86 protein-coding genes, 1 other RNA gene and 1 pseudogene (1 of these 88 running past the window's edge) are annotated in these 115,343 nt (G+C 70.2%); 57 read left to right on the forward strand and 31 right to left on the reverse strand.

Annotated features, from left to right (window positions below; genetic code table 11):
* Nucleotides 1-206: 206 nt before the first annotated feature.
* Entirely contained in the window at nt 207-1,976 is a 1,770-nt protein-coding gene (locus ACIBH4_RS17610) for a hypothetical protein (RefSeq protein WP_362503956.1), read from the reverse strand.
* Nucleotides 1,977-2,300: 324 nt separating this feature from the next.
* On the opposite strand from ACIBH4_RS17610, the gene ACIBH4_RS17615 reads away from it, so the two are divergent.
* Nucleotides 2,301-2,942 carry a DUF305 domain-containing protein gene (locus ACIBH4_RS17615; protein ID WP_362765758.1) on the forward strand — a complete coding sequence of 214 codons (642 nt, stop codon included), beginning with the start codon at nt 2,301-2,303 and terminating at the stop codon, nt 2,940-2,942.
* Nucleotides 2,943-3,383: 441 nt separating this feature from the next.
* On the opposite strand, the gene ACIBH4_RS17620 is transcribed toward ACIBH4_RS17615, so the two are convergent.
* Complete coding sequence (locus tag ACIBH4_RS17620; protein ID WP_362503962.1) at nt 3,384-4,046, reverse strand: DUF305 domain-containing protein; 663 nt, start codon at nt 4,044-4,046, stop codon at nt 3,384-3,386.
* Nucleotides 4,047-4,449: 403 nt separating this feature from the next.
* Here ACIBH4_RS17620 and ACIBH4_RS17625 point away from each other — a divergent pair, with 403 nt between their 5' ends.
* The gene (locus tag ACIBH4_RS17625; protein WP_362503965.1) at nt 4,450-5,865 is read left to right on the forward strand and encodes a hypothetical protein; all 1,416 of its coding nucleotides are present in this window, start codon (nt 4,450-4,452) and stop codon (nt 5,863-5,865) included.
* Nucleotides 5,866-6,097: 232 nt separating this feature from the next.
* Nucleotides 6,098-7,486 carry an LVIVD repeat-containing protein gene (locus ACIBH4_RS17630; RefSeq protein WP_399172388.1) on the forward strand — a complete coding sequence of 463 codons (1,389 nt, stop codon included), beginning with the start codon at nt 6,098-6,100 and terminating at the stop codon, nt 7,484-7,486.
* Between the two features lie 156 nt (nt 7,487-7,642).
* Here ACIBH4_RS17630 and ACIBH4_RS17635 read toward each other — a convergent pair whose 3' ends face one another.
* On the reverse strand, nt 7,643-8,626 hold the full coding sequence (locus ACIBH4_RS17635; protein ID WP_362503968.1) for an RDD family protein: 984 nt from the start codon (nt 8,624-8,626) through the stop codon (nt 7,643-7,645).
* Between the two features lie 37 nt (nt 8,627-8,663).
* Between ACIBH4_RS17635 and ACIBH4_RS17640 the strand changes: the two genes are divergently transcribed.
* Entirely contained in the window at nt 8,664-9,659 is a 996-nt protein-coding gene (locus ACIBH4_RS17640) for a stage II sporulation protein M (protein WP_362503971.1), read from the forward strand.
* A 23-nt stretch (nt 9,660-9,682) separates the two neighbouring features.
* Here the strand turns inward: ACIBH4_RS17640 and ACIBH4_RS17645 are convergent, their stop codons facing one another.
* From ACIBH4_RS17645 to ACIBH4_RS17665, 5 genes are all read right to left on the reverse strand, one after another.
* Complete coding sequence (locus tag ACIBH4_RS17645; RefSeq protein WP_362765761.1) at nt 9,683-11,047, reverse strand: DUF58 domain-containing protein; 1,365 nt, start codon at nt 11,045-11,047, stop codon at nt 9,683-9,685.
* A 2-nt stretch (nt 11,048-11,049) separates the two neighbouring features.
* Nucleotides 11,050-11,973, reverse strand: a complete 924-nt coding sequence (locus ACIBH4_RS17650) for a MoxR family ATPase (protein ID WP_362765908.1) — start codon at nt 11,971-11,973, stop codon at nt 11,050-11,052.
* A gap of 110 nt (nt 11,974-12,083) precedes the next feature.
* Complete coding sequence (locus tag ACIBH4_RS17655; RefSeq protein ID WP_362503977.1) at nt 12,084-13,376, reverse strand: DUF4350 domain-containing protein; 1,293 nt, start codon at nt 13,374-13,376, stop codon at nt 12,084-12,086.
* Complete coding sequence (locus ACIBH4_RS17660) at nt 13,373-14,014, reverse strand: DUF4129 domain-containing protein (protein ID WP_362765764.1); 642 nt, start codon at nt 14,012-14,014, stop codon at nt 13,373-13,375. Before ACIBH4_RS17660 ends, ACIBH4_RS17655 begins: the two co-directional genes overlap by 4 nt.
* Nucleotides 13,999-15,303: a hypothetical protein gene (locus ACIBH4_RS17665; protein WP_362765767.1), complete on the reverse strand. Its 1,305-nt coding sequence runs from the start codon at nt 15,301-15,303 to the stop codon at nt 13,999-14,001. The genes ACIBH4_RS17660 and ACIBH4_RS17665 overlap by 16 nt, the downstream gene beginning before the upstream one ends.
* Nucleotides 15,304-15,644: 341 nt before the next feature.
* On the opposite strand from ACIBH4_RS17665, the gene mtrA reads away from it, so the two are divergent.
* From mtrA to ACIBH4_RS17695, 6 genes are all read left to right on the forward strand, one after another.
* On the forward strand, nt 15,645-16,322 hold the full coding sequence (mtrA, locus tag ACIBH4_RS17670) for an MtrAB system response regulator MtrA (protein ID WP_030907316.1): 678 nt from the start codon (nt 15,645-15,647) through the stop codon (nt 16,320-16,322).
* A 27-nt stretch (nt 16,323-16,349) separates the two neighbouring features.
* Nucleotides 16,350-18,071 (forward strand): MtrAB system histidine kinase MtrB, encoded by a 1,722-nt coding sequence (gene mtrB / locus ACIBH4_RS17675; protein WP_362503987.1) that lies wholly within the window; start codon nt 16,350-16,352, stop codon nt 18,069-18,071.
* 163 nt (nt 18,072-18,234) lie between these two features.
* Nucleotides 18,235-19,980 carry an LpqB family beta-propeller domain-containing protein gene (locus ACIBH4_RS17680; RefSeq protein WP_362503990.1) on the forward strand — a complete coding sequence of 582 codons (1,746 nt, stop codon included), beginning with the start codon at nt 18,235-18,237 and terminating at the stop codon, nt 19,978-19,980.
* Between the two features lie 282 nt (nt 19,981-20,262).
* Nucleotides 20,263-20,967 carry a phosphoribosyltransferase family protein gene (locus tag ACIBH4_RS17685; protein WP_362503993.1) on the forward strand — a complete coding sequence of 235 codons (705 nt, stop codon included), beginning with the start codon at nt 20,263-20,265 and terminating at the stop codon, nt 20,965-20,967.
* A 537-nt stretch (nt 20,968-21,504) separates the two neighbouring features.
* Nucleotides 21,505-22,176 carry a ribosome hibernation-promoting factor, HPF/YfiA family gene (gene hpf, locus ACIBH4_RS17690; protein ID WP_362765770.1) on the forward strand — a complete coding sequence of 224 codons (672 nt, stop codon included), beginning with the start codon at nt 21,505-21,507 and terminating at the stop codon, nt 22,174-22,176.
* A gap of 94 nt (nt 22,177-22,270) precedes the next feature.
* Nucleotides 22,271-22,975 carry a response regulator transcription factor gene (locus ACIBH4_RS17695; protein ID WP_362503999.1) on the forward strand — a complete coding sequence of 235 codons (705 nt, stop codon included), beginning with the start codon at nt 22,271-22,273 and terminating at the stop codon, nt 22,973-22,975.
* An 87-nt stretch (nt 22,976-23,062) separates the two neighbouring features.
* On the opposite strand, the gene ACIBH4_RS17700 is transcribed toward ACIBH4_RS17695, so the two are convergent.
* Nucleotides 23,063-24,256, reverse strand: coding sequence for a DNA glycosylase AlkZ-like family protein (locus ACIBH4_RS17700; RefSeq protein ID WP_362765773.1), 1,194 nt, complete (start codon nt 24,254-24,256; stop codon nt 23,063-23,065).
* 234 nt (nt 24,257-24,490) lie between these two features.
* Nucleotides 24,491-24,805: an HGxxPAAW family protein gene (locus tag ACIBH4_RS17705; protein WP_362504005.1), complete on the reverse strand. Its 315-nt coding sequence runs from the start codon at nt 24,803-24,805 to the stop codon at nt 24,491-24,493.
* A 263-nt stretch (nt 24,806-25,068) separates the two neighbouring features.
* Here ACIBH4_RS17705 and secA point away from each other — a divergent pair, with 263 nt between their 5' ends.
* Entirely contained in the window at nt 25,069-27,882 is a 2,814-nt protein-coding gene (secA, locus tag ACIBH4_RS17710; RefSeq protein ID WP_362504008.1) for a preprotein translocase subunit SecA, read from the forward strand.
* Between the two features lie 232 nt (nt 27,883-28,114).
* Here secA and ACIBH4_RS17715 read toward each other — a convergent pair whose 3' ends face one another.
* The 3 genes from ACIBH4_RS17715 to ACIBH4_RS17725 all read right to left on the reverse strand — a co-directional run bounded on the left by ACIBH4_RS17715 (nt 28,115) and on the right by ACIBH4_RS17725 (nt 31,372).
* Nucleotides 28,115-28,696, reverse strand: a complete 582-nt coding sequence (locus ACIBH4_RS17715) for an Rv3235 family protein (protein ID WP_362504011.1) — start codon at nt 28,694-28,696, stop codon at nt 28,115-28,117.
* Between the two features lie 226 nt (nt 28,697-28,922).
* On the reverse strand, nt 28,923-30,443 hold the full coding sequence (locus ACIBH4_RS17720; protein WP_362765776.1) for a PTS transporter subunit EIIC: 1,521 nt from the start codon (nt 30,441-30,443) through the stop codon (nt 28,923-28,925).
* A 188-nt stretch (nt 30,444-30,631) separates the two neighbouring features.
* On the reverse strand, nt 30,632-31,372 hold the full coding sequence (locus tag ACIBH4_RS17725; protein WP_362504017.1) for a GntR family transcriptional regulator: 741 nt from the start codon (nt 31,370-31,372) through the stop codon (nt 30,632-30,634).
* A gap of 159 nt (nt 31,373-31,531) precedes the next feature.
* Between ACIBH4_RS17725 and ACIBH4_RS17730 the strand changes: the two genes are divergently transcribed.
* From ACIBH4_RS17730 to ACIBH4_RS17760, 7 genes are all read left to right on the forward strand, one after another.
* Nucleotides 31,532-32,566 carry an SIS domain-containing protein gene (locus ACIBH4_RS17730; RefSeq protein ID WP_362765779.1) on the forward strand — a complete coding sequence of 345 codons (1,035 nt, stop codon included), beginning with the start codon at nt 31,532-31,534 and terminating at the stop codon, nt 32,564-32,566.
* Between the two features lie 64 nt (nt 32,567-32,630).
* Complete coding sequence (locus ACIBH4_RS17735) at nt 32,631-32,867, forward strand: glucose PTS transporter subunit EIIB (RefSeq protein WP_362504023.1); 237 nt, start codon at nt 32,631-32,633, stop codon at nt 32,865-32,867.
* Nucleotides 32,868-33,025: 158 nt separating this feature from the next.
* Entirely contained in the window at nt 33,026-33,481 is a 456-nt protein-coding gene (locus ACIBH4_RS17740) for a PTS glucose transporter subunit IIA (RefSeq protein ID WP_362504026.1), read from the forward strand.
* A gap of 71 nt (nt 33,482-33,552) precedes the next feature.
* Entirely contained in the window at nt 33,553-34,224 is a 672-nt protein-coding gene (locus tag ACIBH4_RS17745; RefSeq protein ID WP_362504029.1) for an HAD family phosphatase, read from the forward strand.
* A gap of 28 nt (nt 34,225-34,252) precedes the next feature.
* Nucleotides 34,253-34,510: an HPr family phosphocarrier protein gene (locus tag ACIBH4_RS17750; RefSeq protein ID WP_350946511.1), complete on the forward strand. Its 258-nt coding sequence runs from the start codon at nt 34,253-34,255 to the stop codon at nt 34,508-34,510.
* Nucleotides 34,507-36,189, forward strand: a complete 1,683-nt coding sequence (gene ptsP / locus ACIBH4_RS17755; protein ID WP_362765782.1) for a phosphoenolpyruvate--protein phosphotransferase — start codon at nt 34,507-34,509, stop codon at nt 36,187-36,189. Before ACIBH4_RS17750 ends, ptsP begins: the two co-directional genes overlap by 4 nt.
* 157 nt (nt 36,190-36,346) lie before the next feature.
* Nucleotides 36,347-37,723, forward strand: coding sequence for a glycoside hydrolase family 3 protein (locus ACIBH4_RS17760; protein WP_362504036.1), 1,377 nt, complete (start codon nt 36,347-36,349; stop codon nt 37,721-37,723).
* Nucleotides 37,724-37,755: 32 nt separating this feature from the next.
* On the opposite strand, the gene ACIBH4_RS17765 is transcribed toward ACIBH4_RS17760, so the two are convergent.
* Together ACIBH4_RS17765 and ACIBH4_RS17770 are read right to left on the reverse strand one after the other, a co-directional pair.
* Nucleotides 37,756-37,881: a hypothetical protein gene (locus tag ACIBH4_RS17765; protein WP_362504039.1), complete on the reverse strand. Its 126-nt coding sequence runs from the start codon at nt 37,879-37,881 to the stop codon at nt 37,756-37,758.
* A 66-nt stretch (nt 37,882-37,947) separates the two neighbouring features.
* Nucleotides 37,948-42,573, reverse strand: coding sequence for an HAD-IC family P-type ATPase (locus ACIBH4_RS17770; RefSeq protein WP_362765785.1), 4,626 nt, complete (start codon nt 42,571-42,573; stop codon nt 37,948-37,950).
* 82 nt (nt 42,574-42,655) lie between these two features.
* Here ACIBH4_RS17770 and ACIBH4_RS17775 point away from each other — a divergent pair, with 82 nt between their 5' ends.
* From ACIBH4_RS17775 to ACIBH4_RS17800, 6 genes are all read left to right on the forward strand, one after another.
* Entirely contained in the window at nt 42,656-43,732 is a 1,077-nt protein-coding gene (locus ACIBH4_RS17775; RefSeq protein WP_362765788.1) for a hypothetical protein, read from the forward strand.
* A 714-nt stretch (nt 43,733-44,446) separates the two neighbouring features.
* Entirely contained in the window at nt 44,447-45,091 is a 645-nt protein-coding gene (locus tag ACIBH4_RS17780) for an HAD family phosphatase (RefSeq protein ID WP_362504048.1), read from the forward strand.
* Nucleotides 45,092-45,269: 178 nt separating this feature from the next.
* Nucleotides 45,270-45,776 (forward strand): DUF6912 family protein, encoded by a 507-nt coding sequence (locus tag ACIBH4_RS17785; RefSeq protein ID WP_362504051.1) that lies wholly within the window; start codon nt 45,270-45,272, stop codon nt 45,774-45,776.
* Between the two features lie 360 nt (nt 45,777-46,136).
* Nucleotides 46,137-46,766 (forward strand): HAD hydrolase-like protein, encoded by a 630-nt coding sequence (locus ACIBH4_RS17790; RefSeq protein WP_362504053.1) that lies wholly within the window; start codon nt 46,137-46,139, stop codon nt 46,764-46,766.
* 133 nt (nt 46,767-46,899) lie between these two features.
* A complete protein-coding gene (locus ACIBH4_RS17795) occupies nt 46,900-47,634 on the forward strand; it encodes a haloacid dehalogenase-like hydrolase (RefSeq protein ID WP_362505090.1) in 735 nt (244 codons plus the stop codon).
* 238 nt (nt 47,635-47,872) lie between these two features.
* Nucleotides 47,873-49,852 (forward strand): acetoacetate--CoA ligase, encoded by a 1,980-nt coding sequence (locus tag ACIBH4_RS17800; RefSeq protein ID WP_362504056.1) that lies wholly within the window; start codon nt 47,873-47,875, stop codon nt 49,850-49,852.
* 219 nt (nt 49,853-50,071) lie between these two features.
* Here ACIBH4_RS17800 and ACIBH4_RS17805 read toward each other — a convergent pair whose 3' ends face one another.
* The 5 genes from ACIBH4_RS17805 to ACIBH4_RS17825 form a co-directional block, all read right to left on the reverse strand.
* The gene (locus tag ACIBH4_RS17805) at nt 50,072-51,592 is read right to left on the reverse strand and encodes an FAD-binding oxidoreductase (protein WP_362765791.1); all 1,521 of its coding nucleotides are present in this window, start codon (nt 51,590-51,592) and stop codon (nt 50,072-50,074) included.
* 75 nt (nt 51,593-51,667) lie between these two features.
* Nucleotides 51,668-53,125: an NADH-ubiquinone oxidoreductase-F iron-sulfur binding region domain-containing protein gene (locus ACIBH4_RS17810; protein ID WP_362765794.1), complete on the reverse strand. Its 1,458-nt coding sequence runs from the start codon at nt 53,123-53,125 to the stop codon at nt 51,668-51,670.
* Nucleotides 53,122-53,961, reverse strand: coding sequence for a hypothetical protein (locus ACIBH4_RS17815; RefSeq protein WP_362504065.1), 840 nt, complete (start codon nt 53,959-53,961; stop codon nt 53,122-53,124). The genes ACIBH4_RS17810 and ACIBH4_RS17815 overlap by 4 nt, the downstream gene beginning before the upstream one ends.
* A gap of 144 nt (nt 53,962-54,105) precedes the next feature.
* Nucleotides 54,106-55,614 carry a DUF1996 domain-containing protein gene (locus tag ACIBH4_RS17820; protein ID WP_362765911.1) on the reverse strand — a complete coding sequence of 503 codons (1,509 nt, stop codon included), beginning with the start codon at nt 55,612-55,614 and terminating at the stop codon, nt 54,106-54,108.
* Between the two features lie 5 nt (nt 55,615-55,619).
* The gene (locus ACIBH4_RS17825) at nt 55,620-56,291 is read right to left on the reverse strand and encodes a DUF4142 domain-containing protein (RefSeq protein ID WP_362504068.1); all 672 of its coding nucleotides are present in this window, start codon (nt 56,289-56,291) and stop codon (nt 55,620-55,622) included.
* Nucleotides 56,292-56,597: 306 nt separating this feature from the next.
* Between ACIBH4_RS17825 and ACIBH4_RS17830 the strand changes: the two genes are divergently transcribed.
* The 3 genes from ACIBH4_RS17830 (at nt 56,598) to ACIBH4_RS17840 (ending at nt 62,791) form a co-directional block, all read left to right on the forward strand.
* Nucleotides 56,598-57,137: a sigma-70 family RNA polymerase sigma factor gene (locus ACIBH4_RS17830; RefSeq protein ID WP_362504071.1), complete on the forward strand. Its 540-nt coding sequence runs from the start codon at nt 56,598-56,600 to the stop codon at nt 57,135-57,137.
* Complete coding sequence (locus tag ACIBH4_RS17835) at nt 57,137-57,340, forward strand: zf-HC2 domain-containing protein (protein ID WP_362765797.1); 204 nt, start codon at nt 57,137-57,139, stop codon at nt 57,338-57,340. The genes ACIBH4_RS17830 and ACIBH4_RS17835 overlap by 1 nt, the downstream gene beginning before the upstream one ends.
* A gap of 570 nt (nt 57,341-57,910) precedes the next feature.
* Nucleotides 57,911-62,791, forward strand: a complete 4,881-nt coding sequence (locus ACIBH4_RS17840) for an NAD-glutamate dehydrogenase (RefSeq protein WP_362504075.1) — start codon at nt 57,911-57,913, stop codon at nt 62,789-62,791.
* A 77-nt stretch (nt 62,792-62,868) separates the two neighbouring features.
* Here the strand turns inward: ACIBH4_RS17840 and ACIBH4_RS17845 are convergent, their stop codons facing one another.
* The gene (locus ACIBH4_RS17845) at nt 62,869-63,951 is read right to left on the reverse strand and encodes a hypothetical protein (RefSeq protein WP_362504078.1); all 1,083 of its coding nucleotides are present in this window, start codon (nt 63,949-63,951) and stop codon (nt 62,869-62,871) included.
* Nucleotides 63,952-64,016: 65 nt separating this feature from the next.
* On the opposite strand from ACIBH4_RS17845, the gene prfB reads away from it, so the two are divergent.
* Nucleotides 64,017-65,135 carry a peptide chain release factor 2 gene (gene prfB, locus ACIBH4_RS17850; RefSeq protein ID WP_362765800.1) on the forward strand — a complete coding sequence of 373 codons (1,119 nt, stop codon included), beginning with the start codon at nt 64,017-64,019 and terminating at the stop codon, nt 65,133-65,135.
* A 272-nt stretch (nt 65,136-65,407) separates the two neighbouring features.
* Here the strand turns inward: prfB and ACIBH4_RS17855 are convergent, their stop codons facing one another.
* On the reverse strand, nt 65,408-65,599 hold the full coding sequence (locus ACIBH4_RS17855) for a hypothetical protein (RefSeq protein ID WP_362504082.1): 192 nt from the start codon (nt 65,597-65,599) through the stop codon (nt 65,408-65,410).
* A gap of 235 nt (nt 65,600-65,834) precedes the next feature.
* On the opposite strand from ACIBH4_RS17855, the gene ftsE reads away from it, so the two are divergent.
* The 5 genes from ftsE (at nt 65,835) to ssrA (ending at nt 70,637) form a co-directional block, all read left to right on the forward strand.
* The gene (ftsE, locus tag ACIBH4_RS17860) at nt 65,835-66,524 is read left to right on the forward strand and encodes a cell division ATP-binding protein FtsE (protein WP_012888192.1); all 690 of its coding nucleotides are present in this window, start codon (nt 65,835-65,837) and stop codon (nt 66,522-66,524) included.
* A gap of 31 nt (nt 66,525-66,555) precedes the next feature.
* Nucleotides 66,556-67,464: a permease-like cell division protein FtsX gene (gene ftsX / locus ACIBH4_RS17865; protein ID WP_350946531.1), complete on the forward strand. Its 909-nt coding sequence runs from the start codon at nt 66,556-66,558 to the stop codon at nt 67,462-67,464.
* Between the two features lie 112 nt (nt 67,465-67,576).
* Nucleotides 67,577-68,044, forward strand: coding sequence for an SsrA-binding protein SmpB (gene smpB / locus ACIBH4_RS17870; RefSeq protein WP_344922291.1), 468 nt, complete (start codon nt 67,577-67,579; stop codon nt 68,042-68,044).
* 2 nt (nt 68,045-68,046) lie between these two features.
* A complete protein-coding gene (locus ACIBH4_RS17875; RefSeq protein WP_362504089.1) occupies nt 68,047-69,936 on the forward strand; it encodes a penicillin-binding transpeptidase domain-containing protein in 1,890 nt (629 codons plus the stop codon).
* A 316-nt stretch (nt 69,937-70,252) separates the two neighbouring features.
* Nucleotides 70,253-70,637, forward strand: a transfer-messenger RNA (tmRNA) gene (ssrA, locus tag ACIBH4_RS17880).
* Nucleotides 70,638-70,827: 190 nt separating this feature from the next.
* On the opposite strand, the gene ACIBH4_RS17885 is transcribed toward ssrA, so the two are convergent.
* Nucleotides 70,828-71,193 carry a hypothetical protein gene (locus tag ACIBH4_RS17885; RefSeq protein ID WP_399172405.1) on the reverse strand — a complete coding sequence of 122 codons (366 nt, stop codon included), beginning with the start codon at nt 71,191-71,193 and terminating at the stop codon, nt 70,828-70,830.
* 481 nt (nt 71,194-71,674) lie between these two features.
* On the opposite strand from ACIBH4_RS17885, the gene ACIBH4_RS17890 reads away from it, so the two are divergent.
* Together ACIBH4_RS17890 and ACIBH4_RS17895 are read left to right on the forward strand one after the other, a co-directional pair.
* Nucleotides 71,675-72,592 (forward strand): DUF4388 domain-containing protein, encoded by a 918-nt coding sequence (locus ACIBH4_RS17890; RefSeq protein WP_362504092.1) that lies wholly within the window; start codon nt 71,675-71,677, stop codon nt 72,590-72,592.
* A 283-nt stretch (nt 72,593-72,875) separates the two neighbouring features.
* Nucleotides 72,876-73,244: a roadblock/LC7 domain-containing protein gene (locus ACIBH4_RS17895; RefSeq protein ID WP_350946534.1), complete on the forward strand. Its 369-nt coding sequence runs from the start codon at nt 72,876-72,878 to the stop codon at nt 73,242-73,244.
* Nucleotides 73,245-73,367: 123 nt separating this feature from the next.
* Here the strand turns inward: ACIBH4_RS17895 and glpK are convergent, their stop codons facing one another.
* Both glpK and ACIBH4_RS17905 read right to left on the reverse strand, forming a co-directional pair.
* Nucleotides 73,368-74,885, reverse strand: coding sequence for a glycerol kinase GlpK (gene glpK / locus ACIBH4_RS17900; RefSeq protein ID WP_362504096.1), 1,518 nt, complete (start codon nt 74,883-74,885; stop codon nt 73,368-73,370).
* A gap of 87 nt (nt 74,886-74,972) precedes the next feature.
* Nucleotides 74,973-75,803, reverse strand: coding sequence for an MIP/aquaporin family protein (locus tag ACIBH4_RS17905; RefSeq protein ID WP_362765803.1), 831 nt, complete (start codon nt 75,801-75,803; stop codon nt 74,973-74,975).
* Nucleotides 75,804-76,146: 343 nt separating this feature from the next.
* On the opposite strand from ACIBH4_RS17905, the gene ACIBH4_RS17910 reads away from it, so the two are divergent.
* Nucleotides 76,147-77,217, forward strand: coding sequence for a polysaccharide deacetylase family protein (locus ACIBH4_RS17910; protein WP_362504102.1), 1,071 nt, complete (start codon nt 76,147-76,149; stop codon nt 77,215-77,217).
* Nucleotides 77,218-77,435: 218 nt separating this feature from the next.
* On the opposite strand, the gene ACIBH4_RS17915 is transcribed toward ACIBH4_RS17910, so the two are convergent.
* Nucleotides 77,436-78,548, reverse strand: coding sequence for a trypsin-like peptidase domain-containing protein (locus tag ACIBH4_RS17915; RefSeq protein WP_362504105.1), 1,113 nt, complete (start codon nt 78,546-78,548; stop codon nt 77,436-77,438).
* A gap of 235 nt (nt 78,549-78,783) precedes the next feature.
* On the opposite strand from ACIBH4_RS17915, the gene ACIBH4_RS17920 reads away from it, so the two are divergent.
* The 8 genes from ACIBH4_RS17920 to ACIBH4_RS17955 all read left to right on the forward strand — a co-directional run bounded on the left by ACIBH4_RS17920 (nt 78,784) and on the right by ACIBH4_RS17955 (nt 92,409).
* On the forward strand, nt 78,784-80,094 hold the full coding sequence (locus ACIBH4_RS17920) for a hypothetical protein (protein ID WP_362765806.1): 1,311 nt from the start codon (nt 78,784-78,786) through the stop codon (nt 80,092-80,094).
* A 228-nt stretch (nt 80,095-80,322) separates the two neighbouring features.
* The gene (locus ACIBH4_RS17925) at nt 80,323-82,548 is read left to right on the forward strand and encodes an acyl-CoA dehydrogenase (protein ID WP_362504111.1); all 2,226 of its coding nucleotides are present in this window, start codon (nt 80,323-80,325) and stop codon (nt 82,546-82,548) included.
* A 110-nt stretch (nt 82,549-82,658) separates the two neighbouring features.
* Nucleotides 82,659-83,429, forward strand: a complete 771-nt coding sequence (locus ACIBH4_RS17930) for an FkbM family methyltransferase (protein ID WP_362504114.1) — start codon at nt 82,659-82,661, stop codon at nt 83,427-83,429.
* A complete protein-coding gene (locus ACIBH4_RS17935; protein ID WP_362765809.1) occupies nt 83,429-85,195 on the forward strand; it encodes a hypothetical protein in 1,767 nt (588 codons plus the stop codon). Before ACIBH4_RS17930 ends, ACIBH4_RS17935 begins: the two co-directional genes overlap by 1 nt.
* Before the next feature lie 138 nt (nt 85,196-85,333).
* Nucleotides 85,334-85,465, forward strand: coding sequence for a hypothetical protein (locus tag ACIBH4_RS17940; RefSeq protein WP_362504120.1), 132 nt, complete (start codon nt 85,334-85,336; stop codon nt 85,463-85,465).
* Nucleotides 85,466-85,699: 234 nt separating this feature from the next.
* Entirely contained in the window at nt 85,700-86,971 is a 1,272-nt protein-coding gene (locus ACIBH4_RS17945; protein WP_399172411.1) for a glycosyltransferase family 4 protein, read from the forward strand.
* Complete coding sequence (locus ACIBH4_RS17950) at nt 86,972-91,285, forward strand: alpha-(1->3)-arabinofuranosyltransferase family protein (RefSeq protein ID WP_362504123.1); 4,314 nt, start codon at nt 86,972-86,974, stop codon at nt 91,283-91,285. It abuts the gene before it with no gap.
* A complete protein-coding gene (locus ACIBH4_RS17955; protein ID WP_362765812.1) occupies nt 91,282-92,409 on the forward strand; it encodes a DUF3068 domain-containing protein in 1,128 nt (375 codons plus the stop codon). The genes ACIBH4_RS17950 and ACIBH4_RS17955 overlap by 4 nt, the downstream gene beginning before the upstream one ends.
* Here the strand turns inward: ACIBH4_RS17955 and ACIBH4_RS17960 are convergent.
* A complete protein-coding gene (locus ACIBH4_RS17960) occupies nt 92,330-93,583 on the reverse strand; it encodes an acyltransferase (RefSeq protein WP_362765815.1) in 1,254 nt (417 codons plus the stop codon). The genes ACIBH4_RS17955 and ACIBH4_RS17960 overlap by 80 nt on opposite strands.
* A gap of 112 nt (nt 93,584-93,695) precedes the next feature.
* Between ACIBH4_RS17960 and ACIBH4_RS17965 the strand changes: the two genes are divergently transcribed.
* The 4 genes from ACIBH4_RS17965 to ACIBH4_RS17980 all read left to right on the forward strand — a co-directional run bounded on the left by ACIBH4_RS17965 (nt 93,696) and on the right by ACIBH4_RS17980 (nt 101,494).
* Nucleotides 93,696-94,610, forward strand: a complete 915-nt coding sequence (locus tag ACIBH4_RS17965) for a DUF3068 domain-containing protein (RefSeq protein ID WP_362504132.1) — start codon at nt 93,696-93,698, stop codon at nt 94,608-94,610.
* Between the two features lie 243 nt (nt 94,611-94,853).
* Entirely contained in the window at nt 94,854-95,969 is a 1,116-nt protein-coding gene (locus ACIBH4_RS17970; RefSeq protein ID WP_362504135.1) for a nitronate monooxygenase family protein, read from the forward strand.
* Nucleotides 95,970-96,029: 60 nt separating this feature from the next.
* The gene (locus tag ACIBH4_RS17975) at nt 96,030-97,838 is read left to right on the forward strand and encodes a hypothetical protein (RefSeq protein WP_362765818.1); all 1,809 of its coding nucleotides are present in this window, start codon (nt 96,030-96,032) and stop codon (nt 97,836-97,838) included.
* 314 nt (nt 97,839-98,152) lie between these two features.
* The gene (locus ACIBH4_RS17980) at nt 98,153-101,494 is read left to right on the forward strand and encodes a family 16 glycoside hydrolase (protein WP_362765821.1); all 3,342 of its coding nucleotides are present in this window, start codon (nt 98,153-98,155) and stop codon (nt 101,492-101,494) included.
* Between the two features lie 148 nt (nt 101,495-101,642).
* Here the strand turns inward: ACIBH4_RS17980 and ACIBH4_RS17985 are convergent, their stop codons facing one another.
* Entirely contained in the window at nt 101,643-102,869 is a 1,227-nt protein-coding gene (locus ACIBH4_RS17985; RefSeq protein WP_362765824.1) for a cysteine desulfurase-like protein, read from the reverse strand.
* A gap of 208 nt (nt 102,870-103,077) precedes the next feature.
* On the reverse strand, nt 103,078-103,893 hold the full coding sequence (locus tag ACIBH4_RS17990) for a crotonase/enoyl-CoA hydratase family protein (RefSeq protein WP_362765827.1): 816 nt from the start codon (nt 103,891-103,893) through the stop codon (nt 103,078-103,080).
* Nucleotides 103,894-104,283: 390 nt separating this feature from the next.
* On the opposite strand from ACIBH4_RS17990, the gene ACIBH4_RS17995 reads away from it, so the two are divergent.
* The 8 genes from ACIBH4_RS17995 (at nt 104,284) to ACIBH4_RS18030 (ending at nt 113,440) form a co-directional block, all read left to right on the forward strand.
* Nucleotides 104,284-105,834, forward strand: coding sequence for an acyl-CoA synthetase (locus ACIBH4_RS17995; protein ID WP_362765830.1), 1,551 nt, complete (start codon nt 104,284-104,286; stop codon nt 105,832-105,834).
* A complete protein-coding gene (locus ACIBH4_RS18000; protein WP_362504153.1) occupies nt 105,824-106,735 on the forward strand; it encodes an OB-fold domain-containing protein in 912 nt (303 codons plus the stop codon). The genes ACIBH4_RS17995 and ACIBH4_RS18000 overlap by 11 nt, the downstream gene beginning before the upstream one ends.
* Nucleotides 106,736-107,755, forward strand: a complete 1,020-nt coding sequence (locus ACIBH4_RS18005; RefSeq protein ID WP_362765833.1) for a thiolase domain-containing protein — start codon at nt 106,736-106,738, stop codon at nt 107,753-107,755. It abuts the gene before it with no gap.
* 6 nt (nt 107,756-107,761) lie between these two features.
* On the forward strand, nt 107,762-108,913 hold the full coding sequence (locus tag ACIBH4_RS18010) for a thiolase domain-containing protein (protein WP_362765836.1): 1,152 nt from the start codon (nt 107,762-107,764) through the stop codon (nt 108,911-108,913).
* A gap of 19 nt (nt 108,914-108,932) precedes the next feature.
* Nucleotides 108,933-110,519 carry an acyl-CoA synthetase gene (locus ACIBH4_RS18015; protein ID WP_362765839.1) on the forward strand — a complete coding sequence of 529 codons (1,587 nt, stop codon included), beginning with the start codon at nt 108,933-108,935 and terminating at the stop codon, nt 110,517-110,519.
* 147 nt (nt 110,520-110,666) lie between these two features.
* Nucleotides 110,667-111,389, forward strand: a complete 723-nt coding sequence (locus tag ACIBH4_RS18020) for a hypothetical protein (protein WP_362765842.1) — start codon at nt 110,667-110,669, stop codon at nt 111,387-111,389.
* Nucleotides 111,390-111,451: 62 nt separating this feature from the next.
* On the forward strand, nt 111,452-111,751 hold the full coding sequence (locus ACIBH4_RS18025) for a helix-turn-helix transcriptional regulator (protein ID WP_362765845.1): 300 nt from the start codon (nt 111,452-111,454) through the stop codon (nt 111,749-111,751).
* Between the two features lie 219 nt (nt 111,752-111,970).
* A complete protein-coding gene (locus ACIBH4_RS18030; protein WP_362765848.1) occupies nt 111,971-113,440 on the forward strand; it encodes an aldehyde dehydrogenase family protein in 1,470 nt (489 codons plus the stop codon).
* Between the two features lie 217 nt (nt 113,441-113,657).
* Here the strand turns inward: ACIBH4_RS18030 and ACIBH4_RS18035 are convergent.
* A pseudogene (locus ACIBH4_RS18035) lies at nt 113,658-114,653 on the reverse strand (RNA-guided endonuclease InsQ/TnpB family protein); the annotation flags it as partial.
* 27 nt (nt 114,654-114,680) lie between these two features.
* Here ACIBH4_RS18035 and ACIBH4_RS18040 point away from each other — a divergent pair.
* The gene (locus ACIBH4_RS18040) at nt 114,681-114,851 is read left to right on the forward strand and encodes a hypothetical protein (protein WP_362504232.1); all 171 of its coding nucleotides are present in this window, start codon (nt 114,681-114,683) and stop codon (nt 114,849-114,851) included.
* A gap of 199 nt (nt 114,852-115,050) precedes the next feature.
* On the opposite strand, the gene ACIBH4_RS18045 is transcribed toward ACIBH4_RS18040, so the two are convergent.
* Nucleotides 115,051-115,343, reverse strand: partial view of a Gfo/Idh/MocA family oxidoreductase gene (locus ACIBH4_RS18045; protein ID WP_362765851.1) — the 3' end only. 799 nt of this gene lie beyond the right edge of the window; only the last 293 of its 1,092 coding nucleotides appear in the window; its start codon lies beyond the right edge, outside the window; the stop codon is at nt 115,051-115,053.

Consider the following 115,343-nt stretch of genomic DNA (forward strand, 5'->3'; position numbering starts at 1 on the left):
TCGTCGGGGTCGGCGGAGGCCATCGCGGGGGCGGCGGTGGCGGCGAGGGCGAGGCCGAGCAGGGACGCGGCGATGACCCGGGTGGTGCGGGTGGTCTTCATGGGCTTGCTCCGTTTATGGGGGGCGGGGCCGACCGGCATGTCGGCCGGCCCCGGTTGAAAGTGGCGACGTTCAGAGGTGTGTGCTGTGTCGCCGTTGAGGTCGGGTCAGCTGCAGCTGAGCGTGTTGTAGGCGGTGCTGTGGTCGGCGGTGATCGCCTGGCCGCCGATGGTCGCGGCGCCCGCGGCGGTCACGGTGCCGGCGGCGAGCTGTGCGGTCCGGGTGTTGAAGGACTGGTAGGCCTGCTTGCCCGGGGCGACGTCGGCGAACGTCTTGGAACCGTAGGGGGTGGTCAGGGTGATGCTGGCGGGCACGGTGCCGTTGTTGACGGCCGTGACCGCCAGGTGCGCCGTGGTACCCACACAACGAGCCTGCGTGGTGAGGGCCATCGAGAGGCCGGAGGTGAACTTCGTCTGGTTCTGCGGGTTGATCCTGTCGCTCTTCACAGCCGCCGCCGCGTTGATCTCGGCCTGGGTGAGGGACTCGCTCGGCTTCAGCTTGAAGGCGTCGAAACCGCGCACGATCTCGTTGCCGTAGATGTGGCCGTTGTACCAGTAGGCGGACCAGAAGCCACCGGTGACCAGCGAGGACGCGTTGACCGGACCGCGGTCGAAGAACGCGATCTCCTTGGGGTTGGCGGAGTCGGTGAAGTCGAACACCGACAGGCCACCCTGGTACCAGGCCTGGACCATGACGTCACGGCCGGGGATCGGGATGAGCGACCCGTTGTGCGCGACACAGTTCTCCGCCGTCGTCTGCGGCACCGGGAGCTTGTAGTAGCTCCTGAAGACGAGCTTGCCGTCGACGATGTCGTAGATCGAGTTCGCGCCCCACGACGGCAGGTCGGTGGTCCGGCAGCGCGCACCGGAGCCGCCGCCCCACTCGTCGGTGAAGACGACCTTCGTACCGTCGTTGTTGAAGGTGGCCGAGTGCCAGTACGCGTAGTTGGGGTCGGAGACCGCGTCGATCCGCTTCGGGTTCGTCGGGTCCGAGATGTCGATCAGGATGCCGTTACCCGCACAGGCGCCGGCGGCGAGGCCGATCTCCGGGTACGACGTGATGTCGTGGCACTGGTTGGTGACCGGTGACGGCGACCAGTTGGTGCCGGCCGGGTGCTGCGGGGTGGGCGGGGTGTTCTGCAGCCCGTTGATCGCGCCGGTCTCCTCGTTGGTGAAGATCCGGGGGTTGCTCACGACCGAGGCGTTCTGCGGGGCGGCGAGCGGAACCCGGATGACGTCGATCCGCCACAGCGAGGTGGCCGGGTCGGTCGCCGCCGTGTTGGCGCAGCCCGCGAGCTCCTGGCCGGAGCGCACGCTGGAGGTGCCGGAGACGTAGACGTACAGGTTCTCCGGTTCGTTCTTGCTCGTCACCAGCGAGTGCGTGTGCGAACCACGGCAGGTCTGCACCGCCGCCACCTGCGTCGGGTGCTCGATGTCGCTGATGTCGAAGATACGGACGCCGCGGAACCGGTCGGGGTTGACGGTTCCGGTGGCCCCCTGAGTGCCGCAGTCGATCCGACCGCGGGTCTCCTCGACCGACAAGAACAGCAGGTTCCCCTGCACCGACAGGTCGCCCTGCCCACCGGGGCAGACCACCGAAGTCTTCAGAACGGGCGTGCTGCCCGTGGAGATGTCGTAGATGTTGAAACCGTTGTAGTTACCGGAGAACGCGTAGTTCCCACTGAACGCCAGGTCGGAGTTGAGGTACGAGCCGCTACCTGGGCTGGAGGGGTTGTAGAAGCCCTCCGGCCTGTCCAGGTGTGCGGTCTTCTCCAGGTTGCTGATGGCTTCCTGGGCGTCCAACCATCCGGCACCAAGACCGATGCGGGGGTCGACGTCGGCCGCCGCGGAGGCCATGGTCGGCAGTAGTCCTGCCAACACCGCACCTATCGCGATGATCCCGAGCTTCTGTAGTCTGGCACGTCCCCCACGCGCCGAACGGCTACCTCTCACGGGCCGTTTCCCTTTCTTTCGGGCATCCCCTCCCTAGGTGATCTATCGCGAAGGGCGACCCGGGATCTGCTGGTGCCTCTTTGTGACGCCAGCTGGGGGGAGATCCACTTTGGTGTTACACGCGAACTGTAACGGAAGCGGCCTTGATGTTCTATACCCTGACATATCTACTGTTCCGGATGACCGCTACCTAGAAGGGTGCAAGAGGTTCACATAATGACTTCACTGCCCAAATGGCGAAATGTAAGCATGTTTGTAATCGCCGTCGGCATGATCGCCGGATGTACCACGGAGTCGCCCAAGGCGTCGGCCGCTCCAGTGATCGTTCAACCGGGAGCCCCGGGCGATCGCGGACAGACGCTCGCCGCCTCCTCGATGCCGACGGTCGCAGACACCCAGTTCACCGCCGCCGACGTGCTCTTCATGCAGGGCATGATCCCGCACCACGCCCAGGCGCTGCGGATGACCGACCTCGTGCCCTCCCGCAGCAAGAACCGGGACATCACTTTGATCGCCCAGCGGATGCAGGCGTCCCAGGAGGACGAGATCGCGCTGATGCGACGCTGGCTCCAGGACCGCGACCAGAAGGTGCCGGACGCGAACCACGATCACTCCGGCGCAGGTGGGGAGCTCATGCCCGGGATGCTGACCGAGGAGCAGTTCGCCGAGCTGAAGAAGGCCACGGAGAAGGACTTCGACCGGCTCTTCGTGCAGTACATGATCACCCACCACACGGGCGCGCTCCAGATGGTCGAGAAGCTGTTCGGCGACGGTGGCGGCCAGGAAACGGAGATCTTCACCTACGCCTCCCATGTCGACGCCGACCAGCGCATCGAGATCGACCGCATGCAGAAGCTCCTCGCCCAGTTGGGCGGCCCCGCTTCCGGCTGACGTGCCGTTTCCCTTTCGGCCGGGACGCGTTCGCTCGGGGAGGGGAGGTGAGAAAAGCGCGGACGGGCGGCTGCTTTGACGACAGGGGCGACGGTCGCCGGTCTTTGTTGTTCACCGTCGCCCGAGAGGCGGCGAACAGGAAAGAAGGTGTCCTGTAAACTTTTCCGAAGATCAAGGTAAAGGGCTGAATCAAATTTTGTCGCGACAAAGTCATCCTTTGTCGTCCTAATTGTCGGGACGGGCGATTCGCTGATTCATGCCTGTCCCATGTCGCCCCAAGGCCGGGATCGACCCGGTCGAGGCGCCGGACACCCTGCGGCGGGGCTACGACGTACGGTCATGACGACGGCGGTCCGCGCCGGGTGCCTGATCAGGGGTGAGCGCCCGGCGGAGGCGAAGGACGGCGCGATCCTCGCGAGCCGTCCACGCAAGAGGGGCGAGTCAGAGCTCGGCCTGCATCTCCCGCATCCTGCGGATCTCCGCGCTCTGGGTGACCGAGATGTCGTTGGCCAGCTCCTCGACCCGCACGTGTGAGCCGGAGGTCAGGACCTGCTCGGACATCGCGAGGGCGCCCTGATGGTGCGCGATCATGAGCTGGAGGAAGAGCCGGTCGAAGTCCTTGCCCGAGGCGGCCGTGAGCGCCTTCATCTGCTCCGGCGTGGCCATGCCGGGCATGTCGCCGTGCCCTGCATGGTGTTCGGGAACCCGCTGCCCCTGCTGCTGGAGCCAGGTGGTCATGAACTGGATCTCCGGCCCCTGCGCGTCCTTGATGCGGGAGGCGAGGCCCTTGAGCCTGGTGTGCTCGGCCCTGGTCGGGGCGAGGGTGGCCATGTCGAGGGCCTGGCGGTGGTGAACGATCATGTCCTGGAGGTACTTCACGTCGGCCGCGTTCACGGTGGGCGAGGGCACGAGCGTGGCGACCTCACTCGGGTCGACGGTCCTGGCGACCTCGCCCGGCCTGCCTGGGACGATCACCGGCACCGAGGCCTGGGCGGCCTCGGGGGGTGCGGGGGCATCCGGCTCCGAGGTGCACGCGCTGAGAGACAGGGCGGCGACCACGGCGATGAGCGCGACGCGCACCCGGCCTCCTTCGTGAATGTCCATTAACGTCCTTCCGCGGCCTGCGAGCCGGGGATATCGGCTTCCGGCCCCGGTCGGATCCCTCGATCCGCGGGTCGGGCACGCCCAAAGCTCCACGCGAGCATCCAGGCGAACACGGCACGCCCCGTCCCCTCAGGAACGCCACGTCCATCGTGTCCGCCGCGGAACACCCCAACCCTAACGGGTCGGGCTGACGTGAGGAGAGAGGCCTCGCACGGGAGATGTGGGATGTTTCGGGCTGTATGTCCAGTGCCGCAAGACCGTAGCCCCTCCGGGCCGCGTTCGTAAAGGCCTCATGTCGGAAACAGTTGCTGACACTGTGACGGCTTGCCTGGCCGGCCGTTCAGGATGAACGATTCAGACATTTATGCACGCTTTATCAGTGCATGTAGCTAGGAGGTACAAAGTGTCCACCCCCCCAGGGAAGGGTCTGACCGGCCGCTTTCTGTTCGTGGCCGGCCTCGCCGTCGCCACGGTTCTGGCCGCGGTACCCGCGCAGGCCGCTGACATCCCGGCGCCGGGCGAGATCGCCAAGAGCGGAAACGTCGAGCACGTCACCAACGTGCCCAAGCCGGCCAGCCTGACAGACATCAACACCGACATGGCGTTCCAGGGTGACTACGCCTTCGTCGGCAACTACAGCGGCTTCTCGATCTACGACATCAAGAACCCGAAGAAGACCTCGGTGGTCAGCTCGGTGATCTGCCCCGGCGGCCAGATGGACCTGTCCGTCCATGGTGACCTGCTCTTCGCCGCGGTCGACTCCTCACGCAACAACGACTCCTGCAGCAGCGTCGGTCAGAGCGCCGCGATCAAGGAATCGTGGGAGGGCGTCCGGATCTTCGATGTCAGCGACAAGAAGAACCCCAAGTACGTCAAGGCGGTCGAGACCAACTGTGGCTCGCACACCCTGACTCTCGTCCCCGGCAAGGGCAGGGACAAGAAGAACGTCTACGTCTACGTCTCCTCATACAGCCCGAGCGCGTCGTTCCCGGACTGTCAGCCGCCGCACGACAAGATCTCGATCATCAAGGTGCCGGTGAAGAACCCGGAGGCCGCCGCGGTCGTCGCCACGCCGGTTCTGTTCCCGGACGGTGGCAACCCCGGCGAGAGCCTGCCGTACCCCTACCGCACCTCGGCGACGAGCGGCTGCCACGACATCACCGCCTACCCGGAGAAGGACATCGCCGCCGGAGCCTGCATGGGCGAGGGCATCATGATGGACATCTCCAACCCGGTCGACCCGAAGGTCACCGCCACGGTCCGTGACGACGAGAACTTCGCGTTCTGGCACTCGGCGACGTTCAACAACAAGGGCACCAAGGTCGTCTTCACCGACGAGCTCGGCGGCGGCAGCGCGGCCACCTGCAACGAGGCGATCGGCCCGAACCGCGGCGCCAACGCCTACTACGACATCGAGGACGGCCAGTTCGCCTTCAAGGGTTACTTCAAGATCTCCCGCCACCAGGACGACACCGAGAACTGCGTCGCGCACAACGGCTCGCTCATCCCGGTCAAGGGCAAGGACATCATGGTCCAGGCCTGGTACCAGGGCGGCATCTCGGTCGTCGACTTCACCGACTCGGCCAACGCGCAGGAGATCGCCTTCTTCGAGCGCGGCCCTGACAGCGCCAACCGGCTCAGCGGTGGCTTCTGGTCGGCGTACTACTACAACGGTCACGTCTACGGCAGCGACTTCAACCTTGGTCTTGACGTTCTGAAGATCAATGACAAGCGCCTCGACAAGGCGGACAAGGTCAAGTTCAAGGACCTGAACCCGCAGACCCAGGACTCCTACCAGCCCGACAACAAGGGTCACTGACCTTTGACGTGACGGTCGTCGGGCGCCCGTCCGGCACCCGACGACCGTCACTCGCCCCGGAACCACCCGGCGAGCCATAAAAAGGGGTAACAGTAAACTTTTCTGGAGTTCAAGTAAAGAGGTTGAATCAAATTTTATTGTGACAAAGTCACGTCATGTTGACTCGGGTCTTCGGGGCGGACGGTTTGCTAATTTATGCATGCCTTATGTCCGCTTCAAGGAGGCACCCGCAGTGTTCGCTCCCCGAAGGGTCGTCCGGGCGTTGGCGGTGGTGGCCACGGCCGCCGCGATGCTGATGTCCACGGTCTCGGCCCAGGCCGCCGACATTCCTCCGCCCGGCGAAGTCGTCACCAGCCCCAACGTGACGCACGTCGGGACCCTGCCCAAGCTTCCCGGCCTTGAGAGCACCGTCAACAGCGACATCGCCTTCCAGGGCAACTACGCCTACGTCGGCAACTACGGCGGTTTCTCGATCTACGACATCAGCAACCCGAAGCGCGCCAAGCTCGTCAGCGGTGTCCTGTGCCCCGGCTCCCAGATGGACGTGTCGGTCTACGACGACCTGCTGTTCGCCGCGGTCGACAACTCCCGCAGCGACGACTCCTGCAACAGCGTCGGCCAGCCGGCCAGCGTCAAGGAATCGTGGGAGGGGGTCCGAATCTTCGACATCAAGGACAAGAAGAACCCCAAGTACATCAAGTCGGTCGAAACCAACTGTGGCTCCCACACCCTGACCCTTGTTCCCGGAAAGACCGGGGACCGAAAGAATGTCTACCTCTACGTCTCCTCCTACAATCCGAGTGACACGTTCCCCGACTGCCTGCCACCGCACGACAAGATCTCGGTCATCAAGGTGCCGCTGCGCAACCCGACCGCCGCCGCCGTGGTCAAGACGCCGGTCATCTTCCCCGACGGGGGCAACGAGACGCAGCCGGGCCTGCTGCTGCCGACCAGCGGCTGCCACGACATCACCGTCTACGCGGAGAAGAACATCGCGGCCGGGGCCTGCATGGGTGACGGCGTCCTGTTCGACATCTCCGACCGGGAGAACCCGGTGATCACCGCGCGGACCACCGACCCGAACTTCGCGTTCTGGCACTCGGCGACGTTCAACAACAGGGGCGACAAGGTCATCTTCACCGACGAGCTCGGCGGCGGCGGCGCGGCCACCTGCAACGAGGCGATCGGCCCGAACCGCGGCGCCGACGCCATCTACGAGATCAAGCGCGGCAGGCTGGTCTTCAAGAGCTACTTCAAGATCGCTCGCCACCAGGCCGACGCCGAGAACTGCGTCGCGCACAACGGCTCGCTCATCCCGGTCAAGGGCAAGGACATCATGGTCCAGGCCTGGTACCAGGGCGGCGTCTCCTTCGTGGACCTCACCGACTCGGCCCGTCCGAAGGAGATCGGCTACTTCGAGCGCGGTCCCGAGCCCAACGGCGGAAGCGGCGGCATCTGGTCGGCGTACTACTACAACGGCTATGTCTACGCCAGCGACTTCCACCGGGGGCTGGACGTCCTCAAGATCGACGACCGTCGCACCGACCCGGCCAAGAGTGTCCGTACGGACCGGCTGAACGTGCAGACCCAGGCCTCCTACGGAGAGCACGGCCACCACTGACCGTCCGAGCGGCCCGTCCTCCGAGGAGACGCGGTCGCCCGCGAGACGTACGTGAGGGGCGGTGGGCCTTCCCACCGCCCCTTTTGCGTGCTCCGGCACGACGCTCTTCACCGGCGTGAGTGCTCGCCTACGGGGAGGTGAGGGTGCGGGGGCCTGTCAGGCGGGAGGGACGAAACCGCCGGGCGTGGAGTCGGGCCGCCGCGCGGGGGGCGGGGACGTGGGCGGGAGAGGTGCCGGGTGGGGCGGCCCAGCCGGAGGCGGCAGGGGGATCCGCGGCTGCGACGGCCGGTAGTCGGGCCGAGGCGCCGATCCGGGGGGCGCGTACGGAACGGGGACGTACGGAGCGGAAGGGTGCGGCTGACCTGTCCACTGCCGCTCCGGCCGGTGCCCGCCGGTTCGCTGGGCCAGGCGCGCCTGCTCGCGGCGACGGCGTTCGGCCAGGACCGCGGTCAGGTAGGCGAACGGCGGCACACCCGGCGGGGCGGGAGGGGAGACGAAGGCCGACATCTCGGTGGCGATGCGCACGCCCATCTCGTGCTGGACGGCCGGGGCGAGGTCGTGCCAGCGCATGAGGTACTGCCTCGCGGTGGCCGCGACCTGCTCGGGCAGCCGCGACAGCTCCAGCGTCGCCGCCCACGGGGCGAGCATCGGCGGCATGTCCAGCGGCGGCCCGTACTGCCGCGGGACGCGCTCGGAGATCACGATGGTGCCGGAGAAGATGTCGCCGAGCCGCTTGCCCTTCTCCGAGATCAGCGAGCTGATCAGCGCGGGGGCACCACTGAGCATCCAGAACTCCAGGACCCCCGCCAGCCCGCGGAACAGGGCCTGCCGGAACCGCTCGGGACCGCCGTCGTCGCTGACGACCCGCAGCCCCAGCGCGAGCTTGCCCAGGCTGCGCCCACGCGTGAGCGTCTCGAAGGTCACCGGGTAGCCGACGACCACGAGCACGGTGAGCACGATGTAGACCATCGTCGTCAGCGCCGGATCGTCCAGGAATCCCAGGTTGCCGACGAGGAGGGAGGCCCCCAGCAGCGTCACGACCTGGATCGCCATGTCGATCAGCAGTGCCGCGGCCCTGCTCGGGAGCTGGGCCACGCGGACCTCGACGACCACGGCCTCGCCGGTTACGACATCGGACACAACCAGCACCCTACCTTCGACTGGATAGGCTGATCGCGTGGACATCGACGCCTTTGTCACCGCGCACCGGCCCGCCTGGGATCGTCTTGAGGATCTGGTCCGGCGTCGCGGCTCGCTGGACGGTGCCGAGGTCGACGAGCTGGTCGACCTCTACCAGCGGGTGGCCACGCACCTGTCCCTCGTCCGCTCGGCCTCCGCCGACCCCATCCTGGTGGGCCGCCTGTCGGCGCTCGTCGCCCGGGCCCGCTCCGCCGTGACCGGGGCGCACACCCCGGCCTGGCGGGAGTTCGTCCGTTTCTTCACCGTCTCCTTCCCGGTGGTCGCCTACCGGGCCCGTCGCTGGTGGCTGGCCACGGGCGTCGCGTTCCTGCTGGTCTCCACGGTCGTCGCGGTCTGGGTGGGGGAGAACCCCGGTGTCCAGGCGGCGATCGCCACCCCCGAGGAGATCACCCAACTCGTCGAGCACGACTTCGCCGACTACTACTCGGAGAACCCGGCGACCTCGTTCGCCGGACAGGTCTGGGTCAACAACGCCTGGGTCTCGATGCAGGTCATCATGATGTCCGTCCTGCTCGGCCTGCCGATCCCGTACGTCCTGTGGGAGAACGCGCTCAACGTGGCCGTCTCCGCCGGGCTGATGGCCTCGCGCGGCAAGCTCGACATCTTCTTCGGGCTGATCACCCCGCACGGCCTGCTGGAGCTGACCGCGGTGTTCCTCGCCGCGGCCGTCGGCATGCGCCTCGGCTGGACGGTCGTCGACCCCGGCCCGCGCAGGCGCACGGAGGCTCTGGCCGAACAGGGCAGAGCCGTGATGAGCGTGGCCCTCGGCCTGATCGTGGTGCTGTTCGTCTCCGGGCTGATCGAGGGCCTGGTCACTCCCTCGGGTTTGCCCACCTGGGCGCGGATCGGCATCGGGGTGGTCGCGGAGGTCGCGTTCCTCGCCTACGTGATCTTCTTCGGCCGCCGCGCCGTGGCCGCGGGCGAGAGCGGGGACATGGAACGCGCCCCCGACCTGGCTCCGAGCGCCGGCTGAGCACCGGTGGGTGCCGGGGCGGCTCAGAGCCGCCCGGCCGCCTTCAGCGCCAGGTAGGCGTCGGCGAGGGCCGGGGCGATCTGGTCGGGGGTGGTGTCCACGACCTCCACACCCTGGCGGCGCAGCAGGGTGGTGATCCTGCGCCGTCCCGCGCGCAGGTGCTCGGCCGCCGCCGCGCCGTAGACCAGCTCGGAGGTGCCGCGCCCGGCGGCCATCTCGGCCACCTGGGGGTCGGAGACGGCGGCCAGGAGCACCAGGTGCCGCGAGGAGAGGCGGGGAAGGACGGGCAGAAGCCCTTCCTCAAGCGCCGCCGGGTTGAGGTCGGTCAGCACGACGACCAGGCAGCGTCGCCTGGCCCGCGCCATGACGGCCGCGACCATCCCCGCGGAGTCGGCCTCGACCAGTTCGGCCTCGATCGGGGCCATGGTGTTGACCAGGGACGACAGCAGCTCCGTACGGCCGGTGCCGGACACCCAGGCGCGTACCCTCCGGTCGTGGGCCATGAAGTCGACCCGGTCGCCCGCACGGGAGGCGAGGGTGGCCAGCAGCAGCGCCGCGTCCATCGACCAGTCGAGGCGGGGCCAGCCGGGCACGACCCGCGCCCCGCTTCCGGCGCCGGTCCTCGGCACCTCCCCGGCCAACGGGATCGGGGCGGTGCCCACCCGTCCGGCCGAGGTACGGCCGGTGTCGAGCACGATCAGCACCCGACGGTCGCGCTCGGGCCGCCAGGTGCGGACGACGACGTCGTCGCGGCGCGCGGTGGCCCGCCAGTCGATCGAGCGGACGTCGTCGCCGACCACGTACTCCCGCAGCGAGTCGAACTCGGTGCCCTGCCCCCGGATCATCGACGGGTGCCGGCCCTCCAGCTCCCTGAGCCTGGACAGCTTGGCGGGCAGGTGCTTGCGGCTGAGGAAGGGGGGCAGCACCCTGACCGACCAGGGCACCCGGTGTGAGCCCTGGCGGGCCGCCACACCCAGCGGGCCCAGCGTCCGCACCGTCACCGTGACCGCCTCGCGGTCGCCCCTGCGGGTGGGAGTGAGCGTCGTGACCAGCCGGCGGCGCTCGCCGGGGGGAACGTCCAGCGGCAGGTGCCGGGGCGTGGCGCCCGCGGAGGGCGGCCAGGCGTCCCTGAGCACGCCGCGCGCCCTGCGGGGGCCGGGGTTCTCCACGATCAGCTCGACCGTGACCGACTCGCCGAGCCGTACCAGCCGCTCGCCCGAGCGGGTGAAGCGCAGCGGGCGCACGCTCCCGGCCAGCAGCAGGTCGACCGCGACCAGCGCCACGATCAGCAGCGCCACCCCTGCCACGGCGAGCCCGGGCCGGGGGGCGAACAGCACGACCAGGGTGCCCAGCAGCGCCAGCAGCGCGGCCCGTCCTGTCAGCGCCATGGTCAGCGGGGGACGGGGACGGAGGCGAGGATGGCGTCGATGAGACCGTCGGCGGTCGCGCCCTCCAACTCGGCTTCGGGACGTATCTGGATCCGGTGCCGCATCGCGGGCCTGGCCAGCGCCTTGACGTCGTCGGGCGTCACGTAGGTGCGGCCGGACAACCACGCCCAGGCCCGCGCCCCGGCGAGCAGCGCGGTGGCGCCGCGCGGGGAGACACCGAGCTGGAGCGAGGGCGACTGGCGGGTCGCCCTCGCGATGTCCACGATGTAGCCGAGCACCTCGGGGCCCACGTGGACCTTGCCGACCGCCGCACGTCCCGCGGCGAGGTCGGCGGCGGTGGCCACGGCCTTGACGTGCGAGAGGTCGCGAGGGTCGAAGCCGAGCGCGTGCCGCTCCAGCACCGCGATCTCCTGGTCGCGGGGCGGCAGCGGGACGGTCAGCTTGAGCAGGAACCGGTCGAGCTGCGCCTCGGGCAACTGGTAGGTGCCCTCGTACTCGACGGGGTTCTGGGTGGCGGCCACGATGAACGGGTCGGGCAGCGCGCGCGCCGCCCCCTCCACGCTGATCTGACGCTCCTCCATCGCCTCGAGCAGCGCGGCCTGCGTCTTCGGCGGCGTGCGGTTCACCTCGTCGGCGAGCAGGAGGTTCGTGAAGACCGGCCCCTCGCGGAACTCGAACTCCGACGTCTTCGCGTCGTAGATCAGCGAGCCGGTGATGTCGCCCGGCATGAGGTCGGGGGTGAACTGCACCCGCTTGAAGTCGAGTGAGAGCGCCGCCGACAGTGTCCTGACGAGCAGGGTCTTGGCGACGCCGGGCACGCCTTCGAGCAGCACGTGGCCCCGGCAGAGCAGCGCGATCACCAGCCCGGTGACCACGGCGTCCTGGCCGACGACCGCCTTGGAGACCTCGGCGCGCAGGGCTCCCAGCGCCTCCCTGGCCTGGTCCGCGCTCTGCGCGGCGGGTACGGCGGATGCGCCGGGCGCGGACCTCGCGACGGAGACCGCCTCGGTGAGACCGTCGTTCCCCGGTGGTGTGGTCACGACTTTCCGACCTGCCTTTCCAAGATGTCCATGTATTCGGCGAGGGCTACCAGCCCCGCCTCGTCGACCGGCGGAGGTCCGTACAGGGCGGCGCCGACGTGCGACGCCGCCTGGCCGGTCCGCTCGGCGATCGCGTTCACCAGCGCGTCGGGGCCGGTCCCCGGGGGCAGCCCGAGGCGGGGGGTGACCCGGTCGGTGAAGCCCGCGCGCAGGGCCGCGGCGGCCCGGTCGCGGGCCCGCCGCGCCCGGTAGAGCCTGGCACGTCCCTCGACGGTCTCGGCCGCCCGCACGACGACGGGCAGCCGCTCGGCCACCACGGGACCGAGCCTGCGGCCCCGCCAGAGCGCGAGCAGCAGCACCGCGAGGAACACCTGTACCACGGCCCATTTGACCCCTTCGGGGACCAGGTCGTAGAAACCCTCCCCACGGTCGCCCGCCTGGGGGGTGGCCTCGGGAGGCGTGAGCCAGAGCAGGGTGGGCCGCCCGCCGGCGAGGTTCGTCGCGAGCGCGGCGTTGCCGTCCTCGGCGAGCCGCAGGTTGGTCATGAACTGCGCGTCGCCCGCGACGGTGACCGTCCGGTCCCCCACACTGTGGGAGACCAGGGTGGGCTTCCCGCTCGCCGGGTAGCAGCCGATCGCCCCGGCGGGCAGGGTGAGTGTCACGCCGCCGCTGTAGGCGCTGCCCGCTCTCGTCGCGGCCGGCAGCGCGCACCGGGGCTCGCGGGATCGCGCCCGCGCCTCACCCACCGGGGCCACCCCGGGCGCGAGCAGGTCCAGGTGCTCGGGTACGCCCACCACCAGCAGGTCCGAGGGTGCGGCGGCGAGCCGCTCCGCCTCGTCCTCGTCGAGCGGGAAGGTCCGGCTCACCAGCAGGGTGCTGCCCGCGGGGCCCGCCTGCTCGGCCAGCGACGCGGCCTCCGCGGCCGAGGTGACCCGCGTGACCCGCACTCCGTTCGCCTGCAGCAGCCGGGCCAGGCCCTTGCCTCCCGACAGCGAGGTGTCAGCGGGGTCGAGAGGTCTTTCCGGTCCGCCGGAGCCTCCGAGCAGCACGCCGGCGACGGCGACGGCGACCACGAGGAGCGCCACCAGCAGGATGCCCCTGCCGCCGCGCCAGAGGCCGCCCGCGGTCGGGGAGGTGGAGGTCGTCGCGGAGACCCGCGCACCGGCGTGCCCTGAGGTCCGCGTCGCGCTCCCGGCGTTCTCTGGGTTCCCAGCGTTCTCGGGGTTTTTGGTGCCACCCGCGTCCTCGGCGGAGGTCGATCCCGTCTTTCCCGGCGGGGCGAGGCTCATGGCGCGTCCGTCCGTACGACGGGCGCGGGGCGGGCCGTGCGCAGGTGCTCGTCGAGGTCGCGCATGATCCCGTACGCCTCGGGCGTGCCGGGCACCTCGCCGTAGGTCACGTCGTCGAACACCCGCGCCGCCGCGGCGAGTTCGGAGGCGAGCGCGGGCAGGGCTCGGCCCGCCTCGGCGGCGAGCTCGTCGGCGGTGCGGCCGGGCGTGTGGTCGATGATCACGCGGTCCTCCAGGTCACGGGCGACGGCCCGGAGCCGTTCGCGGACCGCCTCGGCCCACCGGGCCTCCGCCGCCAGCCGCTCGGCGGCCTCGCGGTGCTCGGCGGCGCTGAGGCGGCGGTCGCCGAAGATCCCGCCCTCGCGGGTGCCGCCGCTCCCGGCGGTCCTGCGGGCGACCAGGAGCAGCGCGACGACGATCCCGATCACGATCACGAGAAGGGCCGCCCGTGCCGCCAGGCTGCCGACGGTGCCCATGGACTCCTGGTCGAGCAGGTCGCCGAGGAACTGGTTGACGTTGCGCCAGACGCGGTCGACCAGGGACTCCTTGGCGTACTCGGATCTGAGCAGCTCCTGGATCGCCTGGCGCCGAGCCTCTTCGCGCCCGATGTCGACGGGGGACGTCAGGAATGGGACCACGGGGCTCCCTGGCCGGGGGGCTCATGCCGCGCGGGGCCCGCGGGTGTGATGGAGGGGTCCCACAGATCGTCGGCCGACGCGTGGACCCAGCCCTGTCGCCGCTGCTCGATCGCCGCGGTCTGGAGCACCAGGTCGAACGCCTCGGAGCGCATCCGCCGGTCGGCGTAGAGCAGGCCGTTCACCCCCGCCTGGAGGGGATAGGTGATCATCGAGCCGAGGGTGACGCCCACCGCGATGAGGATCGCCGCGGCGATCCGCGCGCCGCCTGAGCTCTCGCCGAGGAGGACGAGGAAACTCCCGCCCAGGACGAAGGGGAAGGAGAGCAGCTGGCCGACGAGGAACGCGATGATCTGCGTGAGGACCACGATGCCGAGCGTCCGCCAGAAGCCGCCGGAGACGAGGTGCCAGGACCTGAGCAACGAGTCGACGACGCCGCGCCGCTCCAGCACCGCGGCCGCGGGGGCGAGCACCAGCCGGGTGTTGACGAAGAGGGCGTAGACCACGTAGGCCAGCACCGCCACCACGCCCACGATCGCGACCACAGTGACACCGGCCCCCGCCGAGCCGAGCGCGAAGAACATGCCGATGATCATGGCCATCGGGACGAGCAGGATCACGAGGTTGACGACGACGAGCCCGAACAGCGTGGGCACCCGGCTCCGGGTCAGCGTCCATGCCTCGCCGGCCGTCATCCTGCCGCCGAAGACCGCGCGGCCCAGGATGCGGGTGACCACGCCGGTGAGCAGCGTCACGGCGACGAACTGGATCGCGTAGGAGAGCAGGGTGCCGCCGTACTGGGAGAGGAAACTCCCCTCGTCGGGGGTCGCGTTCGGGTTCTCCAGGATCGGGGTGATGGAGTCGAGCGCGATCACCTGCCCGATCGCGAGGGGGATCGCGCCCAGCGCGGCGGCGATCGCCGACAGACCCAGGACGCTCCTGGGGTTGGAGCGCATCAGCTTGATCGCCCCGTCGAGGATGTCGCCCACGCCGAGCGGACGCAGCGGGATGATGCCGGGCCGCATCGCGGGAGGCGGCATGTGCGCGCCGTACGGCGGCCCGTAGGGGCCCTGCTGGTACGGCTGCTGGTACGGCGGTTGCCGGTGCGGTGCCTGGCCGTGGGGCTGCCAGGGCCCCTGAGGGGGCCCCTGCGGCGGCGCGGGAGGATCGGGCGCGGGGCCGGGGGCGGTCCACGGGGATCCCTGGGCGTTGCCGTACGGCGGAGGTTGGTTGGACGCCCAGCCCGAGGGCGTGCCGGGATCGCCGGGACTGGAGCCGTGACCGTCTGACATATCCCAATCCTGGCATGTGGACACACCATCCGTGGTGATCGGGTGATCACGCGAACGTTTCATCCCTCACAGCGAGGGCGGAGATGCCGGAGGGATGGCCGAGACACCGTGGTTTACCGCAGACTGTGAACGTGGTCATCACCGCCCGGTGCCCGCAGTCACCGGGTCGGTGGCGGCCGTGGGGGGCGTAACTGCGCGTTTTACGTTGAATGCGCCTAAAATTCGTCAGTTGGACGCCCCGTCGTCGGCCGGTGTCATCCAGTAGGCGGGCGAGGGTAATCTTCGATGATCGACCGATTTATCACGATAACTCCCGAACTGCGTAAAACGAATGAGGGGCCATGAAAGGACGCGTGCTGGTCGTCGACGACGACGCGGCTCTCGCCGAGATGCTCGGTATCGTGCTGCGCGGAGAGGGCTTCGAACCCTCCTTCGTCTCCGACGGCGACAAGGCACTCGACGCGTTCCGCGACACCCGGCCGGACCTGGTCCTGCTCGACCTGATGCTGCCGGGGGCCGACGGGATCGACGTCTGCCGCCGCATCAGGGCCGAGTCCGGGGTGCCGATCGTCATGCTGACGGCCAAGAGCGACACCATCGACGTGGTGCTCGGGCTGGAGTCGGGGGCCGACGACTACATCGTCAAGCCCTTCAAGCCCAAGGAACTCGTCGCCAGGGTCCGCGCCCGGCTGCGCCGCACCGACGAGCCGACGCCGGAGATCCTGCAGATCGGCGACATCACGATCGACGTCGCCGGGCACTCGGTGAAGCGGGAGGAGGAGACCATCAACCTCACCCCGCTGGAGTTCGACCTGCTGGTCGCCCTCGCCAGGAAGCCTCGCCAGGTCTTCACCCGCGAGGTCCTGCTCGAACAGGTCTGGGGCTACCGCCACGCGGCCGACACCCGCCTGGTCAACGTGCACGTCCAGCGGCTCCGGGCGAAGATCGAGAAGGATCCCGAGCACCCCGAGATCGTCGTGACGGTCCGCGGGGTCGGGTACAAGGCCGGACCGGCCTAGCCGCCCCTCTTCCCCCGGACCCCCGAGATGCCTCCCGCACCGAAGAAACGCCGTCGCACCCCGCGCCAGCTGCTGCGGGGTGTCCGGCGTCGTGTCCGGCGCGTCGCCGGCCGGGCGCGACGCGTCTTCTGGCGCTCGCTCCAGCTGCGCGTGGTCACCAGCACGATGGTCATCTCCATCGTGGTCGTCGCCGTGCTCGGCGTCTTCCTGATGCAGCAGATCATCAGGACCACCCTGGAAACCAGGGAGAGCGCGGCCAAGAGTGAGGCGCAGGCCGACAGGAACGCGGTGCTCGGCTATCTCAGCCAGCCGGCGGCCGAGGCCGCCAAGCAGGCCGCGGAGCCGGGCCAGGCGCTGCAGCCGGCGGGAAGCAGCCCGCTCAGCCAGGCCACGGAGGCGCTCGCGCGGCGCGCGGGCTCGGCCAGCCGCTACTCGGTGATCATCCGTAACGAGACACTGCCGGGGGCGTTCTACGGAACCACGGACATCGACCCCGTCAGCATCCCGCCCAGGCAGCGTGAGGAGCTGTTCAAGAAGGAGGCCGGCGAGGACAGCACCTGGTACACCCCCCTGTACTACAAGGGGCAGCCGGAGCAGCCCGTGCCCGGCATGATCATCGGCACCCGCCTCGACTCGTCGTACGAGATCTACCACCTCATCCCGCTGGACAAGGAGGAGCAGACCCTCGCCTCGGTGCAGCAGATGATCATCCTTGTCGGCGCCGGCCTCGTGCTGCTGCTGGCCGTGATCTCCTCCCTGGTCACCCGCCAGGTCGTCACGCCGGTGCGGCTGGCCAGGCAGGCCGCCGAACGGCTGGCCGCCGGGCGCCTGGACGAGCGGCTGAAGGTGCGCGGCGAGGACGACCTCGCCCGCCTGGCCGCCTCCTTCAACGAGATGGCCGCCAACCTGGCGCTGAAGATCCACCAGCTGGAGGAGCTCTCCCAGGTCCAGCGCCAGTTCGTCTCGGACGTCTCGCACGAGCTGCGCACCCCGCTCACCACCGTGCGGATGGCCGCCGACCTGCTCTTCGACGCCCGCGAGGACTTCGATCCGATGGCCGCCAGGTCGGCCGAGCTGATGCAGAACCAGCTCAACCGGTTCGAGGCGATGCTCACCGACCTTCTGGAGATCAGCCGCTACGACGCGGGCGCGGCCGACCTCGACGTCGACTCCGTGGACGTCAGGGACGTGGTGCTGCGTGCCGTCGCCGACTCCGAGGCGCTGGCCGAGCGCCACTCCACCCGCTTCGACCTGCGCCTTCCCGGTGAGCCGTGCATGGCGGAGATGGACAGCCGCAGGGTCGAGCGCATCCTGCGCAACCTGCTGTTCAACGCGATCGAGCACGGAGAGGGCCGCGACATCGTCGTCTCGGTCGCCGCCGACAGGGACGCGGTGGCGGTGGCCGTACGCGACCACGGGGTGGGACTGAGAGCCGGCGAGGAGAACCTGGTCTTCGACCGTTTCTGGCGGGCCGACCCGTCCCGGGCGCGCACGATCGGCGGTACGGGCCTGGGGCTCGCCATCTCCCGCGAGGACGCCATCCTGCACGGCGGCTGGCTGCAGGCGTGGGGCTCGCACGGGGAGGGCTCGCAGTTCCGGCTCTCGCTGCCCAGGGTGGCGGGGGCGGTGCTGAGGGGCTCGCCGTTGCCGCTCGTACCCCCGGAGGTGGAGATGCGGCGCACATGGCGAGGGCACATGACGCCGGTGCTGTCACCGGCGGCGGCCGACGGGGGGCGCGATGCGGACTAGGACGGGAGGCGCGCGACGCCGGCCGGAGCCTGTGGGAAGCGCGACGCGGGTCGGGGGCGGAAGGGCACGGCGACAACCCGAGCCGGTCGGGGGCGCCGCGCGGACCGGTGTCCGCGGGAGGCGGTACGCGGCGCTGAGGGGAGGCGCGCGGAACGCGGGGACGGTGATCCTCGCGATCGCCCTCGTCTACGCGGTGAGCGCCTGTTCGGTCATCCCCACAGGGGGCAAGTCCGTCGTCGCCGTCGACAACGAGCGCAAGGGCAACCCACTGGGCGACCCGTACGCGCGGGTCATCGCGATGCCGCCGAAGGCGGGCTGGTCGCCGGAGGAGGTCGTCACCGGCTTCCGCGCGGCGATGGCGAGTCTCGACGACCCCGCCTTCCAGGTCGCCCGCGAATACCTCACCGGCGACTTCGCCGCCAAGTGGAACCCGCGCAGCGGCGTCACGGTCTACCGGCAGGGCACGTACGAGAAGTTCGCGCCCCTCCGCGACGAGGACAAGCAAGCCCAGGTAACGCTCAAGGGCAGCAAAACCGGGATCATCGACCAGGATGGCCGATACCGCCCGAGCGGCGGCCCCCTGAACCAGTCCTTCACGCTCGCCATGGACGGGAACGGCGAGTGGCGCATCAGCGCGGCCCCCGACGGGCTCCTGCTGTCCGAGGCCGACGTCGCCCGCGGCTACCTGCCCGTCGACCTGTACTTCCTCGACTCCCAGTGGAAGGGCCTGGTGGTCGACCAGGTACGGGTGCCGATCGACCCGGCCGCCAACTTCGCCAAGACGACGGTCGAGCGGCTGATCAGGGGGCCGAGCAGTTCCCTCAAGGACGCGGTGCGCACCGCCTTCACCGGCACCGAGCTCATCGACGTCACCATCGAGAACAACCGGGTCGTCGTCGACCTGACCAGGCGGGTGGACTCCGACCTGATCGACCCGATGTCGGCCCAGCTCGCCGCGACGCTCGCCGCGCTCACCAAGGGCGGCTGGGGCTTCGAGGTCACCGTGAACGGCGAGTCGTACTATCCCGACGCGTCCCTTCAGATCGACGCTCAGGAGCATTCGAACTTCGACCCCTGGACGACCCCCGACGCCGTCTACCCGTTCTATCTCGCGGGCGGCGCGCTGCGGCTGCTGGACAAGGAGAACGTCGGGCGGCCCGTGCCCGGCAGGGCCGGTCAGAAGGGGGCGGGGACCCACCCCGCGATCAGTGGCCAGCCCGTACAGCAGGTGGCGGTGCTCTCAGGAGACGGCAGGAGCGTCTCCGTCGCGCCGCTCGCCGCGGGCGGTGAGTGGCGCGACTGGATCACGGGGGTCTCCCTCGCCCCGCCCGCCTGGGACCGCTATCACACGCTCTGGACGGTCGACCGGCCCAACGACCACGCCTCGGTCATCACCCGGCACGACGGCGACAACAAGCACCGGTACCGGGTGTCGGCCCCGGACCTGGAGACGTTGTACATCAAGTCGCTCAAGGTCGCGCGGGACGGCGTGCACGTCGCCGTGATCGTCAAGGACGGGCTGGGCGAGCAGGTCCAGGTCGGCACCGTCATCGGAGAGCGGGAGAACACCCGCGTCACCAACCTCCAGACCGTGGTCAACGCCGACGGCAACCGGACGATCAAGGACATCGCCTGGAAGGACGGCAAGACCCTGTACGCGCTCACCGGCAAGTCGGAACTGCTTGAGGCCTCGGTCTCCGCCGAGCCCAAGTCCCTGCCCTTCGACTCTCGGATCGAGAGCATCACCGCCCTGGACAGCACCCTGCTCGCCGGGGCCAGGGACGAGCAGGGGGCCCGGCAGGTCCTGTTCTGGAACTCCACCAGGTGGGAGTCGCTGGTCAAGAACGAGACCGGGACCACGGACTTCACGGAGAACGGTCCCGCCTTCCCGGCCTTCCCCCTGAGCTGAGCGACCCCTTCGGGAGTGGGTTTCCCCAGGTTTCCCGCGGTTTGTCGCGGTGCGGTGCCCGGGCCGTGCGATTCGCGCCGTGAGGGCGACGGCCGTGGTGAACATGCGGCGTATGCGGCCTCACCCCGGGGTGAGGCGTTCTCCCGTGCGCCCTGTCACGTCCCTGTCACGTCCCTGTCACGGCCCTGGCAGGGCCGGCCATCGCCTCCGGCGGGGGACCGAACCCCCCTCCGGTACCGTGGGCTGGGCTTTTTTGTCGGTGCCATATGCAACCTTGGATCCGTGACGACCGCCATGCTCGACCTGATCCTGCCGCCCCGCTGCGCCGGATGCGACGCGTTGGGCGCCCTCGTCTGTTCCCGCTGCGCGAAGGAGCTGCACGGGGCGCCCGCCCTCCGGATGCCGGACCCCGTTCCGCCAGGCCTGCCCGAGTGCTGGTCGGCTGCCGAATACACCCCCGCCGTGCGGCGAGCGATCATCGCCTACAAGGAGCGCGGTCGCACGGCCCTCGCCCCTCCGCTGGCCGGGGCCCTCGCCCTCGCGGTGGCGACGGCGGCCGGCGAGCGGCCGGTGTTGCTGGTGCCGGTGCCCAGCGCCCGCCCGGTCCTGAGGCGCCGCGGGCACGACCCGGTGACCCGGCTCGCGACGCTGGCGGCCGGTTACCTCCGCGAGGCCGGCTGGCCCGCGAGCGTGGCACGGGTGCTCGCCCAGCGCCGCCGTGTCGCCGATCAGGCGGGGCTGAGCTCCCTCCAGCGGGCCGCCAATCTCTCCTCCGCCTTTACGGTCACGATCGGCCGCAACGCGCCTGTGCCGCGCTCCTGGGGCGGTACGGAGGCGATTGTGCTGGTCGACGACATCGTCACCACCGGTGCGACGCTCGCGGAGGCGGCGAGGGCGATGCGCGAGGCGGGGGTCACGCCCTCCCTCGCCGCCACGGTCGCCGCGACACGCCGGAGATCGAGAACCGGTGATCGCGACGGATCGTGACGCAGGGTGAGGTGGTGACCCGATTTCGGGGTCACCTCGGCGCCACACCTCACTGTCCTGATCGTCTCGACGATGCCTTCATGGCTGCTCAAGAACATGAGAGGCCCTTACCGCTCCCGCCGTCACCTCCCGGAAGCGGGAGCCCCGGAGCCGGTCGGCCGGTCCTGGATTACGCAAAGTGATCCTTTGGTCGATGGTCAGGCTGACATTCGGCCGGGATGCGGATAGCGTCTGAGCCATGGCACCCGCTCGGGTCCGTGGTTGCGCCGGACCGACCTCCGCGAAGAGGCCGGCCCGGCTAGCCGATGCCAGCCGCAGGCGAAACGGTCCACGTAAGACGACTTCTCGTCGATCGATCACGGTGCGGCTTAGAGGTAAGTCCTGCCTTCCCAGGGAGCCAGATGTTCCTTGCCAGAAGAGAAGGGCATGTAGTGGCAAAGAGCTGCGAAACCCTCAGCAGGCGGATGTGGGGACGAAGACCAGGTCGGCCGAGCGGGTGTCGCAATACCACCGTCGAGGTTCGAAGGGGGGCTGTGCATGGAGATCATCGTCAAGGGTCGGCACACCGGAGTGAGTGACCGATTCCGCGACCACGTGAATACCAAGCTGGCCAGGATCGAGCGTTTGGACCACAAGCTCATCCGCGTTGACGTGGAGGTGTCCAAGGAAAGTAATCCCCGCATCGTCGACCAGCGAGAGCGCGTCGAGCTCACCATTCACTCACGTGGTCCCGCGATCCGGGCGGAGGCTTCGGCCGACGACCGATTCGCCGCCCTTGACATCGCGCTCGGCAAGCTCGAAGGACGGCTGCGGCGGCTCGCCGACCGCAGGAAGATCCATCACGGCAACCACTGCCCGCCCTCGGTCGCCGAACTGACGGCCACCGCGCTCGCCGAATCCTTCGACACCGCACCGGCTCATCTGTTCACCGAGCAGTTGCCGGCCGAGTCCAAGAGCGAGGCCGACGCCGACGCCGACGTCGCGGAGGACAAGAGCATCATCCCGATCCAGATGGACGGGGACGGTCCGCTGATGGTCAGGGAGAAGTTCCACGAGGCCGATCCGATGACCGTCGATCAGGCTCTTCTTGAGATGGAACTCGTGGGACACGATTTCTATCTCTTCCGTGACAAGGAGAGCGGGCAGCCAAGCGTCGTATACCTCCGACAGGGGTACAACTACGGCGTGCTGCGGCTCGTTGAGCCCTGAAGAACGCGTTCGAAGATCCTCTCCGACCAACCGAGGACCATGAAACCCGTGTAATCATGGCGGTCCACCGGCTCTGGCCCCCCGAGGAGGAGGCGTGACGGAACCCGACGACGCAACCGGCCCGACCGGACACGGCGAACCGATCCGCGTGCTGATCGTTGACGATCACGCGTTGATCCGCCGCAGTCTGGAGATGGCGCTGGCCGCGGAGACGGACATCGAGGTTGTCGGCGAGGCGAGCGACGGCCAGGAGGCGGTCGAACTCGCCGACCGCCTCACCCCGGATGTCATGCTCATGGACGTCCGGATGCCACGGAGGAGCGGTATCGAGGCCACTCGTGAGATCAAGGCCTCGGTGCCGAGCACACGGATCATCATGTTGACGGTGAGCGACGAGGAGGAGGATCTCTTCGAGGCGATCAAGGCGGGTGCCACCGGCTATCTGCTGAAGAACGTCCAACTCGACGAGGTCCCGGAGGCCGTCCGCGGCGTCCACGAGGGACAGTCGCTGATCAATCCGGCGATGGCCGCCAAACTCATCAGCGAGTTCGCCAACATGAGCCGTAAGGAGGCCGAGCGCCCCCCGCAACTCCCCGTCCCGCGCCTGACCGAACGGGAGATGGAGGTGCTCCGCCTCGTCGCGAAGGGCATGAACAACCGCGAGATCGCCAAGCAGCTGTTCATCTCGGAGAACACCGTGAAGAACCACGTCAGAAACATCCTGGACAAGCTTCAGCTCCACTCCAGGATGGAGGCGGTGGTCTACGCGGTCCGCGAACGGATGCTTGAGATCACCTGACGCGTGCCCGGTGCGGTGACCGCCCGGCGGTCACCGCGCCCGGCTCCGGGCGCCACGTTCGCGGGCCAGGCCGCGAGGTCACCGTGCTCAGCCCTGGGCGCCATCCTTCAGGGCGTCCTGCAGGGGGCCGGCCAGGAGAGGATCGACGCGCTCGACCCGGACGGCCTCGCAACCGACCCAGCTCGCGGCCTCCCAGAGCGCTCCGGCCAGTGAGGCGGCGCCCCTGGCCGGTGTGACCTCGGGTTCGAGGCTCACCTGACGGGCCACCAGCGTGGACCCCTCGCGGGCCGGGTCGATCCGCCCGATCAGCCGGCCCCCGGCGAGGACCGGCATCGTGAAGTAACCGTGGACACGCTTCTCCTTGGGCACGTACGCCTCAAGGCGGTGGTTGAAGCCGAACACGCGGGCGGTGCGGGCGCGATCCCAGACCAGGGAGTCGAACGGGGAGAGCGGGGTCGTGCGGTGACGGCCCCTGGGCTCGGTCTCCAGCGCGGCCGGGTCGGCCCAGGCGTCGGCGGACCGCTCGGGCCACCCGGCGACCCGGACGGGCACCAGCCCGGTGGAGCCGTCGAGCAGGCACGCGTCGAGCAGCCGTGCCTCGGGGGCCTTCAGCCGCAGGAAGTCGACGAGGTCGGCGCGGGTGGCCACGCCGAGCGCGGCCCCGGCGATCCCGGCGAGACGGGTGACGCACTCGGCGTCGGACAACTCCTCGGCCAGCAGGTCCGCGGGGACCGCGCGCTCCGCCAGGTCGTAGACGCGGCGCCAGCCCACCCTGCGCGTGCAGACGACCTCGCCGGTGTCGAGCAGCCACTCAATGGCGATCTTGGAGTCCGACCAGTCCCACCACGGCCCGCCCTTCTTGGCGCCGCCGATGTCGGCGGTGGTGACCGGGCCGCTCTCACGGACCAGGTTCAGCACCTTGTCGACGCTGTCGGGGACCTCGTGCCAGCGGAACTTCCTCGCGCGGAAGTATCTCCGTCTGAAGGCGTACAGCGCCCAGTCGCCGATCGGCAGGATGCAGGCGGCGTGACACCAGTATTCGAAGGCCCGCGCGGGCTCGTCCCAGTAGGCCCGCTCGACCTCCTGCCTGCCGACGGCGCCGAGGCGGGCGTACGCGACCAGCTCGTGGGAGCGGGCCAGCACGGAGATCGTGTCGAGCTGGACGGCGCCGAGGCGGCGCAGGGTGGCGGGGGCGCCGCCTCGCCGGGACTCGGCGCCCAGGAACCCCTGGGCGCGCAGGATGACACGGCGGGCCTCGTCGGAGGAAAGGGAGAGCTGCATGACCGCCCCAGGGGGAGACAACACGTCGTGGGCCGAGGCTAGCGCCTGACACCGACGAGGCGGCCATGCCGGTGTCAGGGGCCGCGTCCGGGACGGGTCGGGGTGAAGCCCGCCGCGTCCGGGACGGGTCGGGGTGAAGCCCGCCGCGTCCGGGACGGGTCGGGGTGAAGCCCGCCGTGTCCGGGGCGGGAGTGAGCAGGGGTGAGCCGGGATGTACCCCGCCGCACCGGGTGGTCAGTCCAGGACGCTCCGGCCGGTCCCGCTCATCCTGCGGGGGGCCTCGACGACGATGTCCTGGAAGACGCGGAAGACCAGGGTGAGAACGCCACCCATGGCGCAGACCGCCGCCCCCATCCAGAAGACGAACCAGTTGGGGCCCAGGCAGAGGGCGACCCCCGCGATGGTGAAGCCCAGCAGGATCACGGTCACCGCGAGCCAGGACGACGCTCTTCCACCGTGGCCCCCCGAGCCCTTGTGGAGCGCGGGACCGCCGTCGCCCCCCTGACCCTCGTGGGTCCCGCCACTCGCCGGACGCGTGTCGTCCGTCATCACGACTCCTCCTCCCAGGCAGTGACCAGGCATGGCGACGCGCCCGCGCGAATCCCTCGCGGACGCGACAAAGAACGGCATACCCTATGAAGCTGGTCGTACTCTCTCAAAGAAGCGGGCAAGGAACTCCCAGGGCCACAAGAGCGTCTTTGAGGGTGGCTGTGTCTGGTGGCGGAACCGCCTACGATGGCAGCGGAGAACCATGTCTCGTCCTCAGCCGGGCCGGTCCGGCCGCGGAAGACCTGCGAGGAGCTTTACCTAAAGTGCCAGCCTTTCTCGATAGAATTCTTCGCGCCGGCGAAGGCAAGCTTCTGCGTAAGCTCAAGCGGATCGCCGACCAGGTCAACTCCATCGAAGACGACTTCACGAGCTTGACCGACGCCGAATTGCGCGCGCTCACCGACGACTACAAGCAGCGTTACGCCGAGGGTGAATCCCTCGACGATCTGCTTCCCGAGGCGTTCGCCACGGTTCGTGAGGCGTCCAGGCGGGTTCTGGGCAAGCGTCACTTCGACGTGCAGATCATGGGCGGGGCCAACCTGCACATGGGCAACATCTCGGAGATGCGCACCGGTGAGGGCAAGACCCTCACCTGTACGCTGCCCACCTACCTCAACGCCATCTCGGGCAAGGGCGTCCACGTCATCACGGTCAACGACTACCTGGCCAAGCGTGACGGCGACGAGATGGGCCGTATCCACCGCTTCCTCGGTCTCGAAGTCGGCGTGATCCTGGCCAACATGCCGGCCGACGAGCGTCGCAAGCAGTACAACGCCGACATCACGTACGGAACGAACAACGAGTTCGGCTTCGACTACCTGCGCGACAACATGGCGTGGTCGCTCGAGGAGTGCGTCCAGCGCGGCCACCACTTCGCCGTCGTCGACGAGGTCGACTCCATCCTCATCGACGAGGCCAGGACGCCGCTGATCATCTCCGGTCCCGGCGAGCAGTCCGGCAAGTGGTACGCCGAGTTCGCCAAGATCGTCCCCCGGCTTCGCAGGGGCACCGAGGGCAAGGACGGCGAGGAGAACACCGGCGACTACGCCGTCGACGAGAAGAAGCGCACGGTCGGCATCTTCGAGTCCGGCGTGGAGAAGGTCGAGGACTGGCTCGGCATCGAAAACCTCTACAAGCCCGAGCACACCCACCTGGTCGGCTTCCTCAACAACGCGTTGAAGGCCAAGGAGCTCTACAAGAAGGACAAGGACTACATCGTCGTCGACGGCGAGGTCCTGATCGTCGACGAGTTCACCGGTCGAGTCCTGCACGGACGCCGCTACAACGAGGGCATGCACCAGGCCATCGAGGCGAAGGAAGGCGTCAAGATCAAGGACGAGAACCAGACTCTCGCCACGATCACGCTGCAAAACTACTTCCGCCTCTACGAGACCCTCTCCGGCATGACCGGCACCGCGGCGACCGAGGCCAACGAGTTCCACCAGACCTACAAGCTCGGTGTCGTCCCGATCCCGACGAACCGGCCGATGATCCGTAAGGACCAGGCCGACGTGGTCTACAAGACCGAGGACGCCAAGTTCCTGGCCAGCGTCGAGGACATCAAGGAGCGCTACGAGCGGGGCCAGCCGGTCCTGGTCGGCACCACGAGCGTCGCCAAGTCCGAGCGCCTGGCCAAGGAGCTCAAGCGCAAGGGCGTCAAGCACGAGGTCCTCAACGCCAAGAACCACGCCCGTGAGGCGGCGATCATCGCCGAGGCGGGCCGCAAGCACGCCGTCACCGTGGCGACCAACATGGCCGGTCGAGGCACCGACATCATGCTCGGCGGCAACCCCGACTTCCGCGCCGACCTGGAGCTGCGCAGCCGCGGCCTCGACCCGGTCGAGACCCCGGAGGAGTACGACAAGGCCTGGGGCGAGGCGCTGGAGAAGGCCAAGGCGGCCGTGCAGGCCGAGCACGACGAGGTCACCGAGCTCGGTGGCCTCTACGTCCTGGGCACCGAGCGGCACGAGTCGCGGCGCATCGACAACCAGCTCCGCGGTCGTTCCGGCCGTCAGGGCGACCCGGGCGAGTCGCGCTTCTACCTCTCGCTCGAAGACGACCTCATGCGCCTGTTCAACTCGGCGAGGGTCGAGATGATCATGACGCGTCTCAACATCCCCGACGACGTCCCGATCGAGTCCGGCATCGTCTCCAAGGCCATCGCCTCCGCCCAGCACCAGGTCGAGCAGCAGAACTTCGAGATCCGCAAGAACGTTCTGAAGTACGACGAGGTCATGAACCGGCAGCGCAAGGTGATCTACGCCGAGCGTCACCGGGTGCTGGAGGGCGCGGACCTGCACGAGCAGATCCGCGGCTTCGTCAACGACGTGATCGACGAGTACATCGCGGGCGCCACCGCCGAGGGCTTCGCCGAGGAGTGGGACCTCGACAAGCTGTGGAAGGCCCTCGGCCAGCTGTACCCCATCAGCATCACCGCCGAGCAGCTCGTCGAGGAGGCCGGGGGACGCGAGGAGCTGACCGCCCAGTTCCTCGACGAGCGGATCAAGGCCGACGCGATGGCCGCCTACGACCGTCGCGAAGAGGAGATCAACGCCCAGGCCATGGACCCGGAGGCGATGCGGGTGCTGGAGCGCCGCGTCATCCTGTCGGTCCTCGACCGCAAGTGGCGCGAGCACCTCTACGAGATGGACTATCTCCAGGAGGGCATCGGCCTGCGGGCGATGGCCCAGCGCGACCCGCTGATCGAGTATCAGCGCGAGGGCTTCGAGATGTTCACCCAGATGCTTGAGGGCATCAAGGAGGAGTCGGTCGGCTACCTGTTCAACCTTGAGGTCGAGGTCCAGAGCAACCCGATCGTCGAGGAGCACGACCACTCCGAGGACGCCGCGCTCGCGGAGACCCGCTCGATCATCGCCCGTGGCCTGCGCGGCCCGCAGCGTCCCGCCGAGCTGGAGTACACGGCTCCCGGCGAGAGCGGCGAGGTGGAGCACACCCGGGTCAGCACCAAGGCACAGCGCGACGCGTACGGCAACGTGGAGCGCAACGCCCCGTGCCCCTGCGGCTCCGGCAAGAAGTACAAGCGCTGCCACGGAGACCCCAAGAACGTCGAGGTCTGACCGTCGCCGGAGGGCCCGCACCAGCACGGTGCGGGCCCTCCGGCGTGTCCGGATCTCCTCCGCTCCCGGGCGGAGCGCCACGGGCCGGGGGCGGCGGGCTGCACGGACTCCGACAACGAGCGGTCACGGGTGTGACGGGCTCCGCGCGGGAGCGGCCGGCCACGATTTCCTGGAACGAGCGACGCGCGTGGCGGGCTCTGTTGCGAGCGGGCCGGTCAGGGTGTCACCGGCTTCACGGCCTCCGGGGACGAGCGGCGGATGCGGCGGTGGGCCTGGGCGTCGCGGGCCCTCGGCGCGGGACGCGGTCGGGGGCCGTCTCGAACTCGGTGCACAGCCAGCGCACGCCCCTGCGTTCCAGCCTCAACGCCAGGACGCGCGAGCGGTCGCCGCAGTCGACCACGACGCACATCTCCACGATCCCGTCCTCCGGCTGGGAGACGTGGACCCTGCCGACCTGGGGTGGGCGCGCACTGTGGATGACCTTCCCGCTCCTGGTCAGCTCGGCCTGGACCCTGCCGGTCAGGTGACAGGAGACGCTCGCCGGGGGACGCCTGCCGGACAGGATCTCGGCGACGGCCTGCGCGAGGGCCCGCAGCCTCCGCTCGTCGGGGACCGCGCCGGGCGGGCCCCAGACCAGCGGTTTCCTGGCCGAGGAGCCAGGCTCTCGGGGATCGAGGGCGAGAGCGAGGGTGCCCTGCACGTACGGCGGTATGGCCGGGGTGTTCCCGGTGGGGCGGTCGTCGTCGTAGGGCGGTTCCGCGGCGGGGGAGGGGGCGATTCTGGGGAGTGCTGCCGGGCGTCGTGGGGGCGACATGAGGGCTCCGATTTGCTGGTCCGGGGGCGGAGAAATTAACACATCAGGGAGTTTCCGGCCCGCTGTCCAGATACGTGGCCCGCCAACTTCCCGGAAATCGCGGTCGCTTCGTCCTGTTGGGCGGAGAAGGTCGCCTCAGGTTGGAGCGGTCACCTCCCGTGATGAGGCGGGTTGTGGCCAGAGCCGTGATCGCAGACGGACGGCCGAAAATCACTCGGCGCACCTCTCAGGAGAGGGGCGGTCCGCTCTTCGTGTCTCCCTGAGCCCGGTCGGTGTTCGTGTCTCTCCGAGCCCGGTCGGTGTCCGCGTTTCCCCGTGCCTGATCGTCGTCCGCCCGGCTTCGCGCCCGGCCGGTGTCCGTGTCTCCCCGTATCCGGCCGGTGTCCGCGTTCTCTGCTGCCCGGCCACCGTCCGCGCCTTCCCGTACCGGTGCGGAGGACTCCCCGGAGTCGACGTCGGGTTCGGGCTCGCGGCCGGGGGTCATGATGTTCAGTCTTCTGATCAGGAAGCTGAACACGGTGTAGTAGATCACCGCGTAGAACAGCCCCATCACGATGATGATCGGTATCCCCCGGGCGTTGGGCGCGGTCCCGTACAGGCCGAGGTCGATCAGGCCGGAGGAGAAGCTGAAGGCGAGCTTGGCGCCCAGGGCGGAGGCGACGGCCATGGAGATGCCGGTCAGCACGATGTGGATCATGAACAGGACCGGCGCCACGAAGATGAAGGCGAACTCGATCGGCTCGGTGATCCCGGTGAGGAACGCGGTGAGCGCCGCGGAGATCATGATCGAGCCGACCGCGGTGCGGCGGTGCGGCGGCGCGGCCCGCCAGATGGCGATCGCGGCGGCGGGCAGGCCGAACATGAGGACCGGATAGAAGCCGGCCTCGAAACCGCCGTAGCCGACGGCGCCGTTGTTGAAGCAGATCAGGTCCCCGGCGAGCTTCTTGCCGTCGACCACGCACTCGGGGACCTGGGTCCAGATCACGTTGTTGACGATGTGGTGCATGCCGAGGGGGAGCAGGGCGCGGTTGATCATGCCGTAGATCCCGGCGCCGAGCTCGCTGTTGGAGGCGAGCCAGGCCCCCGAGGCGCGGACCCAGCCGCCCAGCAACGGCCAGACGAAGCCGAAGAGCACGCCGATCACGAGCCCGGCGAAGGCGGTGAGGATCGGCACCAGGCGACGCCCGCCGAAGAAGGCGAGCCAGGTCGGCAGCTTGGTGCGGTAGTAGCGCTGCCAGAGCAGGGCCGAGACCAGCCCCATGACGATCCCCCCGAGCACCCGGGTCGGGTTCTGCGCGCCGAGGTTCAGCACCGTGTCGGGGACGCCGGGGTTGCTCCTGTCGAACACCTCCGTGGTGATGGGCCCCCTCAGATCGGCGTCGAAGAGGATGAAGAACATGTTCATGCTCACGGCGTGGAAGACCAGGTAGCCGACGAGTGCCGCCAGGGCGGTGGAGCCGTCGGCCTTGCGGGCGAACCCGATGGCGACGCCGATCGCGAACAGGATGGGCAGGTTGTCGAACAGGGCGCCGCCCGCGGTGCCGACGACACGGGCCACGTCGTCGAGCGGCGCGCTGTCGGTCCGGCCGAGGAGGTCGTCCTGCCCGAGCCTGAACAGCAGACCCGCGGCCGGCAGGACCGCGATCGGCAGCATCAGGGACCGTCCCAGGCGCTGAAGCACGCTCATCGCTGTGGACCCGCGCGGGTGGGCGGCGGGCGGGCCCGCGTCCGCCGAGAGAGGGCTCATCGGGCTTTCCTCCAGAGGCTGGAAGGGAGGAGGGCGGCGAGGGGGCGGTGGGCGGGGTGTGACGGTGGCGGTGCGGGCACGGCGGATGGGACGTGGTCGGGGGGCGAGGTCGGGAGGCGAGGTCGGCGGTGGACGGGACGTGCGCGGGAAGTCGAGGTCGGTGGCGGGTCTCGGATGTGGTCGGGGGGTCAGGTACGGCGGGTCGGTATCTCCAGGATCGTACGGAGCTGGTAGCGGTCGGCGCGATAGGTGGACACCCCGAGTTCCGCGCAGACGCCTCCCGCGAAGGAGCGCCGCTGGAGTAGCAGCACGGCCCCGCCTCGCGGCAGTTTCAGCAGGTCGGCGTCACCGGGATCGGCGATGCCGCCGTCGATGGTGAGCTCTCCGGCGTCGAGGACCAGGCCGTAGCGGGTCTCCAGAAGGGCGTAGAGAGAGCGGCCCGTCAGATCGTGGGTGTCGAGGTCGGGCGCGAGGGAGACGGGGATGTGGGCCCGCTCGATGCACATGGGCTCGTCGGCCGCGGTCCGCAGCCGTTCGATGAAGTGAACCTCGTCGCCCGGCTGGATGCCGAGTTCTCTCGCCAGGTGCGCGCTCGCCCTGACCACCCGCCGGTCCAGGTCGCGGGAGCCGGGTTCCATGCCCCTGGCGCGCATCTCGTCGCTGAAGGAGGTGAGCCGCAGGGACATCTCGATCTTGGGGCGGGCCACGAAGGTGCCCTTGCCCGCCACCCGCTGCAGCCTGCCCTCGGAGACGAGGTGGTCCACGGCCTGCCGCACGGTCATGCGGGACAGTCCGAAGCGCTGGCAGAGCTCGCGTTCCGACGGGATCGCCGTGCCGATCGCCAGCTCGTTGTTCTCGATGAGATCGAGCAGGATCTCCCGGAGCTGGAAGTATTTGGGCACCGGGCTGTCCGGATCGATCCGGGCCACAGGACCCTCCCCTCTCGATCTGAGATACCTCATGAGTTATGGTTCGTACTGGTCTAGTCCGGACTAGACCACAGGCCGGAAAAGGGTGTCAACGTACGGACCGGAGACGGATCGGTAACGGCCCGGTCTCGTCCGTCCGAACCGAAGGATGAGCGCGAGATGACGACCAAGATGCGCAGCGAGATCGCCGAGCAGCCCGCCGCGCTGCGAGCCACGCTCGACGCACTTCTCCCCAGGGTCGGGGAGGTGGAGCGGCTCGCCGGGCAGACCCGCCAGCTGCTGTTCATCGCCCGCGGCACCTCCGACAACGCCGCGGTCTACGGCCGCTATCTCGCCGAGACGCACACGGGCAGGCTCTCCACGCTCGCCGCTCCCTCGATCGCCACGACCTACCGGCGCAGGCTGGACCTCGACGGTGTGCTGGCCGTCGCCCTCTCACAGTCGGGCAGGACCGAGGAGATCGTCGAGACCCTCGCCTGGGCGAAGGGCTGCGGCGCCAAGACCGTCGCCATCACCAACGGCGGCGAGCGGACTCCCCTCGCGCAGGCCGCCGACCTCGCCCTGTGCACGGTCGCGGGTGAGGAGAAGGCCGTCCCCGCCACCAAGACCTACACCACCGCGCTCGCCGCGCTCGCCGTGCTCGCCCTCGGGCTCGGCGCGGACGTCGACGCCGCCGACCTGCGGCGGGTGCCGGACGCGGTCGAGAAGCTGATCGGCGACCCGGGCGACCTGGAGGCGATCGTCGAGGGCCTGGCCGACAAGCCGGGCGTCGTGGTCTCCGGCCGGGGTCTGGCCTTCTCCACCGCACTGGAGGTGGCGCTCAAGCTCAAGGAGGCCTGCTACCTGCACGCGATGGGCCTGTCGTACGCCGACCTGCTGCACGGCCCGATCGCCGTGGTCGACTCCGACACCCCGGCCATCCTGGTCGCGGCGGGCGAGGGCCCGACCCTGGCGGGCACCGTGACGCTCGCGGAGAGGGTGACCGGCGCGGGGGCCTCGGCGTACACGGTCGGTGGCGGCGATGCGCTCTCCTCGGTCGCCACCGCCGCGCTGAACGGCCCCGACCTTCCCGAGTGGGTCGCACCGCTGGGCCTCATCGTCCCAGGTCAGCTGCTCACCGAGGCGCTCGCGCGCAGGCTGGGGATCGACCCCGACTCTCCCCGAGGTCTCAACAAGGTGACCCAGACCGACTGATCGTGACATGTCCTTTAGCCTGGTCATAGCCTTGGGGACAGGGTGATCACATCTGGAGGGCGACATGGCGGCCGACGCCGACGCGATCATCGCTGGACTCGGTGGGGCGGACAACATCATCGAGATCGAACCGTGCATCACCCGGCTTCGCACCGAGGTGCGCGACGCCTCCAGGGTCGACCAGGCCGCCCTGCGGGCGGCCGGCGCGCACGGTGTGATGGCGGCGGGCAACGTCGTCCAGGTGGTGGTGGGCCCCGAGGCCGACACGATCGCCAGCGACATCGAGGACATCATCGGCTGAACACGACCGACGTGGGCATGGGCATGGGCCGATCGGGGCAGGGGCGGACGCTCTCACGGCGGAGGTGTGCCCAAACGGCACGGGCGACAGGGGCGGCAGGGGCGGCAGGGGCACGGACGGGCCGCCCTCGCGGGTGGCGGCAGGCCGAGGGGGAGACGGTGACCACAGTTCTGGCGCCGGTCGCAGGGGTGGCCGTGAGGCTCGGCTCGGTGCCCGACCCGGTCTTCTCCGAGGGGCTGGTCGGGCCCGGTGTGGCGATCGAGCCGGACAGGGCGCCCGGCAGGGTGCTCTCTCCCATCGCGGGCACCATCGTCAAGCTGCACCCGCACGCGTTCGTGGTCGTCGGCGACGACGGCCGAGGGGTCCTCGTCCACCTCGGCATCGACACGGTCGAACTCAGGGGCGAGGGCTTCGAGATACTGGCCGCCGAGGGTGACCGGGTGAGCGCGGGGCAGCCGGTGGTGGCGTGGGATCCGGCCGGGATCGAGGCGGGCGGGCGCTGCCCGATCTGCCCGGTCGTGGCGCTCGACGCCGCCGCGAACGCCGTCACCGGCCTCGCCACGGGGGTCGTCGACGCCGGGGACGACCTTTTCGAGTGGGACGATCCGGTCTGAGCGCTCGCGGAAGCGACCACGAGACACCGGCCGTGCGACACCGGCCGCGGAGCCGAGAGTGGGGACGAGAAGTGGCGACGACAGCGAGACCGCCCGTGAAGGCGGCGCTCTTCGATCTCGACGGGACGCTGATCAACACCGAGCGGCGGAGCATGGCCATGTGGTCGATGCTGCTCGACAGCCACGGGGTGGTCCACGACGAGATCGTGCTGCGCGGATTCATGGGACGGCGTGGGCGCGACGTCCTGACGGAGCGTGCCCATCTCTTTCCCGGCAAGCGGATCGACGACCTGATCGAGGAGGTCTTCTCCTTCCAGGATCATCCAGGTCTGCCCGACATCGTGCCGGTGCCGGGCGCCGCCGAGCTGGTCCGCAGGGTATCGGCGCACGGTTCGCCGGTCGCGGTCGTCACCTCCGCCGACCGTGACTGGGCGGAGGAACGGCTCGCGCAGGTCGGCGTCCGCGACCTGCTGGAGACGATCGTGTCCGCCCACGACGTGACCGTGGGCAAGCCCGACCCCGAGGGGTTCCTCCTCGCCGCCGCACGCCTGTCGGTCGATCCGGCACACTGTGTGGCGTTTGAGGATTCCATTGCCGGGATCACGGCGGCGAAGGCGGCGGGCATGGCGTGCGTGGGCATAGCGACCACGCACGCGGGCACTGAGCTGGCCGGGGCCGATCTCGTGGTCACCGACCTGACGGGGGTCGCCTGGCCTCTGTCGCCCAACGATCTCGTGGTCTAGACCGCGGGAGGACTCTCGGGAGGAACACGTGGCCGAGCGCCAAGTCATCGTCAAGTCGGAGGTCGGCCTGCACGCCAGACCCGCCGCGACGTTCGTCCAGACGGCCGCCAAGGCGTCCCTGGACGTCACCGTCGCCAAGGGGGGCGGCGAGCCGGTGAACGCGAAGAGCATCCTGGGGGTCCTCTCGCTCGACGTCAGGGAGGGTGACACCGTGGTGATCAGGGCGGAGGGTGAGGGAGCCGACGAGCTCGTCGACCGGCTGGCCGACATCGCGTCGGCGCCGTGAGCACACTCACCGGGGTGGGTGTCAGCCCCGGGGTCGGTGTCGGCCCCGCCCACGTGCTCGCGTACGAGGCGACCGTCCCCGCCCCTGACTCCCGGCACGGCGGGGACGCGGAGGCGGAGCTGGCCAGGGCGGGGCGGGCGCTGGAGCGGGTCGCCGCCGACCTGGAGGAGCGGGGGATCCGCGTCGGAGGCGAGGCGAGGGAGATCCTGGAGGCGCAGGCCATGATGGCTCGTGACCCCGGCCTGGCCGACGGGGTGGCGAGGCTGGTCGAGGCGGGCACCTCCGCGGCCCGCGCGGTCTACGAGGCGTTCGGCCACTACCGCGACCTGCTCGCCGCGGCCGGGGGATACCTCGGCGCGCGCGTCGCGGACCTGGACGACATCAGGGACCGTGCCGTCGCGGTGATCGAAGGCAGGTCGATGCCCGGCGTGCCCACCGGCACCGGGCAGCCGTACGTCCTCGTCGCCCGTGACCTGGCGCCCGCCGACACGGCGCTGCTGTCTCCCGGCGTGGTGGCGGCCTTCGTCACCGAGCAGGGCGGGCCCACCGGCCACACCGCGATCCTCGCCCGCGCCCTGGGGGTGCCGGCCGTGGTGGCCTGCCAGGGGGTGACCTCGATCGTTCCGGGGACGCCGGTGCTGGTCGACGGGGCCTCGGGCCTCGTACGGCCCGCGCCCTCCGACGACGAGGTTCTCCGGGCGCGCGAGGCCGCCGCCGCGCGTAAGGCGGGACAGGCGTCCGCCAAGGGGCCGGGCAGGACCGCCGACGGGCACGCCGTGCCGCTGCTCGCCAACGTCGGCGGGCCGCGCGACGTGGCCGCCGCGCTGGAACACGGGGCCGAGGGGGTCGGGCTCTACCGGACCGAGTTCCTCTTCCTCGACCGGGCCGAGGCGCCCTCCGAGCAGGAGCAGGAGGCCGCCTACCGGGAGGTGCTGGACGCCTTCCCCGGCGGCAGGGTGGTCGTGCGGACCCTCGACGCGGGAGCCGACAAGCCCCTCGCCTTCCTGCCGCCGGGAGCGCACGAGCCCAACCCGGCGCTGGGGGAGCGTGGGGTGCGGCTGTTCAGGACGCACCCGGAGATCATGGACACCCAGCTCGCCGCGCTGGCCGCGGCGGCCTCACGCTCGTCGGCGAGGCTCCAGGTGATGGCGCCGATGGTGGCCACCGCCGAGGAGGCCGCCTGGTTCGCCGACGCCTGCGACGCGGCGGGGCTGCCGTCGGCGGGTGTGATGATCGAGATCCCGTCGGCGGCCCTGCGCGCCGCCGACCTGGCGGTCCGTGCCGGTTTCTTCTCCATCGGCACCAATGACCTCGCCCAGTACGCCCTCGCCGCCGATCGGCAGCTGGGCGCGCTGGCCGGGCTCCAGGAGGCCTGGCAGCCCGCGCTGCTCGACCTGGTCGCCCTGGCCGCGGCGGGCGCCGCCGAGCGCGGGAGGCCGTGCGGGGTCTGCGGTGAGGCCGCGGCCGATCCCGCCCTCGCCTGCGTCTTCGTCGGGCTCGGGGTCACCTCGCTGTCGATGTCCGCCCCCGCGCTGCCCGCCGTACGGGCCGCGCTGGCGCGCCACACGCGGCAACAGTGCCACCTCGCCGCCGTCGCGGCGCGGGCCGCCTCCTCTGCGGGGGAGGCGCGCGCCGAGGCGCGCTCGCACCTGCCCGGCCTCGCCGATCTCGGCCTCTGACGTGGGCGGATCCCCTTCACGGATGGTGGAGTACGGGATGGAACGCGCGGCGGGGACCCGGCAGGTGAGGGGCGTGTGACCGGTGGTGACCGAGGGGATGCGGAGGCAGCGGTGCGCGAGCCCGGATAGCGTAAGCGGCATGGCTCGGTGGACACGTGTGACGGGTATCGCAGTGATCGCGACGATGATGGCGGGATGTGCCGAGGCGGGGACGGCCGCTCCACCCACCTCCGGTGCCACGCGGGCGGGCGAGACCTCCGCGAACGCCGACGCGGCGGCACCCACCGGCACGACCGCTGTGACCCCCGGGGCCGCTGTGACCCCTGAGACCCCGGGTACCCCAGATCCCTCCGCTCCCCCCGCGGCCTCCGCGACGGCGGAGGCGCCGGGCGTGGAGGGCGTGCTCGCCTCGATGAGTGTGGAGGAGAAGGTCGGCCAGCTGTTCATGCCCGTGCTGTACGGGCCGTCGGCCGACACGGCGTCGGGGGAGAACCAGGCGAGGTTCGGCGTGGACACCCCGGCGAAGATGGTCGCCCGCTATCGCCCCGGCGGGGTGATCCTCTTTCCCTGGGCGGGCAACGTGAAGAATGTGCGGCAGGTCGTGGCGCTGACCAACGGGCTGCAGAAGGCGTCTCCCGAGATCCCGCTCCTGATCGGCACCGACCAGGAGAACGGCAAGGTCTCCCGTCTCGCCCCCCTGGTGACCCCCCTGCCCGGGGCCTCGGTCATCGGCGCGACCGGCGACGTCTCGCTGGCACGCCGGGCCGCCAGGGTGACGGGCACCGAACTGCGCGCCCTGGGCGTGAACCTCGACTTCGCGCCCGTCGCCGACGTCAACCTCAACCCGCGCAACCCGGTGATCGGCCCGCGCGCGTACGGCTCCGACCCGAAGAAGGTGGCGCCGATGGTCGCCGCCGCCGTGCAGGGCTTCCACGACGCGGGAATCGGGGCGACGGCGAAGCACTTTCCCGGTCACGGCGACACCGGCGTCGACAGCCACACCGGCCTGCCGGTGATCAAGCACTCCCGGTCCCAGTGGGACAGGCTGGACGCTCCGCCGTTCGCCGCGGCGATCGGTAAGGACGTCGACGCGATCATGAGCGCGCACGTCGTGATGCCGAAGCTCGATCCCTCGGGGGACCCCGCCACCCTCTCCAAGCCGATCCTGACCGGGCTGCTCCGCGAGAAGCTCGGCTTCGACGGGGTCGTCTCGACCGACGCACTGGACATGGCGGGGGTGCGCAAGAAGTATCGCGACGGGGAGGTCGCGGTACGGGCGATCCAGGCAGGGGTGGACCTGCTGCTCATGCCGCCGGACTACCGCGAGGCCCGTCGGGCACTGCTCGCCGCCGTGGCGTCCGGAAAGATCTCCGAGGCGCGGCTCGATCAGTCCGTCCGGCGACTGCTGAAGCTGAAGGCCGCTCGCGGCCTGCTGAACAAGGCGCCGGTCGCCGACCCGGTCAAGGCCGAGCGGGTGCTTCGCTCGGCCGAGCATTTCAAGGTCGCCCGGCTCATCACCTCACGGGCCCGCTGAGCGGGATCCCGAGGCGTGCCGTCAGGGGTGGGTCAGGCGACCTGGAGGTTGCCGGTCCTGGCCAGCGAGACGACGAGCGACTGGATGATGCGCGTGAGCAGGGCCTCGATCAGCATGACGGCGGCCTTCGCGATTACGGTGGAGATGAATCCGTACATAGCAACCTCACAGGGAGAAAGGGGTCTTAATGCGATAATTCATACCAAAGGAGTACAAGTCACCAGTCATGAGGTTACCGTTTGGTGAACGTTCGGTGACAACCCCCGCCTCGACGCCTGGAAGGCCACCCCGGCCGCGGTCGTGGCGGCGGCGCTCCCCAGGGCGACGGTCCACCCCACGGGCCCCAGGTAGCGGCAGTCGAAGAACCGGCAGAGCCACGGGACCGAGACCGCCGCACCCAGGACGCCGAGGGAGAGCAGCGAGGCGAGAACGACCATGCGATCCCGGCTGCCCATCGCCAGGGTCTGCAGCAGCTGCGACGCCACGAGCGCGACCAGCCCCATGGAGTTCGCCCGCCCGTGCGTACCGGTCACCCTGCCGATCGACCAGGCCAGACCCGCCGCGCTCGCCGTGGTGGCGGCACGCAGGTAGATGTCGCGGGTCAAAGAGGCCCCCAGCGAGGCCTCGGGCCCCTCGTCGAGCAGCTTCTCCGGGCTGGTGGCCGTCGGAGGTCTGGAGGCCACCGCCATCGCGGGCAGCATGTCGGTGAGCAGGTTGACCAGCAGCAGCTGCCGGGCGTTCAGCACGTTCCCGCCGCTGATCAGGCTGGACCCGACCGCGAAGACGATCTCGCCGATGTTGCCGCCGAGCAGGATGCTGAGGGCGTCGCGGACCGAACTCCACATCGCCCTGCCCTCGATGATCGCGTCGACGATCGTCTCGATGCGGTCGTCGGTCACGACGATGTCGGCCGCCGCCCGCGCCGCCGGGGTGGCACGGGAGCCGAGGGCGATTCCCACGTCCGCGACCCGGATCGCGGGGGCGTCGTTGGCGCCGTCGCCGGTGACCGCGACCACCTTGCCGGTCCGGCGCAGGCAGCCGACGATCCGCGCCTTGTGCGCCGGAGTGGTCCTGGCGAAGACCGTCACCTCCGGCAGCGCCCCCACCAGGGCGTCGTCGTCCATCTCGTCCAGCTCGGGCCCCGTCATCACCTGCCCGCCGTTCAGCACGTTCAGCTCGACGCCGATCGCCTCGGCCGTGCTCGGATGATCGCCTGTGATCATGATGACGTGTACGCCCGCCCTGGTGAGGCGGCCGACGCTCTCGGCGGCCGTGGGCCGCACGGGGTCGGCGAGGCCGAGGAACCCGAGGAAGCACAGCTCCTGGATGCGGGACTCGTCGAGATCGCGGCGGTTGGAGGCGGGGCGCTCCGCGACCGCGAGCACCCGGTAGCCTTGCCGGGCGAGCTGGTCGAGCTCTTTTTCGATCTCCGCCACGAGATGGTCCGCGAGGGGGACCACCTGGCCGTCGCGAAGAATGGACGTGCACCGGGTGACCACGACCTCGGGAGCGCCCTTGACGCTCAGCAGCGGGCCGGAGCCGCCCTTGCCGAGTACGGCGTGGTAGCCGCGCCCCGGCTCGAAGGGGAGCTCGTCGATCCGCTCCCAGCTCCCGGTCCCCTTCTCGGTCACGCCCAGCTGCTCGGCCCCCTTGAGCACGGCACGGTCGGTGGGATGCGGGACGGAACGCCCCTCGCCGTGCTTGGGGCAGGCGCGCACCCCCGCGGTCACGACGTACCTCAGCTCGGGCGTCAGGTCCTCCACGGTGCGCTCGTCCTGCACGTCGGAGACGCACCGCAGGCTGATGCGCCCCTCGGTGAGGGTTCCCGTCTTGTCGAAACACAGGACGTTCACCCGGCCGAGTGCCTCGATCGTGGAGGGATTGGGCACCAGGGTCTTGCGGGTCGACAGCCGCCGCGCGGAGGCGAGCTCCGCGACCGAGGCGACGAACGGCAACCCCTCGGGTACGGCGGCGACGGCGAGACTCACCGCCGGCGCGAGCGCCTGCGCCGCGGGGCTGCCGCGCAACAGGTCGGCGGCGAGCAGGACGACGCCGGATCCGACCGCGACAGGAAGGACCCGCCGGCTCAGCTCCCGCAGCCGCAGCCGCACACCCGAGGCCGGAGGCTGCTCCGCGGCGAGCCTGGCGGTCCTCGCCGCCTCGGTCGACTCGCCCGCCGCGACCACCACGGCGAGCCCGCTGCCGGCCGCCACCGTCGTCCCCTCATAGACCATCGAGGTCCGGTCGGCGACGGCGGGCGCGTTGACGGGCTTCGGCGACTTGGTGACGAGCTGCGACTCGCCGGTCAGGGGGGCCTCGTCGATCTCCAGGCCCAGCGCCTTGAGCACGCGGCAGTCGGCCGGCACGGTGTCACCCGCGCGCAGCTCGATCACATCGCCGGGTACGAGGTCCTCGATGGTCGCGTTCACCTGCTTGTGGGGGTGAGCGGCGCTCGCCTTCTCGTGAGGGCCGGGATCGGAAGGTGGAGCCGATCTCGCACGCTTGCCCGGTGCGAGGTCCTTGGCGGTCGCGTTCGCCTGATCCTGGGGGCGGCGCAGCCGTACGGGAATCGCCACCGCCTCGGTCAGGCGGTGCAGCGCCCGATCGGCCCTGTATCGCTGGCTTCCTCCGATGAGAGCGTTGGCGAGCACGACCGTGCCGATCATCACCGAGTCGGAGACCGATCCGACCATGGCCGACAGGCCCGCCCCGGCCGCCAGAACGGGGGTGAGCGGGTTGGCCAGCTCCTCGGCGGACACGTGGAGCAGCGAATCGGGGCCCTTGGGCTCTCCCGACCCCTTGGCGGACCTGCGCCGCCTGGCCTCGGCCTCGCTGATCCCTTCGGCCGACGAGCCCAGCAGGGCCAGGACCTCCTTGGCCGGCATCGCGTGCCAGGGGGTCGTGTCGATCAGGACCGGCGGCGTCTCCTGCCCGGCGTGCCAGCCCGCCCACCCGCCCGCGACGAGGGCGGCCAGTGACGTGCAACTGCTCGCGAGCTGCGCCTTGTTCTGGGAGTTCTCCGCCGGTCCGAGGGTCGTCAACACGCCTCCGGCCACGGTTCCCGCGGTGGTGAGCCACACACAGCGTTCGCTCGTCCTCCTCGCGGGCCCCAGGCAGCTCAGGAGCAGGTGAACCTCTTCAAGATCGGCGATCACGTCCGCGTCCCAGGGCACCCGGCCCGAGCGGCGCAGCACGCCGATACCCAGGTCGGCCTGGGCGAGCGCGGCCATGCGGCGCTCCGACACCACGGCGACCCCGTGACCCGCCGCCTGGAGGGCGCGGACCGACCGGGCGAGCCGGGAACCGCCCGGCACGATCTCGTCGATGCCGAGCCGCAGGCCGAGTTCGGCGTCGCCTCCCGCGAGCGCCACGGCGCACGCACCCCTGGCCGCGGCGACGATCGCGTCGGCGAGCGGGTCGACCTGCGGCGCCATGCCGACCAGGGCGACGGGAACGCCCTTCCTCGTCACGCGAACGGCCCGGATCCCCCGGACCTCCCAGTCCCTGGCATCCTCCGTGACGAGCCCGGCGGGACCCGCGAGGGGTTCGGCCTTCCACGTGTCGCGCTCCCTCCGCGCGCCGGGGTCGTCGACGTCGATCAGGGTGAGCAACCGCGCACGCAGCACGTCGAGACCCTCGCCGTTCGCGGAGTCCGCGTCACTGAGGGGGATGATGCGGTCGATCTCCCACGAACCGGTGCCGAACACGTCGGCGTCGAGGATGACCGTGTCGATGCCGTCCATGCGGCGCAGGGCACGATTGTTGAGAACGATCGCACCGCGTCTCGCCATGGCGCGCCCGATCGCGACCGCGAAGAACTCGCGGCCCAGTTTCGCGGCCTTGGGCGTCGTCGCGGTGAGCATGGCGACGGCACGCGCGTGGCCGTCGCCGAGAAGGTACGTCAGCCCGGAGGCGCCGGCCGCCACAGGGCTCCCGACACGCTCGAACCGATCCACCGGGCTGTGGGTCATGGGCGCGGGACGAGGTCTCCTCGCGGTACGGATGTGGCGGTAGGAGCCCTTTCTCGACGCCAGTTCGTGCTGGCGCGCCTCCCAGGCCCGCCGCGTGTCGCGCGCCTCGGCGTAGCGGCCGGCGGCGGTGATCGACTGGACGAGCATCTCCACCCGGCGCAGCGCCAGCGTGTGGGTGATGATGTTCGCCGTCGCGAACAGGTTGACGGTGGCCGAAGCACCGATGCGGCGCTCCACCTCGTGGCGGACTCTCGGGGTGGACTCGGCCAGGCCCAGCAGGGCGGGAAAGATCGGTGGGATCGACGGGGCGCGCATCGCCTGCCCGGCGAACGCCACGCCCGCCCCGATCAGGTTCGCGCCGAGCCGGATGCCGGCACGGGTGTGCCGCTCCACCAGCCTGGAGGTATGGTGCTCCGCCAGCCTGGAGGCGACGAACCTCAGTGCCGGAGACGAGGTCTCGTCGGAATCGGTGTCCTCTTCCTCCTCGGCTTCCTCTTCCAGTTCCAGATCGTCGGTCAGGTCGTCGGTCAGATCGTCGCCCGCACCCTCGTCGTCGAATGCGTCGATGATCGCCATCAGCCTCTCCAGGTCGACCAGACCCCTGTCACACCCCACGAAGACGGAGCCGAGGACACCGTTGACCTCCGCTCGCTCGACCCCCTCCAGCTTCAGCAGGGCGTTCTCCAGCCGCCGGGCCTTGGAGTCGCTCCCCGGAGCGCCGATCACGCGCAGATCGACATGGAGCCCTCCGGAACAGACACGCCTCCCACGCGAACGTGGCAGGGCGTTTCTGACCGCGCCGGGTACGACCTTGATCGCACCGGGCACGACGCTCCAGAGGGTTTCCGCGGGAACGGACAGCAGGCGGGGCACGAACATTCAGATCTCCAGCAGACAAGATGACGGGGCCGATCAAGCCTTTGTTGACGCGTGGCCCGATCGGCCCCATCGCTGCGATTACTTGGACGACTTCCCGGAGGTCGACCCCTTCGAGCGAGAGGCGGACGGTGTCGCCCGGGACGCGGAGCTCGCGGTGCGAGAAGTGGACGCCGACGCGCGAGCCCGCGAAGTGGGCGTCGCGGCCCGTCGCGACGTGGACTTCGTGGTCCGTGATGCCGGTTTAGTGGTCCGTGCCGCGGGCTTCGCGGCCCGGGACGCGGGCTTCGCGGTCCGTGAGCGTGAGGTGGACGTGCCGGTGCGGGAAGCTCCGCTCGTGGTTCGTGAGGTGGTGCTTCCCGTGCGGCTCGCGGTGGTGCGGGTCCGCGAAGTGGGGCTCGTGGCCCGGGAGGCCGAGGCGGCCGCCCGGGACGCGGCGCCGGTCGCGCGCGAGGCGGCACCCGCCGCGCGTGAGGCGGTACCGGTCGCGCGTGAGGCGACGGTGCCCGCCGCGCGGGTCGCGGCACCCGCGGTGCGTGACGCGGCGCTACGGGTCTGTGAGGTGGTGCTTTTCGCGCGGGATGTTGGTTTCGCGGTCCGTGAGGCGCTGCTCCCTGTGCGGCTCGTGGTGGTGCGGGTCCGTGAGGTGGGGCTCGTGGCCCGGGACGCGGCGCCCGCCGCGCGTGAGGCGGTGCGGGTCGCGCGTGAGGCGGCGGTGCCCGCCGTGCGGGTCGCGGTATCGGCTGCCCGGGACGCGGCACTCGCGGTACGTGACGCGGCGGTGCCCGCGGCTCGGGAGACGGTGCTCGCGGCCTTGGAGGCGGTGCGTGACGCGGACGCCGCCGTACGGGAGGGTGTGGTCCGGGACGTGGTGCCTCCCGTGCGAGACCGAGACGTGGAACCGGTCGTCCGGGTCCGTGAGGTGGTGCCTCCCGTGCGAGAACGGGATGTGGTACCGGTCGTCCGGGTCCGGGATGTCGAACGCGTCGTCGGGGACGTGGCGCCTCCGGACGAGGAGGCGGATGTCGAGGGTCTGGAGACCGGGCTCGACGACCCGTTCTTCCCGCGCGCACGTTGCGCGATCAGCGTTCCGACCCCGATGGCCGCCGCTACCGGCCATTCGAGCAATCCAGCCACCGCGAGAGCGCCGAGTCCTCCGTAGTAGGCGATGCGCTCGGCCGGTGGGAGGAAGGACCTGGCCGTGTCCATGGCCTGTCCCGCCTCCTGCCTGCTGACATGCGGCAAGTGAACATGCGGAGGCCGCAGCTGCACGGTCATCATCGGAAGTTTGAGCGTTAACGATTTGCCGTCCTGTTTCCTGCCTGCCTGGGCATGCGTGGTGGACGTCGCGGATGTGGTCGGTCGCTGTGCCGTACGGGCGCGCGACCGGCTCGCCTGAGCTACTGCCATGATCCCTCCTCATGGGAACCGAGGGAAGCTGCAAATGGAGCCCGCAGGAGGTCGATCATGCCTTCTACGTGCGGTTATATGGCCTGAGTGCCATTCTCGTAATCTTCCTCGTATTGAGGCTGCGAAACGCGTAACGGCCGTTGAATCGGATGTTAGGGGAGGAATCTCCGGCCCTTCGTGATCGCGCTCTGTCTGCTTAGGGATGTTTTAGGAGATATGCGAGCTGAGCTCGCAGTGGGCGACGGTTCGTGAACCACGGCCGGATCGTCGAAGGCGCGCGGCGCGCGGACTCACTCCTACAGTGCCGAGAGCGAGGCGTCGTCGGACGATCCCGTGCCACCACGGACCCGGATGGCGCGGTCGACGGCCTCGCGCGCCGTCCTCGGAGCGACGACCTCGACAGAGGCGGTCGCCCGTGTCCATCGGTCCGCGCCTAACCTGGAAACCGTTACGGCAAGGAGGAGAGATGCTGAAGGGCGTGCTGATCGACTGGGGCGGTGTGCTCACCGTCGATCTCACCGAGGCGGTCGCCGAGTGGATCGTCGCGGAGAGACTCGATGAGGCCCACTACCGCGAGGTGATGCGTGAACTCATCGTTCACGCGTACGAGAACACGGAGAACGGCGAGAACGCCATCCACGCCCTGGAGCGCGGAGAGATCTCCGGCCTGGACTTCGAACGTGACCTGGCGGCCAGACTGATCACGACGGACGGCGTGCCACCGGCCGCCGAGGGGCTGCTGAACAGGATGTTCTCCCGCTTTCACAGGGTCGAGCCGATGTACGAGATGCTCCGTGAGGCCCGCGCGGCGGGGCTGCGCACCTGCCTGCTCTCCAACTCCTGGGCGAACGAGTATCCCCGCGAGGGCTGGGATGACTTCTTCGACGAGGTCGTCATCTCGGGGGAGATCGGCATGCGCAAGCCCGAACCCAGGATCTTCGAGCACGCGCTCGGCAGGATCGGCCTGGCCGGGGAGGAGTGCGTGTTCGTCGACGACGTCAAGGCCAACATCGAGGCCGCCCGGCGGCTCGGAATCGTCGGCGTGCACCACCGCGACCCCGAGCTGACCATCGCCGAGTTGGAGACCCTGCTCCAGGTCTCGCTGCGCTGACCTGTCCCGCTCACCTCTCACCCTGTCACCGTGCCCGATGCCCAGGCCGCGGGTCGCCGTCCTCGGATCGTGCCGCTCCGCGCGGGTGGTAACACCGGGGGGCGCCGATGCTGGCACACTCGATGCGTGAATCGGCGCCGAACCGGTGCCGATGTCGGAGAGATAGATCGAGGCATGGATGCGCGTCTACCTGCCGTGTACGCTTCCGGCGCTGGCCCGCGTGGCCACCGTGGGGGAGCTGGGTCCGGCCCCGCTGACCGGCTACGCGGTGACCCCCGCGTTGACCGAGTGGTACGCCTCGGGTGACACCGAGGAACTGGAGTACGTCGCCCTGACCGAGGCGGCCAGGCATTCCCTGCGGATGCTCGCCGCCGACCGCGCCGACGGGGTGGAGGTCGCCGCGCGGCGGGTGGTCATCGCCGTCGACGTGCCGGAGAGTGACGTGAGCGCGAGCACCGACCTGGAGGCGCGCGCCCAGGTGCGGCTCGCCGCGGCGGTCCCGCTGAAGTTGGTCGCCGCGGTCCACGTGGACGACCTGCCCGCGGTGAAGGATGTCGAGGCCGCTCTCGCCGCGCTGCCCGCGGCCGATCGCGGCGACGACGACGCCCGCTTCACCGTGGACGGCGCCGAGGCGAACGAACTCCTGTGGTACGCCACCCAGGAGATCCCCGACCTGGTCGGCTGACCTTCTTCCTCCGAAGCCCGAAGCCCGAAGCCCGAAGCCCGGAGCCCGAAGCCCGGAGCCCGAAGCCCGAAGCCCGGAGCCCGGAGCCCGAAGCCCGGAGCCCGGGGTGCGTGCGGTGTCCGGGGTGCGGTGTCCGAAGCGCGGCGTCCGAAGCGCAGATTCCAGGGTGCGGAGCCCGGGTGCGGCGTCTGAAGCGTGGCGTCCGGGGCGCGGCTTCCGGAGTCTCGCGTCCTCTCCCTCGGGCCCCGGGGCCCGAGGGAGATTCCCCTGTCGTGAGCACCTCCGAGGGGCCGTCGAGCGGGCCGGCTTCCCTGTCGCGGCGCCGATCCGGCGGGAAATTTCGCTATTCTGGAGGGCAATATGAGACACATTGTTTGGGATTGGAACGGCACGCTGTTTCACGACATCGACGCCGTCGTCGGTGCGACGAACGCGGTGTTCGAGCCCTACGGGCGTTCCTACGATGCCGACAGTTTCCGCGCGGTCTACACGCGCCCGATCTGGACCGCCTACGAGCGCATGCTCGGCCGTGCCCTTGAGGACGGCGAGTGGGAGAGGCTCGACCTCAACTTCCACGAGAACTACCACCGGCTGATGCTGGAGTGCGGGCTCGCCGCCGACGCCCTCTCCACCCTGCGGAGCTGGGAACGCGCGGGGGGCAAGCAGTCTCTGCTGTCCATGTGGGCGCACGAACGGCTGGTTCCCAAGATCGCGGAGTTCGAGATCGACCACCACTTCACCCGGATCGACGGCCTGCGCGGTGTCCCCGGCGGCCACAAGGCCGAATCCATGGTGGCCCATCTCGCCGCCCTCGGCGTCGACCCGGCCGATGTCCTCGTCATCGGCGACAGCCTGGACGACGCGCACGCCGCTCAGCACGTCGGGGCGCGCGCGGTCCTCTACACCGGTGGCATGACCAGCCGGACCGATCTGATGGCCTTCGGCGTCCCGGTCGTCGACACCCTGGAAAACGCACTCGACCACGCCTGAGGGCACCGAGGGCGCTGAGGACACTGACACGACCTCACGAGAACCGGCGAACGGATCCTTTCGGTATCGAAGGCGGTCACCGTACCCCCGGGGCCTTACCCTGGGCATCCACCCCCATTCCGGGAGGCCCCCGATCAACCGCCTCGTTCTCTGGAACATCGACCTCACGCTGGTCGACGTGTCGATCGTCACCCGTGAGGCATACGCGGAGGCGTTCCGCGCCGTCACCGGAAGGCCCCTGGTCAAACTGACCCAGGCCAACGGGCGTCCCGACTCGGAGATCGTGTTCGAGATGCTCGCCATCAACGGGATCGTCGCCGAAGACGACCATCTCCCCAGGTTCCTCGACGCGCTCGCCGAATCCTTCGGAGCCCGGCGCAGGCGCCTGGCCAAGGAGGGCCGGATGATGTCCGGCGCCCGCGACGCCCTGAAGGCCGTGGCGAGGCTCGACGGCGTGGTCCAGTCGGTGCTCACCGGCACGATCAAGAGCAACGCGGTGCACAAGCTGACCGCGTTCGGCCTCGACAGGCACATCGACTTCGAGATCGGCGGTTACGGCGAGGAGGTCTACCCCAAGGCGACCCTCCTGCAGGTCGCGCAGGGACGCGCCAAGCGGAAGTACGGGGCGACCTTCGACGGGCGGAACACGGTGCTGGTCGGCGACTCGGCCAGGGATGTCCAGGCAGCCAGGATCGCCGGGGCCGCGATGATCGGGGTCGCCTCGGGGCGTTCCCTCCCCGCCGAACTGCACGAGGCGGGAGCCGACGTGGTGCTGCCCGACCTCTCCAACCCCTCCGAGGTCGTCGCCGCCGTCGCCGGTCTCACCTCTCCGGCCCGGCGTGCCGGCCACTTCCCCGCGGACCGCTGACCTCCGGCCCCGGCGGCGACCAACGGCCGTACGAGGGCGAGTCACGCGGAGTCCGTCGCTGTCCGTCGCTGTCCGTCGTCGCCGATCGGCCCCACATGTCCGACGGCGATCCATGTCCCCGGCCCGATGCCGCTCGTTCCCTTCGAGAGGTCCGTACGTGGGCGCCCCACACTGGAGGTCCGGAGGGTGTGTGGCCCCGGGGGATGACATTCGGGTGGGGCACCGAGAGGATGGAGTCATGGTTGAGGAAGGTGCGCCGCTCTGGGAGCCGTCCCCGGAGATCGTGAGAAACGCCAAGGTCACCCGCTACGCGGAATGGCTGGGCCGGTCCGGTGACTACGAGTCCCTGTGGCGGTGGTCGGTCGACGCGCCTGAGGAGTTCTGGACGTCGATCTGGGACTACTTCGGGGTGGTGGGGGAACGCGGCGACGGGCCCGTCATGTCGGGGGGGATGCCCGGCACCGAGTGGTTCGCCGGGTCGACGCTGAACTACGCGGCGAACGCGCTGCGCGGGGCCGCGTCCGACCCAGGGCGGCTCGCGGTGGTCTCCCGCGACGAGGCGGGCGGGCGCCGGGCGCTCACCCTGGGAGAACTCGCCGAGGAGGTGGCGCGGGTCCGCACGGGGCTCGCCGCGCTGGGTGTCGGGCGCGGTGACCGGGTGGCGGCCTACCTGCCGAACGTCCCCGAGGCGCTGATCGCCTTCCTCGCGACCGTCTCCCTGGGCGCCGTCTGGTCCTCCTGCTCGCCCGACTTCGGCGCGCCCAGCGTGATCGACCGTTTCACCCAGATCGAGCCGAAGGTGCTCGTCGCGGTCGACGGCTACGACTACAACGGCAGGCGCTTCGACCGGAGCGCGGTCGTCCAGGACATCGCCGCCAAGCTGCCGACCCTGGTGGCGCGGGTGCGTGTCCCGGCCCAGGACGCGCTCGGCGCCGACACCTCCGGTACGGCGCAGGACGCGGCCGTGACCGGTGACGGCGTCCGTACGGTGAGCTGGGCGGAGGTACGCGCCGTCGCGGGACCGCTCGACTTCGAGCCGGTGCCGTTCGGGCACCCGCTCTGGATCGTCTACTCCTCGGGTACCACCGGGTTGCCCAAGCCGATCGTGCACGGTCACGGCGGTGTGGTGCTTGAGCACCTCAAGGCGCTCTCCTTCCACCAGGACCTGGGCGAGGGCGACGTCTTCTTCTGGTACACCACGACCGGCTGGATGATGTGGAACTACCTCGTCGGCGGCCTGCTGGTCGGTTCGGCGGTGGTGCTCTACGACGGGGCGGCGACCTACCCGGAGACCGGCGCGCTCTGGCGGCTCGCCGCGGAGGAAGGGGTCACCTACTTCGGTACGGGGGCTCCGTACGTGATCGCGTCCATGAAGGCCGGTCTGGAGCCGTCAGGTCTCGACCGGCTGCGTGGCCTCGGCTCCACCGGCTCGCCGCTGCCGCCCGAGGGGTTCGCCTGGGTGTACGACGTGATGCCGGAGGTCCAGCTCGGCTCGTTCTCCGGCGGCACCGACGTGTGCACCGGTTTCGTGGGCGCCGTACCGCTGCTCCCGGTCCGTGCGGGGGTGATCCCGTGCCGGTGCCTGGGGGCGAGGGTCGAGTCCTTCGACCCGTCGGGTGCCTCGGTGGTCGGCGAGGTGGGCGAGCTGGTGCTGACCCTGCCGATGCCCTCGATGCCGGTGATGTTCTGGAACGACCCCGACGGGTCCCGCTACCGCGACAGCTACTTCTCCGAGTATCCGGGCGTCTGGCGGCACGGCGACTGGATCAAGATCCTTCCCGACGGTGGCTGCGTGATCTACGGCCGCTCCGACTCGACCCTGAACCGGGGCGGTGTCCGGATGGGCACCAGCGAGTTCTACCGCGTGGTGGAGCGCTTCGAGGAGATCACCGACAGCCTGGTGATCGACACCGGCCAGCTCGGTCAGGAGGGTCGCCTGCTGCTGTACGTCACCATGGCCGAGGGGTCGCACCTGGACGACGATCTGGTCGGGCGCCTGCGCAGGGAGCTGAGGGAAGGCCTCTCGCCGCGACACGTACCGAACGAGATCATCGAGGTTCCCGGTATCCCCCGCACCCTCAGCGGCAAGAAGCTGGAGGTCCCCGTCCGCAAGATCCTCCTCGGCGCCGCCCCTACGATGGCCGCCAACCTCGACGCGATGGCCAACCCCGAGGTCCTGTCCTACTTCGTACCGGGAGCCGACGTCACCCGGCACTGACCTCCCAGGAATCACAGGCACGCGGCGCCGACCGCCCCGGAGCCACGCGGCGTCGACCGTTCAGGGATCGGTGCCACAGGGTACCGACCTCCCGGGGAGCGGTGTCACATGGCACCGGCCGCCCCTCGGAAGCGGTGTCACGCCGCTCCGGCCTCCGGGGGAGCGGCGTCGTACGACGGCGGCCGCCCCACGGGAGCGGTGTCACGCGGTCTTCGGAGGTCAGATCCCCTGGGGAAGGCGGAACAGGCGGCCCGGGTCACGGACGGCCTTGACCTGGGCGAGCCTGGTGGCGTTGCCCCCGTAGTAGGCGGCGCGCCAGCCGCCGAGCTCAGGGTCGACGTAGTTGACGTACGCGTGGTCGCCGAAGTGGGGCCGCATCGCCGTGCGCGCGGTCCTGGTCCAGGCCTTCGCTCCGAGGCGGTGGGCGTAGTACTGCACGCTGTAGAGGGCGGTCCGGTGCGGGAAGGCCGTGGCGTCGGGGCGGACCCTGGCGACGGCGCCACCGAGGGCGTCCAGCAGCACGGTGTGCTCGCCGGGGCGGGCCACCTGGGCGACGAGGGCCTTGGCCCCGGCCTCGGAGAGCGGACGGTAGGCCATGTGTGACTTGGCGGTGAAGTTGCCCCTGGACAGCCGCCCGCCCCGGGCCTGTCCGGGCAGGGTCGCGGGCAGACGGCACTCGGCGACCGAACGTGAGGCGCAGCCCGCCATGATGAGCATGGCCTGGCGGTAGGAGGTCTGGGTGACGGAACTCGACGACGGCGACCCGGCCGCGTCGGCGAGCCGGTCGAGCAGCCGTTCGCAGCCGGCCTTGCCGCCGAGGTAGAGCCCGACGACCTCCACGTCCGTCCCGCCGTTGCGGCTCAGGTGCATCCCCGACCACATGGCGTCGGGAGCCGAGGGAGCCCACGCCTGCCAGGCGCGCAGGGCCTTCACCGCCTTCGACCACGGCCAGTGCAGGAAGAACACCGTGACCTCGCGGGTGGGGTGGGTGCGGAACTCGAAGGAGACCGCCACGCCGAGGTTGCCCCCGCCGCCGCCCCGTGAGGCCCAGTACAGGTCGGCGTTGTGGTTCGCGTCGCAGGTCAGCAGCCGTCCGTCGGCCGTGACGATCTGGACCGACTCCATCACGTCGCAGGTCAGCCCGTACTTCCTGGAGACCACGCCGATGCCGCCGCCCAGGGTCAGCCCGCTCACCCCGACCGTCGCGCAGGTCCCTGCGGGGATGCTGACCCCGCTCGCGGCCAGCTTGTCGTAGATGTCGATCAGCTTGGCGCCCGCCCCGACGGTCGCGCGCCCCGAGGAGTGGGCGACCTTGTTCATCCGGGACACGTCGAGGACGAGACCGTTCCCGGTGGACCAGCCCGCGTAGGAGTGCCCGCCGGAGCGTACGGCGAGCGGCAGTTTCAACCGGCGCGCGAAGCCGACGCACTCGGCGACGTCGGAGGGGTTGGCGCAGAGGGCCACCCCCGCGGGCCGGATCACGTCGAAAGTGGGGTTGAACAGCTTCCTGGCGCCGGAGTACGCGGCGTCGCCGGGCCGGATGAGCTTGCCGTCCAGTCCGTCGGCGAGCGCTCGCCAGTCGGCGGGCCGTGGCGCGCCCGCGGCGCCCCTGGCGGTGGTGTCGGCCTGGGCGCCGTTCATGCCGACGGCGCCCAGGGGGGATACGCCCTGAGCGCCCAGCGTGAGGGCGGCGAGGCCGCCGGTTCGAAGGAATGCCCGCCTGTCCGGGGGGGTCGGCATGTTCTTACTCCCGAGATTCGGTGTCACCTGCCTGATAGGACGGCCACACCGCCCTTCAGGTTGATCACGTTCGCATCACGTCCTCTGCACCACGCGCAGCGCGAGGGCCGGGCACATCTCGACGGCCCTGCGGGCCATCCGCCGGAACTGGGCGGGTACGGTGTCGCGACTGAACACCGGGTAGCCGTGCTCGTCGAGGTGGACGAGGTCGGGGGCGAGTTGCGCGCACAGGCTGTGGCCCTGGCAGCGGGTCCAGTCCACGGTGAGCTTCACCTCCGGCTCGTTCTCCTGCGGGGGCAGGGGGAGCACGCCGAGCACCGGGCGCCCGCAGCCGCCGCGCAGCAGGTGCTCCTCGATGTCCTCGGGGAAGGCGTCGAGCGCCGACAGCACGAACCTGGACGTTCCGTCGGGGTGGAAGCACGCTCCCCTGCCCTTCACGCTCGCGGACCTGCTTCGCAACTCGTCCAGGGCGGAGGCGGACCCGTTCACGAGCTCGGCCATCGACTGCGCGACGTCCGGGAGCCCGAGGCGGCAGGGGCCGCACTGCCCCGACGACTGGGCGGCGAGGTATCTCGCGACCCTGACCGTCTCGCCCAGCGGGCAGGTCTCCCCGCCGAGCGGCACGATGATCCCGGCTCCGAGCTGGCCGCCCGCCTCCGCGATGCCCTGACGGGAGACGGTCGCCACGGCCGCGGCGTCCGCGTGCAGCCACGCGCCGTGGTAGCCGCCGACCAGCACCCCGTCGCCGGTCGAGGCCTGGCAGGCGTCCAGGACCGCGTACAGCGGGGTGCCGGTCGCGACCTCGACCACGGCGGGGGCCTTGGCCGAGCCGCCCACGGTGAGCAGGACCGTCCCCGGCTCGCGTGCCGTGCCGACGTCGGCGTACCGTTCCGCTCCCAGGGTGGCGAGGACCGCGAGCTGGGCGTACGTCTCGGCGTTGGACAGCAGGGTGGGCAGCCCGTTCACGCCGCTCTCCACGGCCCGCACCTTGCGGCCGGGCGGCTCCCCGACCTGGCCGTTCACCGAACGGACCAGGGCGCCGCCCTCGCCGGAGATGAACCTCTCGACGATGCCGACCACCCGGACCCGGTCGGCGATGCCCCGTTCCTCGACCGCGGCGGCCACGGACGACTGGCCCATGCCGCCCTCGACGGTCGCGATCACGACCTGCTTGGCGCCGATCGCGTCCGCGGCGAGGAGGGCGCCCTCGATGACCAGGTGGGGAGTCCTGGTGAGAAGCATGGTGTCCTTGCTGCTCGCGGGCTCGCCCTCGGCCGCGTTGACCAGGACGATCTTGTCGGCCTTCTTGTCCATCACCGCGCGGACCTTGCGGGCGAAGGGGAACGCGGCCCCGCCCCGCCCGCGCATGTCCACCTCGTCGGCGAGCGCCGCGAGCTCCTCACCGGACATGGTCGGCGCGGTGCCGTGCATGTCGCGGTGTTCCGCGAGGTCCATCCTGCGGCGGTCGTCGAGCCCGGCGGTCAGCCTGGCCGGCCCCAGCCGGCGCACCGGGGGGACACGGTAGGGAATCATCCGACACCTCCGATACGGCGAAGCTCCGGCTGCTCCTCACGGACGATGCGCGGGATGCGGCCGACGATGCTCGTGGGCGGGGTCAGGCTCGTGGGCGAGGTCGTCTCCGCGGCGACGGGCACCGCCACCGGCGCCTCCTCGGGCACGAAGATCGGCTTGGGCTGCAGTTCGGAGATCACCCGGATCAGCAGGGCGGCTCCCACCGCGACCAGGCAGACCACGTAGCTCCAGGTCACCCACTCGGCGGGTGCGCGGCCCGCGGTCAGCCCGTGCAGGACCGCCATCGGCCACGCCAGGTAGGCGGAGCCGTGCAGCATGCGCCAGAGCCACGGCCTGCTGTTCTCCGCGAACCTGGCACGGGCGACCCCGGTGAGGAAGACGAGGATCATCAGGTCGGAGGCGATGGCGCCGAAGCCGACGTACAGGCCCTGGCCGCTCGCCGAGAGCGGGATCACGACGGAGGGGAGAGACGTCCTGCTTTCGATGATCTTCATCGTGACGTGGATGGCGAGGAAGCCCATGCCGACCATGGCGGTGGCCCGGTGGGCGAACTGCGACCGGATCCTGCCCAGGACGGGCAGCACGATCCGGTCGGCGGAGAGCAGGCCGAACGCCACGGTCACGGTGAGCGAGACGAGGGCGATCACGCCGGAGAAGAACGAGAAGACGCCGCGGACGGCGGCGGCCACCTCCATGCCGGGCGCCGTACGCCCGAGCATCAGGAGGCCGACCACGGAGACCGTGATCGTGACACCGAGGCCGATCCTGGCGGGCCTCTGGTCGAGGCTGATCCCGGCCTCGGACCGGGTGTGCCTCGGAGTCCGTCTGTTACCCACCTGTTGCTCCTGTCTGCGAAGCGGCTCGAACGACGTCTGCGTTCGAGGGGGATGGACTCTGATATCGCGAGATGCCGCCCCCCGTCTCCGCGGGGTGTGGAAGAGGCGCGGAGACGGGGAGCGGCGGTCCCGGGAGGGATTCCGTCAGCAGCGACGGTTCCTGTTGATGCAGTCGACCGCGAACCTCATGAGCCGGTCGGGCATCACGTTGGCGAAGTCGGCGTGGTCGGTGACGGGGTTGTGCCGTTGCTCGGGGAAGGCGTCCAGCGCGAAGGACGCGGTACGCGGTGTGGCGTAGAACAAGCTCATCCGTAGCTGCGGGATCGCCCTGGTGCCGGACGGGCAGGCGCCGTTCGCGTCGGGGAACACCACGTGCGTGCGGTGGTTCGCGCTGTCGTTGTTCTGGCCGTCCCAGCAGCTGGGGAAGTCCAGGATCCGGACGAGCAGGCTGCCGCGCGGGCAGAGCGGGTACTTGGTGGTGATCCGGTTGGTGAACCCGGTGCAGGTCCACTTGGCGAGGGCGTTCGCGCCGCCGTTGGTGGCGGCCTTGGCGTCGCCGGTGAGCATCCTGATGAAGCGCGGCATCGGGCTCACCCTGGAGACCGGGTTCCCGCGGAACTGCAGGTTCACCTGGCGGGCCCGCATGATGGTGCCGACGTTGCCGTCCGGGTCGCCTGCGTTGGCGTCGCTCGTACGGTCGCGAAGGACCGGCCAGAAGTAGGTCGAGCGGTCGTTGAACGCGCACGTGGTGCCCGCGGCGGCCAGTGACTGGTCCGTGGAGAAGGCGTCGGTCGACAGGTTGCCGACGTAGTCGTGGATGTGGTGGGCGCCGTTGGACACGCCGGGGGCCACGATGAAGTTGTCGGAGTTGTGGTGACCGTTCCTGTTCGTGCCGCACCGGGAGGTGAAGACGCCGCCGGAGCCGCCGCGCCGGGTCCGGACGTCCTGGAAGTTGCGCGGGACTCGCCGGATGTCGATGAAGTCCTCGGGGAACGGCCCGAGGTCGGCGCACTCGGCCTCCTCGCCGCCGGGCGGGGGAGCGGAGGTCTCACCGGGAGCCGGGTTCGCGGGCGGGTCGGCGGGCGGGGCGTCGGTCGGCGGAGTGTCGGCGGGGGGCTGGTCGGGGTTCTGCGAGGGCGCCTGGTTCGGCCGGCGGCGGGCGTTGGAGTCGTTACCGTTGCCGCCCAGGGTCTGTGCCTCCTGGTCGGCGAACTCGTCGGGGGTGGCGGGTTCGGTGGGAGAGGCCTGGATGAGTTTTCCGCCCGCGGGAGGCGCGTCGGCGGGCCGGTCCTGAGGGAGCTGATCCTGAGCCGGCTGGTTCTGAGCCGGTTGGTCTTGATCCGGCTGGTTCTGGGCGGGCTGGTCCTGGGGGGGAGCGTCCTGTGGGAGTTGGTCCTGGGCCGGCTGGTCCTGCGGAGGAGTGTCCTGCGCGGGCTGGTCCTGGTTCTGGCCCTGATCCTGTTGGCTCTGATTCCGGTTCTGCCGGTTCGGGTCCTGCTGACTTCGCTGGTTCTGCTGGTTCTGGTTCTGTTGTTCGGCGGGGTCGCAGTGATCACCGTAGGCGGGGGTCGTGACCGCCACCGTGAACGTGACGGTGGTGAGCGTGCTGGTGGCCAGTGCCAGCGCCGACAGGGAGACGAGCGAGCGTTTCATGATTTTCAAGCGATTTCTCTCCTCACAGGTGTGTCGAGAGCGGAGACGGGCGGCGGCGGTGCGGGCATCGGAGGCTCGGGCAGGTCCGAGTAGTCGACCAGCCCCGTGCTCTCCAGCAGGGTCATGTGCTTCATGACCACCTCGACCGCTCGCTGGGCGAATGTCCTGACCAGGTCGTTGCGGGTGCCGGCTCGTACGCCGGCGACCACCCCGAAGACCTTTCCGTGGGCTTGGCGCAGCAGCCGGGCGAACAGGAGGTCGTACTCGGCGCCGGCCTTCACCGCCGTCAGCTGCGCCATCCAGGACTGCTGGTCGGCGTTGGCCTGGTCGGGCAGCGGCACGTTCAGCTTGGCCGCGAGGGCGCGGACCTCCTCGTCGAGCTTGAGGTGGTCGGTCATCAGGTGCATGCCGACCTCCTTCACCCGTTTGCTCGCCGCCCGCTGCTGGGCCTGCTGGCCGCTGGGAATCTCCCAGAGTCCGGCCAGGCGGACCTTGACCAGCAGGTCGCGATCGGCCGGGCCCAGGGGGCCCTGCGGGGTTTGGACCCAGCTTTGATCGGCCAGTGCACCGCCGCCGGGAGGGGTGATCAGGACGACCGCCACGGCGGCGATCGCGATGAAGACCCCGAACAGCAGGGGTTCGCCGTTCTTGAAGCGGCGGAACAGTGATCTGAACATGGCCCGGCCCCGCTCTCAGAGACTGGCCGCCATCGGGGCCTTCTCGGCGCCCGGCGCGGTGACGAACGTGCCGCCCGACCCGTGAGGGGCCGGGTGCGTGAGGAGGAGGACAGTTCCGACCGGCCACGGGATATGCCGCACCGCCATGTCGTTTCCTTTCCCCGGGGCCCGCCGATGCGGGCGCACTTGGTGGGAGGTACGCGGCGCTGCCCGGGGTGGTTCAGCAGAAGTGATGAGATAGTTAGAAATGATTGGAGTTGCCAGAGTTGCAGACGGGACGGATAACGAAGGTGTAAAGATGTGCCCGTGCGTCAACTCGACAGTCGGTTCGAGAGCGCGGACACCGATGTCCTCCTGGTAGAAGATCTGTACCGAGAGTTCGGTGTACCCCTGCTCCGCCATGTGCGTAAGGCCACCGGTAACGATCTGCAGTGGGCAGAGGACGTCGTCCAGGAGACGCTCGTCCGTGCCTGGCGCAACGCAGGAAGGTTGCAACGAGAGCCCGGCCTTCTGTGGGCCTGGCTCCTGACAGTCGCCCGTCGTATCGTCATCGACGGTCGTCGTAGACGAGGCATCCGACCACAGGAGGTCGAACCCGCCGACGCGAACGCCGTGCCCGTTCCCGACGGGGCCGATCGCGCGCTGGAGGCGATGGTCGTCGCCGAGGCGCTGCGAGAACTGTCCCCAGAACACCGCGAAGTCATCGAGCACACTTACCTACGGGACCGTACGATTAACGAGGCGGCGGAAATCCTCGGGATACCGCCGGGTACGGTCAAGTCCCGGCTCTACTACGGGATCCGGGCTCTCCGAAAAGTCTTGAAGGAGAGAGGTGTCGCGAGCTGATGTTGCCCTCCCCGCATCATGACGTGGCGGCGTACGCCCTCGGGCTGCTCGACGAAGAGGATCACGAGACGTTCCAACGCCATCTCATGACCTGCGAGGAGTGCCAGGTCGAGCTCCGGGAACTCAGCGAGGTTCCCGGACTTCTCGATGCGGTGAAGCGGGACCGCTCCAATGCCCTGGACGATGACCGCACGCCACATTGACGTTTAGCTGCTTTTGGGGTGATATCAGGAACGGTGGTACGTCCCGGTCAACGAGGATCGGGACAGACGGCCACTGGAGGTGTCGTGCCGCGGGCCATGCCCGATGGGCGGAGCGCGGGTCGGTCGACCCCGATCGCCGGGCGAGGCGTCCGGGGCGAGGCCAGACTCGCCCGGCTGCGCCGTAGCCCTTCCGAGGCGACCCTGTGGAATGATTGCCCCACCGCCACCTCGTGGGGAGAACCCGCCGTCTCCGACCAGGAGCCCTTCCGTTCCCCGTTGGCAGCGGCGAGAGACCGCGGTTCCCATGACGAGTCGTGGCGCCTGGCTGCGATCCCGATCACCCGTGAAGAGACGATCACCCCGTGGTGGGCGTTTCGTGCCCCCGCTCCCGGGGAGCTGAATGTGGCCGGAAACGGGCTGCAGGGCGAGGGCAGCGAGAGCACCGCATCCCCGAGGGCGCGGGCGACATCACTTTCTCTCCGCCGGGCACCATTTCCGCGGAACCTATGAGATTCCATCCTGGAGTCTCACCCAACTATGCAAAACCCCTCACAAAGGAGTGAGAGCGACATGCCGCTCGACGAGGCCAAGGACGAGCTGCTGAGGAGTGCCGCGGAGACGTGTGCGCGCACACCGGGCAGTGATCACGTGAGCGTGGAGGAGGCGCTCGCCTTCCTGCGGCTCTACTACCGGCATGTCGCCCCCGAGGACCTGCTCGGCCGCGACCTGGTCGACGTGTACGGCCCGGCGATGGTTCAGCGGCGGCTCGCCGAGCAACGCCCCCAGGGCCGCGCCCTGGTGCGCGCCTACACCCCCGCTCCCGAGGAGCACGGCTGGGCACCCGGGTTCTCCGTCGTGGAGATCGTCACCGACGACATGCCCTTCCTCGTCGACTCGGTGACCATGGAGCTCAACCGGCACGGCGTCGGCATCCATCTGGTCGTCCACCCGCAGATGCGCGTGCGCAGGGACATGACGGGCAAGCTGCTCGGCCGCGACGAGGAGGACGTCACCGGGCAGGTGCTCGCCGAGTCCTGGATGCACTTCGAGATCGACAGGCAGAACGACGAGGCCGCGCTCAAGGCGATCGAGACCGACCTGCAGCGTGTCCTGGAGGACGTGCGCGGCGCCGTCGAGGACTTCGCCAAGATGCGGGCGCTCGCCCTGCGGACCGCCGAGGACGTCTCCGTCAACCCGCCGCCCCTCGACCCCGCGGGGGTGGAGGACAGCCTGGAGTTGCTGCGCTGGCTCGCCGACGGGCACTTCACCTTCCTCGGCTACCGCGAGTACCGCCTGGAGGTGGGCGAGGAGGGCGACAGGCTGCACCCGATTCCCGGGACGGGGCTGGGCATCCTCCGCGGCGACAGCGCCGACTCGGGCAGCTTCGCCGCGCTCCCGCCCGACCTGCGCGCCAAGGCCCGCGAGAAGCAGCAGATGCTGATCGTCACCAAGGCCAACAGCCGCGCCACCGTCCACCGCTCCGCCTACCTCGACTACGTGGGCGTCAAGCTCTTCGACGCCTCGGGCGAGGTCGTCGGCGAGCGGCGTTTCCTCGGCCTCTTCACCCACGTGGCCTACAGCGAGTCGATCTCGCGCGTCCCGGTGCTCCGGCGCAAGCTGGCCGAGGTGCTCGTGCTCGCCGGGCTGACCGCCGACAGCCACGACGGCAAGGATCTCATCGAGATCCTGGAGACCTTCCCCAGGGACGAGCTCTTCCAGACCTCGGTGGAGCAGCTGCTGCCGATCGCCCTCGGCGTGCTCAGGCTCCGCGAGCGCAAACAGGTCAAGGTCTTCCTGCGTCCGGACGACTACGGCCGCTACGTCTCGTGCCTGGTCTACCTGCCGCGCGACCGCTACACCACCAAGATCCGTATCAAGCTGCAGGACATCCTGCTCAGGACGCTCGGCGCAGGCACCTTCGACTACAGCGCGATGATCGGAGAGTCGGCACTCGCCAGGCTGCACGTGGTCGTACGCGGTGAGCGTGGCAGGCCGCTGCGCGTCGACACGGTGAACGTCGAGGAGCTGGAGGCGAGGCTCGCCGCGGCCACCAGGTCCTGGGAGGACGACCTGGTCTCCGCGATCACCGAGCTGTGCCCCGAGGACGAGGTTCCCAAGCTCGTCCGCCGCTACGTCCCGGCGTTCCCCGAGGGCTACAAGGCCGACTTCCCCGCCCGGATGGCGGTCGCCGACCTGCGCCGCCTGGAGGAGCTCGCCGCCTCCTCGGGCGAGATCGAGATGAACCTCTACGAGCCGCACGACGCGACGGAGGGTGAGCGCCGCTTCAAGCTCTACCGCCTCGGCGCGCCGGTATACCTGTCGCACGTGCTGCCGCTGCTCCAGCGGATGGGCGTGGAGGTGGTCGACGAACGGCCGTACGAGGTCGACCGCGACGGGGACCCGGCGACCAAGGACGCCTGGATCTACGACTTCGGCCTGCGCTACACGCCCTCGCCCGAGGTCGACAGGGATGAGTTCAAGCGGCTCTTCCAGGACGCGTTCGGCGCGTTATGGGCCGGGCGGGTGGAGAACGACGGGTTCAACGGGCTCGTCCTGGTCGCCGGGCTGACCTGGGAGCAGGTCGAGATCCTGCGCGTGTACGCCAGGTATCTGCGCCAGGCGGGCACCGCGTTCAGCCAGGAGTACATCGAGCGGGTGCTGACGGGCAACGTGCGGCTCGCCCGGCTGCTGGTGCGCCTGTTCGAGGCGAGGCTGAACCCCCGGCGCCCGGCCGAGGTCCGCGCCGACCTGTCCGACGCGCTGCACGAGGAGATCCTCGCAGCCCTGGACGACGTGGTCTCGCTGGACGAGGACCGGATCCTGCGGGCCTACCTGGAGATGATCGGGGCCACCCTGCGGACCAACTACTTCCAGCGGGTCGACGGCGAGCGCAAGCCGTACATCAGCCTGAAGCTCGACTCGCCGTCGATCAGCGTGCTGCCGCTGCCCCGGCCCGCGTACGAGGTGTTCGTCTACTCGCCCAGGGTCGAGGGCGTGCACCTGCGCTTCGGCAAGGTCGCGCGGGGCGGGCTGCGCTGGTCGGACCGGATGGAGGACTTCCGTACGGAGGTGCTCGGGCTGGTGAAGGCGCAGATGGTGAAAAACACCGTCATCGTCCCCACTGGCTCCAAGGGTGGCTTCGTCGTGAAAAATCCGCCGAAGTCGGGGTCGCGGGAGGACACCCTGGTCGAGGGCATCGCCTGCTACCGGATGTTCATCTCCGGCCTGCTCGACCTCACCGACAACCTCGTCAACGGCGATGTGGTCCCGCCCGCCGACGTCGTCAGGCACGACGGCGACGACACCTACCTGGTGGTCGCCGCCGACAAGGGCACCGCGACGTTCTCCGACATCGCCAACGCCGTGGCCAAGGAGTACGGCTTCTGGCTGGGCGACGCTTTCGCCTCCGGCGGCTCGATCGGCTACGACCACAAGGCGATGGGCATCACCGCGAGGGGCGCCTGGGAGTCGGTCAAGTACCACTTCCGCACGACCGGCGTCGACATCCAGAACACCGACTTCACCGTCGCCGGAATCGGCGACATGTCCGGTGACGTGTTCGGTAACGGCATGCTGCTCTCCCGGCACATCCGGCTGGTCGCCGCGTTCGACCACCGGCACATCTTCGTCGACCCCCGGCCCGACGTCGCGGTGAGCTACGCCGAGCGCGCCCGGCTGTTCGCGCTGCCCCGCAGCTCCTGGGAGGACTACGACGCCTCGCTCATCTCCTCCGGAGGCGGCGTCTGGCCCCGTACGGCCAAGTCGATCCCCGTCTCCGCGCAGACGCGCGCCGCGCTCGGCATCGACGCCGACGTGACGTCGCTCGCCCCGGGCGACCTGATCAGCGCCATCCTGCGGGCCCCGGTCGACCTGCTGTGGAACGGCGGTATCGGCACCTACGTCAGGGCGTCGAGCGAGTCCAACGCCGACGTCGGAGACAAGGCCAACGACGGCCTGCGGGTCACCGCCGGCGAGCTGCGCTGCAAGGTGATCGGCGAGGGCGGCAACCTGGGCTTCACCCAGCTCGCCCGGATAGAGTTCGCGCTCAACGGCGGCCTGGTCAACACCGACTTCATCGACAACTCCGCCGGGGTGGACACCTCCGACCACGAGGTCAACATCAAGATCCTGCTGGACCGGGCCGTCCGCGACGGGGAGCTCACCGACAAACAGCGCAACCAGCTCTTCCTCGACATGACCGACGAGGTGGCCGAGCTCGTCCTGCGCGACAACTACGACCAGAACGTGGTGCTGGCCGCCGCCCGCGCGCAGGCCCCCGACATGCTGCACGTCCACGCGCGCCAGCTGCGCAGGCTGGAGCGGGCCGGGCTGCTCAACCGGGAGCTGGAGTTCCTGCCGTCGGACAAGATGCTCGCCGAGCGGCGTCAGGCCAGGCTCGGGCTGACCGCGCCGGAGTTCTCGGTGCTGCTCGCCTACACCAAGCTGGTGACCGACGCCGAGATCCTCGCCTCCGACCTGCCCGACGACCCCTACCTCGCCTCCTGGCTGGTGTCCTACTTCCCCTCCGCGCTGCGCGACGCCGGGATCCGCACCTACATGGACACCCACCCGCTCCGCAGGGAGATCATCACCACCGGGGTGGTGAACGACCTGGTCAACTCCAGCGGGACCACCTTCCTGTTCCGCATCGGCGAGGAGAGCGGCGCGTCCACCCCCGACATCGCCCGCGCCTACCTGGTCACGCGCGAGGTCTTCGACATGCCCAACCTCTGGCGCCAGATCGAGGAGCTGGACAACAAGGTCGACACCCCCACCCAGATCGCGATGGAGCTGGAGGCCCGCAAGCTCGTCGAGCGGGGCACCCGCTGGCTACTGGGCAACCGGCGCCCGCCGCTCGACCTCGCCTCCACCGTCGGCTTCTTCGCCAAGGGGATGAACGGTCTGCTGCCGCACCTGCCCAAGCTGCTGACCGGGGTCGACCTGTCCGCGTTCGAGGAGCGGCGCGACGGCTTCGTCTCCCGGGGCGTCCCGGACGAGCTGGCCGAGCGCGTCGCGGCGATGGTGCCCGCCTACTCCACGTTCGACCTGGTCGAGGTGGCCGCACGCACCGGCCGTCCCGTGCACGACGTCGCCGAGGTCTACTTCGACCTCGCCGACCGGCTCCAGCTCTCCAGGCTGCGCGAGCGCGTCGTCGCGCTGCCCAGGGACAGCCGCTGGAACTCCATGGCGCGGGCCGCGCTCCGTGACGACCTCTACGCCGCGCACGCCGCGCTCACCCACGGCGTCCTGACGCACAGCACCCCCGGACTGTCGCCGGAGGAGCGGCTGGCACGCTGGACCGAGGCGAACTCGGCGGCGGTCTCGCGGGCGCGGCAGACCCTGTCGGAGATCTGGGAGAGCGACAACTTCGACCTCGCGACCCTCTCGGTGGCACTGCGCGCGATCCGCACGCTGGTGGCCACCATCAACCTCCCGCGCGCCGACGCCTGACCCGCCCGCCGCCCGGCCGGGCCTCCTCACCGGGGGCCCGGTCACGCGGCGCGCCACACGGTCACCCGGCCGGCTCCCTAACTCACGATGACCTTGGTGAGGCCGCCGAGATAGCCGATCACCTTGGCCGCGTGGCCGCTGTCCTTGGCCGGGACCGTGCTCACGTACAGCTGCGTCTCCACCGTGCGCAACTCCTTGAGGATGAACCGCTCCTTCGTCAGCTTCCTGGCCTCGGGCGGGATACGGGTGTCCGACCCGCACGGCGTGACCTTGATCGACCGTGTCGTCGTCCTGATGAGGGAGTAGAGGACGAGAGCGCCGCCGTCGGCGGTGCGCAGCGCGTGAACCGGGTAGTCGCTCGCCGCGAAGATCGAGTCGTAGCCCAGGCAGTTGTTCTTCTCCTCCGCGCGCCTCCTCGTGATCTCGTCGGCGAGCCCCGTGGTGTGCGGGCCCTCCTCGATCAGCCCCGTCGCGAACCCCCGCTCGCCCTCCTCCGCCGAGGTCGCGTGCAGCGGGGCCATCAGGCGCGGGCTGATCGCCACCGTCGCGTCCTCCTCGCCCAGCGCCGTCGCGTACCCCTCGGTGTCCGTGACGACCTCCGGGGGCCGGACGCCCTCGTCGAGCAGGGAGGTCGAGCTGACCCGCCAGTCCTCACCGCCCTGCCGCATCAGGGTGAGCACGGCGGTGCGCACCTCGCCCGAGGACTCCTCGCGGTCCACGAACGCGGCGAACCAGAGCGGACCCTGCTGGTTGCGCGGGACGAGCAGCCGGGGAGTGCCCCACGTGTAGTGGGGAAGGTCCTCGGCGGAGCCGCTGAAGGCCGCGATGGTGAGGGCTTCCTGCCCGTCGCGGGTCTGCTCCAGCATGAGCCTGCGGTCGGCGTCCAGGTGCGGCGTCGCCGCCCCCAGCACCCCGTCGGCGCCCACGACGCCCGCGAGAGCCCTCTTCGCCTCGGCGAGCGTGACCGGGGGCGGCGAGGGGGTGGCCGTGGGACGGGCGGTCGGCGTGACGGCGTCGGCCGAAGGGCTCCGCTCGGGCCGGCCGTCGCCGGAACCCGAGCACGCCGCGGTCGCGGTGATCAACGCCAGCGCGAGTGCGAGCACACCCTGCCGCCCGTTTTCGCGCACGTACACCTCCCGATACTCCCCGATGCGGGCCATGCTAGCCATGGTGGGGGAGCCTGCCGTACACGATGGGGTTCGGAGGTCGCGTACCCTTTACAGACGTGGCACTCATCGATCCGGCAGAACAGATCAACGAGCTTACCGGGACGCTGAACAGCATCCAGGATGTGCTCGACCTTGGCGCGATGCGCAAGCAGATCGAGGAGCTGGAGGATCAGGCCGCCGCCCCCGACCTGTGGAACGACCAGGAGCGCGCGCAGAAGGTCACCAGCAGGCTCTCCTATCTCCAGGGCGAGATCAACAGGATCGAGTCGCTGGAGCAGCGGCTGGACGACCTCTCCGTCCTGTACGAACTCGCCGCCGACGAGGGGGACGACGACACGCGGGAGGAGGCCGACCGCGAGCTGGAGTCCCTGCGGGGCGACATCGGCGCCCTGGAGGTCCGCACCCTCCTGTCCGGGGAGTACGACGCCCGCGAGGCGGTCGTCACGATCCAGTCACAGGCGGGCGGTGTGGACGCGGCCGACTGGGCCCAGATGCTCCAGCGGATGTACCTACGGTGGGCCGAGCGCAAGGGCTACCCGACCGACATCTACGAGACCTCCTACGCGGAGGAGGCGGGCATCAAGTCGACGACCTTCACCGTCAAGGCCCCCTACGCGTACGGCACGCTGCGCGGCGAGCACGGCACCCACCGGCTGGTCCGCATCAGCCCGTTCGACAACCAGGGGCGCAGGCAGACCTCGTTCGCGGGCGTCGACGTGGTGCCGGTCGTCGAGACGACCGACCACATCGACATCAACGAGGACGACCTGCGCGTCGACGTCTACCGCTCCTCGGGGCCCGGCGGCCAGGGCGTCAACACGACCGACTCCGCGGTCCGCCTCACCCACCTGCCCACGGGCATCGTGGTCTCCTGCCAGAACGAGCGCTCGCAGCTGCAGAACAAGGCGACCGCGATGGCGGTCCTGCAGGCCAAGCTGCTGGAGCGCAAGCGCCAGGAGGAGAAGGCGGCGCTGAACGAGATCCGGGGCGAGTCGACCACGTCGTGGGGCACCCAGATCCGTAACTACGTGCTCCACCCGTACCAGATCGTGAAGGACCTGCGGACGGGCGCCGAGGACGGCAACCCGAGCGGGGTGCTCGACGGCGACCTGGACGGCTTCATCGAGGCCGAGATCCGCTGGACCCGCCGCCAGGAGTCGGGCGCCGACGACTAGGACGTTCTTCTCCCGTCCCCGAGGGCCGGACATGGGCGGACACCCTCGGTCTTCGTCCCCGGGGGATGGACGAGCGGGAACGGCTGCTCGCCGGCATCCGGGGCCCTCGTCCCCGAAGGACGGACGCCCGCGGGAACTCCCGGTGAGCCGGGAGTCGGCAGGGAGACCGTGTTCCGGCCCCGGACAGGTCGGAGTCCTCGCTCACGGGCGCTTCTGAGCGCCCGTGAGGCGGTTCTCCCGCGCGAGCCGGGAAAAGGCCTCGGACGGGCGTGTCAGGCGCCGCTGAGGTGCTTCAAGGCCAGGGTGAGGAAGAAGAGCGCGATCAGCACCAGCGACAGGAGCGCGGGGGTCATGCCCCCGAAGGTGTGCTGGTGCATCCGCTCGCGGTACGCGCGGCAGCGGGGGCAGCGGCCTTCGGCCACGGGGTGGGCGCACCCCGCGCAGACCAGGTCTTCACAGCTCATGATGTCCTCCCTCGTCGAGGTCAGAACTACTTTATGCGGTCGTTACCGGGCGCCGAATCGTTTTGTTTCCGTTATGGGCTTTCCATGTCAGTCTTCCCCCTAGACTGGGCTCCGGCCAACCGGAACGTCGATCAAGAGCAAAGACCGGCGCCCCCCGGCCGGCGAGAGGCGGAAGTGGCCCTCTGCCACTCCTGCGACCGTCCTAACCCCTAGACTGGCATGCCGTGATGCGCCCGTGATCCATTTTGATAATGTCACCAAGGTCTACGCGAACCAGAACCGGCCCGCGCTGGACCACGTCAGCGTCGATGTCGACAAGGGCGAGTTCGTGTTCCTCGTCGGCCCCTCGGGGTCCGGGAAGTCGACCTTTCTCCGCCTGGTCCTGAAGGAGGAGCGCCCGAACTCGGGCGCGATCCACGTGGCCGGCAAGGACCTCGCCCGACTGTCCAACTTCAAGATTCCACACCTGCGCCGCCGGATCGGATGTGTCTTCCAGGACTTCCGGCTGCTCCCGAACAAGAACGTGTACGAGAACGTCGCGTTCGCCCTGGAGGTCATCGGCAAGCCCCGGCGTTTCATCCGTAAGGTGGTCCCGGAGGTCGTCGAGCTCGTCGGCCTTGAGGGCAAGGCACATCGGATGCCCGACGAGTTGTCCGGTGGCGAGCAGCAGCGGGTCGCGATGGCCCGCGCGTTCGTCAACCGGCCGATGATCCTGCTGGCCGACGAGCCGACCGGAAACATCGACCCCGCGACGAGCATCGGCATCATGAAGGTGCTCGACCGGATCAACCGGACCGGCACCACGGTCGTCATGGCCACGCACGACGCGGCCATCGTCGACTCCATGCGCAAGCGGGTGGTGGAACTGGAGGACGGCAAGATCGTCCGTGACCAGTCGCGAGGCGTGTACGGCCAGGCGTACTGACACCAGGACCGGATAGAGCGACAGGAAGAGCATGCGGGCAAACTTCATCTTCTCCGAGGTCTGGATCGGCCTCCGCCGCAACCTCACGATGACCATCGCGGTCATCGTGACCGTGGCGATCGGCATGGCGTTGCTGGGCGTCGGTCTGATGATCAACTCCCAGATCTCCAGCATGAAGGACTTCTGGGCGGACAAGGTCGAGGTCTCGGTCTTCCTGTGCAAGAAGGACGACCCCTTCCCGCAGTGCAAGGGCAGCGGTGGCGTGAACGCCCAGGAGCGGGCCGCGCTGAAGGGGGACATCGAGGCCATGCCCCAGGTCGAGAAGGTCGACGTGGAGGACGCGGCCCAGGCCTACAAGAACTTCCGGGCACAGAACGCCAACAACACCGTGCTGCTCTCCGCCATCCAGGTCGAGGACATGCCAGAGTCGCTGCGGGTCAAGCTCAAGGACCCCGACGCCTACGCGGCGGTGATCGAGGCGGTGAAGGGCGCACCCGGGGTCTCCAACGTGGTGAACCAGAGGGAGCTGCTGGAGAAGTTCTTCGGGTTGCTGGAGAAGCTCCGCTGGGCGGCCCTGGTGGTGGCCATCATCCTGGTCTTCGCGGCCACGCTGCTGATCGGCAACACCGTGCGGCTCTCGGCGTACAACCGCAGGCGTGAGACCGGCATCATGCGGCTGGTGGGGGCCTCCAACCTCTACATCCAGCTGCCCTTCGTGATGGAGGGCGTCATCGCCGGTCTGATCGGCGGTGTGATGGCCGCGATACTGCTGATCATCAGCAAGGTCTTCCTCTTCGACGGGGTGCAGCTCTACCTCTCTCCCAACAGCCAGCTGTCCTGGGAGACGGTCGCCTCGGTGATCAGTATCACCATGATCTTCGGCGTGCTCATCTGTGTTCTGGCGTCCTTCGTCACGCTCCGCCGCTACCTGCGGGTGTGACGCTCCCGTGTCCTCGTACGCCCCGCGGGCGTGGCGCGTCCGTACGTCGCTCCGGGCCTCGCCCGCGCTCGCGGGCGCGGCCCGACACCCCGGTCACCGGTAGGCTCCAGACATGCCACGTGAGACCGGGCGGAAGGTAATCGCTCAGAACAAGCGTGCCTGGCACGACTACCACATCGAGGACACCTACGAGGCCGGCCTCGTGCTCCAGGGCACGGAGGTCAAGTCGCTGCGGCTCGGCCGTGCCTCCCTCCTCGACGGGTACGCCGTCATCAAGGACGGCGAGGCCTGGCTGATCAACGTCCACATTCCCGAATACACCATGGGGACCTGGACCAACCACGCCGCGCGCCGAACCCGCAAGCTTCTGCTCCACCGCAAGGAGATCGACAAGCTGGTCTCCAAAACCAAGGAGGGCGGGCTCACCCTGGTGCCGCTCGCCATCTACTTCAAGGACGGCAGGGCCAAGATAGAGATCGGCCTCGCCAAGGGAAAGAAAGACTGGGACAAGCGGCAGACGCTGGCCGAGAACCAGGCCAAGCGGGAGATGGCGCGCGCGCTCAGGCACAGGAACAGGTGATCGTGAGGGGCAAGGCCCGGCGAGCCACCGCCGCGGCGCTCGCGCTGGCGGTGACGACTCCCATGTTGTCCGCGTGCCTAGAGGAGCCCTCGGCTCACGAGGCGGTGCGCGACTTCCTGATCGGCTGGCAGACGGGCGACTACGCCGCCGCGGCCAGGCGCACGGACGGCGACGAGAAGGTGGTGAGCCGGGCGCTGGAGGACGCCAAGCTCCAACTCGACGCGGCCTCGTTCCGTTTCGACGTCACGAGCATGCGGCGCGCGGCGGACGAGGTCGAGGCCGACTTCGACGCCGAGGTCGACCTGGGGGAGAACAACCCCCTGTGGGAGTACGAGGGCGTGCTGCCGCTCCACCTGGTCGACGGCCGATGGAAGGTGCGCTGGTCGCCCAGTGTCCTGCACCCCCAGCTGCGCGAGGGTGAGCGGTTCGCCGTGAAGGTCACCCCCGAGGGGCGTCAGCCGATCCTCGACCGCAACGGTGACCCGCTGCAGGAGAAGGCCGTCCTGCACGTGGCGAGCGTGGTCCCGGCCACCCTGAAGAGCGGCCAGGCGGACGAGCTCTGCGAGAAGCTCTCCAAGATCACAGGTTTCCCCCAGGACCGCCTGCTGAGCCGGATCCGCTCCGCGCCGCCCAACCTCCAGGTCCCCCTGGTCACCTTCGGTCGTACGAAGTTCGGGCAGTTGCGCGCGCAGCTGGAGGCGATCCCCGGGATCACCCTCTCCGCGCAGGAGCAGGCGGTCGCCCCCGCCTCGCCCACCCAGATCGTCGGCACCGTCACCGCGGTCACCCCGGAGAGCGAGCAGCAGCTCGGCGGCCCGCAGCGGGCCGGGGACACGGTCGGCAGGGCCGGTCTGCAGAAGGCGTACCAGGAGCATCTGACCGGTTCGACCGACACACGTGTGATCATCGTCGATCTCAAGACGCTCAAGGTGACCGAGCTCAAGAAGTGGCGGCCCGACCGCTCCACCTCGCCCGTGCAGACCACGCTCGACCGTTCCCACCAGAAGGCGGCCGACAGCGCGCTGCTCGGCGGTGGGGCTCCCGGCATGCTGGTCGCGGTCCAGGCCTCGACCGGCGACATCCTGGCGGTGTCCAGCACCGAGCAGTACGACCAGGAGAGGCACGCCCTCGCGGGGAGGTTCCCCGCGGGGACCGCCTTCTCGATCATGACCGTCGGGGGCATGCTCAAGGCGAAGATCGACCCCAGGCAGAAGATGGCCTGTCCGGCCGACAGGTCCGTCGGGGGGGCCGCGTTCCACCAGGAGGGTGCGCCCGCGGGGAGCTCGCCGAGCATCCAGGCCAACTTCGCCACCGGCTGCGTGACCGCGCTCGCCGCGCTGGCCCGCAGGATCGACGGCGCGGAGCTGGCGGCCGACGCCGCGAAGTTCGGCATCGGGGCGCCGTGGACGCTCCCGCTGAGGTCGTTCAGCGGCTCCATGAAACCGCTGAAGAACGACGCGGCCACGGCCAAGGCCATCGCCGGGCAGAACGTCCTGGTCAGCCCGCTGTCCATGGCGCTGGTCGCGGGAGCCGTCTCCTCGGGCACCTGGCGCCCGCCGGTCCTGGTCACCGAGCCCGAGGTCGCCGACTCCACACCCGACGCCAAGCCGTCCAAGGCGCCGGACCCGGTCAAGCTGGACGACAAGACGGTCGAGACCCTCCGCACCTTCATGCGCAGTGGAGTGACGGTGGGCTCCGCGCGTGCCGCGGCGGCACCCGGCGACCCCGTCCACGGCATCACCGCCGTCGCCTCGCAGAAACGCAAGCCGCTCGCCTGGTTCGTGGGGTGGCAGGGGGACGTCGCCGTCGCCGTGCTGACGCAGAGCTCGGACGCCACGGCCGGTGCGGCCGTCGCGGGGAGGTTCTTCCAGGGGCTTCACGCGGGGTTGTGACGTTCCGCACTGATTTTTTCACCCTGAGCAACCATTGGGTGTCTTGTTGGCGTCCTTCTAAGTGACCGGGCCCGCTCGGGGGGTTGCGGACCCGGTCGCAGTGATGGGACAGGGCTTCATCTCGGGGGAAGCCCTGCCGTCAGAACCGGCTCGACCCTGCCGGTCGACCCCGGGGACGCTCGCGATTCGCGGGTGTCCCCGGGGTTTCGGCGTTCGGGGCTCCTGACGCCGCGCGGGAATTCGATTCGCGTCGGCCGTGTTGTAGGAGGTATCTTCGGATGGCTCGACCCCTCGGGGTCGCGTTGAAAACTCAACAGGGGGTGACTGGTTTCGACTTTGGCTTTTCAAGCCAGGTGAAGCGGGTCGAGGACTGCGGACATAACCTCGTTAACACTGTGACCGCGACCAACAAGTGCCAATAAGACGCACTCCGAAGTCAGCCAGGGCAACCTGGCACTCGCCGCCTAAGCAGCGAGTGACTTCTGCCGGCCCGGGAGCGCCTCCGGCCCGGATCCGGCATCGCTAGGAGGCTCAACCGATCGACCCGGCCACGGGGAAGATCGGGAAATCTTACAGTGGCTGAGCCCGTCGGCAACTTGCCTGCGTGATTGCCGGGGCTGAGAAAAGCACAGCAGGCTGCACCCGGAGAAGCCCTGTCCTGGAGTTGAAGGACGCGGGTTCGATTCCCGCCACCTCCACCCCCGTTCCGCGCCGACCGCGCGGAACAGATCGCCGAAGGGCGGTCGAGTCGGCCCAGTGCCGCCTCGGCCGCCCTTCGTCTTTTCCTGGCCACAGCATCTTTTCCTGGCCGCAGCGGGGTCGCTCTTCGGAAGCCTTCGTCGCCGGGTGAACTCGCCTTCCGGTGGTGATGCCGTCCCGTGGCTCTCGCGGCTAGATGGTGAGCGCGGACTCGATGCGCCTGAGGTGGTGCCTGGCCAGGGCGAGGTTGGAGCGGTCGCGGTCGAGCACCAGGTAGAGGAAGGTGTGGCCGCCGCTGTCGGACAGGAGCCTGATGATGTGATACTGCCTGGCCAGCGTGATGAGGATGTCCTCGACGGAGTCGTTGATGTTCAGCGCGGCCATGGTCCGCACCTTGGCCCGGACGACCTCGGTGTTGCCCGCGGCGGCCACCTCCAGATCGAGGTCGCGGCCTCCACCGATCGTGCCGAGAGACATGCCGCTTTCGTAGTCGACCAGCGCCGCGCCGACCGCGCCGTCGATCGCCATGGTCTCCTTGAGGGCGGTTTCGATGTTCATGATCTTCTTTCCCGGGCGAGCGACCGCACCCCGGCGCCTCGCCGAGGAGGGGACTTATCGGACATACAGATGGGGCAGTTTGTGGCTGTCGATACGTAAAGTACACTTAACTACTACCGTTAGTGAAGTGCAATATGGTCTAGTAGCGGATGAACAGCTCATTAGGGGAGATATCCGGAGTTCGTGGCCGGGGGCATGACCTGTCCCGTCCCATGGAGTCAGGGGTGTCGTGCCGCGTCCGGGCGTCTCCCGGCTCGTCCGGAGTGCGCGGGCGCCGGGATCGCGTCGTCTCCCGTCCGAGCGCCCGTGAAAGAGCCGAGGGAGACATCCGGTGGTGAAGACCGGCCCACATTCCGTTCGTGAACGACTCACCCTCAGCGAGCAGAACCAGAGGTGACCCTGTGCCGTCGTCGGCCGCTATCCAGCCGATGCCGTCTCGTGGAGCGGCCGGCCGCTCCCCTTCCCTGAACAGGATGACGGCGTGACCGCCGGGGAGCCGGAGGTCCTGGGCGAGATCGGGAGATGCCTGCAGCGGCTCTCCCGCGAGAGGTTCTCCGGCGTGCTCCGCGTCGAAGGAGGCCCGGGAGGAGCGCTGTGGGTGCGGGACGGCCTCGTGGTGGCCGCCACGACCCCGGCGGCCCCCGGCCCCGAATCGTTGCTGCTGCGCTCGGGCAGGGTGTCGGAGAAGGACTGGACCGACGCGTACACGACCGGCGCCCCCTCCGACCGGCTCGCCGCCGAACTCGCCGAGCGCGGCGTCATCGGCGAGGCGGGTCTGGAGGCGGTGTGTCTGGCCGCGCTCTTCGACGCGGTGTTCGCCATGGTCCTGTACGGCGTCGAGTCATGCGCCGCCGAACCGGTGGGACCCGGCGACCGCCAGCCGCTGCTGCCCGTCCTGCCGGGGATCGGGCACGAACGGCTGGCACGGGAGACCGCGCGCCGCACGGGGTACGTGGAGACCTGGCGACGGCTGGGCCTGTCCATGCGCGTCAGGCCCGTGCCCCCGGCCGTCTCCGTTCCCACGCTGCTCGGCGCGGACCGGATCCGCCGTGCCGTCCTGGAACGGGCGAACGGGCGCCGGACGCCGCGGGACATCGCCTTCGTCCTGGGCAAGGGCCTGTTCGCGGTGATGAGTGAGATCGCGAGGATGGTCGAGGAGGGGGTGCTCGACCTCGGCGGTTCCCCGGCGGGGGAGGTGACGCCCGCTCCCGAGCCCGCGGCGGAGGACCCGGACGAGAGTCCGGCCTCCCGGCTGCCGCGCCGCCATCCGGGCAACAGCAAGATCAATGAGATGCTGGCCGCCGCCGGGGGAGGACCGATCCCCTCCCGGCCACTCCTCGCCCTCCGGTCCCTGCCGCTGCCCTCGTCTCCGCCCTCCCGGGAATCGGAGGGTGATTGATTTTCTCCCCACGGTTGAAGTCAGGGGATTCCAACCCTCACGGGTCGGGTTTCCTGCTTCGTCGCCGGTTGCCCGCCAGGAGGAAAACTCTCCCCATTGAGGTCTTACACCAGCCCCACAGGCGTTTTTCCTCTCCGCCTGCCCGGCGGCGAGGGTGGTGCGGGTCATATGTGCGGCGGCTTGGTTATCGCCACCGCACGCACATGCCGACAACCCGTGCGGTGTCTTGCCGCGTTTTCTTCCCACGCCTAAAGGCGGGGTTCTCCACGCTGAAAGGAACACGATGACCAGGCAAGCGGTGCTCGCCGAGCTGAAGATCCTGCGCGATCAGGTGGCCGGCGTGATGGAGACGGCCGTCGCGTCCGTGGACGGGCTGCTCGTCGCGGCCGACAGCGAGGGGCCGAGGCCGGAGGTGCTGGCGGCACTGGCCGCCGCCACGCTCGGCCTGGGCAAGCGGACGGGCTACGAGGTGGGCATGGGGGAGCTTCGTGAGGTGGTGACCCGCTGTCGCAGCGGGTACATCGTCGTCTACGCCGTGCGTCAGGAGGCGCTGCTCGTCGTGCTCGCCGACGAGGGGTTGGACGTCTCCCGGTTGCACGTGGAGTCCCGGCCCACGGTCGAGCGGCTGGGCGCGCTCCTCGTCGCCACCTGACCGGAACTCCACCCGCGACCGGGACTCCACCCGCGACCGGGATCCCGCTCACTGCCGGAGCCGTACCCGCGACCGGGGTCCCGTCGGCGAGCGAAGTCGTACCCGCGACCGGGGGCCGGTCGTTCAGGACACGTCGACCCAGTCGAGGGTGCGCTCGACCGCCTTCTTCCAGTGCGCGTAGCCGTCGGCCCGCTGCTCGTCCGACCACTGGGGCTCCCAGCGGCGGCCCTCCTGCCAGTTCTGCTTGAGTTCGTCGGTCGACTTCCAGAAGCCGACGGCGAGCCCCGCCGCGTACGCGGCACCGAGGGCGGTCGTCTCCGCCACTACGGGCCGGGAGACGGGCACGCCGAGTATGTCGGCCTGAATCTGCATACACAGGTCGTTGGCGGTGACGCCGCCGTCGACGCGCAGGACGTCGAGGGCGACGCCCGAGTCCTGTCGCATCGCCTCGACCACGTCGCGGCTCTGGTAGCAGATGGACTCCAGGGTGGCCCGCGCGAGGTGGGCGTTGTTGTTGAAGCGCGACAGGCCGACGATGGCGCCCCGGGCGTCGGATCGCCAGTACGGGGCGAAGAGGCCGGAGAAGGCGGGGACGAAGTAGACGCCGCCGTTGTCCTCGACCTGCCGGGCGAGCGCCTCGCTCTGCGACGCCCCCGAGATGATGCCGAGCTGGTCGCGCAGCCACTGCACGGCGGAGCCGGTCACCGCGATGGAACCCTCGAGCGCGTACACCGGAGGCTCCTCGCCGAAGCGGTAGCAGACGGTGGTGAGCAGGCCGTTCTGGGATCGCACCAGCTCGGTGCCGGTGTTGAGCAGCAGGAAGTTGCCGGTCCCGTAGGTGTTCTTGGCCTCGCCGACGCCGAAGCAGACCTGGCCGACGGTGGCGGCCTGCTGGTCGCCGAGGTCGCCGGAGAGCGGGACCTCGCCTCCCAGCGGGCCTCTCGCCAGGGTGGTGCCGTACAGGCCGGGGTGGGAGGAGGGGGCGATGGCCGGCAGCATCTGGCGGGGGATGCCGAAGAACGACAGCAACTCGTCGTCCCAGTCGAGGGTCTCCAGGTCCATCAGCATCGTGCGGCTGGCGTTCGTCGGGTCGGTGACGTGCACGCCGCCGTCGGGGCCGCCGGTCAGGTTCCACAGCAGCCACGAGTCGGTGTTGCCGAAGATCGCGTCTCCGGCCTCGGCCGCCTCGCGCACTCCCTGGACGTTCTCCAGGATCCACTGGATCTTTCCGCCGGAGAAGTACGTCGCCGGGGGCAGGCCTGCCTTGTGGCGGATGACGTCGCCCCTGCCGTCGCGGTCCAGGGCTGAGGCGATCCGGTCGGTACGGGTGTCCTGCCAGACGATCGCGTTGTGGTACGGGCGCCCGGTTCTGCGATTCCAGACCACCGCGGTCTCGCGCTGGTTGGTGACACCGAGCGCGGCGAGGTCGGAGGCGGAGAGTCCCGCCCTGTTCATCGCGGTCTCGATCACCGCCCTGGTGCGCTCCCAGATCTCCGTGGGGTTGTGCTCGACCCACCCGGCTTGTGGCAGGATCTGCTCGTGTTCGAGCTGGTGGCGGCCTATCTCGTTACCGCCGTGATCGAAGATCATGAAGCGGGTGCTCGTCGTTCCCTGGTCGATGGCTCCGACGAAGTCGGGCATGGATGGTGCCTCCTCTGTGAGACTCTCCGGGAGATCTGCCGCTCTCCCCGTAACGGTTCTCGGCCGTGGTTGTCGTTCCGCTCCCGTTCAGGCGGTGTCGGCTTTCTCGTCGGACGGCATCCGTCCCACCTCGGGCTCGGCCTCCTCGGGAGGAAGGAACCTGGAGATCAGGACCTGGTACAGGAACGCCCCGATCAGTCCTCCGACCACCGGCGCCACGATCGGCACCCAGAAGTAGAGTTGGCCGTATTGATCCTGCCAGGCGGTCTCATACCCGGTGAGGTATGAGGCAAGCCGGGGCCCGAAGTCGCGGGCGGGGTTGATGGCGTACCCCGCGTTGGTGCCCCAGGCCATGCCGACGGCCACGACGATCAGGCCGATCACGAAGGGGGCGAGGTTGGCCATCGGCGCCGAGTTGCGCGCGTCGGAGACGGCGAGGATGAGCAGGAGCAGGATCGCGGTGCCGATGACCTGGTCGCGGAAGGCGCCCCAGGTGCCGATGGGCAGGGTCCCGTTGCCCGGCAGGGTCGAGAAGACGCCCTGGGTCTTGATCGTGAGCCCGGGGTCGGCCTTCTGCAGCACCTCGCTGTAGTTGAAGCGGACGATGAGCGCCGCCACGAACGCCCCCGCGGTCTGTGCCAGGGCGTAGGGCAGGACCTTGCGCCAGGAGAAACCCTTGAAGGCGGCGAGGGCGACGGTGACGGCCGGGTTGAGGTGGGCTCCGCTGGTGCGTGCCGCGACGTAGACGCCCAGGGTCACCCCGAGTCCCCACGCCCACGCGATGCTGTCGTGGTCGCCGATCTCGGCCGCCGCGACCTGGGCCACCACCCCCACCCCGAACAGGATAAGGATCATGGTGCCCACGAACTCGGCTGCCATCTCACCAAGAAGATCCCGGTTTTTCCGGCGTTCTGCCATATCTCCCCCTCACGGCGCCGCTCCGGATGCTCGGACGGTAGGCACGAATTCCAGGGCAGTCAACGATTTCCTGACGAGATTGTTGACTTTTGGTCAACAATCTAAGTAATTGGCAACGTCACCGAAACATGCCCCTATGCCTCTACTTGCGATGTATCCATCGGGTAAGAATCCCGTCACCTTCCGGGACCCCACGTGAGAATGCCCTCGTTTTTCCCGGGCCGCACCGTGCTCCAAGGTGCCGCCAAGGGCCGCTCAGGCGGGAACCTTTGCCGGGTACGGAGGTCAACTCGCAGGTCAGAGGGGGATGAGAAGCGTATCTTCATGCGCTTGGAGGAATTCGATGGGCCGTCTCAAAATGTGCAGGGCCGGTGTGGCCGTCGTCGCGACGGGAGCCGTGCTGGCCGGATGCGGATCGACGGGGTCGGATGAGAACGACGAACAGAAGGCCAGGGTGGCGGCGGCGGCGAAGGCGTCGGCCGCCGCGGCCTCGCAGGCCAACCTCCTCAAGGCCAAGACGGAGGCCGCCGCCAAGGTCAAGGCCAACGAGCTCGGGCAGGTGCCCGTCCTCATGTATCACCGGATCGTCGACAAACCCTCCACCCAGGACGACCGCACACCCAAGCAGTTCCGCACCGAGCTGGAGCGGCTCGCCAAGGAGGACTACGTCGCGATCACCGCGGCCGAGTTCGTCACCGGGCGCATCGACATCCCGGCGGGCAAGCACCCCGTCGTCCTCACCTTCGACGACTCCTCGCCCTCGCAGTTCGATCTGGACGGGATGGGCCTGCCCAAGCCGAACACCGCCGTCGCGATCCTCCAGGAGGTCGCCAAGGCACGCCCGGGCTTCCGCGGGGTTGGAACGTTCTATGTGACGCGCGACATGTTCGGCAAGGCGACGCCCGAGGAGGGGGCGCAGATGCTCCTCTGGCTCGCCGAGAAGGGCTTCGACATCGGCAACCACACCCGCGACCATCTCAGCCTGGGTGGCAAGCCGAAGAAGGCGGTGAACGCGGAGGTGGCGTCGGGCCACCGGCTCATCACCGACCTGATCAAGGTGCCGCCGGTCACGCTCGCCCTGCCGTACGGCAACCAGCCCGACGGCAAGGAGTGGGGACGCAAGGGCTCCTCGGGCGACGTCTCCTACGACTACGGCGGCGTCTTCCTCGCCGGTTACACCCCGGCGATGTCACCGTTCAACAAGAAGTTCGACCCGCTCGGCATCCCGCGCATCCGCTCGATGGACAAGAAGGGCGACTGCGCGAAGTTCTGCTCCGTGGCCTGGCTCGACTGGCTGAAGGCGAACGCCGACGAGCGCTACACCTCCGACGGCGACGTGAAGACGGTCGCCTTCCCCAAGTTCAAGGCCCCCTTCGTGGCCAAGTCCTTCACCGACCGTGTCCTGCCCTACTGATCCGGACCGGCCTGCCCGTCCCGGACCGGCCTGCCCGGAAACGGCCAGAGTCAGCCCGGACTGACCTGAATCATCCCGAACCGACCTGAACCGGCCGAGGATCGGGCTGCCGATCCTCGGCCAGGCGGTCGACGTGTCTCCGAGGTGTTCCCGTCGTGCCCCCGAGGTGGCCGAGCAGGATCCGGGCGTGTCCCGCGGTTTGCCGCGGGGCACCGGGATCAGCCGGGGAGTTCTTCGAGGGGAACCGCCACGGTGGTCGTCGAACCGTTGGGGCGCAGGGTCTCCACCTTCGCGTCGTCGCCGGGCTTGAGCTGCGCGAGGACCGTCGCCAGCTCCTGGGTCGACGGGGTGGGGGTGCCGTTGACCGAGACGATCAGGTCTCCGGCCTTGAGTCCGGCCCTCTCCGCGCCGCTGTTCCTCTGTACCCGCACGACGCTGACGCCCGCGGGCTGTCCGTTCATGTCGATCACGGTCTGTACGACGACGCCGAGCGCGGCCCTGCGGGTGTTGGTGACCTTGCCGTCCCTGATGATCTGCGTGGCGACGTCCTTGGCGGTGTTGGCCGGGATCGCGAAGCCGATGCCGGGGGCCTGGGCGTTGCCGAGTTCGGGGTTGACGGCGGTCAGGGTTGGCACGCCGACGACCTCGCCCCTGAGGTTGACCAGGGCGCCGCCGCTGTTGCCCGGGTTGATGGGAGCGGATGTCTGGATGGCCCCGGTGATCGTCGCGCCCGGCGAGCCCTCGCCCCCGGGTTCGGTGATCGTGCGGCCCAGCGCCGAGACGATCCCGTCGGTGACGCTGCCCGACAGGCCCAGTGGGTTGCCCATCGCCATCACGATCTCACCGACGCGCAGCCTGGAGGAGTCACCGAAGACGGCGGGCCTCAGCCCGGTCGGGTCCTCCACCTTGATCACGGCCAGGTCGCCCAGCTCGAAGGAGTCGACCAGCCTCGCCGTGCGCGGGGCGCCACCGCTGGCGAGCGTGACCTCGAAGCGCCTGGCGTTCCCGACCACGTGGGCGTTGGTGATGATGTGCCCGGCGTCGTCGTAGACGACCCCCGAGCCGAGGCCGTTGTCGGTGGTGATCTGCACGATGGACGGCAGTACCTTGGCGATCGTCCGCTCGTACGCGGCCTCCAGGGCGTCCGGAACGTACGTGGGCTCGGGAGAGCCCGGCGGGGATGCCTCGGCGGAGGTGCTCGCCGGCGCGCTCTGTGTGGGAGCGCCGGGTGAGCCGACCGTCCGGGATGTTCGCAGTTCCGGGCTCTGACCGCAGCCCGCGAGTGTAACGGCGGCGGCCAGTAGCGCGACGCCTGTCTTTGATCCCCCCATGCAAGGGTATTTGCCCAGCTCAGGGAGGAAGATACGCCTTGTGAGGGTTGTCGCGGCTAAGCTCGCCCGATCGTGGGCGCGTCGACCCCTCGCGCACCCCATGCCGGGACCAGCGGAGTGACATTCTGTTCATGGAGCGGAAAAGGCGGTCACCTGGGCGGATGTGCCTCCCGTGGCCGAAGCGTAATAAACGACGATGCGTCGAATCTTTCCGAGGTGACATAACCTGGCGCGTATGGCGGACGTCGGCGGCAATTCCTCCGGGCGCTCTCATGAGAGATACATCCCCTCATACGAGGCGCCCACGGCTCCCATACCCGCCATACCCGCCGAAGACGGCTCGATCATCAGCCCCCGGGTGCCCCGGAGGTTTCCCATCGGCGACGGCGAGGAGACCGTTCTGGTCTCCGGGTCTCCTGGATCGTTCCCTCGTCCTCAATCCTCGCCGGGCACGGCGTCGGGCGACGGGCGGGACGAGCCGCAGGAGGACGCCGACCAGGTGCGCGAGTCAGGCGGTCTCGGGACGATCCCGGTCAGGCAGGTAGGCGGCTCCGCGGGGCTCTGGCGCCCTGATCGGAGCGGTATGCCCGGCCGGCCAGGTGGAGGGGCTCTGGCGGGCGCGGCCGGGGGGCAGCGCGCGGGGCAGGGCGACCGGCGCGGCAGCGGGCAGGACGGTGGACAGAGCGACGGGCAGAGCACGGCGGCCGGGTGGCCCGGCGCGGCGCGGCGGCCCGGCGTGTTCGCGGAGTCCGGCGCGCAGGACCGGCCGGAGGCGCAGAGCGGGTCACAGGCGCGGGGTGGGACGAAGAGGCCCGGCGGCCTGCTGATGCGGATCGGCGACATCCCGATCCGGTTGGCCTACAGCCTGGGTGCCGCCGTCCTCACCGGTGTCATCGTGGCCCTGATCTTCGTCCTGTTCTCCGGTGACCAGCCCAAGGACCCGGCGGGGGTCGGCAGGGCCGTGATGCCCGCCGCGAAGCCCTCGCCGACCGTCTCGCCGATCACACTGCCGGCCCTGCCGGGCGCGACCGCCCTGCGGGTCCTGCCGGGCACGCCGAGTACGGTGCTGGGCGCGGTGACCGACACGAGGTCCGCGCTCACCTACGCCAGCCTGGGGGCGCCGTGGGAGAGCAAGGCCGTGCCGTCTTTCTCGGCCGGTCAGCAGGTCGGCGCGACCCGTCTGCCACGCACGGTCATCGCCTCGGGGCCCCTGCCCGGCGCCACCCCGGCCAAGGCGCTCAAGAGCGACGCCGACTACCGCAGGGCGGCGCTGAACGCGGTGAGGTGGACGATCCGCAGCCACCACCCCGCGGGGAGCAAGGTCGACTGGACCGCCTCGCAGCGGCCCGCCGGAGGCAAGGGATGGCTGCTCGCCTACAAGGTCACCTATGAGGTCAACGGCAAGAAGCGCACCTCGCAGGCGGCGCTCGCCGTGATCGACGTCGGCCGTCGCAAGCCCTCGATGCTCTTCGTGACCGTGCCCGACGGGCGCAAGCGGCTCTGGGCCGACATCGCTCCGCTGATGGCGAGCGTCCGCGCCCTCTGACACTCTTCTGCGTCCGTCCCCGGCTCACGGGGGAGACCGACGGGCGGGCACAGTACGGGCGCCGTCCGCCCGGCTCGCGGGGAGTCGGAGGTCGAGGGCCTTGGCGGGCGAGATTTTCGCTGATTGTCCACGGCGCGAGATCGCGTGCCCGGAAGATGATCTCGTGCGTTGTGATGGAAGTACCTTCTAGAATATGGTTCTGTCATTGAACCCTGTCTGGAGGCTGTCATGGCGATCGGATTGAGCGAGGAGCACGAGGCGCTCCGGGAGTCGGTGACCAGGTGGGCGGAGCGCAACATCCCGTCCGAGACCGTGCGCGCCGCCGTCGCGGCGGAGGGTGAGGAACGCCCCGGTTTCTGGGCAGGACTGGCCGACCAGGGCCTGCTCGGCCTGCACATCCCAGAGGAGCACGGCGGCAGCGGCTACGGCCTGCTGGAGACCGCCGTCGCCGTCGAGGCCCTCGGCGAGCGCGTCGCCCCCGGCCCGTACGTTCCCACGGTGCTCGCCGGCGCCGTGATCCTCGCCTCCGACGGCAAGGCCCAGGCCGAGCTCCTGCCCGGTCTCGCCGACGGCACGCTGACCGGTGCGGTCGCGCTGGGCGCCTCCATCACCGGCACTCGCGCGAAGGACGGCACCCTCACGATCGCCGGCGTCGCCGAGCCGGTCCTGGGCGGCGCGTCGGCCGACGTCCTGGTGCTCCCGGTGAGCACCGACCGCGGCGAGGAGTGGGTCGCGGTGGACGCCTCCGCGGCGACCGTCACCCCGGTCAGGTCGCTCGACCTCACCCGGGGGGTGGCCAAGGTCGAGCTGGACGCGGTCACCGTACCGTCGGGGCGGGTCCTCGACCGGCTGCGGGGCTCGCAGGTCCTCGATCTGGCCGCGATCCTGTTCGGCGCGGAGGCCGCGGGCGTCGCGTCGTGGTGCGTGACCGCCGCCGCCGAGTACGCCAAGGTGCGCGTGCAGTTCGGCCGCCCGATCGGGCAGTTCCAGGGGGTCAAGCACAAGGCCTCCCGGATGCTCGTCGCTCTGGAGCAGGCCCGTGCGACCGTGTGGGACGCCGTCCGCGCCGTCGAGGTGACGGGCGGCACCGAGGTGTCGGCCGACGAACGGGCGTACGCCGCCGCGATCGCCGGTGTGGTCGCCCCCGACGCGGCCGTGCTCTGCGCCAAGGACGCCATCCAGATCTTCGGCGGCATCGGTTACACCTACGAGCACGACGCCCACCTGTACTACCGGCGCGCGCTCACCCTGCGCGCCCTGCTCGGCTCCTCGGGGGAGTGGGCGGAGAAGGTCGCGGAGCTGGCACTGAACGGCGTGAGCCGGGAGCTGGAGATCGAGCTGCCCGACGAGGCCGCCGAGCTGCGCGAGAGCATCCGGACCGAGATCGCCGGGATCGCCGCGCTGGAGGGCCAGGAGCAGAAGCGGGCGCTGGCGAGCGCCGGATACGTCATGCCGCACCTGGCCAGGCCCTGGGGGCGCGACGCCAAGCCGCTGGAGCAGGTCCTCATCTTCCAGGAGCTCAAGGCCGCGAAGGTCAGGCTGCCCCAGATGATCATCGGTGCCTGGGTGGTGCCCTCGATCGTCACGTACGGCACCCCCGAGCAGCAGGAGCGCTTCCTGCCGCCCACGCTGAGCGGCGAGATGATCTGGTGCCAGCTCTTCTCCGAGCCCGGTGCGGGCTCCGACCTGGCGAACGTGCAGATGAAGGCCGAGAAGGTCGAGGGAGGCTGGCGGCTCAACGGCCAGAAGATCTGGACCTCGGTGGCGCACTTCGCCGAGTGGGGCATCTGCATCGCCCGCAACTCCTCCGAGGGTTCCAAGCACGAGGGCATCACCTACTTCCTGGTCGACATGAAGGGGGCCGGCGTCACGGTCAGGCCGCTCACCGAGATGACGGGGGAGAACCTGTTCAACGAGGTCTTCCTCGACGACGTGTTCGTCCCTGACGAGCTCGTCGTCGGCGAGGTCGGCCAGGGCTGGAAGGTCGCGAGGAACACGCTGTCCAACGAGCGGGTCTCGCTCTCCTCCGGTTCCGGCGGCACCGGATCGTCCGTCCCCGACCTGCTCGGCCTGACCGGGCGCCTCGGCAGGGGGCTGACCCCCGCCGAGCGTCAGGAACTGGCCCGGGTGGTCTGCGAGGGCCACTCGATCGCCGCGCTCGGACTGCGGGTGACCCTGAAGCAGCTGACCGGCCAGGAGCCCGGCGCCGACGCCTCGGTCCGCAAGTTCCTGTCCACCTCGCACGCCCAGCACGTCTCGGAGTGCGCGGTCTCGTTGCTCGGTTCCTCGGCCGTCATCGCCGCCGACATGAAGCTCGGCGACGCGGGCTACTGGAACCGCGCGGTGCTCTCCACCCGGGCCATGACGATCTACGGCGGTACCACGGAGGTGCAGCTCAACATCATCGCCGAACGCATGCTCGGCCTGCCCCGCGACCCCGAGCCGGGAAAGTGAGCTGAGGGGGCGCGTTCTCGCCCGCCCGTGATCCTGCGGGCGGGCACCGCAGGTCAAGACTGGTTATTTCAGTACAGGTCGGGTTTGACCCCTTCGGTTAGGATTCGCGCATGTCAATGCGGTTCCGGCCAGGTGTGGTCGTCCGGAGCGCCGTGGCCGGCGCGATCCCGCTGCGCTGGTTCGGCGCCGTGATCCGCCGGGTCTATCCCCGGCTGGACGCCGAACTGGCCCGTGCCGAGGAGTTCGTGCCACGCGGCGGTACCGCCGTCGACGTGGGCGTCTGGTACGGGCCGTGGACCGCGAGGCTTCGGCGGCTCGGCTGCGACGTCGTCTCGATCGAGGCGAACCCCCGCCTGGCCGCCCTGCTCGGGCGGACCTTTCCCGACGTCCGGGTGATCGCGGCGGGTGCCTCGGACAGCTCGGGCACGGCGCGGCTGTGGATACCAGGCGGCGGGCGGGGAGCGGAGGCCACGGCCTCGCTCGTCCACGGCGAGGGGGAGGGGGCGCCGGTGGACATCCCGACCGTCACCATCGACGAGCTGGACCTGAAGGACGTCCGGTTCATCAAGGTCGATGTGGAGGGCCACGAACTCGCCGCGCTGCGCGGCGCCGCGCGGACCGTCCACCGGGACCGGCCCGTCCTGCTGGTCGAGCTGGAGACCAGACACCAGGACATCGGCCTGGTCGTCGACCAGCTCGCGGAGTGGGGCTACACCGGCTCCGTCCTCACCGGCGGCACCTGGGTTCCGCTGGACGGCTTCGACCTGGCCGCCCACCAGGCGGCGGCGGTCGGCGAGGTGGAGCGAAGCTTCATCTCCCGTCTCGTCAGGCCCGGCGGCGAGTACGTGAACATGGTGCTGTTCCGTCCCCTCGTCCCGTAGTGCGCGCCCCTCGCGCCCCCCGCGTGTCCGCCTCCCGCGCCTCCGCCCTCCGCGCCTTCGCCTCCCGCGCGCTCGTCCCCCGCACCCCCGTCCCGCACCCGGCCGCGGGGCACGTCTTCGCGTCGTTCCTGGTTCCGGCCCTGGTGGGGCTCGTCCTCGGAACGCTCGCGCTCTGGCCCGCGCTCGGTCCCGGTTTCGTGCTCCGCTACGACATGGTGTTCGTGCCCGACCCGCCGATCCCGGCGCAGAGCGGCGGTTTCCCCCGTGCCGTGCCGAGCGACCTCGTGGTGGCCCTGCTCTCCTCGGTCCTTCCCGGCCAGATCGTGCAGAAGGCGATCCTGCTGGGGATCTTCGTGCTCGCCGCGACGGGCGCCGCGGCCCTGGTGCCGGGGGAGCGCCGGGTCGCCCGGCTGGTCGCCGCGGTCTTCTACGCCTGGAACGTCTACCTGGCCCAGCGGTTGCTGCTCGGCCAGTGGGCGCTGCTGCTCGGGTACGCGGGCCTGCCGTGGGCGGTGCGCGCGGTCACCCGAGGGGGGATGTGGAGGACGGTCCTCGCGCTGATCCCCGCGGCGATCGGGGGTTTCCAGGCGATGCTCGTCTCGGCGATGTCGGTCGTGCCCGTGGCGGGCCGCCGGGCGCCGCGAGCCCTGCTCGCCGTCGCCGTGCTGAGCCTGCCGTGGCTGGTTCCGGCGCTGGGAAGCTCCGCCGTCACCGATCCGGCCGGGGTCCGGGCCTTCGCACCACGGGCGGACGGGCCGCTGGGCACCCTCGGCAGCCTGTTCACCCTCGGTGGCGTGTGGAACTCCGGAGCGGCCGTACCGGGACAGGAGACCTGGTGGTCGGCCCTCGTCCGGCTCGCGGTGGCCGTGGCGGCGGTGACCGGGTACGCCCTCCTCGCGAGGGGGTGGCCGCCGGCGGGCCGCGTGGCCGGGGGCGAGCCGGTCGCGGGGAACAGGCGGGGCCCGCTCGGAGGTGGGCCGGATGCGGGGAACGGACGGGGCCCGCTCGGGGGCGGGCCGGGCGCGGAGGGGGGACGTCGCCGGGGCGCCGGCGGAGGGCGGGACGGTGGGCGGCCCGCGTACTGGGGTGGGCTGACGGTCGCCTCGGTGGCGGGGCTGACGGTGGCGTGTGCCGGGGCCTTCCTGCCGGGGGCGGTGGAGACGCTGGTCGGGCTGTGGCCCGGCTTCGGGCCGCTCCGCGACGGGCAGCTCTATCTCGTCCCCTTCGCCTTGCTGCAGGCGGTCGGCCTGGCCGCGGTGACCGCGCGCCTGTCCCCGGTGATCCGTCCCGGCATGCTCGTGCTGCCCCTGCTGGTGCTGCCCACCTTCGCGATGGGGGCGTTCGGCCGGCTGGTCGCGGTCGACTACCCCCCGGACTGGTCCGGGGTGCGGAGCGTCGTGGACGCGGATCCCGCGCCGGGGGCGCTGCTGACGCTGCCGTGGGGGGCCTACCGGGCGTTCGGCTGGAACGGGGGCCGGGTGGTGCTCGACCCGGCCGTCAAGTCCTTCCGGCGCGAGGTCGTCTGGAACGACGGTCTGCCGGTCGGGCTGGGAGACGGTCGTACGCTCGTCCTCGCGGGCGAGGATCCGAGGGCCCGCAGGGTCGGCGCGATCCTCGCGGGGGCCGGCCCGCTGACCGGGCCGCTGGCCGCGGAGGGGATCAGCCACGTGCTGATCCAGAGGTCGAGCGAGAACTTGTTCCGTTCCAGACTCCCCGGCGCACGGCTGATCTTCGCCGGTCAGGAGCTCGTCCTGTACCGCATCTGATCCTCTGAGATGCGACCACAACAAGGTTTACCAGCTAGTAGCATTTTCCACACATTTTCCCCGATTGACTAGCTGACTACCTGTATCAGGTTCTACTGTCAGGCAGACCGCACGACCGCGCGTTGGAGGGAGACTCGGGTGTTGCGAGTGGTTGCCGCTCTGGCGGTAGGGGCAGTGCTGGCGATCGGAGCCTCGGTGGCCGTCGTGAACGTCGCGGCGCCGACCCCCGAGCCGCCCAACAGGCCGCTCTACAACTACGGCAGCAGGTGACGCGCGAAGGCCACCGATCGGCTCCGGCGCTCACCTGAGCATCCGGCCCACGGGGCGGGGAGACCCGCTCCGGATCACGTCGACGAGACAGGGCCTGGCCGCAGCATGCGCGAAAACCCTCGGCGCCGTCGTTCTCGTACGTCAGACAGCGACATTCACCGCATAAAGTGACACCTCGTCCGGAGAGCGCGGAGCGTACGGGGAGCACGGGAGAGTTCGGAGATAGGAGTGGTCGTGGCCGGACAGGGCGCCAGGGCGACCCGCCGGGCGTCGGGCCCGTCCCCCGCGGGCCTGGTGGCCGCGACGGCGCGGCAGCGGCCGTTGCTGCGCGGGGTGCGCGTCGCCGTCCTGAACTTCCGCGAGCCGCTGCAGTCGGTGGCGGGGGGCGCCGAGGAGTACGCCTGGCAGGTGAGCCGCCACCTGGTGGGGCAGGGGGCGTCGGTCACCTTCGTCACCTCCAGGGAGGCGGGGCAGTCCTCGGCCGAGGCGCGCGACGGCATCGCGCTGCGGCGGATGGGCAACCCGTTCCTGGTCTATCTGCTGGTCCCGCTCTGGATGCTGCTGCGGCGCCGGCGCTTCGACGTCGTCATCGACTGCATGAACGGCATCCCCTTCTTCGCCCCCCTGGTCACCGGACGGCGCACGGTCGTCATCTCCCTGGTGCACCACGTGCACGACCGCCAGTTCTACGCCTTCTTCCCGCGCTGGCTGGCCCGTATCGGCTGCTTCATCGAGGGGCCGGTCGCCCGGCTGGTCTACCGGCGCCGCGCGACGGTCACGGTCTCCGAGTCCTCCAGGAAGGAGTTGCGCGAGCGGCTCGGCTGGCTCGCGCCGATCCAGATCATCCCGAACGGCAGCCCGGTGGCGCGCCTGGTCGCGAGCGGCGAGGGCGTGACGGGGGACCCCTCGGTGGTCTACCTCGGCAGGCTCGTGGGCCACAAGCGCGTCGAACGGGTGGTGGACCTCGTGGGAGACCTCGAAGAGGCGTGGCCGGGCATCCACGTGCACGTCATCGGGCGTGGCTGCGAGCAGGAGCGGCTCACGGCACACGCCGCCCGCCGCGGCCTTGAGGACCGGATCCACCTGCACGGCTTCCTGCCCGAGGCCGCCAAGAATGCGATCCTGGGGGCGGCACGGGTCAACGTCACCGCCTCGGAGTTCGAGGGCTGGGGGCTGACCGTGATCGAGGCCGCCGCGCTCGGCGTCCCGACTGTCGCCTACGACGTCGCGGGACTGCGCGACTCGGTGCGTGACGGTGTCACGGGCTGGCTGGTCGGGGATGGTGAGGCGCTCGCCGACGTGGTGGACCGCGCGCTGCGGGAACTGTCGGACCCGGCCAGGCGCGAGGAGATCCAGCAGGCGTGCAGGCTCTGGGCGGCCGAATTCACCTGGGGGAGAACGGGCGCTACGATGACCGGACTAATCACCACAGAACTATCTAAAAACGGCCGCCACCTTCATGTATCCGATCTCTGTCTCGCCGCGGGTGAGACCGATCCGCCATAAGTGACGGTGATCCCCGAGGCGTGGATCACCCGCCTTTCCGCACCTCCCTCCGAGTTCGGAGCCTCCGACACCGGGCTTCGCCGCAGGCTCAGGCTGCTCGCCGGGTGCCTCTTCCTCGCCGCCGTCGCCTTCCACATGGCGCCGGGCATGCTCATCGCCGAGACGAAGCTGGACATGCCGATCAACCCGATCGGCTTCCTCTCCCAGGCGCTGAGCATGTGGGACCAGGATTATCTGGGACACCTGCAGAACCAGGCGTACGGCTACATCTTCCCGATGGGGCCCTTCTACACCCTGCTGATCAACGCGGGCATGCCCCCGTGGGTGGTGCAGCGGCTCTGGGTGACGCTGATCCTGTGCGTCGCCTTCGTCGGCGTCGCCCAGGTGGCCAGGGCGCTGCGGATCGGCGGGCAGCTCGCCGGGGTGCTGGCCGGTCTCGCCTACGCGCTCGCCCCGCACGCGCAGGCGCTCATGGGCTTCAACTCCGTGGAGTTCGCCCCCAGCGCCGTCCTGCCCTGGGTGCTGCTCTTCCTCGTCAGGGGCGCGCAGGGGGAGACGAGCCCACGCGGGGCCGCCTGCCTGTCGGCGCTCGTGTTCCTGTTCGCGGGCGGCATCAACGCCGCCGCCGAACTGGCCGTGCTCGTCGTACCGATGATCTACCTGCTCACCCGGGCGCGCGGCCCGCGCAAGCGGCGGCTCATCGCGTGGTGGCTCGCCGCGATCGCCGCCGTGTCGTTCTGGTGGCTCGTCCCGCTGGTGATGCTCGGCCGCTACGTCTTCTCCTTCATGCCCTTCACCGAGAACGCGTGGACGACCACGGTCGTGGGCTCGCTCACCAACGTGCTGCGCGGCATGAACAGCTGGGTCGCCTTCCTGCCGGTGGACGGGCGCCCCTTCCTGCCCGCCGCCTACGAGCACGCCACCGTGCCCTGGCTCGTGCTGGTCACCGCGCTCGTCGCCGGGCTGGGACTGGCCGGGCTCACCCTCGCGCGCACGCCCGAGCGGACCTTCCTGATCCTGACCGCGCTCGTGGGCGTCGCCGTCCTCGTCGCGGGCCACGCCGGGCCGCTCGCCGACCCCCTCAGGGCGCTGCTGGACGGCCCGCTCGCGCCGTTCCGCAACCTGCACAAGTTCAACGCGCTCGTACGGCTGCCGCTGGTGCTCGGACTCGCCGCGTTCGTCTCCTACGTGGGAGCGCGCAGGCCCGCCGTCCGCCTCCCCGCCGCGGTGGTGGGGGCCGGGCTGGTCGGCCTCACCCTCGTCCCCGTCGCCACCGCGGGCATCGCCCCGAGCGGCGCCTTCGCCGACGTCCCCGAGCACTGGCGGCAGGCGGCCTCCTGGCTGGACGACCGGGCCGAGGAGGGCACCGTGCTGGTCCTGCCCGGAGCCCGGCGAGGCGAGTACACCTGGGGGCGCCCGCTCGACGAGCCGTTCCAGCCGCTGCTGAAGAAGGCCCGCTGGGTGAGCAACACGATCGTGCCGTGGGGTACGGCCGGCTCCAACCGGCTCGTCAAGGCGATCGACGACCGCTTCGCCAACGGGCAGGGATCGGAAGGGCTCACCCGGACGCTGCGCCGGATGGGGGTGCGCTACCTGCTGATCCGCAACGACCTCGACAGGGTCGCCTTCGGTGACGCGTGGCCCGCCCGCGTACACGAGGCGCTGGACCGCTCTCCCGGCCTGAGCCGGGTGCGTGGCTTCGGGCCCACGGTCGGCTTCGAGGACTCCCAGACCGGCGCGAGCTGGCTCGACCAGCCGTACGCGTCCCTGGAGATCTACGAGGTCACCGGGGCGCGTCCCGTCGTCGGCACGGTCGCGGCGCAGCGGCCGCTGCGGGTCTCCGGCGGTCCCGAGGCGCTGCTCACCATGGCCGAGGAGGGGGTCCTCGAAGACGACCGGCCGGTGATCCTCGGCGACGACCCCGGAGCGGACGCGATCCCCGCCGCCGACACGGTGCTCACCGACACCATGCGGCGGCGCGAGCTGGTGGTGAGCGACCTGCGCAGGCCGTACGGCGAGACGCTGACGCCTGACGAGCCCTACGAGGGTTACGGGCCCGCCTACGACCTCACCGACCCCGGCTGGTCCGATCCCACCACCGTCGCAGCCTTCATCGGGATCAAGGGAGTGACCGCCTCCTCCTCGCAGTCCAGGCTCGGGGCGACCCCGGGAACCCGCGACAGCGGGCAGCAGCCGTACGCGGCGGTGGACTTCGACCTGCGCACCGGCTGGCGCTCCACCGGCTGGAAGCCGGCCACCGAGCAGTGGCTGGAGGTACAGCTCGCCAAACCGACCTCGGTGCCCTTCATCCAGGCGGTCTTCGAACGCTCGGAGGAGACGGTGACGGTCTCCGAGGTCATGGTCGAGACCGACACCGGCAGGGTGCGCACCCGGCTCGGCCTCACCTCGCTGTGGGAGCGTCTGAACGTTCCGCAGGGCGAGACGTCCCGGATCCGGATCCGGGTCACCCGCGTCCTGCGTGACCCCAACCCCCGGGTCGGCATCACCGAGCTGTCCATTCCCGGGGTCCGCCCGGAACGCACGCTCGTGGTGCCCCCCGTCTCCTCGTCCGCCTCCTCGGCCGACCCCGCGTCGCCGGGGCAGACGGTCGTGACCAGCCGGACGGACACCGCCCCCGGCTGCATGCTCGGCTCCTACGCCTGGACCTGCGCGGACAGGCTGCGCTTCGTGGGCGAGGACGGTTACGCCTTCGACAGGTTGGTCCCCGTCGCCGAGGGAAGGCAGACGCTGGAGGGCAGGGCCGTGCTCACCGACCGGCGGGTGGCCGAGACCGTGCTGATGCCGGAAGGGAGCTTCCCCCGCGCCAGCGCCTCCTCCACCGCGAGCGACATCCCGGCCACCGGCGCCTACGCGGCCTTCGACGACGACCGCAGGACCATCTGGTACGCCGGGGACAAGGACCTGGAGCCCTCGCTCTCCTTCGAACTGGGCAGGAAGGTGAACCTGTCCCGGCTGCGCGTCGACTTCCCCGACACCAGGCTGGGCGCTCCACCGGTCCGGGTCACCGTCACGACCGACGACGGCGTCCGGTACGCCTGGGCCTCGAAGGACGGGTGGATCCGCTTCGCGCCGATGAGGGCGAGCCGGGTGAAACTCACCTTCGCCGCCCTCGGCTCCTGGCGGATGGAGGTGCTCGGGGTGGCGATCCCGGGGGTCGCGCCGCTGCCCACCCCGGACACGCAGCCGGTGAGGATGCCCTGCGGGTTCGGTCCGACGCTCACCGTGAACGGGGTCGCGACGCCCACCGAGATCCACAGCGGGACCCTGGGCGATCTGTTCAACGGCCGTCCGGTCGGCTACCGGGCCTGCGAGGCGGTGGAGACGCGGGACGGCACGCTGCGGGTGCGCGCCGCCGCGCTCCAGGGCTTCCGGGTGGACTCGATGGTCCTGCGCGCCGCCGACACGAGGAGCGAGGGGAACGGCGACGGTGCCGCGAACGACGCCAAGGACGCCGCAGAGAGCCCGAAGAGCCCGAACGGAAGCGGCGCCGGGACCATCGAGAGCACCGAGAGCACCGAGAGCACCGAGAGCACCGGGAACGCAGGGAACGCCGGGAACGCCGCGGCGCCGGAGGTGATCCTGCGGCCCGCGACCGTCGAGAGCTGGGAGGCGGGGGAGCGCCGGGTGAGGGTCTCCACGGCGGAGCCCTCCTACCTGGCGCTCGGTGAGAACTTCAACAGGGGCTGGCAGGCGTCGTTCGACGGACGCGTGCTGGAACCGGCGAGGCTGGACGGGTGGCGGCAGGCGTGGCTGCTGCCCCCCGGGAGCGGGACCGTCGTGATGACGTACGCCCCCGACGGCCTGTATCGGATGTCGCTGATCGTGGGATGGGTGCTGGTCGCGCTGGTCGTCGCGCTCGCCCTGGTCCGCCCCCGCCGCCCGCTCCGCGGGCTTCCCGCGTCGTCGCCCGCGGTGCTGCGGGCGGCCTGGCTGTGGCCGCCGGCCCTCGTGCTGGGCCTGGTGGCCGAGGGTTGGGCCGGTGCCGCCCTGACCGGTCTGGTGGCGGTGCTCGCCCTGTGGCTGCGGGGTATCGCGGGGGCCGAGCACAGCGCGGGCGGCCGGCTGTACAGGATCGGCCGGGTGCTGCTCACGCCGTTCCCGGTGGTGGCGGCGCTCGGCGCGGCCGGTCTCGCGCTCGGCTACGGCGAGGAGACGGGGGCGGTGGGAGCGCAGTATCTCTCCCTGGTCGCCGTGGGCCTGTTGTTCGCCGCGGCGCGCGTGTCGAGGTCGCCCCGCCGTTGGCTGCGGGCGTGGGAGAAGGACGGTCCCCTCCAACCCACGGAGCGACGATGATCGACCGGAGACTGCGCGGTGTGCTGGTCCTGGTCGCCGGCGCCTTCCTGATCACGCTGGCCGCGCTGGTGCACCTCTACATCTATCCCAGCGGCCTGGTACTGCCCGCGGAGCAGGACCGGATCACCAAGCTGACCACCGAGTCCGGTTCCTACTTCGACGCCGCCACCCTGCGCACGCACCGGGGCGTCCCGCTGGAGACGGCCGTGGCCAGATACGGGGACACGGTCAGGTCCACGCCGGACGTTGCCGTGTGGACGGAGTTCGTCTCCCTCGCCACCCGCGACGGGCAGCGCATCGACTACCACGAGCGGCGGGTCGCGTTCGACCGCCGTACGGGGCAGGCGGTCAACTGCTGCGAGAACTACGTCGACGAGAACGGCAATCCCGCCCCGCGCGGGCTGGTGTTCCGCTGGCCCTTCGGAGCCGGGCCGGTCGCCTACCAGGTCTACGACCCGCTCGTCCGGCGCCCGGTGGCCGCCCGCTTCGAGGGGATCGAGACCCTGTACGGCGTCCGGGTCAACCGCTACGCGCAGCGTCTGGTCAACGAGCGGCTCGTCCAGCAGGCGATGGAACTGCCGGGGACGGTTCTCGGGCTGGGCGGCAGGAAGACGTTCCCCGTCAACGCCTACCTCGATGGGACCCGTACCTTCTGGGTGGAACCGGAGAGCGGGATGGTGATCGGGGTCAGGGAGAACCTGGTCAAGACCCTGCGCGCCGACGACGGTGGGGGACGGCTGGTCGCGCTCGCCGCCGACATGCGCACCAGCACCGGGGACGAGCGGTGGAACGCGGGGGAGGCGCGGCAGTTCCTTCGCTGGGCGACACTCGTCAACCGGGTGATCCCGCTGTCGTGCGCCGTACTCGGCGTGCTGCTGCTGGTCGCGGGCCTGCGCCTGCAGAGTCGCGCCTCCGCCGCCTCCGTCGCTCCCGCTCCCACCTCCGGTGATCCCGCTGCCGGGAGCGGAGGCGCGGGCGATGAGGGCGTCGCGGGTGGTGCGGACGGCCTCGACGACGGTGGCGGGGTCAGAGGCGGTGCCGGGGTCAGTGGCGGCGGCGCCGCCCCCGACCCCGGCCTCGGCTCCGGAGCCGCAGCGCCGGAGCCTCGACCAGCCGATGGCTGAGGTCGGCGAGCAGTACGGTGAACGCGGTGCACACCACCAGCGTCGTGAGCAGATCGCCGCTGAAGGTCTCCTGCCCGGTCAGCTCGTACCAGCCCACGATCACCACGAACTGCCACAGGAAGACGCCGTAGGAGATGCGGCCGAGATAGCGCATCACCCGGTTGCCGAGCAGCGAGCGCAGCGGCGAGGGCTCGGGGGTCTGCAGGGCCACGGGAGAGAGCAGGGCGAGGACGAAGACCGTGTAGAGGGTCATCTCGAAGATGTCCGTCCACAGGTCCTGGATCTCGAAGAGGCGGCCTCCCGCGATGGGGCTGGCCGCGACGGCGTAGACGAGGGCGGCGATGATCCAGCAGGTCACCCACGACTCGCGCACCCCCCTGGTGAGCCGCCGCACCGGGGCGTCCGGGTCGGTCTCGGCATGCGCCCAGAACGAGACGACGGCGAGAGCCATGCCCGCCGCGAAGTAGAGCATCGACCGGGGGAGCCAGAGCCCGAGTTCGGGGCGGTGCGCCGGGACGTGGCTGAAGATCGCCCAGAGGGGGGAGACCAGGGCGAGCGCGCAGATGCCGGTGAGCAGCAGCTTGGCCCTGGCCACAGGGTCCGCGCCGCGCCGCGCGAGGGCGCGCAGCGCGACGGCGAGGAGCGGGAGGGCGAGATAGAAGGTCATCTCGACCGAGAGGCTCCACATCTGCCCGAGCCCCGGCGGGCTCGCGCCGGCCCACCACGGCTCCGGCACGTAGTTCTGCACCAGCAGCAGGAAGGGCAGCCAGTTGACCGGGTCGGCCGCCTGAGGCCACGACCACAGCGGCAGCGCGACGGCGACCACGAGCCAGTACGCGGGCAGGATGCGCAGCGCGCGCTTCCACAGGTAGCCGCCGGCGCCGGGGGGCGCCTCACCCCGCACGACCTCCCCGGCCCAGGGCCGGTAGAGGAGGAAGCCCGACAGCAGGAAGAAGATCGGCACCCCGATGTCGCCCCTGGAGAGCAGGGCGGGGAGGAACCCCTCCCTGAGGGAGGCGCCCGTCGTGCTCGCCACGTGGTAGAGAAGAACACCGAAGGAGGCGACCGCGCGGACGCCGTCCATCGCGTCGAGATGCCCGCCGACCGCCGGAAGATCCCGCACGTCCCTGCCGGTCGACCCCTGGTGAACCGGCATAGAACCTGTTTCGGTCACTTTTTGGCATCCCTGGTGACTGTAGATGTTTGCCAGCACTAACATATCGCGAAATGGAACTTGTTATAGGGCGAGCGGGATACATGTGTAGCGGGCGGCCCCAGGAGGAGCGATGCGTCGCGTCATCGGTTTGATATTCATCGGACTCGGCGCGTTTCTCATCGTTCTCGCGCCGCTCGTGCGGTTCCAGGTGGCGACCGGTCTCATCGCCGCCCCCGCCGACCAGTACGGCATCAGCAAGCTGGAGGCCCTCGACGCCCAGTACTTCAGCCCCGGGGACCTGAAGGTGATGAAGGGCGACCTCGACATTACCGTCACCACCAGGGGGGACGTTACCGCGGCCGAAGGCGACCGGGTCGTCTGGGAGGAGGCCATGGCGGTCAACGACGTCACCAACCAGAACCCCCTCATCTCGTTCAGTGAGCGTCGCAGCGCGTTCAACAAGTACACGGGCGAGGGCGTGAACTGCTGCAACGTCAACATCGACAAGACCCCCGTGCAGCTCCAGGGGCAGATCTACAAGTGGCCCTTCGACGTCGAGAAGAAGACGTACAGCGTGTTCAACGCGACCACCGGCAAGGCGTTCGACGCCAAGTTCGTCGGTGAGGAGCAGGTCGGAGGGCTGTTGGTATACCGGTTCGAGCAGACCGTCCCGCCGACCAAGATCGACACCGTCACCGTCCCGGCATCCATCCTCGGCATGGACGATCCTGGCGACGTGAAGGCGGATCGCGTCTATGACGGCGTCAACACCTTCTGGATCGAGCCGGCCACCGGCTCGCCGGTGCGGCAGGAACAGCAGCGCCACGACGTGCTCAAGACCCAGGACGGCGTCGAGCGCTCGCTCGCCTTCGTCGCCGACGTGAAGATGACCCAGAACACCGTGGACGACCTGGTCAAGAACGCGTTCGACGGCAGGAACAGCATCATGCTGCTCAGGACCATGATCCCGCTGGTGCTCCTGCTGATCGGCCTCGCCCTGGTCGTCACCGGCGCCGTGCTCGTGAGGCGCCGCGGGGACATGTGAGAGACCGGGGGCGCCGGGCCCTCGACGGAGAACGTGTGGAGGGAGGCTGTGGGTACGTGCCCGCGGCCTCCCTTTCCGTTCGCCGCGAACCTCGTGAATCACCGTTCCCCGGACGCGCCACTGGAACACGTTCCATCGTTTTCCCCACTTCATTACTCGCGAGTAGCTTAGGTTTTCAGTCGAAAGAAAGGTTCTCTACTAGAACGCGTTGCAGTTAGTTTGACGCGGTCGTACAGTCGCACCATGCGGACACGTGTTACCGACATGCTCGGGATTGAATTTCCGATCTTCGCGTTCAGCCACTGCCGTGACGTCGTCGCCGAGGTCAGTCGCGCGGGGGGGATGGGCGTGCTCGGCGCCCTCTACTTCACCCCCGAGGAGCTCGAAATGGAGCTCAAGTGGATCGACGACCACGTCGACGGCAAACCGTACGGCGTCGACGTGGTCATGCCCGCCTCGTACGCGGGCTCCGACCTCGGCGTCGACTCGCCCGAGGACCTCGTGGGACGGCTCCAGGGGATGATCCCCCAGGGCCACAGGGACTTCGTCGACGGCCTGCTCGCCTCCCACGGCGTGCCGCCGCTCTCGGCCGACGCGGACGCGGGGAAGGTGCTGCTCGGCTGGACCGACGCCACCGCACGCCCGCAGGTCGAGGTGGCCCTGCGGCACCCGATCGCACTGCTCGCCAACGCGCTGGGCCCGCCCCCCGCCGACGTGGTCGACCAGGCACACGCCAAGGGGGTGAAGGTCGCCGCGCTCGCCTCCACCCCACGGCACGCGATCAAGCAGGTCGAGGTCGGGGTGGACATCGTCGTCGCCCAGGGCACCGAGGCGGGCGGGCACACCGGGGAGATCTCCACGATGGTCCTCATCCCGCAGGTCGTGGACGCCGTCGACGTCCCCGTACTGGCCGCGGGCGGCATCGGCGACGGCCGCCAGATGGCGGCCGGGCTCGCGCTCGGCGCCGAGGGCGTGTGGACGGGATCGATCTGGCTCGCCGTGGAGGAGGCCGACACCTCCGAGGTGGTCAAGCGCCGCATCCTGGGGGCGACCTCGCGCGACACCGTGCGCTCGCGGTCGTGGACCGGCAAGCCCGCCCGGCTGCTCAGGAACGAGTGGACCGACGCCTGGGAGTCCCAGGAGTCGCCCGGCACGCTCCCCATGCCGCTGCAGTTCATGCTGATCTCCGACGCGCTCCGCAGGATCGGCCGTTCCGACGCGACCGAGCTGGCGACCTTCCCGGCCGGGCAGATCATCGGCGCGATGAACCAGGTCAGGTCCACCAGGGACGTCGTGTTCGGCATGATCGAGCAGTACGTCGAGGCAATGGAACGATTGGGTCGCATTACCGGTGAGTAGGTAGCTCATGTCCGAAGGAATGGGCTAAGAACTCATCAGAGCCGATGAGTTTGGAGAATGATGGCGTCCCCGCAGGTCACCGACCATGTCACCGATCCCCCGACAGGACCTTCGCGGTCCTTTCCCGGGGGTCGGCGGGTGCTCGGCGCCGCACTCGTCCTCATCGTGGCCCAGCTCGCCTGGCGGGCCGTGATCCTGCACAGGGGCGGCTTCTTCGGCGACGACCTCAACATGGTGGGCAGGGCCGCGGCCGAACCTTTCGGGCTCGACTACCTCTTCGGCGTCTACTCCGCGCACGTGATGCCGGTCGGGATGATCGCCAACACGGTCGTCACCTCGCTCGGCGCGTACGACTGGACGGTGACCGCGGCGGCGCTGCTGCTCTTCCAGCTCGCCGCCTCGCTCGCCGTGTACCGCATGCTGCGCGTGCTGTTCGGTGCCCGCTGGATGATCCTGGTACCCCTGTCCCTCTACCTGTTCACGCCGCTCGCCCTGCCCGCCTTCTACTGGTGGGCGGCGGCGGTCCAGGCCCTGCCGCTGCAGATCGCCATCGCGATGGCGGTCGCCTCCCACGTGACGTTCCTGCGCTCCGGGCGCGGCGTGGACGCGGTCGTGACCGGACTGTGGTTCCTGTTCGGGCTCGGCTCCTTCCACCTCAAGGCCGTCTTCGCCATTCCCCTGCTGCTCGTCCTGGTCACCGTCCTGTACTTCCCCGTCCGTGAGCGCCTGCGCTCCCTGGCGACGGTGTTCGGCGGGTACGCGGTCATGGCGGGCGCCTACTCGATCCTGTTCCTCCTGCAGCTCGACCGCCTGCACGGCCAGGAGATCGGGGCGCCCTCGTCCGAGGTGGCCGGCCGGGCCATGGCGCGGATGCTGGGCGTCACCCTCCCGGTGCTCGCGGCCGGGGGCCCCGGGCCCTGGTGGTACAAGTTCTACGCGGTGCCGCCGCAGGCGATGGTCGGCGCGGCCTGGCTGCTCATCGCGCTGGTCGTCGCCGTCACCCTGCTCCTCAGGCGGGGAGCGTGGAAGGCGTGGCTGATCCTCTGCCTCTATCCGCCCCTCCTCATGGTGCCGATCCTGGCCGGACGCTCCCTGGACCGCGCCCTGGGCGAGGAGGCCCGTTACCTCGCGGACGTGACCCCGGTGATCGCCCTCTGTCTGGGGCTGGCGATGCTCCCGCTGCTGGGCGAGGCGCGCCCGTACCGCTGGCGGATCCCGGCCCGCGCCGCCGGGTTCGGCTGCGCGCTGCTGGCGGCCACAGTCGCCGTCTTCTCCGTCTACTCCGCGCACAGATACGTGATGGGGACGGAGCCGGGGCGGGCCGAGATCCGCTCCTACCTCGCCTCGGTGCGGGCCACGCTCGCCTCCGCCCCGCCGGGTAGTGACGTCTACCCCCAGCGGACGCCCTACGACCAGTTCGGCTTCGGGTACGGGGACGAAGGGCTCAGCCACCTCACCCTCAGCCCGCTCGCCCCGCCCGAACTCGCCGCCCTCATGCGCAACCCCCGGCCCGCCGCCGCCCCGCTCGTGCTCGACCCCACCGGGCGCAGCCTCGTCCCGGCCCGCCTCACCGGTCCCTACGTCGCCGCCCCCGGCGGCTGCTTCCCCCAGCTGGGCGGCGCGATCTCGATCCCCCTCGCGCACAAGGGCGGCATGGTCGTCCTCGGCCTCGACTACCGCTCCACCGCCAGGACGGCGGCCTACGTGCAGGTAGGAGAGCAGGAGGTCGAGATCGTCCTCGAACAGGGAACCGGCAGGATCCACATCCCCTTCACCGCCCCCGGCACCTCGGTACGGATGGAGGTCCTGTCGGCCGAGGTCCAGGTCTGCGTGATCGGCGGCCTCTTCGGCGGCCCGGTCCCGGGCTAGAGGGATGGGTCCGAAGCCCGGTCGGCGATCGGGTGATCGGGTGATGGGCCGGCCGGTGGCGCGGTCACGCCGGAGCGCGGCATCACCTGCTTTTGTCTTGGCAGGCGCGACTTTCGTTGATTTTCGGCATAAAGATATGGGCAAGTAGAAAATCTTGCTTTAGATTACGGCCAGAGCGGCTTTAACCCCTTCCTGTCACAACGAATCAGGTCCGGCATCCGCCATCCGATCAGTCATATCGGCGGTGCCGCACCCCCAGGCCGCACCCCCCACACCGCGCCGAACGCGGTACCCCCACCGAGATGGAACCGGCTATGCGGAAATCCCCCCTGTTACCCGTCTTACTGCTCACCGCCCTCTCATGGCTCGTCGTACCCGCTCAAGCGCGCGCGGCGGTGCCGCCACAGGCGCCGGGCGTCACCCTGCGCACCTACGACGTCCAGGTCGAACTGTCCAAGCTCTGCACGCTCAAGCCCGGTCAGACACCCAACGTGGACAAGCTGATGCCCACGATCGACTGGAGCTCCGACGCCGACTTCGGCCTGACCGACATGTTCGTCACCGAGGCGATCGGCAACATCTCCATCGCCACCGCGGGCACGTACGAGTTCCGGCTCACCAGCGACGACGGCTCTCGGTTGCGCATCGACGACACCGTCGTGATCACCAACGACGGGCGGCACGGGCCGGTCGTCGTGGACGGCACGATCACCCTGACCACCGGCTACCACGCGTTGCGCGTCGACCACTTCGAGCACCTGTACGGCCAGCAGCTCAAGCTGGAGTGGAAACCACCAGGATCCTCGGAGTTCGCCCTCGTGCCGAACTCGGTGCTGAGCACGGACGCGGACGTGGTGCGGGTCACCGCCCCCGGGCGCAAGGAGTGTGAGAGCGGCGCAGACTCTCCGGGCGACGGGCTGCCGCTGGAGTCGGTACACCCCGACTTCACGCTCACCGACCTGCGGCCGGAGGGGTTCCAGCCGCAGGTGACCGCGATGGACTGGCTGCCCGACGGCCGGTTGGCGATCGCCACGTGGGGTGGCTCGGAGACCAGGCTCGGCGAGGTCTACCTGCTCGACAACGTCACGGGCAAGACCTCACCCGCGCAGGTGACCACCAAGAAGATCGCCGGTGGGCTCCAGGAGCCCATGGGCATCAAGTACGTGGACGGCAAGCTCTACGTGTCGGAGAAGTCCCGGCTGGTGGAGCTGAACGACACCAACGGCGACGAGGTCGCCGACAACCTCAGGACCGTGGCGACCTGGCCGTTCGGCGGCAACTTCCACGAGTTCGCGTTCGGGATGCTCTACCGTGACGGCCACTTCCACATCAATCTCTCCGTCGCCATCAACTACGGTGGCGCCTCCACCGACCCGCAGCCGGCGCCGGACAGGGGCACGACCATCAAGGTCGACAAGGCCACCGGTGAGGTCGAGTACATCGCCGGGGGCCTGCGCACGCCCAACGGGCTCGGCTGGGGTCCGAACGACGACCTGTTCGTCATGGACAACCAGGGCGGCTGGCTGCCCGCCTCGAAACTGGTGCACGTCAAGAAGGACCGGTTCTTCAACCACTACACCAACCCCGACGGCCGGTTCGACGACAACCCGGTGAGCGCGCCCGTGCTCTGGCTGCCGCACAACGAGATCGCCAACTCCCCCAGCACGCCACTGCTCATGAAGCAGGGCAGGTTCGCGGGGCAGATGTTGTTCGGCGACGTCACCTACGGCGGGATCCAGCGCGGCTACCTGGAGAAGGTCAACGGCGAGTACCAGGGCGCGGTCTTCCGCTTCACCCAGGGCCTTGAGGCCGGGGTCAACCGGATCAGCCTGGGGCCCGACGGCGCCGTCTACGCCGGAGGTCTCGGCGCCGGCGGGAACTGGGGCCAGACGGGCAAGCTCACCTACGGACTGCAGAAGCTGACCCCCGGTGACAGCAAGGCCTTCGACATCCTGAGGATGCGCGCGATCGCGGGCGGCTTCGAGCTGGAGTACACCCAGCCGCTGTCGGCCGAGACCGTCGCGTCGCTGGCGGCCAAATACCAGGCCACCCAGTGGCGGTACGCCGCGTCCTCCACCTACGGCGGCCCCAAGGTGGACGAGGAGCCGCTGACCGTCACCTCCGCGGACCTGTCCTCCAACAAGAAGAAGGTCACGCTCAAGATCGCGAACCTCAAGCCGGGGCGCGTGGTGCACCTGCGGTCGCCGCGCCCGTTCAGCTCGGCGTCGGGGCAGCCACTGTGGAGCACCGAGGCCTGGTACACGCTCAACTCGATGATCGACGGTCCGGAGACGGACACCGTGTACGAGGCGGAGAGCGCCTCGCACAGCGGCGGCGCGAAGCTGAACACCGATCATCTGAGCTACTCGGGAAGCGGCTTCGTCGACGGCTACCAGACCGCGGGAGCGGCCACGCAGTTCGCCGTGCACGCGGCGAGGGAGGGCACGTACCACGTCGGCCTGCGCTACTCCAACGGCCCGCACCCCGCGCCCGGCACCAAGTCCCTGAGCGTGTACGTCAACGGGACCAAGGTCAGGCAGGTGCCGCTGCCCACCACGGAGACCTGGGACCTGTGGGCCACCCAGGTCGAACCGCTCACGTTGAAGAAGGGCGCCAACCTCATCACCTACAGGTTCGACAGCGGTGACGTGGGCAACGTCAACCTGGACTCCATCACCGTGGCCGCGCAGCGGGTGTTCGAGGCCGAGAACGCCTCGCTGAGCGGTGGCGCGAAGGCGAACCAGAACCACCAGGGCTACACCTACAAGGGCTTCGTCGACGGCTACTGGAACGAGGGCGCGAGCACGTCGTTCTCCGTGTGGTCGGACTCGACCGGCACGCACAACGTGGGGCTCCGCTACGCGGCCGACGCCGGCAGGTCGGTGAGCGTGTACGTCAACGGAGAGAAGGTCAGGCAGGTGCGGCTGGCCGCCACCGGCGGCTGGGACGCCTGGGCCGTCCAGACGGAGCCGCTCAACCTGAACCGGGGCACGAACACGATCGCCTACAAGTACGACTCCGGCGACACGGGCAACGTCAACCTCGACCACATCACCGTGTCGAAGGCGCAGCGGATCACGCTGTTCGACGGGTCCAGTCTGGCGGCGTGGGAGAAACGGGCCGGCGGGGCGGCGACCTGGCCGATCGCGAACGGCTCCGTGGAGTCCTACGGCGGCGACATCCGTACCCGGCAGACGTTCGGCGACTTCAAGCTCCACGCCGAGTGGTACGAGCCGGACTACCCGCCGGACGTGACCGGGCAGCAGCGGGGCAACAGCGGCGTCTTCCTCCAGGAACGCTACGAGATCCAGGTCCTGGAGTCGTACGGTGACACCACGCCGGCCGCCAACGAGGCGGGTGCGATCTACAACAAGCGCGCGCCCGACCGCAACATGGCCACCGCCTCGGGAACGTGGCAGACCTACGACATCACCTTCCGCGCGGCCCGGTACACCAGCGCGGGAGTGAAGGTCGACGACGCGCGGGTCACGGTCGTCTGGAACGGCGTGGTGGTGCACGACGACGTGGCCGTCGACGGCGGCACGGGCGACCACATCCCGGAGAGCGCGGCGTCGGGCGGGATCCGCCTTCAGGACCACGGCGACGCCGGCGAGAACCCCCGTTTCCGCAACATATGGATCGAACCCGTCTCCTGACCTCATCCGCTCAGCAGGCCGTCCCGCTCTCCGCGCGGGGCGGCCTGCCCTTTGCGCGAGGCCACCCGCCGGGCCGTGAGCGCACCGCGACGCCCTCGTCCTCCCAGCCGTTCGCCCGGGAACCGGGCTCCGCCCGTAGCGGTGCCGTTCACGCCGGTTCGGGCCGTGCCGCCTTCCCGGCCAGCTCCTGGACACCCTTGAGGAGCCTGTCCACGTCGGACTCGTCGGTGTACGGCGCGATTCCGGCTCGGACGGCGCCGGTGTCGCCGAGGCCCAGGCGGCGGGAGCACTCCAGCGCGTAGAAGCTGCCCGCAGGGGCGTTGACGCCGCGTTCGGCCAGGAAGCGGTAGGCGTCGGCGGACCTGACGTGGTCGACGGAGAACAGCGTCGTGGGGGTGCGGGCGCGTGACGCCGCGCCGTAGAAGGTCACTCCGGCGATCTCGGCCAGACCCGCGTCGAGCCGTTCGAGCAGGACCCTCTCGTGCTCCTCCAGCGCGGCCATCGAGCCTTCCAGGCGTTCGCGCCTGGTCCCCTCACCCGGTACGAGCCCGGCGAGGAAGTCGACCGCCGCCGTCGTGCCGGCGAGCAACTCGTAGGGCAGCGTGCCCAGCTCGAAGCGTTCGGGCACCGCGTCGGTGGCGGGGAGCAGCTTGTCGGGGTGGACACTCTCCAGCAGGCCGGGGTCGGCGGCGAGCACGCCCAGGTGCGGGCCGAGAAACTTGTACGGCGAGCAGGCGTAGAAGTCGGCCCCCAGCCGTCCGACGTCGATCAGGCTGTGCGGCGTCAGGTGAACGCCGTCGACGTAGAGCAGCGCCCCGGCCGCGTGCACCTGTTCGGCGATCGCCGGGATGTCCGGACGGCTGCCCAGCAGGTTCGACGCGGCCGTGACGGCCACCAGCCGGGTGCGCCCGCCGAGCAGGCCGGCGATCGTGCCGACGTCCAGCTCGCCGCTTTCCGGGTCGAAGTCGGCCCGGCGCACCGTGACCCCGCGCGCCTCGGCGGCATGCACCCAGGGCCGGATGTTCGCGTCGTGGTCCAGGGTGGTGACCACGACCTCGTCACCGGGGCCCCACTCCTTGGCGAGCGCGCGGGCCATGTCGTAGGTGAGCTGCGTCATGCTCCGGCCGAACACGATGCCGCCCGGGGTGGCGCCGAGCAGGTCGGCCATCGCCTGGCGCGCCTCGGTCACGATCCCGTCGGCGCGGCGCTCGGCGGCGGTCTCGGCCCCCCGGTTGGAGACGGCGGCCCGCAGCGCACCGGCCACGGCCTCGGCGACCGGCTGGGGCACCTGCGACCCCCCTGGCCCGTCGAAGTGCGCCGCGCCCTCGTCCAACGCGGGAAAGTGCGCCCGTACGGCCGTCACGTCGTATGCCACAAAACCTCCAGGACCGCTGCCGACCATCGGTGTTCTTGTCAGGCGTCCCCATTGGAGCGGATTTTCGCGGTACGTGGCCAGAGTACTTCGTTAGGTTGGTTTGGGGAGGAAGTGTTCTGGCTGGGGTGGGCCGGGATATCGCGGTGGCAGGTGGGGCACGCGCTGGTCCGCGCGTGGACGAGGGCTTGGAGCGTGGACAGAACCCGGGTCATTCGCCTCGGTAGGCGGGTGGGCGCTTCTCGCGGAAGGCGCGGGAACCCTCCTTGGCGTCCTGGGAGCCGATGACCGGCCAGCCGATGGCGTCGGAGACCTTCAGTGCCTCGGCCTCGGGCAGGCCCAGGGTCTCGCGGTAGGTGCGGAGGATGGCCTGGACGGCGAGGGGGCCGCACTCGGCGATCTGGGCGGCGATCTCCAGGGCGGTCGTCAGTGCCTCCCCGTCGGGGACGACCCGGTTGACCAGGCCCATGGCCAGCGCCTCTTGCGCGGTGACGGCGCGGCCGGTGAGCAGGATGTCCATCGCGAAGGCGTACGGGATCTGGCGGGGCAGGCGGATCGCGGAGCCGCCCATGGGGAAGAGGGCGCGGCGGGCCTCGAACAGGCCGAGGGTGGCGGACTCGGCGACCACCCTCATGTCGGTGCCGACGAGCAGTTCGGTGCCCCCGGCCACGGCGTACCCCTCGACCGCGCAGACGATCGGCTTCGTCGGCAGCGCGCCGGAGTCGCGGAGCAGGCCCTTCCAGTGGAAGTCGGGGATGGCCGTGGCGCGCTCCCTGACCCGGGCGTCCTGCGAAGGGGTGCCCATCGCTTTGAGGTCGGCGCCCGCGCAGAACGTCCCGTGCGCGCCGGTGAGGACGGCGACGCGGACCTCGGGCTCCTCGGAGACGTACGCCCAGGCGTCGGCGAGGCCGACCAGCATGTCGGTGGAGAGCGCGTTCCTCGCCTCTGGCCGGTCCATGGTGACGACCACGATGTGACCGTCACGCTCGACCCGGCAGTGCGGTGTGCTGATCGGCAGGAGTTCCACGGGACGACCTCCGTTGGTTCAACCAGGTGCCTGGTGGGAAATTCTGGACGCGTATCGGCTCCCGCGCGGTCTGGCCGCCCGGGGTGAACGAGGGTTCTGGTCGCTCTCCGCGCGGTCTGGCCGCTCGGGGGCGTTTCGCTCCCGCGCGGGATGGGGTCGGGGTTCCGGCGACGCCGGGCGAGACGTCTCGGAGGAGGGCCGATCCTGCATTGAAAAGGTGAGGCCCGTACTGAGTCAAGCGCTTGCTAGGGGCACCCTCCGAGGTTAGTCTGCCCATGCGTACAAGAACAGATTCTTGTTCCATATACCCCGTTCCGCCAGGGCTTGTCGGGATAAAGAGAACGTGATGCACTTCGGTGTGCCGGGGCCTTTCCAGCGAAAGGATGTCCGATGGGTACGCTCGGTTTCTGGAGACTGGCGCAGGCGGACCCCGACTGGGTGGCCGCCGTCGACCCCGACGGCGCGGAACATCGCGCCGGTGACCTCCTCGCCCGTGCCAACCGCCTCGTCCACGGCCTGAGGGAGCTCGGCCTGGTGGCGGGCGACGGCATCTGCGGCCTCGTGCCCAACGGCTCCGACGGGCTCGTCCTCTATCTCGCCGCCCTGCAGGCCGGCTGGTACTACACGCCGATCAACTGGCACCTCACCGGCCCCGAGATCGGCTACATCGTCGCCGACAGCGAGGCGCGGGCCTTCTTCGTCGACGAGCGCTACGCGCGGGAGGGCCTGCGCGGTGCCGCCGAGTCGGGCATCGCCCCCGAGCGGGTCTTCGCGTTCGGGCGGGTGGAGGGCGTGCGGCCCGTCTCCGAACTGACCGAGGGGCGGCCGGACACCACCCCCGCCGGCCGTACGGCCGGCGCCACCATGCACTACACCTCCGGCACCACCGGCAGGCCCAAGGGGGTGCGGCGCCCGCTCAGCGGCATGGACCCGGACGACGGCGCCGAGCTGATGACGTTCCTGCTCACACTGTTCGGCATCACCCCCGGCAAGGAGAACGTCCACCTGGTCACCTCGCCGAACTACCACACCGCCGTCACCCAGTTCGGGGGGACGGCCCTGCACATGGGGCACACGCTCGTCTACATGGACAAATGGGACGCCGAGGAAACGCTCCGGCTCTGCGCGAGGTACCGCGTCACCAACTCGCACCTGGTCCCCACCCACTTCAAGCGCCTGCTCGCCCTCCCCGCCGACGTGAGGTCGAAGTACGACCTCTCCTCCCTGCGGTGGATGATCCACGCCGCGGCCCCGTGCCCGGTCCCCGTCAAGTGGGCGATGCTGGAGTGGTGGGGTGACTGCGTCTACGAGTACTACGCGGCCACCGAGGGCGGCGGCACCATCGCCACCCCGCGGGACTGGAGGAGCCACCCCGGCACCGTCGGCACCGCCTGGCCGATCAGCGAGCTGCTCATCGTGGACGAGAACCTGGAGCCCGTACCGGCGGGGACACCCGGAACCGTCTACATGAAGATGCGGGGCCTCAGCTTCGAGTACAAGGGCGACCCGGCGAAGACCGAGGCCAACCGGCTGCGCGACCACTTCACCGTCGGCGACATCGGCTACCTGGACGAGGACGGCTTCCTCTTCCTCTGCGACCGCAAGGCCGACATGATCATCTCCGGCGGGGCGAACATCTACCCCGCCGAGATCGAGAACGAGCTGATGGTCCACCCCAAGGTCGCGGACGTGGCCGTGTTCGGCATCCCCGACGAGGAGTGGGGCGAGCAGATCAAGGCCGTGGTCGAGCCCGCGCCCGGCGTCGCCCCCTCACCCGAGTTCGCCGCCGAGCTCATCGAGTCGCTGAGGGGCCGCCTGTCGAAGATGAAGTGGCCGAGATCCGTCGACTTCGTCGCGGAGATGCCCCGCGAGCCCAACGGCAAGCTCCTCAAACGCAAGCTGCGTGACCCGTACTGGGAGGGACGTGAACGTGCCATCTAGCGAAGACACCCCGGCGCCGCTGCGGGCGCGGCACGTACTGGAGTTCCCCGGCGGGTACACGCGCACGACGGGACCGGTGATCGGGCGCTTCCTCACCGAACTGCGCGACGGGCGGCTCGTCGGGGTCCGCACGGCGGCGGGACGCACACTGGTGCCGCCGCTGGAGTACGACCCCGAGACCGGCGACGCGGTGACCGAGGAGTTCGTCGAGGTCGGCCCCGCGGGCACCGTGGAGAGCTGGGCCTGGGTGACCACCCCCAGGAAGGGCCACCCGCTGGACCGGCCGTTCGCCTGGGCCCTGATCCGGCTGGACGGCGCCGACACCTCGCTGGTGCACGCGGTGGACGCCGGAGACGTCAGGGCGATGCGCCCGGGGCTGCGGGTGCGCCCCCGCTGGCGGGCCGAGCGCACCGGGTACATCACCGACATCGAGAGCTTCGTCCCCGAGGTCACCAGGATCGTCTCCGAGGTTCGTGCCGAGTACACGGTCACGCCGGGGCTCGCGCTGCGCCGCTTCCTGGAGGGGGTCGCCGAGGGGGTCCTCATCGGCTGCCGGTGCGGCACCTGCCACAAGGTCTACGTGCCCTACCGGCTCTCCTGCCCCGAGTGCGGGGTCTCGATCACCGAAGAGGCGGTCGTCCCGGACACCGGCACGATCACCACCTTCGCCATCAACAACCTGCCCGACCCGCGGGCCCCCGAGGTGCCGTTCGTCTCGGCGTACATCCAGCTCGACGGCACCGACATCCCGATGATCGCCCTGGTCGGCGGGATCGCGGCCCACGAGGTGCGCCAGGGCATGCGGGTGCGGGCCGTGTGGGTGCCGCAGGAGGAGCGGACGATGTCCATGTCGAACATCAAGTGGTTCGCCCCCACCGGCGAGCCGGACGTGGAGCTGTAGATGCGGGAGATAGCGGTCGTCGCGTTCGCGCAGACCCGGCACAGCGCCGTCGACGAGGGACAGAGCGAGGCCGAGCTCATCCTGCCCCCGCTGGAGGAGGTGAGGGCCACGACCGGGCTGCGCAGGTTCGGCTTCACCTGCTCGGGGTCGTGCGACTACCTGGCGGGCGCGCCGTTCTCCTTCGTCTCCGCGCTCGACGCGCTCGGCGCCTGGCCGCCGATCTCGGAGAGCCACGTCGAGATGGACGCCGCCTGGGCGCTGTACGAGGCCTGGGTCAGGCTCCAGCACGGCGACGTCGACTCGGCCCTGGTATACGGCTTCGGCAAGTCCTCCCAGGGGGACCTGCGGGAGATCATGACACTCCAGCTGGACCCGTACTACCTGGCTCCCCTCGGACTGGACCAGGTCTCCTTCGCCGCACTGCAGGCGTCGGCCACCGGGGCGAAACGGGCCGAACTCGACGAGATCGTACGGCGCAGCCGGGCCGACGGTAGGGCGAACCCCTACGCTCTCGACCTGCCGGACCCCTCGGGGCAGGACGCGGAGGTCGCGCCGCTGCGGCCGTACGACGTCGCCCCGATCACCGACGGCGCCGCCGCGGTGGTGCTGGCGGCCGGAGACCTGGCCAGGGAGCTGTGCGAGCGGCCCGCGTGGATAACGGGGATCGCCCACCGCATCGAGCCGCACTACCTGGGCATGAGGGACCTCGCCCGGTCGGCCTCCGCCGCCGATGCCGCACGCGCGGCGGGGGCCGGCAAGGGTGACGTCGACGTGGCGGAGCTGCACGTCCAGTTCAGCCACGAGGAGCTCATCCTGCGCGAGGCGCTGGAACTCGGTGAGGGCACGCGCGTCAACCCGAGCGGCGGCCCCCTCGCCGCGAACCCGGTCATGGCCACCGGCCTCATCAGGATCGGCGAGGCGGCCGCACGGATCATGGACGGCAGCGCGAGCCGCGTCCTCGGGCACGCCACGAGCGGACCCTGTCTCCAACACAACCTCGTCACCGTGATGGAGGCGTGAGCGACCATGGGTAACCCCTGCGCGGTCATCGGTGTCGGCCAGACCCACTACACGACCAAGCGACGCGACGTCTCGCTCGCCGGGCTGGTCCGCGAGGCGGCCCTGCGCGCGCTCCAGGACGCGGGCCTGACCTGGAAGGACATCGACGCGGTCGTCATCGGCAAGGCCCCCGACCTGTTCGAGGGCGTGATGATGCCCGAGGCGTACCTCGCCGACGCGCTGGGCGCCGCGGGCAAGCCGATGATGCGGGTCCACACGGCGGGCTCGGTCGGCGGGTCCACCGCGCTCGTCGGTGCCTCGCTCATCCAGGGCGGCGTGCACGACCGGGTGCTGGTGGTGGCGTTCGAGAAGCAGTCGGAGTCCAACGCGACCTGGGCCCTGTCCACCCACCTGCCGTTCAGCGCCTCGCTCGTCGTCGGCGCGGGCGGCTACTTCGCCCCGCACATCCGCGAGTACATCCGCCGCTCCGGCGCCCCCGAGCACATCGGCCACCTCGTGGCCGTCAAGGACCGGCGCAACGCGCTGAAGAACCCGTACGCCCACCTGAGGATCCCCGGCATCGACCGGAAGATGGTCGAGTCGACCCCGATGCTCTGGGAGCCGATCCGCTACCTCGACACCTGCCCGTCCTCCGACGGCGCCTGCGCGATGGTGCTGGCCGCGCAGGACAAGCTCACCGGCAGCACCCCCGCCTGGGTGCTCGGTGCGGCGACCCGCTCCGAGCCGATCTTCCGCGCCGGCCGCGACACCGTGAACCCGCAGGGTGGCAAGGACTGCGCGGCCGACGTCTACCGGCAGGCCGGGATCGTCGACCCGCGCAGGGAGATCGACGTGGCGGAGGTGTACGTGCCCTTCTCCTGGTACGAGCCGATGTGGCTGGAGAACCTCGGCTTCGCCGCCGAGGGGGAGGGCTGGAAGCTCACCGAGTCAGGGGCCACCGCCCTGGACGGCGACATCCCGTGGAACGCCTCGGGTGGGGTGCTGTCGAGCAACCCGATCGGTGCCTCGGGGCTGATCCGGTTCGCCGAGGCGGCGCTCCAGGTGAGGGGGATGGCGGGGGAGCACCAGGTGGACGGCGCCCGGCGGGCACTCGGGCACGCCTACGGGGGCGGCGCGCAGTTCTTCGCGATGTGGATGGTCGGCAGCGACAAACCCTGATCCCCCAGGAGGGGTGCGAATGGAGTTCAACCACGCGGATCTGTTCGAAGGACTCGCCGACGCGATCGGGGACCGCACGGCCGTCGTCTGCGGCGACCGCCGCGTGACCTACGCCGAGCTGGACGCGCACGCCAACCGGCTCGCCCACTTCCTGCGGAGCAGGGGAGTGCGCGCCGGGCAGCACGTCGGAATACACCTGTACAACGGCATCGAGTACGTGGCCGGGCTGCTCGCCACCCTCAAGATCCGCGCCGTGCCGGTCAACGTGAACTACCGCTACGTCGAGGCGGAACTGCTCTACCTCTACCGGGACTCCGACATCGTCGCCCTGCTGTTCGACGTGGAGTTCGACGCCAGGGTGGCGGCCACCGCCCCCGACGCCCCCGCCCTGCGGCACCTGATCGCCGTGGGAGGACCGTCCCAGGTCGAGGGCGCGGTGCTGTACGAGGAGGCGCTGGCCGGGCAGCCGGAGACGCGCGGATTCCCCGAACGCTCCGGCGACGACCTCTACATCATCTACACCGGCGGCACGACCGGCATGCCCAAGGGGGTGATGTGGCGTACCGAGGACCTGTTCTTCGCCTTCGGCGGCGGCAACCCCTACGGCGAGCCGCGCGCCACCCCCGGCGAGGTGATCGAGGCGGCCTCGGCCGCGGGAGAGATGACCATGATGGCCGCCGCCCCGCTGATGCACGGCGCCGCCCAGATGGGCACCTTCATCACCTGGTGCATGGGGGGAACGATCGCGTACGTCCGCAGGTTCGACGCGGCCGAGGTGCTGCGGACGATCGAACGGGAGCGGGTCCTCACGCTCAACATCACCGGGGACGCGATGGCCCGTCCGCTCGCCGACGAGATCGCCACCGGTGCCTACGACCTGTCCTCGCTGTTCGTGCTGAGCTCCACCGGCGCGATCCTCAGCGGTTCGGTACGCGAGCGGCTGGAGGAGCTGCTGCCCGGCAAGATGATCATCGACAGTTTCGGCTCCACCGAGTCCGGCTACACCGCCTCGGCGGTTCCCGGATCCTCCCCCGAGTCCGGGCTGCGCTACCAGGCGAGCCCTCAGGCCACCCTGGCGGTGCTCAACGAGGCTCTCGAACCGGTCAAGCCCGGCTCGGACGAGCTGGGCACCGTGGCCAGGAGCGGCCGCGTCGCCTCCGGCTACTACAAGGACGAGGCCAAGACGGCCCGTACCTTCGTGACGGACAAGGACGGCGTCCGCTGGCTGCTCACCGGAGACATCGCCAAGGTCGAGGCGGACGGCACCATCGCGATCCTCGGCCGGGGCGCCGCGTGCATCAACACCGGCGGGGAGAAGGTCTTCCCCGAGGAGGTCGAGGCGGTGCTCAAGGGCCATCCGGCGGTTTTCGACGCGGTCGTGACCGGCATCCCCGACGAGCGGTGGGGCACCCGCGTGGTGGCGGTGATCGAGCCGCGTCCCGGCACGGCGCCGACGGCCGAGGAACTCGACGCCCACTGCCGGGAGAAGATCTCCGGCTACAAGGTGCCCAGGACCTTCGCCTTCGTCGACGAGATGGTCCGCTCCCCGGCGGGCAAGGCCGACTACCGCTGGGCCAGGACGACCGCCGAGGCCGCCCGTCCCTGACGGTTTCGCCGGTCCCGGTCAGAAAAGGGGCCGGAGCGGCAAAGGGGCCGGAGCGGCAAAGGGGCCGGAGCCGCAGAGGCAGAGGGGAGGGCACGCGGTCCGGTGAGGCGTGAACCGCCCGGACACCCGATCCGTTTCCGGGAAGTGATGCGTTTTCTGCGGACCGTCGTCCCTCTCCTCCTCGTGGTCGGTTGCTCGGGGGCCACCACCACCGCCGTCGAGACCACCGCGCCGACCGGGGTGCGGCCGGGTGACGTCGTCGTCAGGTACGTCAGCTGCGGCGGGATGACCTGCGAGGGCGGCGACAGTATGAGCGTCACCGCCGACGGGCGGGCCGTCTCGCTGCGCGACTCGGAACTCGTCGTCGTCCCGCTCCCTGTGGCCGAGCTGCGCGACCTGCGAGCCGGGCTGGTCGAATCCCTGGCCGGGAAAGAGGGCACGCTCGACCGTACGGGAGGGGCCACCGACCAGCCCTTCGCCGTCGTCACCGTGGTGGACTCCGGCGGGAGGACCCACGAGACCCGGCTGGAGGGGACGCCGACGACGGAGGACGCCCCGGTCGTCGCCGCGACCGAGCGCCTCTCGAAGCTGACCGCCCGGATCCGCGCCACCGGCACGCCCGATTCCACCGCGCCGGTCACGGTGACGATGTACGAGGACCCGAGCACCAGGCCCGTTCGGCGGGCGACCTGGCCCGAGGGGATCACCACACCGATCGAGGCCGCGTCCGGCGGCAATTTCGGCACCGAGACCTACCGGGGAGACGAGGCGAAAGCGCTGCGCACCGCCCTGGGCAAGGCGGGCGAGAACGTGACGGTGGTCGCCGGAGGCAAGACCCTGATCGCCCGCTGGGAGGCCGTGCTCCCGTGATTCGATGGGTGACACGCTGTGACAAGGCATCTGTCACCCGTCGACGAGGAGGAAGAGACAGCGTGAGCGAGCGGGAAAGCCGGCAAGAGCTCAGGGGCCGTCGGATGACCGAGCCGGGTGCGGTCGAGGCATATGAGGCCACGCGTCTCGCCTACGAACTGGGCAGAACGGTTCGGGCGATGCGCGAGGGGCGAGGCTGGAGCCAGAACGACCTGGCTCGTGCGGCGGGCATGACCCGGTCGGCGGTGGCGCGGTTCGAGGCGGGCGGGACCATTCCCACGTTGCCGGTTCTGGAGCGCCTGGCTCGCGCCCTGGACGCGGCGGTCGAGGTCCGTCTGACGCCACGGGCTCCCGCTGCCTGAGCCGGGGTCGCGATACCGGCTGGAAAAATCCATCGTCACATTGCCGTCCGCTACCACCCGCAATGCCGGTAGAAGTGCTCGTGGCCGAACGCCGCCGCAGGTCGGGGCAGGTGGCCGCTTATCGTCAAGCGGAGTCGTGCCGGGTTGGCCGATGGGAGGGAAAGCGCTTACCGTTGGCGGGTAGCCTGGCGTGGCAGGCTCCGTTGAGGAAAGGCTTTCGTGGTGATCCACTCAATCGACCCCAGGACCGGCGAGTCCTTCGGTGATCCCTTCCCGCTGACCTCGGACGACGAGGTGGACGCGATCGTCGGTGCGGCTCTCGCGGCCGGGGCCGCCTGGCGTTCCGCGGACCGGGCGGCGACGCTGGAGGCGGTCGCGGCGGCGCTGGAGGCGAACGTCGAGGAGCTCTGGCGGGCCGCCGACGCGGAGACCGCGCTCGGGGAGACCAGGCTGCGCGGGGAGGTGGCGCGGGCCGCCGGGCAGTTCCGGCTCTTCGCCCAGGTGCTGCGGGACGGCGGGCACGTGGAGGCGGTGATCGACCACGCGACGGCCCAGCCGCCGGTCCCCGACCTGCGGCGGATGAACCACCCCCTGCCCGGTGTGGCCGGGGTCTTCGCGGCGAGCAACTTCCCCTTCGCCTTCTCGGTCGCGGGCGGCGACACGGCCTCCGCGTTGGCGGCGGGATGCCCGGTGGTGGTCAAGGCCCACGACGGGCATCCCGGCACGTCGGAGCTGTCGTGGCAGATCATCCGGGGCGCCCTGCCCGACCCGGCACTGCTCGGCCTGGTCCGCGGACTCGACGCGGGTAAGCGGCTCGCGAGGCACCCGTCCGTCGCGGCCGTCGGGTTCACCGGCTCCATTCCCGGGGGCAAGGCGATCCAGGCGCTCATCGCCGAGCGGCCCGACCCCATCCCGTTCTACGGCGAGCTGGGCAGCGTCAACCCCGTCGTCGTGCTGCCCTCGGCCGCCCGCGACGGCCTCGCCCAGGGGTTCGCCGCCTCGCTCACCCTCGGCACCGGGCAGTTCTGCACCAACCCCGGACTGGTGTTCGTCCCCGACGACGCGGACCTTCTGGCGTCCATCTCCAAGGCGGTCTCCGAGACCGTGGGCGGGCCGATGCTCACCGAGCGGATGCGGGGTGGTTTCCAGCACGGGCTGGCCAGGCTCGGCAGGCTCACCCCGCTCGCCGAGGGAAGGCCCGGCGAGGGGGCGTTCGCGGTGACCCCGCAGGTGTTCGTCACCGACCTGGCGACGTTCGCCGCCGACCTGCCGGAGCTCGTGGAGGAGTGCTTCGGCCCGGCCGCCGTCGTGGTCGTCTACGCCGACGCCGCCGACCTGCCTCCCGTACTGGAGAGGCTGGACGGCTCGCTCACCGCCACGGTCCACGCGACCGACCCCGCCGAGGCGCGCGAGAGTGCCGAGGTGCTGCTCAGGAAGGCGGGACGGCTGATCTGGAACGGCTGGCCGACCGGTGTGGCGGTCCGCTGGGCGATGCACCACGGCGGTCCCTGGCCCGCGAGCACGGCCGCGGCCCACACCTCGGTCGGTGCCGCCGCGATCCGCAGGTGGCTGGTGCCCACCGCCTACCAGGACTGGCCGGCCGAGCTCCTGCCGCCGGAGCTGCGTGACGACAACCCCCTCGGCATCCCCCGCCGGGTCGACGGAGTCCTCGTGGAGGGGCACGCCTGACGCCTCCCGGCGGTTCCTGGACCCGCCGGAGAGGCGCCTTGTTGCGGCGTGCCCCCCACCGGCCTCGCCGATGCCTCTTCGGCGAGGCCGGCTCTACCGGCCCGAGGGGAGAACCCGAGGAACGGACGGCTCGTGAACGACGGGCCGTCCGGGTCCGCGGTGCCGGGCCGACGCGTTCTCAGCCGATCTCGCCGATCCCCGCGTGCATGGTGGTGGCGACGGCCCCGCACTGCGAGCACATCTTGGAGGAGGGGAACCACCGGTTGATCTTGGCGAAGGTGCGGCCGTAGCGTTTCGCCCTGTACTCCAGCATCCCGACGAAGGCCGACCAGCCCGCGTCATGGACGCTCTTGGCCAGCCGGGTGCGGGCCAGGCCCTGACCGACAGGTCCTCCACGTAGACGGCTTGGCTGTCACCGATCAACTGGGTGGAGAGCTTGTGGGCGAAGTCCCGGCGCGTATCGGTCACCCGGGCGTGAGCGCGGGCGACCTTGACGACGGCCTTGGTGCGGTTGTTCGACCCCTCCGCCTTACGGCTGAGGGCTTTCTGCGCCTTGCGGAGCTTTTTGGCCGCTCGGCGCAGGAATCGAAGGTTGTCGATCTTCCGGCCGTCGGACAGCACCGCGAAGTGGGTGAGGCCCAGGTCGACGCCGATCTCGGCGGTGACCTCGGGCAGCGGCTCCTCGGTGGTCTCGACCGCGAACGAGGCGAAAAATCTGCCCGCCGCGTCTTTGATCACCGTCACCGACGACGGCTCCGACGGCAAGGTCCGTGACCAGCGCACCACCACCTCGCCGATCTTCGGCAGGCGCAACCTCCCACCCGCCGTGACCGTAAACCGGGCGTTGCGGGTGAAGCGGATCGCCTGGCGGCTGTCCTTACGCGACCGAAACCGGGGCAAGCCGACCTTCGGCCCCTGACGCTTGCCGGTGATGGAGGCGAAGAAGTTGCGGTAGGCGGTGTTCAGGTCGGCCAAAGCCTGCTGCAACACCACCGCCGACACCTCGCCCAGCCAGGCGCGCTCCGGCGTCGCCTTCGCGGCGCTCAGCCGCCGGGACAACTCCCCGTCACACAGGTAGGCCAAGCCCGCCCGGTGGGCATCCTGGCGGGCGCGCAGCCCGTCGTTGAACACCACCCGCGCACCCGAACGCCCGCGCCGGCGCCTGATGCTGAGCGGCGTCCGGATAGAGCCGGTACCGGTAACGAAGCTGCACGGCACCGATGGTTCCATGACGGAGCGTATGAGTGTTCGACAACTCTGCGACAACCTGGGGCACCGGATCGGCGTCGCCCCCTTCACCGGCGAACCCACCATCGTGGAGCGGCACGGGGAGCCACGCGCCGTCCTGGTGTCTTACACCTGGTGGGCCGAGTGGCGCGACCAGGAAGGTCAGGGCACGGTCGCGCCCTAGCGGGCACTCTCGCGCGGGCCTTCACTCCCGTGCGTCGGTTCTCAGGGTGGCGGCGGACGCGGCCGGGGCGGAGAGGACCGCCAGGGATAGCAAGGCGGTGAGCGCGACGGCTCGTTTCACGGTGATTCCTTCACTGGTCAGGGGGGGAGGCTGGTGCGGCCCCGGTGGTCTTTCTGGTACTGGAGCGGGCGCACCCAGGTCAGGGGTGGGTACGCCCGCTCCAGGGCACCCGCAGTTCCGAGTAGAGCGCGAGCCGTTCCGCGCTCGCCGCCGTCACCTCGGCGATCCTGGGCAGTACCCGGCGCTCGTCGCCGACCTCCTGGAACACGTCCGGTATGGCGAGCGGTTCCGGCGCGAGCCGTACCGCCTCCAGGACGCGCATGAAACCCGCGGTCCTCTCCAGGGGTACGAGCAGCTCGGCGCCGTCGCGGAGGTGCGCGACGAGGTTCTCCAGCAGGTCGGTCCTGGGGTGGACGACCGAGGTCCCCTCGA

Origin of the sequence: Streptosporangium sp. NPDC050284 (genome assembly GCF_044459525.1) — a bacterium.
Taxonomy (GTDB): domain Bacteria; phylum Actinomycetota; class Actinomycetes; order Streptosporangiales; family Streptosporangiaceae; genus Streptosporangium.

What these genes read in the sequence shown, in the direction of transcription:
- ACIBH4_RS17615 (WP_362765758.1), top strand. Translation starts at nt 2,301, where the DNA reads ATGTTTGTAATCGCCGTCGGCATGATCGCCGGATGTACCACGGAGTCG.
- ACIBH4_RS17620 (WP_362503962.1), bottom strand. Translation starts at nt 4,046, where the DNA reads ATGGACATTCACGAAGGAGGCCGGGTGCGCGTCGCGCTCATCGCCGTG.
- ACIBH4_RS17645 (WP_362765761.1), bottom strand. Translation starts at nt 11,047, where the DNA reads ATGGCGCTGACAGGACGGGCCGCGCTGCTGGCGCTGCTGGGCACCCTG.
- ACIBH4_RS17655 (WP_362503977.1), bottom strand. Translation starts at nt 13,376, where the DNA reads ATGAGCCTCGCCCCGCCGGGAAAGACGGGATCGACCTCCGCCGAGGAC.
- ACIBH4_RS17665 (WP_362765767.1), bottom strand. Translation starts at nt 15,303, where the DNA reads ATGTCAGACGGTCACGGCTCCAGTCCCGGCGATCCCGGCACGCCCTCG.
- mtrA (WP_030907316.1), top strand. Translation starts at nt 15,645, where the DNA reads ATGAAAGGACGCGTGCTGGTCGTCGACGACGACGCGGCTCTCGCCGAG.
- mtrB (WP_362503987.1), top strand. Translation starts at nt 16,350, where the DNA reads ATGCCTCCCGCACCGAAGAAACGCCGTCGCACCCCGCGCCAGCTGCTG.
- hpf (WP_362765770.1), top strand. Translation starts at nt 21,505, where the DNA reads ATGGAGATCATCGTCAAGGGTCGGCACACCGGAGTGAGTGACCGATTC.
- ACIBH4_RS17700 (WP_362765773.1), bottom strand. Translation starts at nt 24,256, where the DNA reads ATGCAGCTCTCCCTTTCCTCCGACGAGGCCCGCCGTGTCATCCTGCGC.
- ACIBH4_RS17705 (WP_362504005.1), bottom strand. Translation starts at nt 24,805, where the DNA reads ATGACGGACGACACGCGTCCGGCGAGTGGCGGGACCCACGAGGGTCAG.
- ACIBH4_RS17715 (WP_362504011.1), bottom strand. Translation starts at nt 28,696, where the DNA reads ATGTCGCCCCCACGACGCCCGGCAGCACTCCCCAGAATCGCCCCCTCC.
- ACIBH4_RS17720 (WP_362765776.1), bottom strand. Translation starts at nt 30,443, where the DNA reads ATGAGCCCTCTCTCGGCGGACGCGGGCCCGCCCGCCGCCCACCCGCGC.
- ACIBH4_RS17730 (WP_362765779.1), top strand. Translation starts at nt 31,532, where the DNA reads ATGACGACCAAGATGCGCAGCGAGATCGCCGAGCAGCCCGCCGCGCTG.
- ACIBH4_RS17735 (WP_362504023.1), top strand. Translation starts at nt 32,631, where the DNA reads ATGGCGGCCGACGCCGACGCGATCATCGCTGGACTCGGTGGGGCGGAC.
- ACIBH4_RS17765 (WP_362504039.1), bottom strand. Translation starts at nt 37,881, where the DNA reads ATGTACGGATTCATCTCCACCGTAATCGCGAAGGCCGCCGTCATGCTG.
- ACIBH4_RS17770 (WP_362765785.1), bottom strand. Translation starts at nt 42,573, where the DNA reads ATGTTCGTGCCCCGCCTGCTGTCCGTTCCCGCGGAAACCCTCTGGAGC.
- ACIBH4_RS17780 (WP_362504048.1), top strand. Translation starts at nt 44,447, where the DNA reads ATGCTGAAGGGCGTGCTGATCGACTGGGGCGGTGTGCTCACCGTCGAT.
- ACIBH4_RS17785 (WP_362504051.1), top strand. Translation starts at nt 45,270, where the DNA reads ATGCGCGTCTACCTGCCGTGTACGCTTCCGGCGCTGGCCCGCGTGGCC.
- ACIBH4_RS17790 (WP_362504053.1), top strand. Translation starts at nt 46,137, where the DNA reads ATGAGACACATTGTTTGGGATTGGAACGGCACGCTGTTTCACGACATC.
- ACIBH4_RS17800 (WP_362504056.1), top strand. Translation starts at nt 47,873, where the DNA reads ATGGTTGAGGAAGGTGCGCCGCTCTGGGAGCCGTCCCCGGAGATCGTG.
- ACIBH4_RS17805 (WP_362765791.1), bottom strand. Translation starts at nt 51,592, where the DNA reads ATGCCGACCCCCCCGGACAGGCGGGCATTCCTTCGAACCGGCGGCCTC.
- ACIBH4_RS17810 (WP_362765794.1), bottom strand. Translation starts at nt 53,125, where the DNA reads ATGATTCCCTACCGTGTCCCCCCGGTGCGCCGGCTGGGGCCGGCCAGG.
- ACIBH4_RS17820 (WP_362765911.1), bottom strand. Translation starts at nt 55,614, where the DNA reads ATGAAACGCTCGCTCGTCTCCCTGTCGGCGCTGGCACTGGCCACCAGC.
- ACIBH4_RS17825 (WP_362504068.1), bottom strand. Translation starts at nt 56,291, where the DNA reads ATGTTCAGATCACTGTTCCGCCGCTTCAAGAACGGCGAACCCCTGCTG.
- ACIBH4_RS17835 (WP_362765797.1), top strand. Translation starts at nt 57,137, where the DNA reads ATGTTGCCCTCCCCGCATCATGACGTGGCGGCGTACGCCCTCGGGCTG.
- ACIBH4_RS17840 (WP_362504075.1), top strand. Translation starts at nt 57,911, where the DNA reads ATGCCGCTCGACGAGGCCAAGGACGAGCTGCTGAGGAGTGCCGCGGAG.
- ACIBH4_RS17845 (WP_362504078.1), bottom strand. Translation starts at nt 63,951, where the DNA reads ATGGCCCGCATCGGGGAGTATCGGGAGGTGTACGTGCGCGAAAACGGG.
- ACIBH4_RS17855 (WP_362504082.1), bottom strand. Translation starts at nt 65,599, where the DNA reads ATGAGCTGTGAAGACCTGGTCTGCGCGGGGTGCGCCCACCCCGTGGCC.
- ftsX (WP_350946531.1), top strand. Translation starts at nt 66,556, where the DNA reads ATGCGGGCAAACTTCATCTTCTCCGAGGTCTGGATCGGCCTCCGCCGC.
- smpB (WP_344922291.1), top strand. Translation starts at nt 67,577, where the DNA reads ATGCCACGTGAGACCGGGCGGAAGGTAATCGCTCAGAACAAGCGTGCC.
- ACIBH4_RS17885 (WP_399172405.1), bottom strand. Translation starts at nt 71,193, where the DNA reads ATGAACATCGAAACCGCCCTCAAGGAGACCATGGCGATCGACGGCGCG.
- ACIBH4_RS17895 (WP_350946534.1), top strand. Translation starts at nt 72,876, where the DNA reads ATGACCAGGCAAGCGGTGCTCGCCGAGCTGAAGATCCTGCGCGATCAG.
- glpK (WP_362504096.1), bottom strand. Translation starts at nt 74,885, where the DNA reads ATGCCCGACTTCGTCGGAGCCATCGACCAGGGAACGACGAGCACCCGC.
- ACIBH4_RS17905 (WP_362765803.1), bottom strand. Translation starts at nt 75,803, where the DNA reads ATGGCAGAACGCCGGAAAAACCGGGATCTTCTTGGTGAGATGGCAGCC.
- ACIBH4_RS17910 (WP_362504102.1), top strand. Translation starts at nt 76,147, where the DNA reads ATGGGCCGTCTCAAAATGTGCAGGGCCGGTGTGGCCGTCGTCGCGACG.
- ACIBH4_RS17915 (WP_362504105.1), bottom strand. Translation starts at nt 78,548, where the DNA reads ATGGGGGGATCAAAGACAGGCGTCGCGCTACTGGCCGCCGCCGTTACA.
- ACIBH4_RS17920 (WP_362765806.1), top strand. Translation starts at nt 78,784, where the DNA reads ATGGCGGACGTCGGCGGCAATTCCTCCGGGCGCTCTCATGAGAGATAC.
- ACIBH4_RS17925 (WP_362504111.1), top strand. Translation starts at nt 80,323, where the DNA reads ATGGCGATCGGATTGAGCGAGGAGCACGAGGCGCTCCGGGAGTCGGTG.
- ACIBH4_RS17930 (WP_362504114.1), top strand. Translation starts at nt 82,659, where the DNA reads ATGTCAATGCGGTTCCGGCCAGGTGTGGTCGTCCGGAGCGCCGTGGCC.
- ACIBH4_RS17955 (WP_362765812.1), top strand. Translation starts at nt 91,282, where the DNA reads ATGATCGACCGGAGACTGCGCGGTGTGCTGGTCCTGGTCGCCGGCGCC.
- ACIBH4_RS17965 (WP_362504132.1), top strand. Translation starts at nt 93,696, where the DNA reads ATGCGTCGCGTCATCGGTTTGATATTCATCGGACTCGGCGCGTTTCTC.
- ACIBH4_RS17970 (WP_362504135.1), top strand. Translation starts at nt 94,854, where the DNA reads ATGCGGACACGTGTTACCGACATGCTCGGGATTGAATTTCCGATCTTC.
- ACIBH4_RS17975 (WP_362765818.1), top strand. Translation starts at nt 96,030, where the DNA reads ATGGCGTCCCCGCAGGTCACCGACCATGTCACCGATCCCCCGACAGGA.
- ACIBH4_RS17980 (WP_362765821.1), top strand. Translation starts at nt 98,153, where the DNA reads ATGCGGAAATCCCCCCTGTTACCCGTCTTACTGCTCACCGCCCTCTCA.
- ACIBH4_RS17995 (WP_362765830.1), top strand. Translation starts at nt 104,284, where the DNA reads ATGGGTACGCTCGGTTTCTGGAGACTGGCGCAGGCGGACCCCGACTGG.
- ACIBH4_RS18005 (WP_362765833.1), top strand. Translation starts at nt 106,736, where the DNA reads ATGCGGGAGATAGCGGTCGTCGCGTTCGCGCAGACCCGGCACAGCGCC.
- ACIBH4_RS18010 (WP_362765836.1), top strand. Translation starts at nt 107,762, where the DNA reads ATGGGTAACCCCTGCGCGGTCATCGGTGTCGGCCAGACCCACTACACG.
- ACIBH4_RS18015 (WP_362765839.1), top strand. Translation starts at nt 108,933, where the DNA reads ATGGAGTTCAACCACGCGGATCTGTTCGAAGGACTCGCCGACGCGATC.
- ACIBH4_RS18020 (WP_362765842.1), top strand. Translation starts at nt 110,667, where the DNA reads ATGCGTTTTCTGCGGACCGTCGTCCCTCTCCTCCTCGTGGTCGGTTGC.
- ACIBH4_RS18040 (WP_362504232.1), top strand. Translation starts at nt 114,681, where the DNA reads ATGAGTGTTCGACAACTCTGCGACAACCTGGGGCACCGGATCGGCGTC.